The following is a 115,343-nucleotide window of genomic DNA, read 5'->3' on the forward strand; positions in this document are numbered from 1 at the left end:
AAAAAGAAAAAAGTGGTTGGGTAGAGCGCAGGGATTGAAGGGGGTCGGGGATTTTATTTGAGGGCGGAGATTGAATTCGGGCAAGACGGTATTTTACGGTGGGGGACTTGCGTTAGGATGGGAGTGAGCGGGTTCGGGGATTGTGTGTCGGGGGTGGGATTGAATTCGTCAAGGAAGGATTTTGAGACGGCGGGATTGTTGCTACTTCGGTGGTTGGATTGCATCGCTTGTGGGGTGGATTGCATCACTTCGCATCCGGATTGCACCATTTGGGAGCGGGATTGTACCTCTTCGTTTGCGGATTGCATCACTTGGGTGCGGAATTGCACCACTTGGGGGCGGGATTGCACTGCTTCGCTTGCGGATTGCACCACTTGGGGTGGGATTGCACTACTTCGCTTGCGGATTGCACTGCTTCGCTTGCGGATTGCGGTAGTTCACCGCGAAATTGAGCTGCTTTTAAATTAATTGCGGGACTTCTCCGCGGAATTGAGCTACTTCTGGATTAATTGCGGGACTTCAACACTGAATTGAGCTACTTCTGGATTAATTGCGGGACTCCGCCATGGAATTGAGCTACTTCTGGATTAATTGCGGGACTCCGCCATGGTATTGAGCTACTTCTGAATTAATTGCGGGACTCCGCCATGGAATTGAGCTACTTCTGAATTAATTGCGGGACTTCAACACTGAATTGAGCTACTTTTAAATTAATTGCGGGACTTCAACACTGAATTGAGCTACTTCTGGATTAATTGCGGGACTTTAACACGGAATTGAGCTACTTCTGGATTAATTGCGGGACTCCGCGGAATTGAGCTACTTCTGGATTAATTGCGGGACTCCGCGGAATTGAGCTACTTCTGAATTAATTGCGGGACTCCGCCATGGAATTGAGCTACTTCTGGATTAATTGCGGGACTCCGTCATGGTATTGAGCTACTTTTAAATTAATTGCGGGACTTCTCCGCGGAATTGAGCTACTTCTGGATTAATTGCGGGACTCCGCGGAATTGAGCTACTTCTGGATTAATTGCGGGACTCCACCATGGAATTGAGCTACTTCTGGATTAATTGCGGGACTCCGCCATGGTATTGAGCTACTTCTGAATTAATTGCGGGACTCCGCCATGGTATTGAGCTACTTCTGAATTAATTGCGGGACTCCGCGGAATTGAGCTACTTCTGGATTAATTGTGGGACTTCAACACTGAATTGAGCTACTTCTGGATTAATTGCGGGACTCCGCCATGGAATTGAGCTACTTCTGGATTAATTGCGGGACTCTGCCACAGAATTGAGGAACTTCGACTTAGGATTACGGTACTTTAGCGTGGAATTGAGGTACCTTGAAGCATCTTTCATTTATAAATAAAGAAACTCTGCCAAGAGACAGAGTTCAAAACGGATTACAGAGGTTCAATCCCTGTTACGTCTTCAATTTTTAACCACCAAATTTCCGGATCCTTCTCAATTTTGATCCGCTTCATTACATGATCAAAATTCGTGACGTACCCCTCGAGTGATTCAATGAATCCATCTTTATAATATTTAACTCTAATTTGATGATGTTGATGTAATGCTTCATTTAACGTTCTTCCGATTTCTTGGAGTTCTTGATCATCTAAGATGGGTTTGACAATCTTCATTTGCTCTTCTTTGTACCTCAATAGTGCCTGAACATGTTCCGGCAGCATCATTCGCATAGATTCCCACCTGATATTACTTCCTTTTGTTAATTTGTTCGGTTTCATAGTCATCAACTCCTCTCATTTACCATATATTATACTAGAATATATGTTCGATTTATACTGGAAATTAGTACATATGTTCGGTATAATATAGTATAAATAAGCGAGGGATGGATATGCGTAAAGGTGATATTATTCAACTTATTTATTTAGATAAAAAAAATAACATCAGTCAACGCACCATAAGAGTGATTGCGGTGTCTGATTCGTATATAAAGGCCTATTGTTACACAAAAAAGGCCCAACGTATATTTAAGAAAGAGAATATACTTGGGAGTAAAATCATTAAGCGCGTTGTATAAAATAAATGTTTACTGCCTAATTTTAAAATGGGGATATGATCCTGACTCAGATTCATTCTTGAGAATATGATTAATAAATTTGAGCGGTATTTCCTCAATTAAATCCACATATATTTCGACCATTCATTTATTCTAAATTAAAGCGCTTGTTCAAAAAGGTGACAAATTAGAAGCAAGAAGATCAAGGCGGCGCAGTTTTGAGGACCGGCATTCCACATGATGTGGTAGCTTCAGGCGCCAGCCACAGGACGTGAGCGATTTTAGTTGAAGATCCTCTTGTCCGCTACATGAGGACCGGAAAATCAAGCGGGCGCCGAGATTCGTAGCTTATTTTGGTGACTTTTTGAACAACCTCTTAAAGAATTCCCGATACATCCTTTCAAAATAAGGTTGTTGCTGCCGGGCTTGTTGTACAGCTTGGTAAGCTCCTTTTTTCATTTTTTCACGATATATTTTCGCTTTTTGGATAATTTGTTTTTCGTTTAGGGTGACAAACTTACCGTTTTTTATTGTCCTTTGACCGTTTATCATGACAGATTCCACGTCTCTGCCGTTCCCATAATAAACAATTTAATCCTGAAATTAAAGTTGTATTGTTAGGTTCGAATAGTTTAGTCGATAATTAAAGACTTTTGAAAGTGACATATTTCTTAAAAATAAGGATATAATACAATATGTTGGGTAATACATCCCAATTGAGAAATCTTGCTGTAATATCTGATTTCTGTTACAATCAAAGTAGAAAAGGGGCTATGTTAACCCCATAGCCCCAGTGCAAGTTACCATTTAAGATGGTGGCAGAACAAAGTTGAAGTTATAAGTAGAAATAACCACTACAAAGCTCGGCCAAGCTTATAGTGGTTATTTTTTGTTGTTTTGATTGGTTATAAGAACCATGAGAGTTGCTAATGAAATAGCAACCATCAAGGCTTCATAAACCGTCATGTCGTTCCTTTCCAGGAATGATTCTCATAGGCATCACCCCTTTAATAATAAAGAAGGCTAGCCACCACCATAAACTTAACTCGCAATTACTATTCTACTAGAGGTTGTTCAAAAAGTCACCAAATGATAAGCTACGAATCTCGGCGTTGGCTAGTTTTTCCGGTCCTCATGTAGCAAAAACCTACATTCCGGTCCTCAAAACAGCGCCGCCTTGATCTTCTTGCTTCTAATTTGTCACCTTTTTGAACACGCTCTACTAGATGAATGAATTTAAGTCTATGGCGGATTATCTCATATATAAAAGCCTATTGTTACTCAAAAAAGGCCCAACGTATATTTAAGAAAGAGAATATACTTGGAAGCAAGATAATAAAACGGGCTGTATGAGTATTTTTAATGGGATATGATCCGGATGTAGGTCCATTCTTGTGAACATGATTAATAATTTTGACGGCATTTCTTCTATTAAATAACAGATACCTTCCAAGTTATTATTTCTATTCCAAATTAAAGAATTCCCGATACATCCTTTCAAAATAAGGTTGTTGCTGCCGGGCTTGTTGTACAGCTTGGAAAGCTCCTTTTTTCATTTTTTCACGATACATTTTCGCTTTTTGGATGATTTGTTTTTCGTTTAGGGTGACAAACTTACCGTTTTTTATTGTCCATTGGCCGTTTATCATGACAGATTCCACGTCTCTGCCGTTCCCATAGTAAACAATTTGTTTTAATAGATTGTTTAATGGCGTTAGACTGATAGAGTCCTTTTTCAATAGTACAAGGTCGGCACATGCTCCAGGTGAAAGGATACCAATTTTTCGTTCCATTCCGACTGCTTTAGCTCCACCGATTGTTGCCATGCGAAAGACATCTTCATGATGCAGCCATTTTCTATAATCTGTTTCACCTGATCTTTGGAGCATTAAAGCGAGTCGCATGGTTTCAAATAAATTATGTTCCGTTCCACAATTGGAAGCATCCGTTCCTAATGCAACTGAGATACCTCTCTTTAAATACTCAAGAATAGGCGCTTTTCCACTTCCGAGTATCATATTACTGGCCGGATTATGGACGATTGTCACTGGTTTTCCTTCAATCAAGTTCATTTCTTCCGGTTTTAGCCATACACTATGAGCTAAAGAAATCGGTGAGTCTAACATTCCGGTCTTTTGTAATAAATGGACGGCTCCTCCTAAATTTGCTTGTATCTTTGTCTCTAGTAAATGAGTATGTAGATGAAGGTGATTGGTTTGACTCAATTGTTTTCCTATTTGCAGCATTCCCTCTGAACAACGTTGAGGGGCATTGGGGCCAACTGCAATTTGGATTTTCGCATCTTTGCCATGCCAACGCTGGATCAAATCTTCATAGTAGGTTAACATATCTGATGGTGATTTTGGTTTTGTTTTTTCTAATCTTATATATTCTTCAATAGGTAACGACACAGGTAGTAATCGGTAGTCCGGGATATCTTGAAGCATCGGAGCGAATATAACGCGCATTCCAGATTGTTGATATGCCATAAGGGCAGATTCTGTTCTTAATAAGTGTGGAAAATGATCAAGGCAACATGTAATTCCATTCTTCATCATTTCCATGGTCCCAAGAGTTACAGCCAAAGCTGATCCTTCTTCATCTATGGATTGTCCATAGGCTACAGTAAATATAGACCATATTTCTAGTGGCAAATCGTTTCCGAATCCTTTTAATAGATTTGCATATGAATGATAATGACTATTGATCAGTCCGGGAATGATGACGTAACCTTCTGCATCATACTCTTCATCTATGTTAGATCGATCTAATTCCTGATTTTGCGCGGCATCTACGATCGCGTGAATGGTGCCATTTTTAATGATTAACCCTCCATGTACGATCCCATACTTTGGATCCATCGTTATAATGGTTGCATTCTTTATATATAAAGACATATTTCCCTCCATAAAAAGAAAGAATTGTAGTAAAAGAAAAAACCACCTCTTGGTTGATGTGACCCCAAAAAGTTAGAGTAAAAATCTAACTCTTGGGGTGCAGTACAGATTAAGAAGGGATTTTCTCTAATTCGTGTTTAGTCCATGAGAGATGGAAACCAATACTTTTTGTTTTTCAATCGCTTCATCTCATCCCATTCTGCTAGAATTTGAACGGCTAAGTTACCGACTCGAATACTATTTTCAATTCCGCCATACGTAAATTCATCCGTTATTCGATTTGCTACAACTGCGCATACACCTCCTGCGCGTAACCCATATAAACTAGACATGGTAAAGAGCGTGGCCATCTCCATTTCAAAATTCAATACGCCTGCTCGATTCAAATCTTCCACCTTATTCTTAAAGAACGATTGCTCATACCCATTAAATCCCGGTCTTGCTTGGCCACAATACCAAGAGGCTGCTGAACAGGATACACCTACGTGATAAGGAATTTCTAATCTCTCTGCCGCTTCTACTAGTGCTGTTGTTACTTCATAGTTTGCGGTAGCTGGGTAAGATTGGTCAACGTAATATTGACTCGTACCATCATGTCGAACAGCTCCAGAAGAAATAATTAAATCACCACATGGAATATGTTCTTGTATGGCACCCGTTGTCCCCACTCGGATAAATGTGTCTGCACCTAATTGAGCCAATTCTTCAACCGCGCTAGATGTCGAACCACCTCCAGCACCAGTCGAACATGCGGATATGTCAACATCTCTTATATCACCTGAGAATGTTCGATGCTCACGGTAGTTCGCAATTTCTCTAGAATTTGTCCATTGTTCGGCAATCATGTTGACTCGTTCTGGATCACCTGGCAACAAAACATATTTCGCTATATCTCCTCTTTTACAACGTATGTGATATTGCATATCTTCATTCATAGTTGGTCTGGTCGCATTTGATTTCCATTGACTCATGGATTAATCACCCTTTCTAATTTTTTTGCGATGATAGTCTCACCTTCCCCGCTAAATTCAATAAAAGGAATGAGATTAGAAACGTTCTCTTTCGAACATAAAGCGATATCTAGGGTTGATTGTATCCGCCGCATAGTCTCACCACTTCCAGAGTCTGAAAAGGCAGCCACTGTATCCTCGTAGACGAGATTGACATGCTCCGCAATTTTGGCAGAATCTTTTAGGACATAGGTTAACTCTAGTCTATCTGCTGCCATTCTCGCATATTTCATTAAAATTCCTGCGGTATAGACATCATCAGTTGTTGGTATCTCACCGCGTTCACGTCCGGAACAAACAATGGTAATATTTTTTTGGCTTTCAGCAGCTTGTTGAACGACTTCGTTCATGACTGCTTTGGCATTATGCATGCATCCAATAAAAATCCCATTAACCCCTTGTTTCCATAGTGTCTGCGCGGCACGGGTTCCATTAGTTGTTCTAAAGATGACCTTCTTCCCTTTGACGGAAGCTTGTCTTATTGATGAGATTGATGGACTGAAATCAGCGAACTCTGCTGCTGTCCCATCATCATTTTCAGAACAAATGAGGATGTCCTCTATACCTTGGACTCGGAATTTTTCATAGGTCTCTTTTTCATCACTCGTTAAAATAATCTCTGAGCACCCTTTCTCAAGCATCGTTACCATCGATGTACTCGCGCGAATTACATCAATAACGACACACATCGGTGGTGGGTCTGTTCTTACTTCTTTTGGTATAAACGCGACTTCAAAAATTAATGGATTCATGATGTTCCAACCTCCAGACTTATGACTTTAGCCGACTATTTTTAGAATAGTGAGAATACTTAAGGTACAAATGGATGCAACGTAAAGGATGGTACCTTCCTTTAATATGCGTATATGACGAATATAGGTTCTATCTTTATAGGCTCCGTATCCTTTGGCCTCCATAGTAATTGATGTTACTTGAACTCGGCGTATCGAACTCATGAGAAGTGGTAATGTAAACCTCTTCATATTTTCTAACTTGTTCTTCCACCCTTTTTGTTTTCTCACTCCCCGAATCATTTGTGCTGTTTCAATAACTCTCGCTTCCTCCTCTAATGTCGGAATAAAACGCAAGGCAATCGAAATGGCGTAAGCAAAACGATAGGGAACCTTAAGCTTCTGACTCAGTGCGAGAACGATATCTCGCGGATCCGTTGTCACGACAAAAATTAGGGAAGATATAAAAATCGTTAACATGCGCAAGGTGATCGCTACGGCAAAATTAACAGATTCTTGATAGATCCTGATAGATCCCCACTCCATCCATAGCGTTTGACCCGGAACCATGAAGACTTGTAAAATAAAGAATCCTAAACTAAATACTAGAATCACCCAAAGTCCCTTAAGCAAAAATGCTATTTTTAATCTGGCAAGCCCAACAGCCATAGTGAATGTGATCAAGAATAAGATAAACTCCGGGATGGCTGTATTAAATATAAAAACAGATAGCGATAGACAAACGAGCCAAATTAATTTGCTGACGGGGTCGACTTTGTGCATAAAAGATTCTTTAGGATAATACTGAAATGTCATGGCCACTTTCTTCCCCTCCCATCATGTAACCATGCATAAACTGATTTATCGATATCACACTTTCTGTTAAAAGACCTGGATTCAACTTTTTTGCCAATTTAGATATCGGTGGTTCGATCAACGAAGCTTTTTCACAGATCTCATCATTCTGAAAAACATCGTGAATATCTCCATTAAAAATCAAATGGCCTTGTTGCATAATTAAAGCAGATCTAACCCATCGACAAATGAGACGTATGTCATGATTGATCATGATGATCGTTTTCCCCTGTTCGTTCAACTCTTTACATAATTTAAGCAATCTCGTGGCACTGGCAAAGTCTAGGCCAGTCGTTGGTTCATCTAATATAATAATCTCTTGTTCTGAGGCTATCGACGAAACGACACTTAATCGTCTTTTTTCTCCTCCACTCAGCATAAATGGATTTTTATCTTTCGCTTCATATAAGTTAAATTGTTTTAATGACTGCAGGCCGCTTTCAATGATATCGTTAGGGACCTCATCATTTATTGATAGATTTAGTTTCATTTTTTGACTATAAATACTCTCTTCAAGAACTTGATCTGTAACGAATTGATGCTCTGGATTTTGGAAGACGTAACTTATATCCTTCGTCATGTCATGTAAACTTCGCTTTGCGATATCCTCTCCACGTAGAAAGATTTTTCCTTTAGGGGGTTTGATAATGCCCATAAGATGCTTAATCAACGTAGTCTTCCCTGAACCATTTGTCCCTAAAATAGCTACAAAATCCCCTTTTTTAATCGAAAAGCTGATATTATTTAAGGCTTTTGTTCCATTGGGATAGAGATAGTTCAAATTGTTAACTGTTAGAATATCTGGTTCATCCGATGCTTTTTCAGATAATTGGAGCTTTCGTCTTGGTTTCAAAAAAGGTTGGTTCGGATATTTCAATTCATGGTATGCATCTTCTACAGTTATCGGAAAATGTTTAAAGGAATATCCCATTTTTTCAAGCTGGAAAGCTAGTTCTGAAACTTCTGGAATCCAAATTCCCATTTCCATCAATTGCTTTCCATACTCGCGAATGATGGTCCTTGGATCACCATTTGCAATAAACGATCCTTGTTCCATCACCATGATTCGATCCGCCAAATGAATTAAATCATCGATCTTGTTCTCAACCACCATAATCGTGTAGCCATGTTGTTCGTGAAGTTCTTTCAATAAAGTGAAGATATCTTTTGTTGCTTGTGGATCTAGGTTTGCCGTTGCGTTATCTAAGATAAGAATTTTAGGTTTCATTGATAAGACAGATGCAATACCCACTTTCTGCTTTTGTCCACCGGATAGTTCAAATACTTTTCGAGATTCATAGCCTGACATACCCACTTTATTCAAACAGTCTTTAATTCTTCTTTGGATTTCATCAGGTTCGACTCTTAAATTTTCTGGGGCAAAAGCGACTTCGTCCTCGACATAAATATTACAAAGTTGGGCATCTGCATCTTGAAAGACCATCCCTATACTTTCGGACATATCCTTCACTTCTGATTCAAGGACATTTTTTCCATCGACGATGATTTCTCCTACAGCCTCTCCACCGAGAACATGGGGAACGATACCATTTAATGCCTGGCAAAGGGTACTTTTTCCGCACCCACTGGGTCCAACCATAAGGATGAATTCCCCTTCATGTATGGAAAAAGAAATATCTTGCAGGACCGCTCTCTCTTCATCTTCATACGTATAGGTGTAATGTTTCACATCAATGAGAGACGCTTTTTGGGTCATTCGTATAGGCTCCTTTCAGATTCGACTTCTGTTTGGAAATGGCATATCCTTTTAAAATGCCTGTTTTGGCTAGAAGATCACCAATGATTTTGCTTCCCAAGCCAGCAATAATGAGTCCACTTAATGCCCGAACCAAGAGAGCAATCAAAACAACACTAAGTCCCCATTTGATATAGCCAAACCAGAAAGCAGCCACAACAAAAAAAATCGGAACCGTCATCATACCTGCTAGTGCTATACTTAACCAGTTATAGCGTTTATATAAAAATAAGGCTAAGACCATCTCTCCGCCGATTCCTTCCGATGCTCCAGCTATAAATGAAATCAGCCCATTCGTACTGCCACTGAGAACTTGGATAATACCTGCTAATGCCAATGTTAAAAAGCATACGCCAGGTTTTCGAATAATGTATGCAGCTAAAATACCACAAATGCTGTAAAGTCCTAAGATGATGGAAGTTAAAATCGGGCCACCTACTGCTGTCAACACTTGATTAAGAAAGGACAAATAAGCACTTAATACTCCGTTGGCTATGGCCAAAATAGCAATTAGAACAATATCTAAAGTCGTTAAACCCTTTTTCCTTTGTTTTCCTGCCTTTACTATTGCTCCACTTTCAATCATCTTCATCTCCACCTTTTTAAGATATTAATGGACTATACACATTTTCGAATGACGTTAAATTCAAATTTATCACTCATGAAATAACTATCTGAGTAAAACAAAGACTTTCCTGTGTCAGAATAATGAACTTGCTGTAGAAGTAATAAGGCATGTCTTTCTTTTAGTTCCAGTTTCTCTTCCACTTTTTTATTACTGATTACGGCTTTAATGGTACATACAGAAAAAGCAACTGACCAACCATAGGATTGCAGAAATTCAAGCAAGGACTCCCCATGATCTTTTGTATATTTTTCATCCATCCCTGAAACATAAGGAATGTAATCTTCCACATAGACAACTGGTTCGCCATCCGCTGTTCGAACTCTTTCAATATAGAAGACCTGTTCATTTGAATCTTCTATTTCTAAATGACGCAGAAGATGATCTGGGCATTTTCTTACATCATAAATAACATTTTTTGTTCCGGGTTCATATCCTTGATCTGTGATAATTTTAGTTGAACTTTCTAAAGTTGAGATATTCGTGATCAGCGATTGTTTTGATCCCACCACAAAAGTTCCAATGCCATGTCGACTATATAGGACCCCTTCTTGTTCTAACGTTCGTATCGCTTCCCGTATGGTATTACGGCTAACACCGAGCATCCCAGATAATTTATGTTCAGATGGTATTTTCTGCATCGGTTGAAATTTTTCTTCTATTAAATTAGAGATGACATCACGAGCCTGTAGATATAGACTACGGTTAGCTAATTTCATTATCTTCACACCTTTTCTGATTTTCTACCTAGTTGTTAGACATTAGACTTTGGTCGTCCTACAAGTTAAACTGAAAATTAATGAGCTAAGAATTTTTTCCTTAGCTTTGCAAATTCGACCCTATTCTTATTTTATTGATCTTATTTTTCCATCGAATTTGACCTGCCTTCTTTTTCTGATTTTCCCCCATTCCCCTGTCACAAACAGAACACCCACAACCACCATCAAGAAACCTAGAATTTGTGAGTAAAATATTTGTTCTTTGAGGAAAAAATGAGCACCAATAAGGGCAAAAAAAGGATTAAAATTAATAAAAACTGCTGCTTCAGCTGCTCCAATCTTCTGAAGGATTTTGTTATAGAACATGTGCCCCACTCCAGTTGCTAGTACAGCAGATGAGAAAAATATAATCCAAACCATCGGTGTAACGTTTGAAAAGTTCATTAAACCAGAGGGTTCTTTGATTAAACCCATAAAAAACAAGATTATTGATCCGAATAACAACATCCAAGCGGTCATGACCGTGCCATCCATTTGACTAGCCACTTTTTTGATAAGGACGAAACTAATTCCTTGGGCTAATACTGATAAAAAGATGTAGAAATCCCCAATAGATATAGCCTGAAATCCACTTGACCCTTTGATAACAATAAACGTGACACCCGAAAAACCAATTAAAATCCCTATACATTTCATAATCGTCAGACGATCACCTAAAAATATTACGGCTAATACCGATGTGATTAAAGGAACCATGCCTAATAGGATTCCTGTATTTGAAGCCGTTGTCTTCGTCAAACCTATGGATAAGAAAAATTGATGTCCAACAACATTAAACATAGCGACTAAAAAAATATAAAACATGCCCCTTTTTTTAAAAGTCTTGAACTTCTTTCTGATGGAAAGAATAAGGATCGCAGATAAACCTGCCACAAAGATTCGAAGAGCTGTCATCGTCACTGGTGGAAAATAGTTGACTAAAATCTTAGTCGCTGTTACATTCAATCCCCAAATCATGACAACGGTCAATAATGTGCCGTAAAGGATTAACCTATACATGAAAACACCTACTTTGACTTGTAAACACTTGATAAATTTGGACTTTCCACCCTCCTTTTTAAATTTTTAAATAATATTGACTATTTAAAATTCATTATACACAAACGTTTCAAATAGTCACTTAACCATATGTAAAGTTATATAGGTAACTTTTAAACAAATTGTTGAATCATATGTATAAATGCGGGTAGACGGTTGGAAACGGTTTTTCTTTGCGAAGCCCCTTTTGAGGAGTAAAAAAAGAAATGCCCTACTTTAATGTTTCCAATTAAATGGGCATTTCTTAGAAGTATTTTATATTAAAAATTTATGAATTTAATCCGTTATGTAATAAATATAAAAAAGCTGAGACCCCAGGATTTCACCAAAGTCTCAGCATAAGTATTTAATTTTTATTATCAACTAAAGCAAACATCATTTCAGCTTGGCAAGCGAGTTCACCATCAACGGTCGCCGTACCTGTTGCTTTTGCAATGGATCCTTTGAAACGTGTGATTTCTACTTCGAGTTTCAATTGGTCTCCAGGTCGAACTTGACGTTTGAAACGGCATTTGTCAATTCCTGCATAGAGAGCGATGCGGTCGTCTTTCGCTCCTTCTTTAGAAAGCATAGCGACGCCACATACTTGAGCGAGTGCTTCGCAGATGAGGACGCCTGGCATTACAGGATAGTCCGGGAAGTGGCCGTTGAAAAACGGTTCGTTGACTGATACATTTTTTATTCCAACAGCACGTTTTCCTTCTTCTACTTCAAGTACTCGGTCAACGAGAAGAAATGGATAACGGTGTGGGAGAAGTTTTTTTATTTCATCAATAGATAACATGTTGTTGGTCCTTTCTATATAAAATGTATGCTATTTAGAGCCCTTCATAAAATCAGTAATATGATACCATGTCGATGGTTTAAATACGTCTAAGGTATGTCCGCCGCCTACTTTATAGCCAATCATGTTCCCTACGATAAACATGATGAGTGCACAAAATAAAACGAGAACGAGTCGCTGCCAGATTGGAAATTTGCGACGACGGTAGGTGGATAGAACCTCTTCTTTCGCTGATTCTTCTTTATCTTTTTTTGTGTTTTTCTGTTCAATTCTTGAAGCGGGTTTCTTTTCTGCACCCGGGCGTGTTTGCTGACGAATGCCTGATTCTGTTTGCCGTGTACGAGATGCCTTGGGATCGTTTTGTTTAGTGTTCTTTGCCATGATTCTATTCCTCTCTTAACGGATTAAACTATTGACGAGACCAGACATTTGGTCACTCATCGTTAGTGCCCGTGCGTTAAATTGATACGACCTCTCTAAAGTCACTAGATCTGTCATTTCCTTTGTCATATCAACGTTTGAATTTTCAAGAGCATGGGATTTTACAGCCCGATCAGCCATCGGAGTTTGCGTAAGCACATCGGCTATAGTAAGACCTAGTGCCTGCATGTTGGGTAAACCATATAAATTATCCCCTCTAGATTCTAACAATTCAGGGCGATTGATAGTGACAATGCCAATTTGTCCGACTGTCTGACGCGCGTCATTTGGCATGATAGCTGTCACTTCCCCATTTGGGCCTACTTCAATCGACTTTGTTCCGCTCGGAAGATTGATGGGATTTCCATTTGAATCGAGAACAGCCTGTCCCTTTCTTGTCACAAGATTCACTTGATCTGGATTTTGAGCATCTACTGACAAGTAAAAAGCACCATCACGGGTATATTGTGTCACGCGTCCACCCGTACCATTAGACACACCAATTTCAAACATTTGATCAGGAGAAGTCAGAGCAAGATCTAGATCACGGTCGGTTGATTGAATACCGCCTTGCGTCATATCGGTTTTTATATCATCAATTTTTGCCCCGGTACCGGATCGAATCCCAGCTGGTGTCAGACGAGGTGCCTTATCTTCTTTGGGGTTGATATTATCAATTTGCTGCTCCAGCAATTCAGTGAATGTCGCGTTTTTACTCTTGTACCCCGTTGTGCTGGCGTTGGCTAAATTATTAGCAATCATATCTAACTGCTTTTGGATTTGCCCCATCGTCACGCTGCTGGTAATCATACTTCGCTGCATTGCTCTTCATCCTCCTTTGGGTATGTATGAGTGAGGGTCGCCTCACCTCACGCTAGAATGTACGTTGGTCGGGATTGAACTATCTCGATCTAGATGCATGGATGGCGAAATTTCAGGATTAGTCCGGGCGGATCACGCTAACTTATGCTAGAATTGCACTGTTTCGGATCGGAATTGCATCACTTCGGATTGGAATTGCACTAGTTCGGGATTGAATTGCACTACTTCTGACCGATTTGCACCACTTCAGATCACAATTGCACTACTTCGTGAATGAATTGCGCCACTTCTAGTCGATTTGCACTACTACAGATCACAATTGCACCACTTCGGGACTGTATTGCACTACCTCAGGCCTGAATTGCACTACTTCGTGACTGAATTGCACGATCTCAAACCAGATTTGAACCACTTCACGGCTGATTTAAACAATACTTCATCCAACTCAGCTTTAGTGTTACCCGTTCACTCGACCTACTTGGTTGACGGATTTATCAATGGTTGAGTCAAGGACTTGTAAGACTTTTTGGTTTGTTTCAAAGTTTCGATATGTAGACATTAAGTCTGTCATGGTGTCGTCCGGTGACACGTTGGAACCCTGCAGGTAGCCTTGTTTTATTTGATATGTAATCGCTTGGTTTCCTTGCGCAGGTGGGAGGTTGCCGCCCGCTGTCAGTCGGAATAGACCTGATCCTTCTTTGACAAGTTGGTTTGGGTTGGCTGCATAGTTCACGCCAATTTGAGCTATTCGTTGACCTGCGACGCTCACCGTTCCGTCTTCAGCTACGTCAAAATTCTCTGAAGGAACTTGAATTTGGTTTCCGTTCGTATCTAGGACAGGGTTCCCTTCAGCTGTCATGAGCGTGCCGCCTGCATTTTGGGTGAAATGACCATCTTGTGTATAACGGATGCCGTTCTGTGTTTGAACGGCAAAGAATAAAGCACCTTCTGGTTTACCAGTTTGTTGATTCTGAGGTAAGCCTGCAGTATGTAAGGCAAGATCTGTTTTATTTTTTGTTTCCTTAAGGGTTCCTTCTGAAAAGTCTGGAATCGTTTCTTGGAGGTAGACCCCCGTGGATAAACTTCCGATGTTGCCTTTTGATGGATCGACTCCGCCTAGTCTTGCAATGAGCTGTTCAGGGAAAGACCGCTGAGTTGCTTGATCCGATTTGTATCCGGGTGTATTGCTATTAGCTAGGTTGTTCGTTAGCATTTGCTGACGTTTTTGTTGGGTTAGCATCCCTTCAGCTGCCGTGTAAAATCCTCTTATCACGGGGGGTCCTCCTTTTTTATTAAATGATTCGTATACGCTCAAAAGAGTACCAACAAATTGGTTTTATAAGGAGCCATTTTGGGTATATATGGGCCAAGGACAGACAACTTTTTCCTGCCCACGGTATTTAAAACAATTTAATTTGCTTTACGTTTTGGGAGCTTGTCCAAATGTTGAAGCATGATTCCTGTTCCTTCGGCTACACATGTCATTGGATCTTCAGCTACAACGACAGGTACTTTCAATTCTTGAGCAAGTAATTGATCGATCCCGTGAAGTAGGGCTCCACCGCCTGTGATGATGACGCCGCGGTCAATAATGTCAGCGGATAGTTCAGGTGGCGTTTTTTCCAATACATTTTTTGCTGCACGAACGATGACCATAACGGAGTCAATGAGAGCGTCGTGGATTTCATCTGAATGTACGGTCAAGGTATGAGGTAAACCGCTTACCATGTCACGTCCGCGGATGGTAATTTCTTCTGTTCTAGAGCCTTTGAAAACCGTGCCGATGTTCATTTTGATTTGTTCAGCTGTCCGTTCACCGATGAGGAGCTTGTACTTTCTTTTTATAAAATTTAAAATTTCTTGATCAAATTTATCTCCAGCCATTTTGATCGATTCAGCCGTCACGATATCTCCCATAGAGAGAACCGCTATATCTGTTGTTCCACCGCCGATATCGATAACCATGTTTCCGCTTGGTTGGAAGATGTCCATACCTGCACCTACTGCAGCCACTTTTGGTTCTTCCTCAAGATACACCTGTTTTCCGCCGCTTTTTTCAGCAGCTTCTCGGATAGCCTTTTTTTCTACTGATGTAATATTTGTCGGTGTACAAATAAGAATACGCGGCTTCGCCATGAACCCTTTAACATTGATTTTATTAATAAAATGCTTCAGCATCATCTCTGTGATTTCAAAATCTGCAATAACGCCGTCGCGAAGAGGACGAATGGCGACAATATTTCCTGGTGTACGACCAACCATACGTCTTGCTTCTTCACCTACTGCAAGCGGTGTATTTGTTGTCGTGTCAATGGCTATGACAGAAGGTTCATTTAAGACGATGCCGCGCCCTTTTACATAAATGAGAATATTTGCCGTTCCAAGGTCTATTCCGATATCTTTAGAAAACATGATTTTCCTCCCTGATTATATTGTTTCTATTTATATAGTGAGTGTTTCGAATTTTCGTTAATTACGCATAAGTTGTCGAATTATATCATTATTTATCTTACCATAAATTGTAGTCATCAGGGAGTATTTTCAAACGAAAAAATGGGTAAAAATAACTAGAAATTGATTTGACCTTATTACGTGCTTCCTTATTTGGTGAATTTGTAGAGTAATCGAATTGAGATTACCCCTGCTCATTAAGACCGTAAGTGGACCTCCTTTGGATGTCTGTCTTTACTTTTTTCTTCAATCTACAGGTCACTTTTGAAGCAATCAATCGGAAATTAAGATGGTTTTCGGTGACTTTCAGCCAAATACTGGCTATGACAAGGACTTTTAACTACCTCTTATTGTACTATTTCCTCTTTCGTATCCTGCTGATATTTCAACCGTGTTGCTTCCCCCCCGCGAAGATGCCGAATCGACTTGTGATAATCCAGTACGTTCTTGACCTCATTTGCCAACTCTGGATTAATAATGGGCAACCTTTCCGTCAAATCCTTATGAACGGTGCTTTTAGAGACACCAAATTCCTTTGCTATCACTCGCACGGTTTTCTTCGTCTCCACGATATGCTTTCCAATCTTGATTGTTCGCTCTTTGATGTAATCGTGCACACCACTCGCCTCCTACGAATATATAGACATGCGAAATGAGACCTTCTTCGGAGGGAAAACAACTGCTTCAATGCATTTTTGTTATGTTCCTCCACGCTCACCTCAGAACCCCGCGTTGTGAGTTTGTAACATTTTATTAATCGACTTCGGGTTATATGCCAAAAAGTCAATAAGGACAAGGTGTTTGGAGGGATGGTGGGTTCTTTTTTTTATTTTATGAAGATTATGCTATTTGACATTTATTCATATGACTAAATGTTGGGGAATATGAGAAAACGTCATTTTGAGGGTCGATTCTCACTTGAGCGGCTTTGCGATCGCATCGGAATTGAGGTGGCTTGACCTGGGATTGAGATGGCTTTGGATTAATTGAGGTACTTTGGCATAGAATTGAGGTACTTCTGGATTAATTGCGGTGCTTTGGCATAGAATTGAGGTACTTCTGAATTAATTGCGGTGCTGCTTTGGCGTAGAATTGAGGTACTTCTGAATTAATTGCGGTGCTTTGGCATAGAATTGAGGTACTTCTGAATTAATTGCGGTACTTCACCACGGAATTGAGCTACTTCCGGATTAATTGCGGTACTTCACCACGGAATTGAGCTACTTTTAAATTAATTGCGGTACTTCAACACTGAATTGAGCCACTTCCGGATTAATTGCGGTACTTCACCACGGAATTGAGCTACTTTTAAATTAATTGCGGTACTCCACCATAGAATTGAGGTACTTCCGGATTAATTGCGGTACTTCTGCACGGAATTGAGCTACTTCTGGATTAATTGCGGTACTTCGCCACTGAATTGAGCCGCTTCTGGATTAATTGCGGTACTTCTGCACGGAATTGAGCCGCTTCTGAATTAATTGCGGTACTACCCCACGGAATTGAGCCACTTTTAATTAATTGCGGTACTTCAATACTGAATTGAGCTACTTTTAAATTAATTGAGGTACTCACCACGGAATTGAGCCACTTCTGAATTATTTGCGGTACTCCACCATGGAATTGAGGTACTTCTGGATTAATTGCGGTCTTCGCCACGGAATTGAGCCACTTCACAAATTATTGAGGTTCTCCACCATGGAATTGAGCCACTTTTAAATTAATTGAGGTACTCACCATAGAATTGAGGTACTTCTGGATTAATTGGGGTACTTCGCCACGGAATTGAGCCACTTCTGAATTATTTGCGGTACTCCACCATGGAATTGAGGTACTTCTGGATTAATTGCGGGACTCCGCCATGGAATTGAGCTACTTCTGGATTAATTGCGGGACTCCAACACTGAATTGAGCCACTTCTGAATTAATTGCGGTACTTCAACAATGAATTGAGCCACTTTTAAATTAATTGCGGTACTCCCCCACGGAATTGAGCCACTTTTAAATTAATTGCGGTACTTCAATACTGAATTGAGCTACTTTTAAATTAATTGAGGTACTCACTACGGAATTGAGCCACTTCTGAATTAATTGCGGTACTCCCCCACGGAATTGAGCCACTTCACAAATTATTGAGGTTCTCCACCATGGAATTGAGCCACTTTTAAATTAATTGCGGTACTCACCACAGAATTGAGCTACTTATGAATTAATTGCGGTACTCCCCCATGGAATTGAGCCACTTCACAAATTATTGCGGTTCTCCATATCGGATTGTAACTACCTCTTCTTTTCTAATAGAGAAAGTAATTGATAGGTTGTACCTTTTGTTGAACCTTGACGTTTAACATTTAGCGAAGTAAGGATATCCGTGGCTAGATATCTTGAGGGTGTTTGCAGAAAGTGACGGAGTTGTTGATTCGTTATGGTAGGTCCTATCAAAAATAGGTAATCTATTAATGAATCTAGGTGCGCTTGCCTAGAAGAGAAATCACAAGCTGAACAGGTCCACTTTCCATAGTCTCTTTTCATGGGTAAGCTATAGCATTTTGGACAATGGACGCCTTTTAGAATATTGTTTCTCTGGATGTGGAATTGTTCAATGAGATTAGGTAGATCAGGTGTATGATTTTTTATAAATGAATCTGCAAGTTTTTTCATTTCTTTAGTCTCTAGTATTTCACTGGTATATCTTCTTTCCATTGGTCCAATTTTCGAAAAAAGATTTGTGCTATGCGTGATTTGTTTTTTCTGTTCTGGACTCAGGTTTGAAGCTTGAATGATGGTGGAAGGATGGCTAAATACAACGAGGGTCTCGATAGGGAGTTGGGGGAGTTTGTGCCTATCAAGCCAATGTTTAACTTGATATTTATGTCGTTTTACTTGTGTTAGTGGATTGGGATAACCTTCTTTTTTGCCATCTAACTCTCTGATCATCTGATCAAATTCAGAATCAAAGTGAATGATTCCCGCTAAGTTTTTGACTTCCAAGAGAAGAATGAAAGATTTGGAAACGAGGACCGTATCCATTTGAAAGTGGGAGTCACCATGAGGTAGGCGAAGGTCCTGAAAAATAGAATACTTTTTCTCTGCGAGTAAACTTAAAGTGTAGTCTACCGATTTTTCTCCTTTGTAGCCGGCCTTTCTGTTGATTAGTTCTTTTTCAGCTCGTTCTCTGTCAAAAGAATTCAGTCTACATCGCCTTAGCAGTGATTCAAGCCCAAGCATTCGAGGTGGTATGTTTCGATATTTTTTGATCAAGTTATCAACTCCAATCTAGTATGATTGTTACTATATTCGAGGGTCATTTGTTAAATTCCTTCATACTCTTGTTTTTGTATTTAAAGAAATCGCTCTCGTTCCAGATAAACTATTCCTTAAAACAATAGAATGATAAATTCCTTGTAAACAATTGTGTGTCAGCTGACTTTAAATCCGGTTTATAAACCCTTCCATAGAAATACATATGTCCCAACTGTCGACGATAGGTTGTGTCTAATCGCTAAAACCAAAAAAGTGATCTATTCTCCGTCATTGAGAGAATAGATCACTTGATATTTATTTACTGACCTTATCCAAGTTTTCACTTGATAAAGTTATTTCTTTCAATGATTCATTGATTATAGAGACGGCTAGGTCAATATCAGCTTTTGTGACAATGACAGGTGGAATAAATCGGATAACGTTTTTATCAACACCGCAGTTTAGAAGCAAAAGCCCTTTTTCTAATGCTTTAGCTTGTAAATTTGAAACTGTTTTAGAGTCAGGTTTACCCTCTTCAGTTATAAACTCCATTCCGATCATGAGTCCAAGCCCTCTAATGTCTCTTATAGAAGGATATGAGACAGCACATGTTTTTAATTGTTCAATAAAGTATTCCCCCATGTTTTGAGCATTTTCTAGCCAGCCATCTTGGAGTAATTCAATCACGGCTAGTCCTGCTGCACAAGCGATTGGGTTGCCTCCAAAGGTTCCTCCGTGGGCACCACTTTCCCATTTGTCCATAACTTTACTTTTACCTACGATGGCACTGAGCGGGAAGCCATTCGCAATTCCCTTTGCAATGGACATAATATCTGGTTTAACACCAAAGTGTTCATGAGCAAACATTTTTCCTGTCCGACCGAAACCAGTTTGTACTTCATCAAAAATAAGCATGATTCCATGTTCATCACAAAGTTCTCGGATTCTTTTAATAAATTCAGTTGGTGGAACAATATAGCCACCTTCGCCTTGGACAGGCTCCATAATAATGGCTGCGACCTTTTCGGGAGCAATTAAGTAGTGAAAAATTTCATCTAATGATGCAATACAACGCTCTGTTTCTTCCTCAGGCGAGAGACCTGTACGGAAGGCGTATGGGTATTCTGCATAATAGACACTTGGGAGCAGGCCCTCGTATTCCTTACGATATTGGGCGTTTGAAGCTGTGACTGAAGTTGCTCCCATGGTTCTTCCATGGAAACTTCGTTTGAAAGATATAACACCAGGACGCTTCGTTGCCCATTTTGCTAGTTTGATAGCTCCTTCTACAGCTTCAGCACCACTATTTGCGAAGTAGAGTTTGTAATCTCCCCCCATTAAGTCACAAATTTTTTCTGCTAATTCAACATAAGTATCATAATAGACGACATTGTGTCCTGCATGCACCAACTTATCCATTTGTTCTTTGGCTTTTTCAATGATGTGCGGGTGATTGTGTCCGAGATTCGTTACCCCGATGCCACTTGCAAAGTCGAGATATTTCTTCCCACTTTTATCCCAAAGATAAGCGCCCTTTCCCTTTTCAATTTCTAATTCCGTCACTCGTTTAGCCACTGGTGGCATGACTTTATTAGCTCGTTCGTACAATGTTTTTTCTGACATAGTATGTTCTCTCCTTAAAAGAATTAGCATTAATAGGACAAAGATATATTGAAGGCTGAGTTTAGTTTTGGCTCAGAAATGTTTAACCCAGTCAACCAACCATTTTTTAAAGTTTCAAGAATGCCTCAGTCATTTGCTTGGTTAATCGAGGCAAAGTATCAAATGTATAAGGTTTATAGACTCTTTCGGTCCATTTATGAGCATCGAAACCATAAGTTCCTAGATTAATAGAAGGTATATCTAGTTCACGTAGGTTGTCGATAGGTACCATGCTTAGAGAATCCCATTCTGGGAAATTATCCGTTAGATCGTTAAGCTCATCTTGTACATCAACGAGTGACATATAACTGCTATCGGAGAGGTATGGAAAAAACCGTTTGATAGCAAACGATTCTCCCGTTTCTTTCCCAACCAAATCAGCTTGTTCTTCAATGACTTTCAAAACGGCTTTTTCTCGTTCATTTTTTTCTTTTAGATAGGTATATGGGACATATGGAGCACCGAAAAATAAAATAATACAAGGCTGCATATTTTCATCTAATGTTCGAAGTTTATCAACCAGTTTAAATGCGACGTTTCGAATATCTTCGCCTTTATTTTCGGCAAATACGTTTGCCGAGATTTTTTTAACATTTAAGCCTTGCTTAGTTAGTTTCTCGCAAAATTCGGAAAAGGTATAAACCGCAAGATCCCATGAAAGTGTACGGTCTGGAAAGCCGTTAGTCCTAAGAAATTGCTCGTATTGGGCTTCGTAATGGTTACGTACCGTGTCAGAAGCTTCTTCAGCGATACGTTTCAGTTGATAAGTAATTTCTTTTGGAGACCGTTCATAGATCATATAGTTAAAATAGATGTAACTTGCGATTGGTGTTTGTACAGTGTAATGATCTTTGATTTCACGATGCAATAACGTACAAGGTGGGAGAACCAATTCTCCTTCTACTTGTTCAGATAAATTCATATTGTTATTGATTAATCGATTCAGTTCAGCCGTTACAAGAGTAGGATCAAGACCTTTTAGTGTCTCTCCAACATGTGTTTCTCTTCCATATACATAAAAACTTGGAAGGCATTTCCCTACAGCCCCTGTGTAAATGTATTTATTTGGATCACCAGGGTAAAAAGCTGACGTATAGTCGTTATTGATTGCAGCGACAAAGTCGAGAGATTCTTCCTTTTTTAGTCGCACTAATTCATCTGTTGCGGCAATAATACCGCCATGTGAGGTTTCTTCAATTGGATTCGCCATGAGTAAAATATTACCTTCGAATTCATTTGGACGTTCAGAGAAATGAAGAAAGTTGGTTAGGTGTACAGCAAAACCGCTTTTCATATCGAGACATCCGCGTCCAAACAACCAATCACCAGACTGTGCTTGCTCCTGAATCTCATCGTTTCCTTTCCATCCTTTAAAAAATTCGAGTAACTTTTCGGGATTAAATGCGTGTTCTTCAAGCTGTCCAAAATCCTTGACGTCGACTGTATCGATATGAGAATGAAAAATAACCGTTTTATTTGATGATTGCTTACCTTTAATAAGGGCGAAGACATTTTTTCTACCTAAAGGATCACCTTCAATATCAAGGCACCAAACTTGATCAGGATGTTCTTTGAAATAAGGAAAAGATTTAATGAATCCTGCTATCTCATCCACAATCTTAACTTCTCCAGATGTTCCATTAACACTTGGCATTTCGACAAGCCAATTGGCTATTTTCTCAACTTGTTCACTCGTCGATAGTTTTTCTAATGTGAAGTCCATCAACATTCTCTCCTTTTCAACTGAAATTAACTTACACTCATACCTAAATAGACTTCTTTAATTTTATCCAACTCTTGATTATTAATTTGTTGAGATTCATAGACTGTTCTTCCCATGTCCATTACATATAAGCGTTGAACGATTTCAAGTGCTGCGACGGCATTTTGCTCCACAAGTAAAATCGTTGTCCCATCTTTTGCGATTTGCTGAATGGTTTCAAACATGGATTGAACAACTAAAGGAGCTAGGCCCATTGAAGGTTCATCTAGTAAAATGAGTTTTGGACCTGCAACCAAGGCACGGGCAATGGCTAACATTTGCTGCTCGCCTCCACTCAGTGTACCTCCTAGTTGCTTAAGCCGCTCTTTAAGTCTTGGAAAAAGATCAAAGACATAACTTAGTCGATCTCTACCATTCGATTTCTTGTTTGCATGATCCATTGAAATTTGGAGATTCTCAATGACAGACATTTTACTAAAAATATGCCGTCCTTGTGGTACATGAGCGATTCCCATACTTAGTAATTTGTGGGGTGATGAATTTTGTATTTCTTTCCCTAAATAAGTGATCGTTCCTTCTTGTGTTTTAATAAGATTAGAGATGGTTTTTAGCAGTGTCGTCTTCCCTACCCCATTTGCACCTAATATGCCAACGATTTCACCTTCATTGACATGTAATGAAATTTCCTTTAATACTTTAATATCCCCGTAGCCGCTAACTATCTGATTTATATTAAGCATTAACCGAACCCCCTAGATACGCTTTAATCACATCCTCATGCTTGGCTATTTCATCTGGCGTTCCTTCTGCAATTTTTTGACCGTGATCCAGGACGACAATGCGGTCTGAAAGAGACATGATCATTTTGACATTATGCTCAACAAGGATCACCGTCACACCTTGTTCTTTTATCCTAAGAATGAGTTTACTTATTTCTTCCGTCTCTTGAGGGCTTAGACCCGCACAAGGTTCATCCAGTAATAATATGTTAGGTTGTGTCATAAGTGATCGTGCTATTTCAACACGTCTTCTTTCTTCAGTTGAAAGCCTAGAAATTTTCTCATACTTCTTTTCACTAAGTTCTAACGTTTCTATGAGATTATCTGCTCTTGAAACGAGCTCTTTTTCCTTTTGTCTGTATCTTTTTGTCCTAAAAAGAATGTCCCATGCTTGCTTTTGCGCATCCATATGACCGCCTATTAAAATATTGTCTAGAACATTAAGTTCGCGAAGTAACCGAACTGTTTGAAAACTTCTTGATAATCCTAATTTTGCCATATTCCAAGGCTTGCTTTGACTGATTTTTTGTGTACCTATAATTAAGTATCCTTCTGAAGGCTGCTGCAATCCTGATAAAACATTTAAAAAAGTCGACTTTCCTGCCCCATTAGGACCCATGACGCCAAGGATTTCATTCTTCTTCACGTCCATTTCAATGCTTTTGACAGCCCATAGTCCACCAAAATTGACGGAAATGTTATTCACTTGCATGAGTTGCTCATTCATTCACAGCATCCTTTCCAGCATGCGGATCAATGCTCGTTTTTAGTTGATTTACTCTTTTACGTCTTGAAAATAGTGAGATGATTTTATTTTTGAAAAATGGGTAGATCCCTTCTGGAATAAATACAATCACTGCAACTAGAATAACTCCATAAATCACAAGTCTTAATTCATCAAAGTTTCTAAGCCACTCATTCAGAAAGGAAAGTAAAGCAGTACCGAGTAATGGACCAGCAATAGTCCCGCTTCCACCAAGTATAACGGTAGTAATAATGGAGATCGATTGATTTAAATCAAATGTATCTGGACTAATAAATGTCATATAACCAGCAAATAAGGCACCTGCAAACCCTGCAATTCCACCACTTAAAGTAAAAGCTAATAATTTATAGCGGTATACATGAATACCTGTCACATAAGCCGTGATTTCATCTTGTTTAAGACAACTCCATGCTCTTCCGACAGGAGACTTGATGAGAAGATAAATCACTAAAACTAATAAACTAAGACAAGCTACAATAAATCCTAAGAAATAATTCCCATATTCTAATGGAATTGAAAAAAGAGTGGGTGATTGAATATCTCTGATTCCTTGAGGACCTCCTGTTACTTGCATCCAGTTATTTAAAACCCCATTTACAATGACGCCAAAGCCAAGTGTGGCAATACCTAGAAAGTGTCCTTTTAATTTAGTTGTAGGCAGCCCAAGAATAAGTCCCATAAGCCCTGAAAATAGGACTGCTATTACCATGCATAGCCAGAAAGACAAGTGATAATTCACATTTAATATTCCAACCATATAAGCCCCTATGCCAAAGAAGCCTGCATGTCCTAGTGAAATTTGGCCTGTATAACCTACTAATATATTGACACTCAAAGCGAGAATGGCTGTGATAGCAGCTAAGATGAACACACGTAAAAGATAGAGATTTTGAATATACAAACTTGCAATAGAACATACAATGCAAAGGATCGTTATCGCCGTATAGAATAGTCGTGTTTTCGTCATACTTTTTCCCCCTGAACTTTCGATAAAATCCCTTCAGGTTTGATAATGAGCACTAAGAATAACGCACTGAATACAATGACATCTTGAAAGGCTGTGGAAATATATCCTGCCGAGAAACTCTCAATCAGCCCAACAATAAACCCTCCCATGATGGCCCCTGGAATATTTCCCATTCCACCAAGCACAACAACCACAAAAGCTTTTAATGTAAGAGAGATCCCCATGGTTGGATAGACGTTATAAATCGGAGCAGTTAATCCACCCGCAATTCCGGTCAGTGCAACACCAAAAATAAAGGTTAAAAAGGCAATCCGATTCGTTGGAATACCATATAATGTGGCTGTATCAGGGTCTAATGAGGCTGCCCGAACAGATCGTCCAAATTTTGACCGTTCTAGTAGCCAATAAGTAAATCCGCACAATATTAAACTAACGATCACAATGAGAATTCTTTGTTCAGAAAGAAAAACACCAAACGCTTGAATGGATTTTTCACTAAAAGAATTTGAAACCACTTTTGGATTTGGCGAGAAAAGATATTGCGATAAATTGACTAGAAACACGGATACCCCTAATGAACTAAGCATCATATTCAATGGTTCACTTTTTCTTAAAGGATGAAAAGCTAAAATATGAATCACGAAGCCTATCAATCCCGCAATAATAAAAGAAAGAATAATCGCAAGCATGTAATTCATATGCATTTGCATCAAAAAGTAGGTACCGAAAGCTCCTATCATTGCAAACTCACCTTGAGCAAAATTGGACAGATTCATGACACCATAAATTAATGTTAGACCAAGCGCGATTAAAGCGTAGAGAGCTCCATTAGCCATTCCATTTACGATGATTTGGATAAACTCAGTCAATAAAATCCCTCCTACATAATTTTTTGAAGGTTATCCGATGAGATACGTGAAGGTATCTCATCAGAAGATATCCATTTAGTTCGTGGTCATCTTATTCAGCATGATAAATTCCGACTTGTTTTCCATCTTGAATTTGGCTGATCCATACCTTTGTCGCTGCTTGTCCATTTTTGTCAAATGTAATGTCACCCATAACTGTATGTTCATCTTTTAATTCATGTAGAACTTTATTAACTTTTTCAGGATCTGAGGTTCCTGCTTTTTTAACAGCATCAGCATAGAGATAGACTGCGTCATAGGTTGCTGCAGAATAGTAGCTATCTGGTATTTGTCCATATTTTTTATTGAAATCATTAACAAAAGATTGTGTTTTTTCATCTTTTGCTGTCGGTACGAAGTAATCTGTGTGGATTAAGTTATTAACAGCTGAACCACCAAGTTCCATCGGTTGTTTACCCATGAATCCACCAAAGCTGTATAATTGTTGATTAATTCCAAGTTGTTTTGCTTGTTTGGCAATTAAAGCACCTTCTGCAACTAACCCAGCAATTAACACTGAATCTGGTTTACTTGCTTTTATTTTAGTCAGTTGGTTATTAAAGTCTTTTTGTCCAACATTATAAAGTTCTTTATTTGTGATCTTGCGTCCGTCTTTCTCAAATTGTTCCGAGAAGATCTTAACGATGTTTCGGCCATAATCTGTGTTCTCTGCAATAATGGCCATTTTTTTATGTGGTTGCTCTTTCAAGATATAATTAACCATTTCTGTGATCTGCATGGAGTTCTTAGCAACATTACGATAAACATTATTTAGTCCTGAATCTGTCACATTATCAGCTACGGCAACAGGTACAAAGCTTGGGATATTCTTTTTAGCCGTGATACCAATATCAGTTATGGTGTCCGAGCTTTTTAGCGTTCCGATCCAAGCATCGATATTTTCATCACTAACCATGCGTTGTGTTACTTTTACTGATTCACTTGGATTCGCCTGATCATCTTCAGCTAAAAGTTTAAGCTTACGACCATCTACGCCACCTTTTGCATTGATTTGGTCGACGGCTAGCTGAGCCCCCTGTTTCATCAGATTGCCATACAAGGCACCCCCGCCAGATAATTGTGTAACTAAGCCAATCTTCATCGGGCCAGATGAATCTTTTTTACTGTCACTTTCACTGGCACCTTTTGGAGCACTACATCCTGCTAATAACAAAATCAATACGCTTAACAGGCTAACCATCATAAAAAACATCTTTTTAAATCTCTTCATCCCTCTAATCCCCCCTATTTTATAAAAAATAAGTTCTTGATGATGAGTCTTGGATGATTGCTCATTTTTTAATTAGTCCTTGATACAAAAACATCTTGATAATACTGAGCTTTTTGAGATTGATCACTTGCTTGGACACTGTAAGAATACTCGGTTAGACTGGTTAGACCAGTTTAACCATAATATCTTCCTTGGAATCTATAACTTCCCCCCCTTCGACTCACTATTCAAATATTCTGTTAAATTTTAATATTTTAATAATACATGATATATATCTTCTTGTATCGATATTTGTTAGATTTTCTCACAAATAATTTAGTATTTCTACATGATTTACTTAAAATATGCTGATTATGAGTCTTCATGTCTTAAATGTTTTATTAGATAATATTTTTACCCTTTAATATATTCACTTCATCTTTTATCATTTGCATATGTTTTCTCATTACAATTTCTGCTGTTTTTTCATCTTTTAATTCAATACATTCAATGAGTTTCCAATGTTGTACTTGTGCTTCTTCTATACTGGTGGGAGTAAAATGAGTTAGTTTAAATAAAGCCTTATCCGTTAATTCAAAAAATGAATTAATGAGTAGGAAAAAAATATTGTTTTTAGTCAGTTTAGCAAGTTCTAAATGAAAATTAGCATCTTCTTTGACATATTCACTTATAGTCAGTGCATTGCTGTCCATTTTTTCACAAATCATTTTCAATTTTTCTATACCTTCTGGGGAAGCTTTGGCCACGGCTTTTCTTATCATAGAATATTCCAATTCTTCTCTTACTTCTACGATATCTTCAATCTTTGTATCACTTGCCTGTATGACTCTATGCAGGGCATTGGTTACATTATCTCTGTTCGGTTTTGTCACATAAGCTCCTTTACCCGCCTTTACTGTGACCATCCCTTTTTCACTAAGTACTTTAATTGCCTCTCGAATCACTGTGCGACTTACTTGGTAATGAAGCGACAATTCTCTTTCAGATTGGAGCTTTTGATCTGGCAAATATGTACCATCAATAATTTTTTGTTCAATATCCGTTAGCACTTTGAAGTATAATAAATTATTCATTTAAAACCTCCTTTTGATAATTGTTGAACTATCCTTTTATAGAGGTTGTTCAAAAAGTCACCAAATGATAAGCTACGAATCTCGGCGTTAGCTTGTTTTTCCGGTCCTCATGTAGTAAAAACCTACATTCCGGTCCTCAAAACGGCGCCGCCTTGATCTTCTTGCTTCTAATTTGTCACCTTTTTGAACACGCACTTATAAACGTTATTTTAATATGAGTTTTCCTTTTGTCAATTTAAATTCCATTTTAAGTTAATTGTAAATTGGCACTTTTTTATGTAGTTTATGTGCTTATCTAGTGTTACTCTGTGTAGGCATTTGATCATGGGTTGATATGTTCTATTCTAAAACGAAGATTTCGTGCTCAAAACCCAACTACCTCAATTATGATTGATGTACCTCAATTCCGATATGAAGTTCCTCAATTATGAAGTCAAGTGCCTCAATCCCAGTCTGAAGTGCCGCAATTATGGATGATGTACCTCAATTCCGGCTAAAGTGCCTCAATTATGAATCAAGTACCTCAATTATGGTCTAAAGTGCCTCAATCCTAGTCTGAAGTTTCTTTATTTTAGAGTGAAGCGTTCTCGATACACCACCTCAGACCTCGAATGCATTAGTCCAACGACCTGTCTTCACATATACCTCAACTTGCCTAAATAAATTTAAAAAACCAGCCCCATCTTTCCAAGGCTGGTTCAAACTATTTCTTATTCGATTCCTTTTTGTACTTCATCGATCATGATATTGAGTGATTCGAGTCCACCGCCGGCGAAGTACCAGACTTCTGGGTTGAGGTAGACGACGTGTTTTTCTTTGTAGGCATTGGTTTTTTGGACGAGTTCGTTTTCAATGACTTTTTTGGCTGATGGTTTTCCGTCGACGACAGCGCTTCGGTCAACAACGAAGAGGTAGTCTGGGTTTTTTTGACTGATGTATTCGTTTGAGACACTTTGTCCATGTGGTGAAGCCTCAATCTGGTCATCTGCGGATTTGAATCCAAAGACGTCATAGATGAGTCCGTATCTGGAGTTAGATCCGAATGCAGAGGCTTTACCTTCATTAGCCATAATGGTTAACACTTTTTTGTCTGTTGGAACTTTGGATTTCAATGCATCAATTTTTTTATTTAGTTGGTCAACTTCTTTTTTTGCTTGATCTTCTTTACCAAAGATCGATGCGAGCTCGGTCATGTTGCTTTTAAATGAGTTCAAAAAGTCTTTGTCATTGACAGTGAATTGAACGGTTGGTGCGATTTTTTTCAGTTTGTCGTTAAGATCGGCCAATCGGTTTGAGCTTATGATAAGGTCCGGTGCCAAGCTGTTGATTTTTTCAAGATCGACTTCTTTGAGACTACCTAGGTTTGTGTATTTTTCGTCTTTAAATTTTTTTAAATAGGCAGGTACTTTTTGTTGCGGGATACCAACGATTTTGTCTGTTTCGCCAAGCTTGTCCAATGTATCGAGGATGCCATAGTCTAAGACGACGATTTTCTTTGGATTTTTTGGAACTTTTACAGTACCATTTGTTCCTTTAACTGAGATGGTTTCTCCTTTAGGTTCTTGACTACTATTCCCGCAAGCTGTAGCCACGATCATGATGATCGCTAAAAAGGCCATTGTTATGATTTTTTTCATGTCTCTATCCCCTTCTCTATTTTATAGAGGTTGTTCAAAAAGTCACCAAATGATAAGCTACGAATCTCGGCGCCCACTTGTTTTTTCCGGTCCTCATGTAGTAAAAGCCTACATTCTGGTCCTTAAAACGGCGCCGCCTTGATCTTCTTGCTTCTAATTTGTCACCTTTTTGAACGCGCGCTTATACATTTTTAATTAATTTTTCCATTTGATCCGTGAACCATTCTTAAGTAGAATGGTTCGGTTTTATTTAAAATACAAGCAATATTTGCATTGATTAATTTCAGTGATGTCCAGATGCATATCATAAATGTCTTTTAGCTTATCCGACGTCATGATTTCTTCTGTTGATCCTTGGGCGACAATCTCACCGTTCTTGAGACCGACCATGTAGTCTGCGTAACAAGAGGCAAAGTTGATGTCATGTAGCACAAGGATAATCGTTTTGCCAAAGTCATCAACCAAACGTCTGAGAGTCTTCATCATTTGCACGGCGTTCTTCATGTCGAGATTATTAAGCGGCTCATCTAATAAAACATAATCCGTATCTTGAGCGATGATCATGGCAATGTAGGCACGTTGCTGCTGCCCACCTGATAAGGCATCGAGATAATTTTTTCTGAGAGGCTCAAGTCCCATATAAGCCAAAGCTTCGGTCACTTTTTCATGATCATCTTTTGTTAAAACACCTTGTGAGTATGGAAACCGGCCAAAGGAAACAAGATCTTCAACCGTTAATCGAGCCGTCATTTGATTGTTTTGCTTTAGGATGGCTAGTTTTTTGGATAAAGCTTTGCTTTTCCATTCGTTAATATCCATGTCATCGATGAGAACCTCTCCGCCCTCTTTTTTTAAGAGACGGCTGACGATGCCGAGCAACGTACTTTTTCCAGCCCCATTAGAACCAATAAAAGCTGTGATTTTTTTTTCAGGAACTTCAAGGTCGATGGCATTCAAAACGGTTTTGTTTTGATATTTTTTTGTGATTTGTTTTGTCTCGATCATCCTCGACTCTCCTTTATTAATAAGTAAATGAAGTAGGCGCCGCCAATAAAGTTGATAATGACGCTAAGTGTTGTGTTGAAAGTAAAGATCCTCTCCACCATCCATTGGCCAAAGACAAGAGCGATTATGCTCAGTAAAATGGCGCCTGGAATTAGCACTTTGTGGCGATATGTATCAAATAATTGATACGTCACGTTAACAACCAAAAGTCCTAGAAATGTGACTGGGCCGACAAGAGCTGTTGCGACAGAGACCATGATGGAAACAATGATGAGCAGGTGCCGGGCAAGCTTGAAATACGGAACACCTAGATTAATGGCCTGGTCTTTTCCTAGTCTTAGAACATCAAGGTATTTGAACCAATAAGCGAGATAAACAAGGGAAAGAATAAGGACAATACTAGCCATACCAAGCACCGGGCCGTTGACCGAATTGAAGCTCGCAAACATCTTTCCTTGTACAATTAAAAATTCATTTGGATCAATCAGCATTTGCATGAAAGACGATCCATTTTGAAATAATGTCCCAAAAACAATACCTAATAATAGAAGGAAGTAAATGGAGACCCGTTCCCTCCGGAATAATAGGTGGTAAAGCATAAACGAAAAGGCAATCATTAAAACGAGCGTGGCGATAAAATTAATATTTTTATTTGCCATAAGCGGATTATTCGATCCAATGAAAAAAACTAATAGCGTCTGGAATAACATGTAGAGCGAATCAAGCCCCATCACGCTAGGCGTTAGAATTCGATTTTGAGTTAAGGTCTGGAAGATCAACGTGGAAACCGCAATGGCTACGGCGGTCAGCCCGATAGCTGCGAGTTTGATCCCGCGTTCTTCTAAAGCAAAAGACCAGCTACCCCCAATTTTATAAAACATGAACAAAAGGCAAGATAAAAGAGCGAAGGCACCGAGTGCACTCATTTGGATCATCGATTTACGCGGCATATTTTTCCCTCCTTAATAGCAGGATGATGAATATACCACTTCCGATGACACCAACCATTAAGCTAATCGATATTTCATATGGGAAAATGATGAGTCTTCCCAATATATCACAGGCTAAAACAAACGAGGCTCCAAATAATGCTGTGAGCGGTAAGGTTTGCCGTAGATTATCGCCGGAATATATCGATATGATATTTGGAACAATGAGCCCTAGAAATGGAATCGTGCCTACGGTCAATATGACTGAAGAAGTCATGAGAGCGACTAAGGTTAAACCAATCGCCACAATCACTTTGTAATTAAGACCCAGATTAACGGCGAAACTTTCACCCATACCAACAACGGTAAAACGATTTGCATAGATGTAAGCAATGAGAAAGAGTGGAATCGTGATATACAGCATTTCATATCTTCCACGTAGAACGGCCGAGAAATCCCCCTGGAGCCAGGCATTGATGTTTTGAACAAGATTATTTTTATAGGCAAAAAAGGTTGTGATTGAGCTAATGATACTTCCAAACATCAAACCGACGAGTGGAATGAAAATGGTATCTTTAAATTTTATGCGATTAAGCAACTGAATAAAAATAAAAGTTCCCGCTACTGAAAAGACGAAAGCGACGAGCATTTTAGTGAGTGTTGTAGCTTGGGGGAAAACCATGATCGCAACTAAAACGCCTAGGCGAGCTGCATCCAACGTGCCGGCTGTTGTCGGAGAAACAAATCGATTACGCGTGAGCTGCTGCATGATCAGACCACAAATACTCATTCCAGCTCCCGCAATGATAATACTCACCGTTCGCGGAAAACGAGAAATCATAAGAATATCCACTTGCTCTTTTGTTAGGTGAAGGGCGTCCGATAAAGGAACATTTTCTACTCCAACAAAGACAGACATGATCGCTAATAAAATTGTCATAATGACTAAAATCCATTTTCTCATAGCTTAACCCCTAAGTTTTTAATGCTAAATGATAACTGTTATCAGTAATAAAAGTGTACCGTGAATGAGAATCATTGTCAACGAATTTTTTGAATTGATTGAACTAGGTAGATTGATAGACTTAAATGAGCCATTCGAGGAGAGTAAAAAGTAGCCTATGTCATGCGAAATTTGAACAGGTAGTATGGTTAACTTAAAGTCCAGCAGAGGATTTGTTTAAAAGATAAAAAAAGAGACTACACATTTGTACTGAACCCCAAAAGTTAGATTTTAAATCTAACTTTTGGGATGCACATCATTCAAGTAGTCTCTTATACACCATGCAATGAATCATATCGGCCAAACCAATGATAACGGTGAGTGGATACCCACATATAAAGTGGCGTGAAAATTTTTTTCATAAGAGGAAGATACAGGATTAAGCTTAATGGGCTCGTTAGTGGGAGTGCCATAAGAATTCTTCTGATCGTTTCAAAACCAGCATGTATCTTGCCATCTGATGTAACCATATGAATCTGGTCGTACAGATCACGGCCCTCATCTTTCAAAAATTTGTATGGTGTATCTTCAATCCGTTGCACTGGAATCCACTCGATCCGATTCCGCCAATCTAACCATTTAACGACCTTTTTCGTATTCGCGCATAACGGACACTGAGCATCAAAGAAAACAACATGCTGTTTCAATGAAATCACCTTTCTTTATTGTAGCCTATACACTATCTTCCCCTCAGACATTTGAAATAAACACAACTCAAGACATTACCTAATGAAAAGAGCGACGATGAAAACAAATCAATTTTTTCTTATTTGTATAATTTAACTGGGGATTGCATTACCTAAGATCAGGATTTTTCACAGTTTCACTCTGGAGTTGGGCAACTTCCGTCCCAGGGTTGCACGACCACACTTTGGAATTGCAACAGTTTACTCAAAATACGGGATGGTTAAGAAGTCTTTAATTTAATATTCAAAAAAGGAATGCTTTAAATAAGCACATTCCTTTTTATTTGCTAATATTTTGCTTCTTATATTGTACTTGTAATTAAATATATTTTACTCTTTTCTTCATTTACATGTATTAAATCCCAGCTTTTTCAGCAATAGGTTTTAAAGCTTGTTTACTTTCAAACATGATTTTTTCTTCATCTAATGTTAATACTTGACGATTTTTCATTACAATTTTTCCATCAATTATGGAGTCCTCTACGTCTTTGGATGTTGCACATTCTATTATTGTACTAATTAATTTATGAGTTGGACTGAGATGTGGTTGATCAATATTCAATAAAATCAAGTCTGCTTTTTTTCCTATTTCAATTGTCCCTATTTGGTCCTTTAACATTAAAGCTGATGCTCCTCCGACGGTAGCCATTTTTAATAATTCTTTGGCTGGGATGACTAATGGGTCAAATATTGGTAATCCCCAAAAAACATTTAACCCAGAACGGAAAACTCTCATCTCATCGAATAAGCTTAAACTAGATCCAGCTGCACCATCTGTCCCCATTCCAATAGGCATATTATGTTGCATAAGTCTTGGCGTTTTTGGGAATCCATGACTTCCAAAATTACTTCTTGGGTTATGAACAATATTGACCTTCCTATCTTTCATTAAATCAATTTCTGATTCTGTTAAAACCACACTATGTGCAGCTAACAAATTAGGTCCCAATGCTCCATATTGATCGAATACTTCCGCAGGTCTTTTTTGATAGTTTTGTAAACAATAACTCACCTCATCACGATGTTCTGATAAGTGTATGTGTAGTCCTGTTTTATATTCTTTTGCTTTCCTAGCCATGAGTTCGATAAGGGCAGGCGTACTTGTCATAACTTGACGTAAAGCAAACCAAATTTGAATCCTTCCATTTCCAGCTCCATGAAACTCTTTATATAAATTTTCTATTTTCTCAGCAGCCTCTAATGGACTACTTTTCATTGAATCAGGTATGAATGGACCTTGATCCATTGTCGAACAGGTTATTGCTCCCCTAAGCCCAGATTGAACAACGACTTCTGCCACCTTGTGCATATGGACACCACCTGATTCAGCGAAGGCTGTTGTACCGGACTTTATCATTTCCAAACAACACAATTGAGCGCTATTAAATGCATCTGTTTCATTGAGACTGCTCTCAAATGGTACAAGGATTCTTGACCAAATCATGGGGTATTCATCAGCAATTCTTCCTCTCAAGAATTGTTGAGAAATATGAGTATGAGCATCGACGAGTCCAGGCATTAAAAGTTTGCCTTTTCCGTCTAATGTGTCTTTAGAATAATAAGTTTGTTCAATTATTTCAGGTGTATCTATTGCAAGGATAATGTCCTCATTAATTACGACTGACTGATTTTCTTTAATTTCAAAATCAGATGTTATCAGACTACAATTTTTTATTATTAAATCAACTAAGTTTTTCATGATTATTTCACCTTTCTTGTATGAAGTTATTAATCGACATAGAATACTCCATAAGTATATTTGAGTATCTCTAAAATTTTGAATTTAAGTTCTTTTATTATAGATTTTGTTCTTGTTTACTTAAAAAATCTGAAGTAAGTGTTTAAAAAAATGTTTCATAAATTTATCTGCATCAACATCTATACATACATTTGTATTTGGTTGGAAATTATTTACTCTATCCAAATCTTCGGTCGTTCTCCCTAATGCATCGTCTTCTAAATCAACTTTAATATGCAAAGGTATTGTTTTAACGAGTTCGGGATTTACTGCAACACCAACTGCTAAAGGATCATGAAGGGCACATCCTTTTAAATAAGGATGAAGTTCTTTGTATGAATTCAAATAAAAGCGTGTAAATTCCGTAAAAAAAGCACTTAACTTAGTTCCTTTTTTTCGCCAATGTTCTACATTTTCATTTGTTAATAACGTTTTTCTAGTTACATCTAATCCAACTAAAGTAATAGGCAGGTTAGACTGAAAGACAATATTGGCTGCTTCTGGATCGATCATGATATTAGCTTCAGCAAATTTTGTAACATTACCCGGTGTTATGAATGCACCACCCATAATAACGACTTTCCCTATCATATTCACTATTTCGGGATCCTTGACAATAGCTTTGGCTAGATTTGTTAATGGAGCAGTTGCAATAATCGTTAAATCTTTCTTGTACTTATATATTTGCTCGATTATAAAATCAATAGCTTGTTTGGATGATATAGACGTATCACTATCTACTGAACCTAGGGTTTCTCCCAATCCATCAGAACCATGAATCTTTCCGCTATATTCCCTTGTACGAACTAGTGGCTTCTCAGATCCCTTATAAACAGGAATATTTGTATTTAAATACTCTAGGATCTTACTTGTGTTTCGATATGAATAGGCTACAGGAGCCATTCCATAAGTGGTTGTTACCCCTAATAATTCAACATTAGGTAATGACGTTGCGTATGCAATAGCTAAAGCATCGTCTATACCTGTATCAACGTCCATGATTATTTTTTGCATAGGTTCCATCCCCTCAAAAAAACAGCAAGATCACTTTTACTGTATGAATTTCTATATTATTAAGCTATGGTTTCCTCCGCTTCATTCACTTGATTAAAATTCTTTTTGAATACAATTACAAATATCCAAGTAGCCAACGCAATCATTATCATAAGGATTAATGAAATATTGCTAAATGGCGCAGATTTCAAGTTTGAAGAAAAATCGACTACTTTTTTCATCATAAAGGGTTGACCATAAAGCATAGCGACAAATGCACCACCCAAGGAAAATGATATTGTTGTAATTAGTTTTTCAATTCCAATACCTGCGCCATGTTGATGACGAGGTAATAATTGAGTAAAGTTTGATAGGTATCCAGAGAAGAATAAAGCATAGCCAATATTAAAAAGACCCATTCCAAGAAAAGCGAAAACAACTGAATAGCCAACAAAAAACGCAATACATGCTAAACCAACAAGAATAAATGATCCTCCTAATAAAGTGATATTACGGTATCCAATTGATTTAATTATACGGCCAGAATACATCCCCGTAACAAAAGCTGCAATATTCGTTATTGTATAAAAAACACCTATTAAACTAACCGACATATTGTACGTTTCATTGACGATAAAAGGAAATATAAAGAAGAATCCCATTTGTGTGGCATAGAACAATGTGCCGACAAATAAAGACCTCTTTATGCCCTTTATTGTAAATAATTCAGGTTTTAAAAAAGCATTTTTGCTCTTTTTTATATAGAAAAAGAAAATAACTGCACCGATAAGAGCGGCTAATAGTAAAAGTGGATATTTCATGTGATATGTCATAAACAGGACGAGAGATGTAGTGATTACTGTCATTAATATCATTCCAAAAATATCAAATGATCCTCGTCTTGATATATCTTTAGGAAGGTTCTTAAGTAATATAGGCATGCCTAAAATAGTAATGACAGGAATAAGAAATACATAGCTCCAATGAAAGTATTCTGCGATAAACCCACCAAATAAATGCCCCGCTGCTCCTGCAAGTTGATAGATTGCGGTGTTATATCCGAAATATTTGGCTGCAGTTAATTTATCAAAATATTTGATCGCGATAATGACTTGTAAAGCAATTGGCGCAGCGACTGTGATAGAAAATAACGTCCGCGAAATGAGCAGTGTAGTAAAACTGTCAGAGAATACACCTAATAGTGAAACAATCGGAAAGGCAAATCCTGTCCACAGTAAAACCTTTCTGATACTGATAGTATCGGACATGGCTGTAAATATAATTGTTGCAATTCCAAAAAATAATTTTCCCAACGTAACAATTAAACTAACCGTAGAAGGTGTGACCCCAAATTCGTCAGAAAGGGAAGGTGAGATAAGATTGAAAACATTGTCATTAAAGACATAAAAAAACTCAAACAAAAGTATCCATGGCATACACTTTGCTACCTTACGCTGAACATCAATTTGTTCAATTTTGTTCATTGAAATACCCACTTTCTTAAAAGGATCTTTAAGCGATGTGATGAGCCTATCAAGTTACAACGTCATACGTAGATTTCAACATAGTGATGAAGTGATTGTTCATTTGAAATTATTGTGGCATCCCCTCCTTAAATGGTATTAAGAAACAATCAAAAAATTTTTTGTAAAGATTGTTCTTATTTGAAGGACGACGTTCTTCTTATTTGGTAAAAAAATTCTTCTAAGCATACATTTTTTAGTAAACATCTAGTATACTTGGAAGCAAAAATTTCCCATATTTTAGATTCAACATATAACACAATATTCGAATAATTCACGGCAATATTGAGGTTTATTTATTGATGATTAGTTTATCATTATTTTTAGCTCATGCAAATAATATTGTCAGAAAATATGACATATTTTTATCATTAGCAGAGTAGCTTATTCAATTGTTATATGAAATAATTTCCCCCGAACCGAAAAAAGCAGACTCATCTATTGATGAAGTCCGCTGAACAACGTGCTGATCAAGGATTAGTAAAATGATTTTGGCAACATTTATAAGTTAACTATTAATCACTACATCATCTTGCGCCTAATCTTTTTGAGATTCGATCTGCGGCTTTTTGACACTCCAATAACAATTGTTCTTTATTTTCTCTCATTCTAATTTCCAATCCTGAAATAGATAATCCAGCAACAACATTTCCTGTATAATCATAAACCGGAACGGCTATTCCCATCCCACCTAAACTAAAATCATTGGATGAAATGCAATAGCCTTTTTCTTTTATTAATTGAAGTTGTTTTATAAGTTCAGATGAATCACACACCGTGTATGGTGTAAATCTCTTTAATCCACGAGCCACAATTTTGTTTATTTTTTCCTCCGAGAGATATGCCATTAAAATTTTTGTAGTCGCCCCTGCGTGAAGGGGAACTCTTTTTCCCAATGGTGTTGTATACCTTACACTTTGTGAACTCTCGACTTTATCAATGCATATTCCGTCTAAGCCATCGATTATCATTAACATTACAGTCTCTTTTGCAAATTCACAAAGATCTTCCATAAATGGTCTTGCAATTGTTCGCAAGTTCATTTGACCTGCAACAACCATTCCTAATTCAAAGAGTTTAATTCCCAAAAAGTATTTTTGACTAATAGGATTTTTTGTTACAAAACCTCGATTTTCTAAAGTAACTAAAGCTCTATGAACAACACTCTTATATAACCCTAAATAATCACTTAACTCTGTCACACCCCATTCGGTTTTTTCAGAATTAAAACATTCAAGAATTCTTAATATCCTATCTCCAGTTTCTAAAATAGCTGTTTTTTTTGAAGAGTTATCCATAAACTCAGACCTTTCGTTCCGAATATAAGAACATTATTGATAGATTTTCTATATCATATATTAAATAGTCTTAATCGTAAACTGAAACGAAGAACAGAATGTTACAACATTGTTCAGATTAATAATAACTTCAAAAGTGATGGAGGTACTTTAAAACGTAATTGAGGCACTTCAACGCTTAATTGAGGTACTTCGAACATAATTGAGGTGCTTCAACACTTAATTGAGGTACTTTAAATCGTAATTGAGGTGCTTCAACATTTAATTGAGGTACTTTTTAACGTAATTGAGCCACTTCCAAACTTAATTGAAGCCGTACACTCAGGTACTGCACCAATCATTTCGGAAGAACTGAACTACTTCAATCTATTTTTTTCAACGGAAAAAAGCCGAGATAATTACCTCGGCTAATTGTTCGCTCATTTTTTATAGAATCAGTCTTCTTTCACTAGCTTAAATCCGCTAATGGCATTTTGTAGATCTTCGGCCATTTTTGTTAGTTGCTCTGCGCTTCTTGACATTTCTTCCATGGATGCAAATTGTTCTTCTGTTGCAGCAGATACATTTTGAACACTGGCAGAGGCCTCTAATGCGACTTTGTTAATAACTTTAAAGGATTCTTGAGCATTTGTGGCGACTTCAGCTACCTCTACGACTCTTTCTGTTACATTTTCTATTTGATCGTTAACGTCTTTTGCAAATGACTGGATTTCATTAAAAGCATGCATCGAAGTGTTTACTGCGTCTAGTCCTTTATTAACTTCTTGGACGCCGACCTTCATTGATTTACTCACGTCATCCGTTTCGGTCGTAATGGTTGTCACCACATCTCGGACACGATGAGTTGCTTCTGAAGATTGTTCAGCGAGCTTTCGAATCTCAGCAGCAACAACACCAAATCCTTTTCCTTCTTCTCCAGCTCTTGCGGCTTCGATGGCCGCGTTTAGCGAAAGTAAATGTGTTTGGTTACTGATATCATCAATGTAATTCACAATTTCACTGATTTTTCCTGATTGTTCGGTCATCATTTCTACCGTTTCCGCTAGGTGTTGTATTGTTCTTTGTATCGTCTTCATTTGTTCAAAGGTTAGATGTAACGTCTTGTCTCCCTTTTCAATTTCATTTCCGGCTTTTTCAGATGTAGAGGTAAGATTTAGCGTACTTTGTTTAATCCATTTTAAGTTTGTCGCCGCTTTTTCGATGTCCTCCGTACTTTCTTCAATTCGTTCCGATTGCGTTTCCGTTCCTGAGGCGACCTCTTGGATGGAATTCGTAATTTCTTCTGAGGTTGCTCGACCTTCCTCTGCGCTTGCAGTTAATTCTTCTGAAGAAGCAGCGAGTGAAGACGCTTTTTCTTGAATAGAGAAGATTAATGTTTTCAAAGAATCTCGCATTTTTATAAAAGATGCACTTAGTTTCCCAATTTCATCTTGGGATTTTGCTTCAATGTTGACCGCTAGATCACCTTGACTTACCTTCTCTGCTGCATCCATTAATCGGCGAATGGGAATTAAAATCATTCGAATAATAAATCCAATGATGAGGAGGCCTAGAATAATAGATATCCCTACAATAATTGATGTCGTTGTTAATATAGACTGCGTTTCACTTGCCACTTCATCTAAATACAACGTACCCATTAACTTCCAGCCTGTTTCTCGGTTTGTTTTATAAATGAGACGCTTTTCCTGGCCAGCTAGATTATATTCGAAAGCTCCGGATTTATTTTTAAGTCGGTCGGCAATAAATTTTGATTCCGAAGTTCCCGATTTTTTTTTAGGGTGGGAAATAAATTTCATTTGACTGTCAAGGATGACACTGTAACCTTTTTCCCCAATTTTATTTTCACTAAGTAGTTTTTTAAACGTACCAGCATTCATGTCGATGGCAACAACACCATTACCATCATTCGTCGTTCTAGCCACCGTTACAACAAATTGATGGTTGGTTAAAGAGGTGTATGGCTGAGATATAATAATTTCTCCAGGGTTAGCCACGGCTGTTTTATACCAATCTCGTGTTCTCGGGTCAAAATCACTAGGTGTTTTAAACTTTTGTGGTTCATGAATAAAAGACCCCTCTTTGTTCCCTGCATAGACCATTAAGGCACTTGGATCTTCCTTTAGCTGCTTTTCCAACAAATTTTGAATATCTGATTGATTATTTTTCATGTCAGCAAGCTGAGTATTATCGGCTAAAAAACCAACAGCTTGTTTTTGACCTAAGACAATTTCTGTTATTGCGCCATTTATTAAATTCACACTATTGTCGGCATTTTGTTCCATCTGATTTTGTATTTTTGTTTTTGCATTGTAATAAGAAAAGGCACCTACTAACAAACATGGAACGATTAAAATGATAAGAAATGAAGTCATCAGTTTCCCACGAAGTCCCATATTGAATAAATTCTTAAATCTTTGCTCCATAAAACTCTCCCCCTTCTCCTTCTTTTGTCTGCAATTTAATATCGGTGCTTTTATATCCTCTTTGAACCGTTTTTCTTTGTTGAATATGACAAATTGTTGAATGTTGGGGGGAGAAGATATACGTTATGCTGTATCTTTTTATTGGAACACCTTATAGAGGTTGTTCAAAAAGTTACCAAATGATAAGCTACGAATCTCGGCGCCCACTTGTTTTTCCGGTCCTCATGTAACGGATACAAGAGGATCGCTGGCTAAAATCGCTCACGTCCTATGGAATGCCGGTCCTAAGGAGCTGCGCCGCTCTTAGCCTCCCGACGCCCAGGACGGGCTAGTACTGGCGTTCTGGCAGGATGCCAGCGTACTTAGCCAGTAATCCTTTTCATTTGTCACCTTTTTGAGCATGCACTTATAGCAAAGCCGAGACAAATGTCTCGGCTCGTTTTTTAGATCGTTTCGTTGGGAAAAATTAATTTAGCCGGGTGTATAATCCCTGCTAAGATTGCACCACTTCTCCGTGGAATTGAGGCACTTTGCTTGGGGATTAAGTGGTTGCTCTGAGATTGAGCTACTTCGACCTGGAATTGAGCCTCACCCTCAGATTGCACCACTTTAACATTGGATTGCTCCACTTCAACATTGGATTGCTCCACTTCGCTTCAGATTGCACTACTTCAACATTGAATTGCACCACTTCGCTTTGGATTGCACCGCTTCAACATTGGATTGCACCGCTTCGCCTTCGGATTGCACCACTTCAACATTGGATTGCACCACTTCGCTCTCGGATTGCACCACTTCAACATTGTTTTGCACCGTTTCGCTCTCGGATTGCACTACTTCAACATTGAATTGCACCACTTCAACATTGGATTGCACCGCTTCGCTTTCAAATTGCACCACTTCAACATTGGATTGCACCACTTCGCCTTAGGATTGCACTACTTCAACATTGGATTGCACCACTTTGCTCTCGGCAGTTTGCACCACTTCAGCCGGAGTAACTCTCTCCGGAACCGAGCCACTCTACTCTTTTTTCTACTCAAAAAAGCCGAGACAAATGTCTCGGCTCATTTCAGTCTATTTTTTTATAGAGTTAGTCTTCCTTCACTAATTTTTATAGAGTTAGTCTTCCTTCACTAGTTTAAATCCGCTGATGGCTTCTTGTAAGTCTTCAGCCATTTGGGTTAATTGTTCTGCACTGCGTGACATTTCTTCCATGGCTGCAAATTGTTCCTCTGTTGCGGCTGAGACATTTTGCACACTGGCAGAGGCTTCTAGGCCCACTTTATTGATGACTTTAAATGCCTCCCTAGCATTGTTTGCGACTGCAGCTACTTCTACGACTTTTTCTGATACATTTTCTATTTGCTCGTTTACAGCATTCGTAAAAGCTTCAATCTCATTAAAGGTAACCAGTGAGTTATTGACGGCGTCAAGTCCTTTATCCACTTCTTGGACGCCCGCTTTCATTGATTTACTTACGTCATCTGTTTCTGTGATGATGGTGGTTACGACGTCACGGACACGATCAGTTGCTGCTGAAGATTGTTCAGCCAATTTTCTGATTTCAGCTGCGACAACGCCAAATCCTTTTCCTTCTTCACCTGCTCTTGCGGCTTCGATGGCTGCATTTAGTGAGAGAAGGTGCGTTTGGTTACTGATATCATCAATGTAATTCACAATTTCACTGATTTTCCCTGATTGTTCGGTCATCATTTCAACTGTTTCTGCCAGATGTTGTATCGTTCTTTGAATGGTCTTCATTTGATCGAATGTCAAATGTAATGTTTTGTCACCTTTTTCAATCTCTTTAGCTGCATTCTCAGACGTTGACGTGAGATGGAGCGTACTTTGTTTAATGGCTTCTAAGTGACTGGCCGCTTTGCTCATTTCCTCTGTACTTTCTTCAATTCGCCCAGATTGAGTCTCCGTTCCAGTAGCAACTTCTTGGATGGAATTCGTAATTTCTTCAGATGTGGCACGTCCTTCTTCTGTACTTGCTGTCAATTGTTCAGAAGAAGCCGCAAGTGACGATGCCTTTTCCTGAATCGAATAGATCAATTCTTTCAAGGAATCTTGCATTTGGATAAATGCTGCGCTTAGTTTACCTATTTCGTCTTGAGATTTCACCTCAATATCGACCGTTAAATCGCCTTGACTAATTTTCTCAGCAGCAAACATTAAGCGGCGAATGGGTTTAAGAATCATTTGAATGATGAATCCCATTAGTAAAAGACCTAATAAAACTGAAATTCCTACCACAATAGATGTTGTTATTAGAATAGACTTTGTTTCATTTTCTACTTCATCTAAATACAACGTACCAATTAATTTCCAACCGGTTTCGCTATTCGTATCGTAAATAAGGTGTTTCTCTTCGCCATTCAATTTATAATTGAATTCACCAGATCGATTGACAAGACGATCGGCGATGAATTTATCTTGTTTTGTTCCTGGTATTTCCTTAGGATGAGCGATGAATTTCATATCACTATCAAGAAGAACACTGTACCCTTTTTTCCCAATTTTGTTTTTGTTGAGGATTTTTTGAAATCCTTCCGCATCAATATCAATACCTACAACGCCTTTTCCATCGTTTGTCGTTCTAGCTACTGTGACAAGATACTTATTATCTGCAGCTGAATAATAAGGCTGTGTAATCACGATATCCCCTGGATTCACCATAGCATCCTTGTACCAAGGTCGAGTTCTTGGATCATAATCAGTCGGGAATTTCGTATTACGTGGTTCATACATATACGATCCATCTTTATTTCCCACAATGATCATGGATGCATTCGGATTTTCTGTTTTTTGGTTTGCTAACAATTCTTGGATGTCTGCTTTATTCTGTTCCATATGATCAAGCTTAAGTGTATCTGCTAAAAATCCAACCGCTTGTTTTTGCCCCGATAGGAGTTGTATGATGGATTCATTAATTAGCTCTACACTATTTTTTGCATTTTGCTCCATTTGATTTTGGATTTTATTTTTAGAGTTGTAATAGGAAATCGACCCTACTAACAAACACGGAACGATTAATATGATGAGAAACGACGTGATGAGTTTCCCTCGAAGCCCCATGTTTAATAATTTCGTAAGTCTTTGCGACACAAAAATGCTCCCCCTTTTTATTATCTATCATTTATATCGGCAAGTTAGGTTGCTCTTTGAACCTTTTTTCGATAAAAAACGACATTTATTAAAAGGGGAGAACAATTAAAATTCAAGACGTGTCATCTCGGCTATTATCGTTTCACTTACCTATTTCATTAAGACAGTCATCAATGATGTCAATGGCCTCATCAACGTGCTCTTTTCGAATAATAACTGGCGGAATGAAGCGAATGACGTTTTTATCAACACCGCAGCTTAAGAGCAATAAACCTTTTTCGAGGGCTTTTTCTTGTAATTGATGAACTTTATGAGCGTTTGGTTTTCCTTCCTTTGTCACGAATTCCATGCCGATCATAAGGCCAAGACCACGTATGTCTTGGATGTCGGAATATTTTTTAGCTAATTCATGAAGTTTTTCGATAAAATACTCACCCACGAGGACGGCATTATCGAGACCGCCTTGCTCTAGGCATTCGATGACGCCGAGTCCAGCCGCACAGGATATCGGATTCCCGCCATAAGTCCCGCCATGGGCCCCGCTTGACCATTTATCCATGACTTCTCGTTTTCCAACGATGGCGCTTAACGGAAATCCGTTCGCGATGCCTTTGGCGAGTGACATGATATCGGGCTTTACACCAAAGTGTTCATGGGCAAACATTTTCCCTGTTCGGCCGAATCCGGTTTGGACTTCATCAAAGATCAGGAGGATTCCATGTTGATCACAAAGGTCTCGAACGGCTTGAACAAACTGAACGGGAGGGACAATATAGCCCCCTTCCCCTTGAACAGGCTCCATCAAGATGGCAGCGACTTTTTCTGGAGCAATCAAATAATGAAAAACGTCTTCAATTGATTGAAGGCAGCGCTCCGTCTCCGCTTCCGGCGTTAATCCGGTTCTGAACGTATACGGGTACTCGGCAAAATAAACACTAGGCAACAACCCTTCGTATTCTTTTCGATATTGGGCGTTTGACGCTGTCACGGTTGTTGCCCCCATCGTTCGCCCATGGAAGCTTCGTTTAAAAGCGATAATCCCAGGCCGTTTGGTTGCCCATTTGGCGAGTTTAATGGCTCCTTCTACCGCTTCGGCCCCGCTGTTTGAAAAGTAGAGTTTATGATCGCCGCCAGCAAGATGACAAATTTTTTCAGCCAGTTCAACATACGGTTTGTAGTAGACGACATTGTGACAGCCATGGACCAGTTTTTCCATTTGTTCTTGGGCTTTTTGAACAATGTAGGGATGATTATGTCCGAGATTGGTGACACCGATGCCGCTTGAGAAATCAAGATACTTTTTTCCTTTCGTATCCCATAAGTAGGCTCCTCTGCCTTTTTCAATTTCAAGTTCCGTGATGCGTTTGGCAAGAGGCGGCATCACGGCATTGGCCCGTTCAGATAAAGACTTTTTCGACATATACTTTCCTCCTTAGCCGCACTATTTTTTTTACTACTATCCTTCTATTTTTAAAAAAGCAGACGTTAACCGCCGAGTTAGCTTTGGCAGTTTGTGAAAGGTGTAAGGTTTGTAGACCCGCTCCGTCCATTTATGGGCATCCATTCCATAGACGCCAAGATTAATCGAAGGAATATCTAATTTCCGAAGATGGTCAAACGGTACTTGGCCTAGAGAGTCCCATTCAGGAAAGTTCTTGGTAAGGACTTCTAAACTATTTTTCAAATCGATGAGAGATAAATAACTGCTGTCAGATAAGTAAGGAAAGAAACGTTTGATCGAAAAAGTTTCCCCTGTTTCTTTTCCAAAACGTTCAGCCTCTTCGTGAATGATGTTTAAAATCTGTTTTTCACCTTCAATAAAGGTGTAGGGAACATAAGGTGGGCCAAAGAAGATGATGATACACGGCTGCATCGTTTGATCATGTTTTCTCAATTCATCCACAATATGATACGTTATGGTTCGGATGTCTTCCTTTTGATATTCCAGATGAATTTTTTCTGCTAAGGCTTTAACATTAACGCCTTGCCCTCCGAGTTTCTCGCAAAATTCTTCGTACGTGTAGACGGCCAGATCCCACGTGAGCATGCGACTCGGCAAACCATTTCGTTTAAGAAACGCCTCGTATTGCGCTTCGTAGTATTTTTTGGTCATATCTCGAACGTTATATGCGATGGTCTTTAATTGATTCATAATGTCTTCCGGCGGTCGTTCGTAGATCATGTAATTAAAGTAGATGAAGCTGGTGATCGGGGTTTGAACGTTATAATGATCTTTGATTTCACGATTTAGGAGTGTACAAGGCGGAAGAATCATCTCTCCCTCTAAGTTTTCAGCGAGGGACATATTGTTATTGATTTGACGGTTGAGCTCAGATGTAACGAAGGTGGGATCGAGCCCTTTTAATGTCTCGCCGACATGCGTTTCTCTTCCATAGACGTAAAAACTGGGCAAACATTTCCCAACAGCGCCTGTATAAATATACCGAGCTGGATCTCCTGGATAAAAAGCAGACGTGTAATCATTGTTAATCGCAGCCACATAATCGAGAGAGAGGGTCTCTTTTATCCGAAGAAGCTCCTCTGTTGCGGCAATAATCCCGCCGTGAGAGGTCTCTTCAATAGGGTTAACCATGAGTAAAATATTCCCTATTAATCTATCTGGATGCTCTGAATAATAGAGGAGATTGCTTAGATGAACCGCCAGCCCGCTTTTCATATCTAAAGCCCCGCGGCCAAACATCCAATCACCAGATAAAGCCTGCTCGCGAATGGTATCGTCCCCCGTGTATGTTTTAAAATAGTCCAATAACGCGGCAGGATCAAAAGCATGTTCTTCAAGTTTACCAAAATCCTTGACCCCAACGGTATCCATATGCGAATGAAAAATAACGGTCTGTTTAGTTTGTTTAGGTCCACGAACGAAAGCAAAAACATTTTTTCTACTGAGCGGATCATTTGGTATTTGATGAAGCCAGACTTGTGTTGGGTGATGGGTAAAGTAAGGAAACTGTTTGATTAAAGCAGCGATTTGATCTGCGATGCCGGCTTCATTCGGTGTGCCGTTCACACTCGGCATATTCACAAGCCATGTGGTTAACTTCTCGATACGCTCTTCCTCTGTTAAATCCTTTGATAACAAATCCACACATTATCGCTCCTTTCCCATAGCCTATATCTCATTATGTATATTCGATTGCGGGCTATTTATACTAAAAAGGGGGACAGGACTGTTAAACAAACGTTTGATTAAGGGGGTTTTTGTGTAGATGGTGAAAAAAGTTAATTCATTCTCACCATTTTACACTTGGAATTGCGATTTTTAGTATGAGAATGGTTAATCGAGTTAATTGGAAATTATCCTCCCATTTAAGATCTTGTGATTCCTGAGTTTATGTCTGGGTGAAAAATTTTATTATTTTCTAACCCTTTCTCTCTGGTCCTTGCGACTTATAGTGTAGAGAGGTTAATTGAGTTGTTTAGAAATATCCTCCCCTCTTAACCTTGTGATTCCCGAGTTTGTGTGTCTGGGTGAAAAATTTTATTATTTTTTTGTTTTTTTCTCACCATTTCTCTCTAGTCCCTGCGACTTATAGTGTAGAGAGGTTATGAGATGTTTTAGATTCTTGTTCAAGTTTAAGATCTTGTGATTCCCGATTTTGTGTGTCTGTGTAAAAAATTTTATACTTTTTTTGTTTTTTTCTCACCATTTTACGCTCCTTCTTGCGATTTATAATATGAGAGAGTTATTGAGAGACTGAATTTTGCGAGGAATTTTGTGACATACAGTAAAAAAGACGCTTGGTAAGCCATAATGTTGACTTACTTTCGCGTCTTTTACTCTTGATCGATCCAATTATAATGTAACGTTTTGACGGCTCCTTGATGGTCTAACACAAGGCGCACCATTTTTTCTTTAAGTTGTTTCCCTTGGGCGTTGTCATCTAACTTGAAGTTGGTCTTTTTATCATACGTAATTTGGCCTTTTGGAACTTCAACGGTAATTCGACTGTCGTCTTCATATAAGAGACGACCAATTATGCAAGTGTCCCCTTTTTTTCGTTGTTCATAAGTTCCATTGAGATCTGCTAGCGTAATCGGAGCCGGTGTAAGTACCTTGATGTCTTGCTTGGTGCCTCCGATCACTGCGACAACTTTATATCCATTTAGTTTTTTACGAAAACCATTTAATTCATATTTAAATGACGGTGATTTTTTAATAGCGATGTGTTGATTGTCGACATCCAATAAAACAACATGTTTGGTTTCCTTAACATAGTCTCCTGTAATATGAAAATCTAGCTTAGATGTTGGACTCGCAATCGATTGATCTAGTGAAAAAGTTCTCAGATCCTCGACATGATATTTTTTTAAATAGGTTTGTTCAGTATTCACTTTCTCCTCTGTTTGTGGATTTGCTTTTGCATGTCCACCTTTAAATAAAGGTTGTATGGTACCTTGATTTGAAGAAATTAACCAAACTACAATCCCAAGAGTAAAAATTAAACCAACACCAATAGCGGGGATACCCCAACGTTTTTTTTCAACGCGCGGTTCGTTCATTCATTCGCAACTCCTCTATCCAGCATGATGTTGTAGTCAAAAACAATCGACAATCTTTAAAATTAACGTTCCCAAAAAATATGATCTTCATACTTAGATCATTCGAATAGATATTTAAAAATTGCTTGTCTTATTTAAGATATGTGATGTTTTAGATAATGATGTTGCGATGATTGTGAAATTAAGAGGCATAAATCGTAAATAAGCGGTAAATATTAGATTTAGTATTGGTTGTTTGTTTAATTGAAGAAGTTGTGTAATGAATTAGCTGGGTTGGTATGACATCAAAGCATGATTGCACAACTTCCGGGCTGGATTGCACAACCTCGGTGCCGGATTGCACGACTTCGTGGCTGGATTGCACGACTTCGTGGCCGGATTGCACAACCTCAGCACCGGATTGCACGACTTCGTGGCTGGATTGCACAACCTCAGCGCCGGATTGCACGACTTCGTGGCCGGATTGCACGACTTCGTGGCTGGATTAAGCGACTCGAACTCATAATTGAGCTACTTCAATGTGTTATTGAGCCACTTCCAAGCTTAATTGAGCCACTCCAACACATAATTGAGCTACTTCCAAACTTAATTGAGCCACTCCAACACATAATTGAGCTACTTATAAACAATGAAAAAAACTGCCGAGATGTCACGGCAGTTTGGTAGTACATTTTATTAAGTATTAGCTATTAGCACCTTCGTCATTTGTGCTTTGGTCTGTTTCAGATCCACTTTTTTTGTCTTGTTTAGTATCAGATTTGCCGTCTTTCTTTTGGCTAGGTTTTTGTTCTGGTTTTTGTTTTTTTGGTGTTTCTGTTGTTTCTTTAGCGCCAGCGTTTGTTGCTTCTGTAGATGGTTTTTTTACATTATTAAGTGCTGATAGACCTTTTGAAAAATATTTTTCTGGGTTTACAGCCATGTTATTTTTGCGAATTTCAAAGTGTAGGTGTGTACCTGCTGCACGGTTGAAGTCTTCTGTTCCCGCTTTACCAAGTTTTTCACCTTGAGCGACTTGTTGGCCTTTTTTCACATCTAAGGTTTGTAAACTATTATAAATGGTTTCAATACCTTTGCCGTGATTGATCGTTACAATGTAGCCAAGTAAGGCATCTTTTTCAGCTTTTGTAACTTTACCAGACATCGCTGCTGTTACCGTAAATGATTTATTGTCTTTTGTGCCAATGTTAACCCCTTTATTTTGCACAAAAGAATGATCATAGTTTACGAGAGCAGCTTCTTGATCCTCAGTAGATCCGTTAACATCATAGAATGGTTGAATAACACCCACAGCTTTTTTGTCAGTTACTGGCCAATTGAATACCTCTGTTGTTCCGTTAACTGGTGCAGAGTCCTTGTCACCGAATACGACATCATTTTTGTTACTTTGTAGTGATTGTTTGTCTGAGCGATCTGCTTGTACCCAAAGAACGCCGATCATGAGAATTGCTGCAACACCTAAATAGATAGAAGGTAAAAACCAACGTTTTTTTAAGAGAGCTCGCAAGTTTGATTTATTTTGAGATTCCTCGCTGAGTTTTCTCTTATCGTTATTATTATTGTCTGTCATTTCCATCACCTCTGCAATCATTGTGATCAGATTGCAAGTAATCTATACCTTGTTAAACAAAAAAACTGTTATTTTTTTTCGACAAATCTAGCAAAAGTTATGATTTTAACAATAAAAGGGTTATTTTACGCACTTTTTGACCGAATATGCATACATGGTAAAATTTCTACTATTCCAAAATATGTACTTTGTGTTTTAATAGAAGTATGTAATCAGAAGATAAGCTATCAATCTGAGAAAAATTTCTTAATGACTTTGGGGGCATAACAAAGATGGAAACATTACAGGCGGACATATCAAAATTTTTGGAACTCCATAGTGATGAATGGATTGCCTTTAGACGTGACTTACATGAACATCCAGAACTTAGTGAACAAGAAAAAGAAACTTCTGAAAAAGTAGCCCAAACTCTAACGAAACTTGGCATACCTTTTAAAAAAAATATAGGTGGATACGGCCTTGTCGCCGAAATAACAGGATCACAGGCCGGTCCTACAATTGCTCTACGTGCCGATATGGATGCCCTTCCGATTAAAGAAGAAACCAACCTCCCTTTCAAATCTGTCAATGATGGCGTTATGCATGCTTGTGGCCATGATATTCATACCACCATTTTACTTGCCACTGCACAAACATTATCTGAACACACCTCACAATTCAAAGGTACCGTCAAATTTATTTTTCAACCAGCCGAAGAAGTAAACGTCGGAGCTCTAGCAATGATGGAAGCAGGCGTACTCGAAAATGTTCAAGAAATCTATGGGTTACACAATGCACCGACCCTTCCAGTGGGTTCAATTGGGATCAAACGCGGACCATTAATGGGCTCTGTTGACCGTATAGAACTTACAATCGAAGGAAAAGGCGGACATGGTGCAGCACCGGATGCTTCCATTGATCCGATTGTAGCCGGATCTTCTATCGTTATGGGAATTCAAACGGCTGTGAGCAGAGAAATCTCTCCTCTTGAACCCGCTGTCATCACGATTGGTTCTTTCCACGCTGGTTTCGCTAATAATATCATTCCATCTGAAGCCAAACTGACAGGCACGATTCGTACCTTTTCTCAAAAAGTACGAGAGCAAATCAAACAAATTTTACCACGTATCATTGAACAACAAGCCCTATCTTATCGTTGCACTGCTCATTTCAACTATATTGATCAATCTCCAGCTCTCATCAACTCAGAATGCCAAACCGACTATGTTATAAAAGCCGCTGAAAAATGTCTAGGTGCTGAGCATGTTGTGGCATGCGCACCAACGACGATTGCTGAAGACTTTGCACAATACTTAAAAGATGTCCCAGGTGCCTTCTTCTGGCTTGGGTCTGGACCCGAAACGGACGCCGAAAAAAGCTTTGGACTACACCATCCTAAATGCAGCCCAAATGAAGGAGCCATTGAAGTTGGCGTTAAGGTCATGACCAATTTAGTCTTTGAGCGGTTGAGATAACATTACCTGCGATTGCCTCTGGGAGGAATGAAAAATTCTTCCTCTCAGGGGTTAATAATTTTTTTGATGTGGCTATCTCATCGATTCAAACCCTCTTCAATTAAAAGATGCCTGTGCATAACTCCTCTTTTATCCTCAAATTGTGTGTATCTTTTCTTAATTGTGGATTATTTTTCTGAAAAATATATAAAATTTGATAAGTCGCTTGTGGATAAAGTCTATCATTGTTGGTTTTTGTGTATAACTTCGGGAGATTGAAATGATAGATGACTTAATTTCGAGATAGAATTTGCAATTTCGGGTGATTTTTACAACAACAGCATGTTTCCTCAATTACCTCCCTTCCATACACCTTGAAAAAGTGAACAAAATATGAGTTATTTTTTTGTTCATTCTGATAATAGTCAAACTATTTAAATTTATATATACTATTAAATAATTCAAAAAACACATAGGAGGCATTTGATGGCAGATATTTTGTTGAAAAACATTTGCAAAAGGTATAAAAATAGTGACACTCTTTCTGTGAGTAACTTTAATTTGGACATTCAGCATAAAGAATTTATTGTATTTGTCGGCCCTTCAGGTTGTGGTAAGTCTACCACATTACGAATGATCGCTGGTTTAGAAGAAATAACGGATGGAGATTTGTTTATTGACAACAAACGCATGAATGATGTGGCTCCCAAAAATCGAGACATTGCGATGGTTTTTCAAAACTATGCTCTTTACCCTCATATGACGGTTTATGACAATATGGCTTTTGGATTAAAAATCAAAAAAATGCCAAAGGCAGAGATTGAATCTAGAGTAAAAGAAGCTGCCAAGATCCTTGGACTGGAAGATTATTTAAAACGTAAGCCAAAAGCGTTATCCGGTGGTCAGCGGCAACGGGTCGCTTTAGGACGAGCCATGGTTCGTAATCCGAAAGTTTTTCTCATGGATGAGCCACTTTCTAACTTAGATGCCAAACTCAGATTACAAATGCGTGCTGAAATATCTAAGCTACACCGTCGCTTAGATACCACGACGATTTATGTCACACATGATCAAACAGAGGCCATGACAATGGCTTCACGGATTGTCATTATGAAAGATGGTGTTATTCAGCAAATTGGTACCCCTAAAGAAGTCTATAATCATCCTATTAATGTTTTCGTTGCCAGTTTCATCGGTTCTCCTGCTATGAATTTCATACCTGCGACATGCTCTGACACCGAACTAAAAATTGGGAATATTTCTTTCGCATTACCAAAAGACAAATTGGATGTTTTACGCTCTAAAGGTTATATCAATAAAGAATTTATATTAGGGATTCGCCCAGAAGACATCAATCGAAACGAGCACTTAATTCAAGACACAAAGGCAGGCCAATTTGATGCCTCAATTGATGTTTCAGAGTTAATGGGATCAGAAAGTCTTCTTTACACCTCGATCAACGGAACAAACATTGTTGCGAAAGTCACTGATACTGATATTAAGAATGGCGATCAAGTCCAACTTGCCTTTGATTTAGATAAAATTCATTTTTTTGATAAAGATACCGAGGAAGTCATTACATTAAATACAAAAGAAGCGATTGCTTTATAAAGTGAAAACTTCCATCAATAGGGGGGTTTTTCAACGCACAGGTTGTGCTAGTGCAGGCGTTGCGACAGGACGTCGCGTTTTTAGCCTGCGTCATCCCCCACTGATGGTAAGCCTGAACCAATCGGACCTTTACGGGCAGTTGATCCCCCTCAGAAACTTGAGGTGGGGGTCTTACTGCCCGTTAAGGCGGAATAAACATATACCCCCATCCACTAGAATGGGTGGGGATCTTAGTTAATGGCCCCGCTCTCATTCCAGACAACATGATTTGATTGACACACCCACCTCCTGTACTTATTGCCTAATTTCAAATTAGTTTTGTACTACCTCGTCAATGAGATCGCACCACCTTAGGCTTGGATCGCACCACCTCTGGGGCTAATTGCACCACTCAAATCTGGATTGTACTACTCCGAACCCAGATTGCACCACTCCAGCCAAGAATTGCACATCCTCATGACAAGGTTGACCAATAAAATTTTCTCTAAAACTAAATAGACCACAATCGCCTGTGGTCTATATCACTCATTTATCTTCTAATTTTTTTGTGAATGGTTCCATGTTCTGGATAGATGTCCCTTTATAGTAATGGCTCAGGATTTGTTTGTAGTTCGCTCCTTCTTTCGCCATGCCTTCTGCGCCGTATTGGCTCATTCCAACTCCATGGCCGTAGCCTATGGTTTTTATAATCACTTGATTTCCTTTTCTTTTCATGGTGAAGTCGGTTGATCTTAAATTGAGGGCTTCACGAATCTGGCGGCCTGTGAACGTTTTATTGCCAATTTTGAAGGTTGCAATTCGTTTTCCATCGGTTCGTTTGATGACTTTGCCAATGGAGCCATCTGTTTTTGATAAGTTAATGTTCAATTTCCGCTCGACCGTATCCACTGATTGCTTTTCTGTGACTTTGTATTTTGGAGAGGCTTTATCCCATGGACTTGAAACGGACTGAAGATAGGGTATATCACCGCTCCAGTAGTCCTTTGCATTCTCTGTATAGCCGTTGCTTGTTGAGAAAAAAGAAGGCGTGGAGATGGGTTCTCCTTTATACATGATAATTTGGTCAGCTGTCTCATGCACAGCTTGTCTTATTTTCTTGATTTTCCAATTGTAATCTTTACCCCATATCCTTCGAAGTTCTTGATCATTCTTGTAGACTTGATTTTGCGTTGTATCGGTCACTTGTCCTCCATCGGGAAAGGAGGTTGAACCAGAGCCCAGAAGATGGCTGATAATATAGGTTCTTGCAGCCAATGTTTGGGCTTTTAGCGCTTCCAAGTCAAATTTGGCTGGCATTTCAGAACCTACGACGCCAACAAGATAATCATTAAACGGAACCTTTTGTGTTTTCTTGAGATTTTCTCTGTAGACACTTACCGTAATATGGGTGTTTTTTACTTTACTTTTTTTCTCTACATTTTGTTTACTTTTGTTCGGTGGTTGATTCTCTTTCATGTCTTTAGCGTGTGAAAACGGTAATACAATGACAGCTGGAATCAAGATGATGATAGCAACGAATAGTGTTAGGATGATGATGCCTTTCCTCATATATGTCCTCCCAATAGGTTGAATGTTTATCTTTATTTTATGGGACTAAACAAGCGATTAGAACGAAAAAATGGGATAAGATCATCCATCATGAGGAGCTGTCGGAACTTATTTTTTTTACATTTGTATGTATATTTAAATACATTTTAGCATAGACTGTTGATGGGAAATGATATTCATTTGTAAAAAATATGAAACCTATCATCTTAACAAATAACTAAATTTTCAAATTAGATTACCAAAAAAAAGAAGCCAAAATATGGCTTCATCTCGTTTAAATTCAAGCGAATTTTGGTTTCATGTTTAATTTAGGTATCGAAACTTCTTGTTCAATGGCTCCTTCTTCGACGGTTACACGCTCAACGTTAGCACCAAGTGCTCTAAGTTTTCCTGCTAAGTCAACATATCCACGATCTATATGTTTTAACTCACTCACGCGTGTGACTCCTTGAGAAATAAGACCAGCAATAACTAATGCAGCACCTGCACGCAAGTCAGTCGCTGATACTTCTGCTCCTTGCAAATTACAAGGACCGCTAATAATAGCTGAACGTCCTTCAATTTTAATATCCGCATTCATCCGTCTAAATTCTTCAACGTGCATAAAACGGTTTTCAAACACTGTTTCCGTAATAACAGAAGTGCCATGTGCTTTTAATAAAAGAGCCATCATTTGAGCCTGTAAATCCGTTGGGAACCCTGGATGTGGCATTGTTTTTACATCGACAGGTTTGAGAATGTCTGGTCCAATAACACGTAGGCCATTGAATTCTTGTAAAATTCTTACACCCATTTCCTCCATTTTTGAGATGAGAGGACGTAAATGTTCTGCCCGTGCATCTTCAACGAGGACATTTCCGCCTGTCACGGCTGCTGCAACCATATAAGTACCCGCTTCGATTCGATCAGGGACAATTCTATGATGAGCACCTTTTAATTCTTTTACACCTTGAATCGTAATCGTTCCAGTGCCGGCTCCTTTGACTCTGGCTCCCATTGCATTTAAAAATTCGGCAAGATCCTCAATTTCTGGTTCTCTGGCACAATTTTCAAGAGTCGTTGTACCGTTAGCAAGGACAGCTGCCATCATAATGTTCTCCGTTGCGCCAACACTTGGCATATCGAGATAAATATTAGCTCCTTGAAGTTTGCCATTAACACTTGCCTCAATAAATCCATTACCAATATTGATTTTTGCACCCATGGCTTCAAAACCTTTAAGATGTTGATCAATCGGTCTTGAACCAATGGCACAACCACCAGGGAGCGGAATTCTAGCCACACCAACTCGAGCGAGCAAAGGTCCCATTACAAGAAAAGACGCACGCATTTTTCGAACGTATTCAAATGGTGCTTCTGTTAATAATTCTTTTACTGCTTTTACGGTAATCGTATTATTTTCATAATTCACGTCTGCATTCAGATAACGCAAAACATTGTTAATCGTATACACATCTGCTAAAGCAGGAACGTTATAAATTTTACTTGTACCTTTATTAGCTAGCATCGAAGCCGCAATAACGGGAAGAACCGCATTTTTTGCTCCTTCTACTTTTACAGTCCCGAATAAACGCTTCCCGCCACGAACAATGATTTTCTCCAAGATTATTCCCCTCCGCGTCCAATGTCATTTATCCGCTTTTCGCCTGGTTAACCAATATTGGCCTAACCATCCGCAACTCCTCTTACGGGGGAGGTAACAGACACGCCATCACATTGATAATTCTATTCACGAAAACGAAAAATTCACTGAAATATTCGCTTATTATATTTAGTATTCAGTCGTTATTATTGGTGTTCCTATTGTTATTGTTGTTTGACCATTTAATGTACGTAGTGCAACTTGTATGTTCATTTTTTTCTCCCCAGTATAAATCGCGTCACGCCATGCTCTAGTATATGCAGATACAGACACAAAGGTTTTTTCATTTATTATTTCTACTGGTTGAGCTTGAAAATCATTCATTATTTTATTAGAAGTATTTAATAGACCAGATTTTATTTTAGCACTTCTTTTCGCTTTTACACAATAAAATTTTTCGTACTTTCCATGGAAAATTTTTGCTTGTTCTTTTTTAATTTTCTCTTTTACTTTCGTCCACTTATTAGAATCCCATTGATCGCCCTTCAACTCATATATGATGTACGTTTGATAATTATTTTTATGGGGGTAAGCGATAACTTTTATGTTTGCTATGGTATGACGATCCATAACATAAGTTCCAAGCCATTCATGCTGGCCATTTTTTTTCGTTTTTTCAACAAATGTGTATTTTGGTAATTTGTGAAAAAAGGATTCTGTAAATTGCTCTAGCTCAGAACGACTTTTTAACGAAGTCTCCGATTGCCTAGAGTATACAGACCACCCGGTTATCTTTGCTCCCTGTTTTTCAACACTTTGAGCTATTAAGGGAATCTCTTTATAAGTAGATCTATTTGACTGACTTGTTTTCGCTTCAACTTGTGAATAAGCCCCTAAGAAAAAAACCATAATAAAAAGTGCAATTATCCATTGATTCTTTATTTTCATCTTGCGTTTCACCTCTCCTTAATCACATTGTTCACGATTAGGAGTAGGTTAATACATCTAACTTATCGTTATTAATCGGCAAGATTCTGCAAAAATAGACAACTTTTTTATCTTGAAGCAAAAATTTACTGCTTATCTCAATAAGCATACAATCTTTGGTTTCCAATACCATTAATTCATTAATAATAAAGAAGAACCGAGATAGTCTAAGAAAAATTTAGAGACAAGGTAACTTATAGCAAGTGAAAAAAGAACCATAAAACATAAAGCCTGTTTCCCTTTAGGCTTACGAAAAAAAAGCTCCCATTTAATTCCTTGAATAGCCCACCAAGTCAAAATAAACGCAATCAGGTGGAGAACGATACTAAGTCCCGCTTGATAGCCAAAAGTCATCACCTCTGCACCCTTCCTGGCTCATTTGTAACTTAATTGTTATATTTCGATAAGGATTTTTAATACAAATGTAACAATTCGTTCTTATTTTAGCTCTTTTTTTCAAAAAGTGCTACCTTTTAAAAAAAATATTTTGACCATTATACATTATTACCCTTAAATCCAATGAAATAATCATTTACACTAGGTAAAAAAAACCCTTATAACAGATTTTATACCCGAAAATATTCAAAATCAATGCTTGTAATTTTATATATATAAGCTTTCATGATATTTAAGGAGATAGACCTACCCCAATTTCGCACCGCTCTTTCTAACTAGGGGCAAAATACCTAACACTAATTAAATATGAAATAAAAATGAATGCTGAAGAGGTTTTAAAATAAGGGTGTGCAATGTGATTTGCGTAATTTCTCTGGCATTGATTTGAGCTACTTCTTGATTAATTGAGCTATTTCGACATTATGTGAGCTAGTTCTGGATTAATTGAGGAACTTCAGCGTTAATTGAGCTACTTCTGGATTAATTGAGGCACTATGGCATTGATTTGAGCTACTTTTGAATTAATTGAGGAACTTCAGCGTTAATTGAGCTACTTCTGGATTAATTGAGGAACTTCAGCGTTAATTGAGCTACTTCTGAATTTATTGAGGAACTTCAGCGTTAATTGAGCTACTTCTGAATTTATTGAGGGACTTTAACATTGATTTGAGCTACTTTTGAATTAATTGAGGAACTTCAGCGTTAATTGAGCTACTTCTGAATTAATTGAGGAACTTCAGCGTTAATTGAGCTACTTCTAAATTAATTGAGGCACTCTGGCATTGATTTGAGCTACTTTTAAATTAATTGAGGAACTTCAGCGTTAATTGAGCTACTTCTCGATTAATTGAGGCACTCTGGCATTGATTTGAGCTAATTTTGAATTAATTGAGGAACTTCAGCGTTAATTGAGCTACTTCTGGATTAATTGAGGAACTTCAGCGTTAATTGAGCTACTTCTGGATTAATTGAGGGACTTCAACGTTAATTGAGGCACTATGGCATTGATTTGAGCTACTTTTGAATTAATTGAGGAACTTCAGCGTTAATTGAGCTACTTCTAAACTAATTGAGGCACTCTGGCACTGATTTGAGCTACTTTTAAATTAATTGAGGAACTTCAACGTTAATTGAGCTACTTTTAAATTAATTGAGGCACTCTGGCACTGATTTGAGCTACTTTTGAATTAATTGAGGCACTCTGGCATTGATTTGAGCTACTTCTGGATTAATTGAGGAACTTCAGCGTTAATTGAGCTACTTTTAAATTAATTGAGGAACTTCAACGTTAATTGAGCTACTTTTAAATTAATTGAGGCACTCTGGCACTGATTTGAGCTACTTTTGAATTAATTGAGGAACTTCAACGTTAATTGAGCTACCTTCTGATTACAAACTTGTTAAACCAAGACGATGCTAAATCATGCATACGACTCAGGGTTCAATCCTAACATTACTCTGATTTTAAGATATTCTACGATCACAATTTGTAACATTTTCACAATAAAAGTTAATCTTTCACGAAGTATTATAAAATAAAGTAAAAAAAAGAGTACCAGCCATTTTAACTGGTACTCTTTCTATTAATTTACTCGATGCCTGATTTGGCAGTTTTTAGTCGGGCTTCTGCTCGTTTGAGCTCTTTTTTTGCAGTTTCGTAATCTAGAGTTCCTCTTTCGAGTTTATCTAGCTTTCCTTCAGCCTCTACTTTTGCTTTTTCTGCACGGGGTACATCAATATCTTCTTTCAACTCCGCAGATTCCGAAAGAATGGTGACATGTTCAGGATGTATTTGTATAAATCCACCGTGGACAGCCACATATTGTGTACGATCATCGAGGTCAAGGCGAACACGATCAATTTCTAGTGGTGCAACAAGCGGCATGTGCTTAGGCAATATTCCGAGTTCACCGCTTGTTGCTCTCACATTAATCATGTGGGCTTCGCCTTCAAAGATTTTTCCGTTCGGCGTTACGATTTCCGTATGCACCGTACTCATTTTGCAAAACCTCCTTTGGCAGATACATGTCTCATCACGTGAGGTTCAGTCATAACCGCTTAGGCCAATTCTTTTGCTCTTTCAATAACTGCTTCAATTGGTCCACAGTTACGGAAAGCATCTTCAGGAACGTCATCATACTTTCCTTCAAGAATTTCTTTGAAGCCACGAACGGTATCTTTTACAGGTACATATGAGCCTGGGATACCTGTAAATTGTTCAGCAACGTGGAAGTTTTGTGACAAGAAGAATTGAATACGACGAGCACGGCTAACCGTTTGTTTATCCTCATCAGATAATTCGTCCATCCCGAGGATAGCAATGATATCTTGTAATTCTTTATAACGTTGCAATGTTTCTTGAACCCCTCGGGCAACATTATAATGCTCTTCACCAACAATTTCTGGTGATAAGGCACGTGACGTTGATGCCAATGGATCCACCGCTGGATAAATACCAATTTGCGTCAAAGCACGTTCAAGGTTTGTCGTTGCATCAAGGTGAGCAAATGTCGTTGCTGGCGCTGGGTCCGTATAGTCATCCGCTGGTACATAAACGGCTTGAATTGATGTAACAGATCCTTTTTTCGTTGATGTAATACGCTCTTGAAGACGACCCATTTCAGTTGCAAGTGTTGGCTGATAACCAACGGCTGATGGCATACGTCCAAGAAGGGCAGATACTTCAGAACCAGCTTGTGTAAACCGGAAAATGTTATCGATAAAGAGAAGCACGTCTTGCCCTTGTTCATCACGGAAATATTCTGCCATTGTTAGACCTGACAAGGCAACACGCATACGTGCACCAGGCGGCTCGTTCATTTGACCAAACACCATGGCTGTTTTTTTGATAACGCCAGAGTCAGTCATTTCAAAGTAAAGGTCATTACCTTCACGGGTACGTTCACCAACACCGGCAAATACAGAAATACCACCATGTTCTTGGGCGATATTATGGATTAATTCTTGAATAAGCACGGTTTTACCAACACCAGCACCACCGAAGAGACCAATTTTACCACCTTTAATATAAGGAGCAAGCAAATCAATGACTTTTATGCCTGTTTCTAGTACTTCTGTTTTTGTTGATAATTCATCAAACGCCGGAGCTTCACGGTGAATAGAATGACGAGGAACATCCTGACCTGGATCTTCTTTTAGATCGATCGCTTGACCAAGAACATTAAACACACGACCGAGTGTGGCATCTCCAACTGGAACAGAGATTGGTTTACCTGTATCTAATACTTCCATGCCACGTATAACACCATCGGTTGATGACATGGCAATGGTTCTTACCGTATCATTACCCAAGTGAAGAGCCACTTCTAGAGTTAAACTAATACTTACTTCATTTTCAGACTTTGCATTAAATTCAATTTTAAGAGCATTGTGGATTTCAGGAAGTTGACCACGTTCGAATCTAACGTCGATAACTGGTCCCGTTACCTGAGTGACATAACCCTTGTTCATGCCTTTTCCCTCCAATCACAAATAGTGAGAGTTTATTCTAGTGCCGATGCTCCGCCAACGATCTCAGAAAGTTCCTGTGTAATCGCTGCTTGACGAGCACTGTTAAATGAGAGTGTTAATTTGTCAATGAGTTCGGTTGCGTTATCCGTTGAATTCCTCATCGCTGTCATACGTGCAGCATGTTCTGCTGCCCTAGCATCTAGTAAAGCCCCATAAATTAAACCTTCTGCATAAAGAGGTAACAAGTTCTGAAGGACCTCTTGACTGTCTGGCTCATATTCATAGTTTACTGAGTGCTCTTCGTGAGTTTCAATATCAGATAACGGTAATAGTTTTACATCCGTCAACTCTTGATTAATTGCACTGACAAAGTGGTTGTAAACCATATATAATTCATCAATTTCTTCGTATTCATATAAACCAACTGCTTTTCTAGCAAGGGACTTAACATCATCAAACGACAAGTGTTCAGATAAGTCTGTGACTCGATGTGTTACTTCTATATTACGGTTTTCAAAGAATTTCACACCGACTTTACCGACAACAAAAACTTTATATTCATCGCTTGATTGATGACGTTCTTGTATAAGACCATACACATGTTTTAAAACATTGTTGTTGTATGCCCCTGCAAGTCCCATGTCAGCTGTTATGACAAGATAACCCGTTTTCTTTACAGGACGTGTTTGAAGCATCGGATGTTTGATACTTCCATTATTTCCTGCTGCGATACCACCAACGACTTCGCGAAGTTTATCTGTATAAGCTGTGTATGTTTTCGCTTGCGTTTGCGCACGATTCAATTTTGCAGCTGATACCATTTCCATCGCTTTCGTAATTTGGCGGGTTTTCTTCTTTGATGCAATACTATCTTTTATATCACGCATTGAAGGCACTTCAATTCACCACCTTTTGAAGCGTATGGGATGAAACCATCCCATACATTATTTGCTTGTTGATGTAGCAAATGTATTTTTAAATGCTTTAATGACGCCATTTAGTGACTCTTCATCAGGAAGAGCACCTGTTTTACGGATTGTTTCATAAATATTGTTGTGGTTTTGTTCAACAAACGCTAAAAGTTCGGATTCAAAACGTCTAACATCTTGAAGTAAAACATCATCAATAAATCCACGTGATAACGCATAGAGACTCACCACTTGCTTTTCAACTGGAAACGGTTTGTGAAGTTCTTGTTTTAAGAGCTCAACCGTTTTTTGCCCACGTTCAAGACGTGCTTTTGTTGTAGGATCCAAATCAGATCCAAATTGAGAGAAAGCTTCAAGTTCACGATAAGCAGCGAGGTCAAGTTTTAATGTACCTGCTACTTTTTTCATCGCTTTAATTTGTGCAGAACCCCCAACACGAGAAACTGATGTCCCTGCATCAACCGCTGGACGAACACCAGAGCGGAAGAGACTGGATTCCAAGAAAATTTGACCATCAGTAATTGAAATCACGTTGGTTGGAATGTAAGCCGAAATATCTCCAGCTTGCGTTTCAATAATAGGTAGGGCTGTAATTGAACCGCCGCCTAATCGATCACTTAATTTTGCTGCACGTTCCAATAACCTTGAGTGAATGTAGAAAACATCCCCTGGATAAGCTTCACGACCTGGTGGACGACGAAGAAGGAGAGAAAGTTCACGGTAAGCTGCAGCTTGTTTTGATAAATCGTCATAAATAATAAGCACGTGTTTACCGTTGTACATTAATTCTTCACCCATTGATACTCCTGCATAAGGTGCCAAGTATAACAGTGGTGCCGGGTCTGAAGCACTTGCTGAGACGACAATGGTTCTATCGAGAACACCAAATTCACGAAGCGTCTCAACCACTCCGGCAACTGTTGATGCTTTCTGACCGATGGCTACATAAATACTGATCACATCTTGATCTTTTTGATTAATAATTGTATCAATCGCTACGGCTGTTTTCCCTGTTTGACGGTCACCGATAATTAATTCACGTTGTCCACGACCAATTGGAATCATGGCGTCAATCGATTTAATACCTGTTTGCATTGGTTCTGTAACAGATTTACGTTCCATTACCCCAGGTGCTCGATTTTCGATTGGACGTGTTTTTGTCGTATTAAGTGGTCCTTTTCCATCCAGAGGTTGACCAAGTGGATTGACAACACGGCCAAGGAGTTCTTCCCCAACAGGTACTTCCATGATCCGACCTGTACGTTTTACTTCGTCCCCTTCGTGGATGCCTGTATAAGGCCCAAGAATGATAATACCAACATTATTTTCTTCAAGGTTTTGCGCAAGTCCTATGACCCCATTTGAAAATTCAACAAGCTCACCTGACATGACGCTATCTAAACCGTGGACACGAGCAATTCCGTCACCTATTTCAATGACAGTACCGACCTCGCTGACTTGAACTTTAGATTGATAATTTTCAATCTGTTGTTTAATTAACGAGCTAATTTCTTCTGCCTTAATGCTCACGATATGTTCACCCCTATCTACCTACTTTAATCTCCTGCCTGAATCTAGCTAGTTTTCCTGCAATCGTTCCATCATACAATTTATCACCGACACGTAAGAGCAATCCTCCGATTAGAGAATCATCGACTTTCGTATGCATACGTAATTTTTTGTTTACCGCTTTGCCTAGTTTTTTAGAAAGAGCATGCTGTCCTTTTTCATCAAGCGGTTTCGCCGTTGTCACTGTAACATCTAAGATGCCGCGCTCTTTGTCTGCTAAGACTTGATAGGCTTCTCTAATATCTGTCACGATATTTTCACGGTCACGATCAATTAATACATACAAAAGGTTGATAACTTCTTGGCTAATCGTGTCATTAAAAATGGATGCAATTAACGCTTTTTTATCGTCAATATCAATTTGTGGATGGTTAAGAACTTTATTAAGCTCATCATTTTCTACGATTGTTGTATTGACTAATATCAAATCATTTTCAAAATCATCGACTTTCCCGTGTTCTTTAGCTACTTCAAAGAGTGCACTCGCATAACGTTTGCTGACGACTTCACTCATAACCGTTCTCCTACTTCTTTGAGAACTTGGTTCATTTCTTTGTCGTATTGTTTTTCATCAATTTCTTTTTCAAGAATTTTCGTAGCGAGAAGGACAGAAAGCTCAGCTACTTCGTCACGAAGCGAAGCTATGGCTTTGTCTTTTTCACGGGTAATTTCTGCGCGTGCTTCCACAACTAATCGATCGGCCCGATCTTTAGCGGCGCTAATAATGCTGTCGGCTTCTGATTCGCCTTGTTTTTTCGCACGTTCAATAATCGTTTGTGCTTCTTGTCTTACTTTTTCTAATTCTGATTTTTGTTCAGCGAGAAGCGATTCAGCTTCTTTTCTGCTTGACTCTGATTTTTCAATTTGATTATCTATATAACTTTGTCTTTTACGCATCATTTCGACAACTGGTTTTGCCCCAAATTTGCCAACAATGATCATTAAAATAACAAAAACAATTAATTGAAATAAAATTGTTCCTAAATGAAATTCGAGCACGCTTTGCCACTCCCTTCATCATGTCATCCTGTCATGCATGTTTTAAGCTGCCGTCATAAAAAATTTTAACAAAGAAATCGGGGGCTGACATACTCCCCCAACGTTTTATTATCCCAATACACCGAAAAGAACTAAGATACCAAATGCGATTGAAATGATTGGCAAGGCTTCAACAAGACCAAGAGCGATCATCGCTTGTCCAAAAAGTTTACCTTGTGCTTCAGGTTGACGAGCAATTCCTTCTAAATAACGGCTGAATAAAACCCCGTTACCAATACCAGCTGCAAGAGCTCCAAATGCGATCATAATACCACCAGCAAGAATACCTAAACTCATGTGAAATTTCCTCCTTAAATATCTCAAAATAAAATATTATAAATTAGTGATCGTCTGCAATTTTTTGTGAAATATAGACCATTGCAAGAACGGTGAAGATATAGGCTTGGATACACCCAACAAAGAGTGAGAATCCTACCCAAGCAAACATCGGTAAAGCTGTAAGATACGGCGTGCCCTCTCTTAAAATAAGAATGAGGACTTCACCTGCGAAAATGTTGGCCCATAACCGCGCTGCGTGAGTGGTTGGTTTCGCTAATTCATCAATAATATGTAGCGGAAACATCCACGCATAGGGTTGAAAGTAATGAGCAACATAGCCTTTTGGACTTTTTCTAAAGCCCACAATATGAGCATAAATCGTTATCGCAAAAGCAAGTGCTACCGTAACATTAATATCTGATGTCGGTGACTTGAACCAACTTACTTCAGCATCACTTTGTGTAATACCAAAGGCAGGAACAGCTCCATGCGAGTTGATCATGACAATGACACCTAATGTATTGGCAATGATAATGAAAAGAAATGTCGTAATCGCAAAGCTCAAATATTTAGATGCTTTTTTATCATCAAGCATCATATTGGTCACACCACGAATAAAGTCAACAATCATTTCCATAATGTTTTGTTTCCTTGATGGTCTCATTGAGAGTTTTCTAGTTAGAAAAATCACAAGCAAGATTACAAGAAGGGCTGTAATCGTAGTTCCAATCATCACTGTTACGTCAAACGTCATCCCTAGAAATTTCACTTTTGGAGTTATTTCCAATGTTCTCCCTCCTTTCAAGTGATAATCGTGTTTGTTTTCCAGTTTCAATCGTCGTCACAACAATTAATGTCAAATAGCCCAGTAAAAGCGAAAAAACGAATGTTCTGAAATCAAAAATAGCTGGGAGTTTGTAAACTAAAAGGGCTCCAAACGTAACCATTAAGAAACGAGTCATCGATTTTAGTCCCATTAATTTGTGTGAACCTGAAAGAACCTTCACACTAGCAATCCTTACTCGCAATGTCATGTGGAAAATGTTATAAAAACTAATTGTCATTCCAAGGACAAAACCTGCTAACAGGGATTTGACAGGTAGCAAAATCCACAAGAGACTTGCGATAATCAATAAGCAAACATAAATAACGAACATTACACGATAAGACCATGCCAATTCATTTTTCATTTATGGCTCAGTCCTTTGTCATTGATATCAACGAAAACACAGCACTTACAAGGCCTAGTAGCAAACCACCCAGTAACCCGACCGCGAGCCAAATGTGATTTGTACTAAAATGCGCATCCAAACGCTTGCCAAGCCATGCCCCACTCAAAATAAACGCGAAAATTTCAAAGCCAATTGTGCTTACGACACCTACCATTCGCCAAGGATCTGTCTGTTTTTGTTTCATGACATCATCCTTTTCAATTCGTCTTTACTTCAGTGAAAATATTAAAAGAAATTGGGAGTTAGTGAGGAAACAATATAACATGATCCAATTTTCTACATATCAATATCTTTCCCGTAAACACGATTACTTAAAACTTAGCTTTTAAACTTAAAGACATGAATGTAGAAAGCCTCTATCTAATTTCATCAATCCAATTAACTTTCACTATTTTCCACCGAAAATATCAACTAATTTCAATTTTACGAAAGCGCTATCTTTCTGTCAACATAAACTAATCGACTTTGATTTTAAGTTATGTCTATTTTATAAGTGGTTAGCTATTGAAAAGAACTATCATAGCTACAATTAAATTTTAACCATTTTTGATCAAAATGGAAGTGGTGAAAACTGACGAATATGTGACAGCGAATAAGTCCAGAAGCTTCATAATAAAGCGTTTTCTTCATTGCTATATCAAGAATGAAAGGGGTTAATCCCCCTCTCTTTTCCAAATATTTTTTTCATAAAATATGACGTCATTTGACAATTTAAAACATTTCTAGCTTATTATATTTAAAAACAACTAAAGTTAGAAACGCTTATTTAGTTCCAAATAATCGGTCACCTGCATCGCCCAATCCAGGTACTATGTAACCTTTTTCATTTAATTTTTCATCCAATGCCGCAAGATAGATATCAACGTCGTCGTGATCTTGTTGAATACGTTTTACTCCTTCTGGTGCACCAATGAGGCACATTAATTTAATGTTAACAGCACCGCGATCTTTCAATGACTGAATGGCGGCTGACGCTGATCCACCGGTAGCAAGCATTGGATCAACCACAATAAGTTCACGCTCATGAATATCACTTGGTAATTTGACATAATATTCTACAGGTTCAAGTGTCTTAGGATCTCGGTACAGACCAACATGTCCTACTTTAGCCGCTGGAATTAGATTGAGAACCCCATCCATCATGCCAAGACCTGCGCGGAGAATCGGAATAATACCTAATTTTTTTCCTGAAAGGCGATATGCTTTGGCTGTGGTCACAGGCGTTTGAACATCAACTTCTTCTAATGGCAAGTCTCGAGTAATTTCAAAAGCCATTAATGTTCCTACTTCATCAACAAGTTCACGAAAAGCTTTCGTGCCTGTCCGATGATCTCGTATCATCGTTAATTTGTGTTGAATCAATGGATGATCTAATACTTTAAGTTCTCCCATTTACGATTCCCCCTATCAATAGTCTCTCGACAAATTTTACATAAAAAAAACGATGAATTCAACCTGGCTTAGATTTACATTCAAAGAGTTTCTTTTATATTCTTGTCCTATTATAATAAAAACTTTACTAGAGGGCGACAAACAATTTGAAAAATTTAGCGTGATCATGATTAGACCACGCTAAATTATCAATATTTTTACTAGAATAAAATACCCGAAAGCTTCGGCTCTCTATCTTTTCAGAAAAGCATCCATAGATGGGAGTTTTTCTTTATAGAGGTTGTTCAAAAAGTCATCAAATGATCAGCTACGAATCTCGGCGCCCGCTTGATTCTCCGGTCCTCATGTAGCGGATACAAGAGGATCGCTGGCTAAAGTCGCTCACGTCTTATGGCTGGCGCCTGAAGCTACCACATCCTGTGGAATGCCGGTACTCAAAACAGTACCGCCTTGATCTTCCGACGCCCAGGACGGGCTAGTACTGGCGTTCTGGCAGGATGCCAGCGTACTTAGCCAGTAACCCTTTTCGTTTGTTACCTTTTTGAACACGCACTTATAGTGATGGGTACATTGGATATTTTTCAGTTAATAGTTTCACACGATCTCTTGATTTTCCAAGAACAGCTTCATCTTCAGGATTTTTAAGTGATTCTGCGATGATATCCGCAACTTCTGCCATATCTTCTTCCTTGAATCCACGTGTGGTAACAGCTGCTGTTCCCATACGAACTCCACTTGTGACAAATGGGCTTGCTGGATCATAAGGAATGGTATTTTTGTTTGTTGTAATGCCGATTTCGTCTAGAGCATGCTCAGCAGCTTTTCCTGTAAGGCCAAGGTTACGAACATCGACAAGAACAAGGTGATTATCCGTTCCACCTGAAATTAGAGTTAATCCTTTTGCTTCGAGTGCCTCTGCAAAGGCTTTGGCGTTAGAGACGATTTGTTTAGCATAGTCTTTAAAAGAAGGCTCAAGCGCTTCACCAAGAGCCACCGCTTTTGCCGCAACAATATGCATTAACGGGCCACCTTGAATACCAGGGAAGATGGATTTATCGATTTTTTTCGCATATTTTTCTTTACACAAAATCATACCGCCACGAGGTCCGCGAAGAGTTTTGTGTGTTGTTGTCGTGACAAAATCACAGTAAGGTACTGGATTCTGATGAAGTCCAGCCGCCACAAGTCCAGCTATATGGGCCATATCAACCATGAGATAGGCGCCAACTTCATCCGCAATTTCTCTAAATCGTTTGAAGTCAATCTCTCTTGGATAGGCACTTGCTCCTGCCACAATCAGTTTTGGTTTATTCGTTAAAGCTTTTTCTCTAACGTCATCGTAGTCAATGCGATGGGTGGTTTCATCAACACCATAGTCAATAAAGTTATAAAGAACCCCACTAAAGTTAACAGGACTACCATGTGTTAAGTGGCCACCATGAGATAGGTTCATACCTAAAACGGTATCGCCTGCCTCAAGAATACTGAAATAAACACCCATGTTAGCTTGTGCACCAGAGTGCGGTTGGACGTTAACATGTTCAGCACCAAACAACTTTTTAGCTCTCTCGCGGGCTAAATCTTCGACAATATCCACATATTCACAACCGCCATAGTAGCGATGATTAGGATAACCTTCAGCGTATTTATTTGTTAATACGGATCCAGCAGCATTCAATACTGCCTCACTTACAAAATTTTCTGAAGCAATTAATTCAATCTTGTCTCTTTGTCGTCCAAGTTCTTTTTGTATTGCTTCAAAAACTTCACGATCTTGTGTTTCTAAGGCCTTCATGAAAATGAGCAGCTCCTCTCAATTTGTCGATTCATCACAATATTATCACATTTTCGTCACAAAAAAAAATTGATTTTAAAAAAAATAGAATTCCTTTTTTTCTCATTTACAAAGGAATCCATTTTTAGAAGTATTGTTCTGTTTTTTTGCACCATTCGTTATGAAGGTTGTTCAAAAAGTCACCAAATGATAACTTGCGAATACTGTCGCCCAGGACGGGCTAGTACTGGCGTTCTGGCAGTATTGTAGCGTACTTAGCTAGTAATCCTTTTCATTTGTCACCTATTTGAGGACATTTTTTACACAACTAAGAACGATAGGATGAACGATATGTCTATCTATCCCGTAAATGCGTCAAACTCCTTGTTTTTCAAACTGAGTGAGATTTTTATTTAGTCCAATGAGAACTAATCGATCGCCTTTTTGCAATATAAAATGGGCAATATCTGCAACCTTAAAGTCATTCCCTCTTTTTATGGCAATCACATTACAGCCATAATTGGCCCTTACGTCGATATCTAATATCGTTCGATTGATGAGTTTATCCGTTACTTCAATTTCTATGATACTATGATCGTTCGACAATCCGATGTAATCAATGATTTTATTAGACGAAATAAGATGTGCAACCCTTGTACCCATGTCTCTTTCCGGGTGAATAATTCGATCTGCGCCGACCTTTGATAACACTTTTGCATGATAGTCATTTTGAGCCTTCACCCAAACGCTATTAACTCCTTCTTCTTTTAAAAGAAGGGTCGTCAGGATGCTCGCTTGAATATCCTCACCAATGCCAACAATGACATGATCAAAGTTTCTTATTCCTAGAGATTGAAGGGCCTTCTCATCTGTTGAATCAGCTTGGACAGCTTGAGTGACAATGTCAGCAAATTCATTGACACGATTCATATCTTTATCTATGGCTAATACTTCACAACCCATTTTCTGAAATTCTAAGCAGATGCTCCCACCAAAACGACCTAATCCGATCACGGCATATTGTTTATTCATTTATTTTCACCTTCTTCCCAAAGTTTTGTTTCCTCTTTTTAGAAATGATCTATCATTTACATTAATCGTTTCCCCATTTTTCGTCAAACTTGGCCTTTTCTAATAGAGTAGGTTCTCATTGGGGTGTCCTACAAGTGAAGGTTACAATGAAAGATTCGTACATAAAAAAGTGGACGTGATTAAACGATCGACTAGTTGAAATGCGTTCAGCTGTCCCTGTGGCGTATATCACACGCCATGTGACATAAAGGTGGACAAGAAGGTAAATGAGGGTGCAAATCCTTATTGAATATATCATATGCTATGCACCTGTCCGTCCACATAAAAAGGAGATAAACTCTACGTTGATACGTTAAAGTCTATCTCTAAATGTAGTCTTTTTTTCTTTTGGCTATCCTTTGTTATTGACATTCACGTTTTACAGAGACTTGTTCTTTTACCGGATACACCGCTCGCTCACCACCGATGAGTTTCGGTCTCGTTCGAGCCATAGTGAGATGAGCTTGTCCGATACTTTTTACCGTACTTCGAACCGGAACGGCGACATGCTTTAAATGCATCCCAATAAATGTGTCCCCTATATCGATTCCCGCATCTGCTTTAATAAATTCCACAACAACAGGATTTTCAATATGTTGATACGCATAGGTTGCCATGGATCCCCCTGCTGTACGAACAGGGGTGACTGTCACTTGGTCAAACCGTTGATCTTTTGCGATGGATTTTTCTATAACAAGAGCCCGATTGAGATGTTCGCAGCATTGAAAGGCATAATGTACGCCTGTTTCTTTTTTAAATTCCATCAATTCTTCATAGATCATTTCGGCAGCATCTAGAGTCCCTGCTGTTCCGATTCGTTCCCCTATCACCTCACTTGTACTGGCTCCAACAACTAAGAGATGATCGCTGCTTAAAGGCATGGCTTTGTTTAAATCATTCAGTGCCTGTTTTAATTGACTTTTAATTTGATCTTGAAATTCAATCGACATATTCTTCACCTTTCTGTCCTTTCTATTAGGATAGCGAACATTTTATATCAGTGTTCGTCACAGCTTTATATTTTGAAGTAATATTCTGTCGCATTTCCCGGGAAATTCGTGTCATGTCCTGTAGATTTCTTCAATTAGTACCCAACATAAGTCTTGAATCGACATGTTATGTTTCGTGTTTTTTAAAATATTCCACAAGTTGGTCAATGAGATCTTCTAATTGGCGACATGTTCGTTCATAATCTTCCTTCGAACCTCCATAAGGATCCGCAATGTTCAAATTGGGCAGTTTTGTCCGATATTCCTGTATTTTTGATTCGTTCTCTGTGATTTCCTTACGATATCGCTCTTCTCTTTCTAATCTGTCACTAACAGAAAGATTTGGATTTTGTAACTCTTGGAGCCAAAGTGTTTTTTTAGACTCATGTTCACTAATCGCTTGTAAATATTGCTGCCAGTGATCTTTTTGATCTAGCTCAAAGAGGACATACTCTTTCAATGTATACACTTTGCCCACCGTATCAGGAAATTGAGTTAAGAGCCTAAGCTTATGTTCTTCTGTCATCGTTAGAATAAGATCGGACCAATTGATGAGTGATGATCCAATTTGCTTTGATTTATGATCAATGGAGATCGTCCGGTTCTTCAAAACGTCTTTTGCATGAGGATGGGCGTCCGTTCCCGTCATGGCAAATAATCCAGCTGATTTTACACGAAATAAATTTTTCCCTTTACTTTTTAACAAGGCTTCTGCCATTGGACTTCGGCAAGTATTTCCCGTACAAACAAAAAGAATATTTTTCAAGATCAACACCCCTTTTCTATATGATACAACAAATTAATTTTGAAACCACTATTTCACTTTTAATTGCTGATCAAGGTCTAAAAATCCCCACACCAAACGACAGAAATAAAGAAAACTTGTCGATTGCGGGGCCTATAAGGCATAGACAGCGGCCTAATCCCGCACTTATACTTATTAAAGTGTTAAAAATACGAATCTTACGCTGTTCATAAGATTCGCTTTTCTTTCATATCTATTCGTATCTTAGACGTTAAGAAGTAATTTAACGCCAAATATTAATAGAATAAGGCCACCAAATGCTTCACTGTAATGACCAACAAAGTGTCTAACATTTCTTCCAATGATTAGACCAAACCATGTTAAAACCATACTTGTTAAACCAAATAAAATAATTGTTAGAAAGATTTTGGCACCATATATTCCTAGACTAAGACCTACTGAAAAGCTATCTAAACTCACACTAAACGCAAAGATAAGAAGCCCAAATCCAATGGGTCTAACGATGGGTTCATCTCCTCTTCCAAATGAAGAGAAAATCATTTGCCCACCTAAGATAACCAAAAGAATACCACCTGCTGTTTGAGCCATTTCCCCAAAATGCTGGGATAACAATTCACCAATCGCAATCCCAATGAGTGGCATAATCATATGGAATACACCGATGACCAGTCCAATTTTCAAAATCTGTTTATATCTTAAAGTGAGCATTCCCATTCCAAGTCCCACTGATAATGCATCCATCCCTAATGCGATCGCCATGATGACAAGTGCCATCACATGATTAAATAACTGGCTTGCATTTTCTACCATATGGTCGATCTCCCCTCTTAAAAAACATGCGACTATGATACTCTATGCATGTCCTTTGATTTTTAGAAGAAGGGATTAAACAAGCCTTCGATTAATAAAAAAACAGTCACCCTATATCATTTAGTGACTGTTTTCCAATATTTTATGACTCGATCGTTCTCCCAGAGGCTGCTTTTGATAATCTATTCATAATGGCTTGGCCAATGCCCTCATCTGGGAAAGTTTCACTGTATATGACATCGACATTTGCATCATCAAATTCTCTTAACGTTTGATAAAGGCGACGCGCCACTGTTGATAATTGAGTGCGCTCCCCGCAAGAAATCACAATATCTGCATTAAGGTAGCTATGCTCGTTCTCATCTGTCGTGAGGACACCAACACGTTGGCCACGTTCCTTATCCTGATTAACAAGAGCTTGTATCGTTTCTTTTCCTTTAGGCACCATGTACATCAACGCCATTGGAGCATAATGCTTATACTTCATTCCAGGTGCCTTCGGTGTTTGATCTGTCCGAGTTAGAGCGGGATCATCCGATACTAGACCAACCACCTCTATTAATTGTTCTTTAGAAACGCCACCTGGTCGCAAGATGGTAAAAGGTGTCGTTGTACAATCAAGAACAGTCGATTCTACACCCACACCAGTGGATCCACCATCTATGATGCCTGCAATTTTTCCGTTCAAGTCACTGATAACGTGTTTGGCAAGCGTTGGGCTTGGTTTTCCAGATAAGTTTGCCGAAGGAGCCGCGATCGGAAGGTTAGCCACACTGATAAGCGCTCTTGCGATAGGATCATTTGGCATCCGAACAGCCACTGTCGATAGACCTGCTGTTACCCGGGTCGATACGTCTCCACGTTTCGGTAATACAAGTGTGAGTGGACCTGGCCAAAAAGTATTCATTAACTTCCGCGCTGAAGGAGTAATATCCGTACAGATTGTGTCCACTTGATCCTTAGATGCCACATGAACGATGAGAGGATTATCACTTGGTCGTCCCTTGGCAGTGTAAATACGTTGTATCGCCTCATCAGATTTTGCATTTCCACCTAGACCATAGACCGTTTCGGTTGGAAATGCCACGACGTCATTTTGCCTTAGAATTTCTGCAGCTTCAATAATCATTGGATTATTTTCTAAATGACGTTCTGTACGATCAACTTGCCAAATTTTCGTCTCAACCATCTTTTTAATCTCCTCTAAAATAAATTTCAAACCGATTGATTAAAAAACATCCTTTATCATTATGGCAACATCCTTAGCTATTGTAAATGAAAAACCACTTATCAAAGCCGAAATGAACCATTATTTAACCCAATCAGTATTTAAAAAAACGAGTTTTTGATATTTTCAAAAGCATCAAATAAGAAAAATCTTACTTTAACTTTTTTATGTGTTTCTTGATGTTCAGGTTCTTGTGTCACGGTTACACTTTGAGGATCTGCCTCGTTTTGATTCTGTACCTTGTTATCCGTTTGTGTTTCATTTTGCGTTTGTGCCTTGCTATCGATTTGTGCATCCCTTTTCGTTTCTACCTTACTTTGAATCTGAGCACCACTTTGGTTTTGCGTCTCATTTTGGGTTTGCGTTTCACTTTGGTTTTGCGTTTCACTTTGGGTTTGCGTTTCACTTTGGGTTTGCGTTTTTCCTTGATTGGTTTCGTCTAATTGATTTGGTGTACCTTTTTCTTTGGTATTCGTTCCTTCTGATAGAGATGCATTCGATGCTTTTTCAGCTGCTGAAGCAACATGCTCGTCCGGTTTTATGGCATCACCATTAGAGAAATCAAGATAACACAATGGAGGGAATAACACGCACCACCAATTTGCTCCTTCTCCTTGACCTAATGTCACAACAAGCGCTTGATATTGACCTGCAGGATAGACATAACCGCCATACATTTTGGTTGGAAAGTCTGCTTTCCCTAATTTAATCGTAAATGATTCATTCAAATGCATGTCTTTCAATTTTTTCGTAACCACTTTATTCAAATCATCCATATGTGAAAGTATGACGCCTTTTGCCTGTTCAGTCGTTTTTAAATCACGAACCCAACCTTCAATATTTTGATTAACTTCATCACGAATTTGCCGCTTAACGGCTTGATCAGCTGCTGAATCACTATTTGCTAAGATACGAAGTCTAATGGCGTCTTTCGGAATTCTAGTTTTATTATTTTGTGCGTTTGATAGATTTTGTTGAATTTGCATAAACGTGATTAATAGAATAAAAGATAAAATTGAAATAAGTGCTAGTCGTTTTTTCATTTCATCATCCCGCCCTTCTAAAAGCAGTGTGGACGAAACTGATAAAATTCAAACCTATAAATGTTCAACTTATTTCGACACGAGAGAATTTTAAATGATAGATTCATAGATTAATCAATTAGCCTATTAAATTGGTTTGAACAAAATAGGCACATGGTTTATTCTATCATCCATTCAAAAAATATTTTAAGTCAGCTGAAGGTGAGAAGAGTGTAACTTGTATCACATGTTCAAAAAGGTGACAAATGAAAAGGGTTACTGGCTAAGTACGCTAGCATCCTGCTAGAAACGCCAGTACTAGCCCATCCGGCGTCGGAAGGCTAAGAGTGGAGCTTGTTTTCTTTGGACCAGCATTCCACATGATGTGGTAGCTTCAGGCGCCAGCGTGAACGGTTTTAGCCAGCGATCCTCTTGTATCCGCTACTTGAGGACCGGAAAAACAAACCGCCGAGATTCGCAAGTTATCGTTTGGTGACTTTTTGAACAACCTCTTTTATACACTTCTAACAAATGCAAGGGCGACGCGATCATTTCCATTAATGTCTTTCATGACTTTAAGCGCCTCAATCTGTTGATCAAACGTTTGTTTAATAAGATTTTGTATCGCTTCCCCCTGATCATAACCAATCTCAAACCCAATTAAGAGTTGATCTTTCATAATTTGGCGTACCTCTTTTAAGATGCATCGATAAGCATCTAACCCATCCTCTCCTCCACTAAGAGCCAAATGTGGTTCATGATCCTTCACGACATCTTGAAGGGATTGCATGCCTTCTTTTGATATATAAGGAGGATTGGATACTAAAATATCTACTTTTTTATGATGATCAATTAGCGGCTGAAGAAAGCTGCCTTCGTAGAAATCAACCGTGGCATGAAGATTTTTTGCATTGTCTTTGGCAACCTTAATAGCGTCAGCTGAAAGATCCACTGTCGATACGTGCCATTCTGGTTTTTCAAGTGCTAAGGTGATGGCTATTGCACCGCTACCCGTTCCGATATCACATACTGATAACTCTTTCTTATGAGGAAAATAAAGATTTGCCCAATTCTTTACCCATTCAATTAATTCTTCTGTTTCAGGTCTTGGAATTAATACAGCCGGCGAGACATGAAACGTACGTCCATAAAAAGTTTCTGTACCGGTCATGTATTGAACGGGTTCTCCTGTTTTTACATGTTGAATCACACCGTCTTTGAACCAAATTTCGTCTTCTTTCTTTAATGATTCCCGTATGTCCACAAGAAGCTCTGTCCGAGTTAATCCAAGACGATGACAAAGAAGAATTTCTCCGATGTTGGCATCACGGCCATGTTTACTTAAAAAAGAAGAAGCCCAATTTAGGGCTTCGAAACGTTTTAATGTCATTGTGCTTCCGCCTGTTCTATCAGTTTGGCTTGTTCGTCTAAAATAAGAGCATCAATAATATCATCGAGTTTACCATCTAAAATTTGATCTAATTTTTGAATGGTTAAACCAATTCGGTGATCGGTTACACGGCTCTGTGGATAGTTGTAAGTTCGTATACGTTCCGAACGATCTCCTGTACCTACAGCTGATTTACGCGATGTATCATATTCCGCTTGGGCTTCTTTTTGGAATTTATCATAAACACGGGCACGCAAAACTTTCATGGCCTTTTCTTTATTTTTAATTTGAGACTTTTCGTCTTGGCAAGAAACAACTATACCTGTTGGAATGTGTGTCAAACGAACAGCCGACATGGTCGTATTAACACTTTGCCCACCTGGTCCACTTGAGGCAAAACGGTCCACACGGATATCTTTTTCATTAATATCCACCTCAACTTCCTCCGCTTCAGGAAGGACAGCGACCGTTGCCGTTGATGTATGAATTCTGCCGCCTGATTCCGTTTCTGGTACGCGCTGAACGCGGTGTGCCCCATTTTCATATTTGAGTTTCGAATAAGCCCCTTTACCTGAGATCATAAAGATGACCTCTTTATATCCACCGACTTCACTTGGACTTGATTCAATGACTTCCGTTTTCCAGCCTTGTGCTTCTGCATAGCGGGAGTACATTTTAAATAAGTTTCCAGCAAAGAGAGCCGCTTCATCACCACCTGCAGCTCCGCGTATTTCAACAATAACGTTCTTGTCATCATTCGGGTCTTTCGGAATAAGTAATAATTTTAATCTTTCTTCAAGAGCTTCTTTTCTTTCTTCGAGTTCACTAATTTCTCCGCGAACCATTTCTTTCATTTCAGCATCCAATTTATCATCCAGCATGGCTTTTGCATCTGTTAATTCTTCTTCAACCGTTTTGTATTCACGATACGCTTGAACCGTTTCTTCAAGTTCTGATTGCTCAATAGAATACTCACGTAATTTATTTGAGTCACTGATCACTTCTGGATCGGAGAGTAATTGATTTAATTTATCATAGCGATCTTCCAGCGACTGTAATCGATCAAACATGCCTTTTCACCCCTATAATTCCTTTTCAATCTTGCTATGCATAGGTGACCCTTCCATTCATCATACGAACGAAAGGGTCGTCTTTAAAATTGATGATTTATTGTTAGTGCGTGTTCAAAAAGGTGACAAATGAAGAGGGTTACTGGCTAAGTACGCATCCTGCAAGAAACGCCAGTACTAGCCCGTCCTGGGCGTCGGAAGGCTAAGAGCGGAGCTTGTTTTCTCTGGACCAGCATTCCACATGATGTGGTAGCTTCAGGCGCCAGCGTGAGCGGTTTTAGCCAGCGATCCTCTTGTATCCGCTACATGAGGATCGGAAAAACAAGAGGGCGCCGAGATTCGCAAGTTATCATTTGGTGACTTTTTGAACAACCTCAGTTATGGATTCTTGATAACGTTCATAATACCTTACTACATTATAGTATACGAGACTCCTTCTCGTCAAAAACACAGATACACACGTGGCTTTAGGGCTTCTGCTAAAGACAGGGAATCGATGTTTTGGAGGCAGTTTATCGGTGAAACCGGGGTAACCAAATGTGTCTGTTCTATCTATGCACTCTTAGATTCATCTTACGCACCGTCCATTAATCTGTTTGGGATCCAGTTCAACTAGACTTGCGATAATAAACCTCTTGCTGATTCGGGGCTTATAAAGCGCAGACAGAGGGCTTATCCTTTATACCATGAATTTTTATTTTTTTTAAAGTATAAGCAAAAGCCAGGTAAAATAACCTGGCTTTAATATTTAAGATGGCTTATTGGTCGATACAGCTTTAAATTTATTTTCAGGCTTCCCTGGGACTTCATGACAATGACGGCAGCGTGCTTCATAGGATTCACTGGCACCGACAAGAATGATGGGATCATTATAAGAGGCTGGTCTGTGATCAATGAGTCGCTGAGTCCGACTCGCTGGTGAACCACATACCATACACACAGCATTTAGTTTTGTTACCTCTTCACTAATGGCCATAATGGATGGCACTGGCTCAAACGGCTCTCCTCTAAAATCCATATCAAGCCCTGCCACAATGACACGCAAACCACGATCAGCAAGTTCTTGAATGGCTTGCACGATATCCTCATCAAAAAATTGAACTTCATCAATTGCAACAACTTGCGTATCTGGAAGAATCGCATCCATGATGTCTTTTGACGTTTTTACTGGTATGGCCATCACGGTGTTCCCTGTATGTGAAACAACGGCCTCATCACTGTATCGATTATCTATAGCAGGTTTAAAGACTTGAATTTTTTGTTTTCCAAAGCTGGCTCTTCTTACTCGTCGTATCAGTTCTTCTGATTTTCCCGAAAACATACTTCCACAAATACATTCTACCCAGCCTGTTTGGGTTGTCCATTGCATGGACGTTCACAACCTTTCCTTCATTCTCTTTGGCATCGTCCTATGCGCAAATTTATATATGATTTAAAATTATATCACGATCATGGCGAAAGAATAAGGGTGTTCTTTTTTATTACAGTATGCTTGTTACTTTTAAAAAATTTTCTGTTTTCTGGCACGTTGGGAGGTGCACTAGCAAGAATTGAGCTTCTTCATAACGAAAGTGAGCATCTTCGATGAGGGATTGAGCTACTTTGTGTTGGAATTGAGCTACTTTGCGACGGAATTGAGCTACTCCGCAATGGATTGAGCTACTTCATAAGGGAATTGAGCTACTTCGACATGGATTGAGCTACTTCATAAACGAATTGAGCTACTTCGACATGGAATTGAGCTACTTTGCGACGGAATTGAGCTACTCCACAATGGTATTGAGCCGCTTCGTCAAGGAATTGAGCTACTCCACAATGGTATTGAGCCGCTTCGGCAAGGAATTGCACCACTTCAAAGCGAATTGCACCACCGCGGGCCAGTATTGCACTACTTCAAACAGGAATTGCACCACTTCAAACAAGAATTGCACAAACTTCAAATCTTGGTTGAACAACCTCGAATTAATGTTTAAAAATGAATGCAAAAAAGCCACAGGTTATCCTGCGGCCAAGCTATTTGTAAGTATAAAAAAACAGGCAAGGTAACCCTGCCTATTATTTAAGATTGTATTTTTGTTTAAAGCGATCAACACGTCCGCCTTTTTCAGCAAATTTTTGACGACCAGTGTAGAATGGGTGAGAGTCAGAAGTTACCTCAAGACGGATTAATGGATATTCATTTCCATCTTCCCAAACGATCGTTTCATTTGATTTTTTTGTTGATCCACTCAAGAATTTGAATTCAGTACTTGAATCCATAAATACAACTTTATGGTAATCTGGATGGATTTCAGGTTTCATATGTTTCATCTCCTTTATGCCCTAATTTTATTTCAAATTAGAGTTTTATTGCACAGCGTTTATTATAACAAGCCCACCTATGTTTGGCAAGTTAATCTTTTTTATGGTGCTGACGCTCAAACTTTTGCGAGGCCACTTTTCTCTTTATCAAAGATATCAAAGAATTCTTGGTTGTTTTTCGTTGTTTTCAGACGTTTATAGAAGCGCTCCACAAAGTCTTGTGACTCATCCATTGTCTTACGCATCGACCAGAGTTTTTCTAAATGTTCTTTTTCTACAAGAAGCTCTTCTTTACGTGTACCGGATCTCCGGATGTCAATAGCCGGGAAGATGCGTCTTTCCGCTAATTTACGATCCAGATGGAGCTCCATATTACCTGTTCCTTTGAACTCTTCATAGATTACGTCGTCCATACGTGATCCCGTATCCACTAATGCTGTTGCAAGAATGGTCAAACTGCCGCCTTCTTCGATGTTTCTCGCCGCACCAAAGAATCGTTTTGGGCGGTGAAAAGCTGCTGGATCAATCCCGCCAGAAAGTGTTCGTCCACTAGGTGGAATAACTAAGTTATAGGCTCTTGCAAGACGTGTAATACTATCCATCAAAATGACAACGTCTTTTTTATGCTCTACAAGCCTCATCGCTCTTTCTAATACTAATTCAGCTACTTTGATATGGTTTTCAGGCACCTCATCAAACGTTGAACTTACCACATCACCTTTAACAGAACGCTCAATGTCGGTTACTTCCTCTGGACGTTCATCAACTAAGAGTACAATTAATTCGGCATCTGGATGGTTAACGGTAATACTATTAGCAATTTCTTTAAGTAGGGTTGTTTTACCAGCTTTCGGAGGAGCAACAATTAATCCACGTTGTCCGTATCCTACGGGAGATACGAGGTCAATAATACGTGTTGAAAAATTCTCCTTGGTTGTTTCAAGTGTCATCTTGCGCTGTGGATATAAAGGTGTTAGTGCTGGGAAGTGGACGCGTTCTTTCGCTGTATCAGGAGCTTCACCATTAACTGCCTCAACATGCAACAAGCCATAATAGCGTTCATTTTCTTTAGGTGGTCTTACTTTACCCGATACCTTGTCCCCATTTCTTAAATCAAACCGTCTAATCTGGGAAGCAGAGATATAAATATCTTCTGAGCTAGGAGAGAAGTTAATCGGTCTTAAAAACCCAAAACCTTCTGATGGAATGACTTCAAGAATACCTTCCATAAATGATAACCCATCTTTTTCAGCTTGTGCTTTTAGTATTGAAAAGATAAGTTCACGCTTATTTAACTTACTATAATAAGAAACCTTATAGTTTTTCGCATGTTGATATAAATCTTTTAGTTTCATATTTTCTAATTCTGCTAATGTAACTGTCATTATCACACCACACTTCTATTTATTCAAATTACTGAATTGAATCTAACTTATTTGAAGGTCATTTCCTCTAGAGTGTTCACAAAGTTTTGAAAAAATAGTCTGAAACCTTATTTTTTCTTTCTCCTAAATGAATAACACTCTGCTTTGAAGGTATTAAGGAGTTTCCTGAAAGAAAAATGTTTTGCGTAAGATGAGGAGTTAGCATATGGTCATTCTCTACTTATCAATAATTTTTTATTAATCACTTTATCATGAGACGTGGATGATTCATGTATGTTTCTTAAAGTCACGTTTTTTCTGATTAATGGACATTGTCCGTGTGTATGCATACCACTTAATATAGCCATTTTTTAAAGACAATAAGTCTAACCAATTATAAATTTAAACATGAGTATTTTTAATTTATAGAGGGATTATGTGTGTTACTCTTTTCTTTCTATTTTAGATAAATAAATGATCCACTAATTATCTTTACATACCTTTAAACACATTAAATGTATCATTATTATGATGTATTGCAATGATAATAAATTGATTATACGCCTTATCGTAATATTTTACAAGCGCTTTGTATGCGGTTTCTTTTATTTATTTTCTTTTTACATCCATCATCAAGTGAGGAGGATATGCCTCACTTGATCTATTTTGCCTAGACGGAATCATGAAAAGGATCTATTTGGATAGCTTATTTATTTTAAAATATCTTACTTATTTCGATAAAATACGTCGTTCTTCCATATCCATGTTTTCACGCCAAACGCGGGCCCCAAGTCGTTGTAATTTTTTAACTAAATGGCTATATCCTCGATCAATATGCTCGAGCCCTTGAATTTCTGTTACCCCATCTGCTAAGAGCCCAGCTATCACTAGGGACGCACCTGCCCTTAAGTCTGTGGCTTTAACCTTAGCTCCTTGAAGGTGAGTTGGACCTAATATGATAGATGACCGGCCTTCAACTTTAACATCCGCACCCATCCGACGTAGTTCATCGATATGCTTGAAACGCGAACTATAAATGGTGTCAGTCACGACACTGGTTCCGTGGGCCTGAGTTAACAAACTCGTTAAAGGTTGTTGCAAATCCGTTGGAAAGCCAGGATATACCAATGTTTTAATATCCACTTTTTTCAGTGGTTCTTCTGTTCGCGACACAATAACTTGGTCATCGTCGATTTCAACACAAATACCCATCTCTCTAAGTTTGGCTATTAAGGACTCCAAGTGCTGCGGAATGACATTATCGACCGTCACTCTTTCACCTACAGCAGCCGCAATAATCATAAAAGTACCTGCTTCAATGCGGTCTGGAATAATAGAGTGGCGGCAGCCATTTAATTCAGATACGCCATCAATCCGAATAACATCCGTTCCAGCCCCTTTTATTTTTGCGCCCATGCTCGTTAATAACGTGGCTACATCGATAATTTCAGGCTCTTTAGCCGCATTCTCAATGACGGTTTGTCCTTTTGCTTTGACAGCTGCAAGCATAATATTAATGGTGGCACCGACACTAACAACATCCAAATAAATTCTTGCTCCACGAAGTTCTTCAGCTCGTAAGTAGATAGCGCCTCTTTCATTTGTTACTTTTGCACCCAGCGCTTCAAAACCTTTGATATGTTGATCAATCGGACGTGGTCCAAGATTACAGCCACCTGGAAGACCAATAACCGCTCTTTTAAATCGACCCAACATGGCACCCATCAGATAATAAGAGGCACGCAATTTTTTTACACTACCATTTGGAAGAGGCATATCAATCATATTTTCAGGATTAACAGTTAATGTATTATTCTTGAAACTTACATCTCCGCCAATTTCCATCAGTAATTCACAAAGACTTCTGACGTCTGAAATGTCTGGGAGTTGTTCAATTGTAACTTTTGAATTGGCTAATATGGCAGCTGGAATAAGCGCAACTGCACTATTTTTCGCGCCACTAACTTGTACAGTTCCTGTTAGACGATGACCGCCTTCTATCATTAATTTCTCCATGATTTACTCCTTTTCTGAATCGGTGGATTTTATGAATGACGGGGTTAAATAAAGATGTCAAAAACCCAATTCAGGTGTTAGGCTCGCTTAGTTTCATGATGATGAAACGTTCATCAGGGGGCTTGTTACTTGTTTGAATCTATAAAAGCGGTTGTTTCTTGTGACCCACTGATCTGATAAAAATTCGAGCTAAAGTTCCTATTTTATCACTCACTAAAATCACATTCTTATGTATGAGTTGGATTGATTTAAAAAAGAGGAAACCTTAAAACACATAAAGGTTTCCTTAAGGGCAAGACCTTCTAGAGGTTGTTCAAAAAGTCACCAAATGATAAGCTGCGAATCTCGGCGTTGGCTTGTTTTTCCGGTCCTCATGTAGTAAAAACCTACATTCCGGTCCTCAAAACAGCGCCGCCTTGATCTTCTTGCTTCTAATTTGCCACCTTTTTGAACACGCACTTCTGTGTGGATTAATGGTTTTTGTATTTTTCCCAATCTGCTAGAAAGTTACTCAAGCCTTTATCCGTTAGTGGATGCTGAAGAGCTTGATTAAATACTTTATATGGGATTGTTGCAATATGTGCACCATTTTCTGCCGCTTGAGTTAAATGTATCGTATGGCGAACAGAAGCTGCAATGATTTGTGTATCAAGATCATGTAATTTAAATAATTTCGATATTTGGGCAATTAATCCGATTCCATCTCGACCAATATCATCTAGTCTTCCTACAAAAGGGGATACATATGTAGCTCCTGCACGTGCTGCAAGAAGTGCTTGGTTAGCCGAAAAGATCAATGTGACGTTTGTTTTTATTCCAGCTTCACTAAAGGCATGGACAGCCTTTAAACCTTCTGCCGTGATAGGCACTTTGACCGTGATATTGGGTGCAATCGCTGCCAATTCTTTACCTTCTGGAATCATTTCCTCTGCTGTTGTAGAGACAACTTCTGCACTTACAGACCCTTTAACAATGGATGTGATTTCACGTAAACGTTCATGAAAATCAACGCCTTCTTTTGCAACGAGTGATGGATTTGTTGTTACACCTGATAGAACACCAAGATTATTAATTTCCTTAATTTCTTCAATGTTAGCTGTATCAATGAAAAACTTCATAACGCATCCTCCTCTATGGTTGTCTTTCTCTTTCCCTATTATTATACTTGAGAATTTCTCAAATAGTATATTATCTGCTTGGAAAAAAAGATAAAAAATAGATTGAGGTAGAGAGGATTTTTGAAATTCTTCTTAGAATCCTTTACTAGAGGGCTTGAAATAAACCCATTCTTGCCCTTATATAGACAGATAGGCATAAAACCAATCTTATGAAAGCTTATTTACCTTCATTGGATGATCTTATGCCTTGTCTTTTTAATCATTTATACATCTTAAATCATACTAAAAATATGAATTAAGCTTTACCGTTTGAACCGAATTCTTGGATTTTTGCTTTAACCGTATCAACGATCGCTGCTTTACCAGGTCCGATAACTTTACGTGGATCGTAAACTTTGCTGTCGTTGTTTAATTTTTCACGTACAGCAGCTGTCCAAACTTGTTGACATTCTGTGTTAACGTTGATTTTGCTGTGACCAAGTTCAATTGCTTTTTTGATTTGATATTCAGGGATACCAGAACCACCGTGTAATACGAGTGGAGCACCTGTTAACTCAGAAATTTCTTTCATTTCGTCAAAACCAAGTTTTGGCTCACCATCATAATCACCGTGTACAGATCCAAGAGCTGCAGCTAGGCAATCGATTTCTGCTTCTTTAACAATACGTAAGCATTCTTGTGGATTAGCGTATGTAACACCGCCGATAACGCCGTCTTCTTGTCCGCCTACAGTACCAACTTCAGCTTCTACAGAAACGCCTTTTTCATGTGCATATTTTACAACTTCTTTAGTCATAGCGATGTTTTCATCGATTGGGTGATGAGAACCATCGATCATAACAGAAGTAAATCCCGCATCAATAGCAGCTTTACAATTTTCGAAACTTTGACCATGGTCTAAGTGAATAGCTACAGGAACAGTAATGTTCATTGTATCTACAAGAGCTTTAACCATAGCTGTTACCACTGGGAATCCGCCCATGTATTTTGCAGCACCTTCAGAAACCCCTAAAATCACTGGAGATTTTTCTTCTTCTGCTGCTTGTAGAATAGCTTGTGTCCATTCTAGGTTATTGATATTAAATTGACCGACAGCATATTTACCGTCTTTTGCTTTATTTAGCATTTCTGTCATAGAAGCGAGAGCCATAAATCTTCATCCTCCTTAAATATATCGGCACATCCTAAAACGTTTAACATATTTTGTTCGCATTTTTTAGGTCATGCTACTTTTTTCGACTACAAGTATAGCATAACATACTATAAGAATAAATCATTATAAAAACAAGAAAATTATGTGTCAAGATTTTTCAATATGTGGTGATTCACTTACAATTGTATTCTTTGCAAACTTTCACAATCTATACTTGCTTAATTAAAAAGTTTTTGTTAAAATAAAATAGGAACATACATTCTCAATCAGGATTATTTATATGCCTTCATTCTTATGTAATATGCTGACCACATCTTTTTTCTTGTCTTGATTTCATCAGTGGTGATGAGCCTTATTTATTTTGATTTTAGTGGAAGTTCCTTTTTTACAGCATTGAGTACATCATCAATGTCAAATGGTTTTGCAAAATGTGTAATGGCTCCATTTTTTATCGCTTGTTTTATTTTTTCGAGTTCTCCATAAGCTGTCATAATAATGACTTTGATATCTGATTCTTTTTCTTTTATTCGTTTTAATATTTCTAATCCATCCATTCCAGGAATCTTCATGTCTAATATGACGAGCTCTGGATGATATTCTTGGACAATTTCTAGCGCCTGCATTCCATTTGATGCCATGTAGGTTTGATATCCTTCTTTATTAAAGATTTCATTTAATAAGATTCGTATACCAAATTGATCATCTACAATCAATATGGCCGGTTCTTGATATTGATCAGATCCCATAATTATTCACTCCTCTTGTTCAAAAAATCGGTCATACCGTTGTTTTTTTCTAAAAACACCAATATCCCATTTACTTGGGTTACCCATGTCAAACCTAATAATGACAACTTTCGCTAAATTACCCCTCTAAAGAACATGATATTCTCTACTCTTTAGTCATATTCCTGCAATTTTTTCTAATATGTTGAGTTTCTCTATTGAAATTGTAAAATAGAGAGAGGTATGAAGGAAGGATTGAATCTTATGTTAAAAATTTTTACAACACAATTGATGGGTGTTTTTCAAAATATACAAAAGGAAAATGAATGGAATCTTGAAGAAGGTTCTAGACTAGTCTGTCAAACGATCGTCTCAGATGGACATGTCTATGTTTATGGCTCTGAGTCCCTTCAATCAACCATTCTTACAGAGTCCCTTTCAGGGGCAAATTCTCTACCAAAATCTCGTCCTTTATTAGATGATCATCATGAAATTCATGCACTCTCTTCTTTCGACACTGTTTTGTTGTTTTCCGAAGAGCTCGATGAGTCTTTGTTTGATGTGTATTCAAAAATTAAGCCATCAGGGAGTAATATTATCGTTATATCGAATCAAACGGACAAAAAACCTTCTTGGATCAACGATGTTGATTGTTTCCTTAATTTAGGTGTAAAGGGCCCGCTCGTACCAACTGATAATGGTAAAAAAATTGGTAATCCTATTATATTTGCCTCACTATACATGTACATGGCTCTTTATTTAAATATCGTGGACATTTTAGAGGAACAAGATTTCTTTCGGTCAGTGGAATAAAGTAGAACTTCCATCAGTGGGCGTTTTCGACGCACTGGATGTGCTAGTGCGGGCGTTGCAACAGGACGCCTGGTTTTTAGCCTGCGTCATCCCACACTGATGGAAAGCCTGAACCAATCGGACCTTTACGGGCAGTTGATCCTCACCTATCTCCCTTGAAAACTCGGAAACACGAGGTGAGGATCTTTTCTACCCGTTAAGGTGGGATATAACAGAATAACTCCCTTTTTATTCAGCACTGCCTATTTCGTCGTAAGCGGGGTAGGCTTTTTTTATGAAAATTATGTAAAGTCGAGATTAACTTGCTTTATTTTGGATTGTATCAATTCTGCTTTCATTTGGATTATTTTATTGATGATTTTACCACTTAGATCTTTTGTCTATTTTTCACTACTTTAAGTTTTATTCATCTACTCCGCCCACTTTTGCATCACTTTTTATTTTCTACTCGGACCTCGATTGCACGACCTTACGTGTTTTACCCTTCCAACTATGAATTAAGAATTTAATTTGTAAAATGAAAAAAGGCCGAAAAGCAACAGCACCTTTTCGACCTCTTTTATTATTTATGATTAATAGCTGCTCCAACAAATTCTCTAAATAATGGTTGTGGTCTTGTTGGACGAGATGTAAATTCCGGATGGAACTGGCAAGCCAAAAACCATGGATGATTTTTCAGTTCTATAATTTCAACGAGACGGTTATCCGGGCTAAGGCCTGAGAAGATAAATCCTTCTGCTTCCATTTCTTTTCGATATTCATTATTGAATTCATAACGATGGCGATGACGTTCATAGATGACTTCGTCTTGATAAGCCGCATAGGCAACAGTAGCTTCTTCAATTTTTGTAGGGAAGAGGCCTAGACGAAGTGTTCCGCCAATATCTTCAATATCCTTTTGTTCAGGAAGTAGATCGATAATCGCATGCGATGTTTCTGGGTCAATTTCAGATGAGTTAGCATCTTTGATACCAAGCACATGTCTCGCAAATTCGATAGATGCAAGTTGCATACCTAGACAGATTCCAAAGAATGGTACTTTATTTTCTCTTGCATATTGAATGGCAAGAATTTTCCCTTCTACCCCGCGGTCACCGAAACCTCCAGGAACAAGGATACCGTTCACATCACTGAGTTGTTCTTCTAGATTTTCCTTCGTCAATTCCGTTGCATTAACCCATTTTACTTCAACATCTGCGTCATAACCATATCCTGCATGTTTTAACGATTCAACAACAGAAATATAAGCATCTTGCAATTCAACATATTTACCAACAAGGGCAATCTTAACTGTATTTTTTAAGTTAAGCACTCTTTCAACCAATTCACTCCACTCTTGCATATCCGCTTCACCGCATTTTAGTTTCAAATGCTTACAAACGATGTCATCAAGATTTTGTTCTTGGAGATGTAATGGAACTTGATATAATGTTTCTGCATCAGGTGCTTCAATAACCGCTTCAGTATCAATATCACAGAACAACGCAATTTTGCGTTTCATGTCTTCAGGAACAGGGAATTCTGTTCTAACAACGATCACGTTTGGTTGAATACCAAGACTTCTAAGCTCTTTAACGCTGTGTTGCGTCGGTTTTGTTTTCATTTCTCCTGCTGCTTTTAAATATGGAATGAGGGTACAGTGAATGTACATAACATTTTCAATACCTACATCACTTTTAATTTGACGGATCGCTTCAAGGAATGGAAGACTTTCGATATCACCTACAGTACCGCCTATTTCGGTAATAACGACTTCGGCACCCGTTTCTTTACCTGCACGGAATACGCGATTTTTAATTTCGTTCGTGATATGTGGAATAACTTGAACCGTTCCACCATTATAATCACCACGACGTTCTTTTTTTAATACGGTTGAATATATTTTACCTGTAGTGACATTACTATTTTTATTAAGATTAATATCAATAAACCGTTCGTAGTGACCTAAGTCAAGGTCTGTTTCGGCACCATCTTCCGTTACAAACACTTCACCATGTTGATATGGACTCATTGTACCAGGATCTAAGTTAATGTACGGATCGAATTTTTGAATCGTCACACTAACTCCTCTATTTTTCAATAATCTACCTAAAGACGCCGCCGTTATCCCTTTACCTAGAGATGACACAACTCCACCTGTTACAAAAATATATTTTGTCATTCGGGAAATTCCCCCTTTTTAAAGATAGTATTAACAAAATTACAATATAAAAAAGCAAAAGTGTTTGTTCCCCATCAGGAGGCACACTTTTGCTTTGACGTCAACTACTCAAAATAGCCCAATGTTATTTTAACAAATTTGTTATAGCGTATCAAGTACGTTTTTACATCTTGGCGTTATCCTTATTTTGGTTCTTGGTGACCTTTTGAAGATCTTCATATTGTAATCTATTCAATTTATTGAAAAAAGGACCTCATGGGTCCTTTTTTATTCCTCATCGTCTAAATCAATATGATGTCCCTTGATTTGTTTGATGGTATCATCATCTGTGTCTTCCGTATCATCATCTAAACTCGAAAAATCATCGAAGTCATTTTCTTCTTCGTCGACTTCGTCATCATCATAATCTTCATCGAGTTCCAAATCTTCATCGAGTTCTTCATCTTCATAGTCATCGTAATCGTCGAATCCATCATTAGCTGTCTTGTTTTTCCTACTTGGAGCAAGGGTTTTCGCAACATCTTCTTCACGTTGTTCAATTGGATACCAACTACGAAGACCCCAGAAATTATTTCCTAGACTTAAGAATCGACCGTCTACATTCATGTTAGTATAAAGGCGTGCGAGCATTTCTCCATTATCGCGTTCTACCTCTTGTTTTGTAAAAACATTATGAGCCAACTCATAGAAAGTACGAGGCGTTTTATTTCCATCTTTTAATAAATCAAATACTTGGTCCAATTTTGGCTTCTCTTCTGTTACGTTTTCAGTCACAAAATAACACCCTTTCTATCAATCATATCCAACCATTTTAATCAAAAAACTGCGATATAAGCAATGGACAACTGCCCATTCGCTTTTAGAAAAAACATGATCACATCCTAATTTCTAAAACCATCCTCGCCTATGTACGGAATCTTTATACATATTTTCTGCTTAATTAGCCCTTTTACCTCTACATGAATACATGAGATACGTTAAATACCGGTTATTCCTTCGAACATAGCCAAGAATTTAGAACTCGAGAATGTTAATGTTAATGATACAACCCATTTTATAATAAAGAAATCTCTTATTACAGTATAAACAAAAAACTTTCTCTATACTACCACAAAACAAGCTTAAAAACATCTCCTTTTTAAACTATTTTTATAAAAATATTTTTTAATAGGTCCTTTTACATTGCTTAAAAGGCATCGGATCTACGGAATCATCATTACCTTCAGGAAAATATGGTTATTTCATTAGCTTTACTTTAAAGTTTCAACTATAAAGTGCGTGTTCAAAAAGGCGACAAACGAAAAGGGTTACTGGCTAAGTACGCTGGCATCGTGCAAGAAACGCCAGTACTAGCCCGTCCTGGGCGCCGGAAGGCAAAGAGCGGTGTCAGTTTTCTTTGGACCGGCATTCCTCGCGTTGTGGTAGCTTCAGGCGCCAGCCACAGGATGTGAGCGGTTTTAGCCAGCGATCCTCTCATATCCATTACATGAGCACCGGAAAAACAAGTGGGCGCCGAGATTCGCAAGTTATCATTTGGTGACTTTTTGAACATCCTCTATAACTATCAACCAGCGATGGGGAATGGATAAAGTCCCTATCTCTAGGTTATGCTATATTTAAAGGATGAATGTTGCATTTGGGAGGGGAAACATGCTCTGGATTTGGATTGGTCTAATTTTACTCTTTATGATTCTCTTGATTTTGGCTATTGCACTTGATATTTTTCTAGGATACCGATTGAAGCAAAAAGCATACGCTCAATCTCAGGAATATCAAGGTTATGATACGGTTCATTTTTTTGCAGATGGCACGGAACTTTTCTCTGATCTTATACATGAAATAGAAACTGCCAAGGATTATGTTCATTTATCATTTTTTATTTTCGCTTATGATGCCATTGGCAAACAAATGATCAAACTATTAAGGGAAAAAGCGAAGGACGGCATTACCGTACGTTTATTGGTTGATGCTGTTGGAGGATTTCCACTTCGGAAGCATCGAAAAAAACTTAAAAAAGCGGGTATCCATCTTTCTTTTGCTGCTCCCATCCGTTTTCCTTTTTTATTTTATTACCTTAATAAGCGCTATCATCGAAAAATTGCTGTGATTGATGGAAAAGTTGGTTATTTTGGTGGTTTTAATGTCGGTGATGAGTATTTAGGTAGGAATCCCGAACGCGGCGATTGGCAGGACTGCCATCTTAAATTGGAAGGCAATGGAGTCAACCACTTACAACAACAATTCAGCCAAGATTGGCTTCAAGCATCAGGGGAATCCCTAAATATTAAAGGTATAGATATTGAATTAGAAAAAGAGAAGATAAACGTTAAATTACTTGCCACAAATGGATCCCATTTGGAAAAGGCTCTGATCGAACACCTCGAACAAGCTAAGCGTTCCATTTTCATTGGATCTCCTTATTTTATTCCTAGCAAAAAGTTAATGCAGGTTTTAATCAATTGTTTGGATCGAGGGGTGAAACTCACGATTTTATTACCAACAAGAAAAGACCACCCGTTTGTTAAGCCTGCCTCATATCACTATTTAAAACCTCTATTAAAAAAAGGATGTGAACTATATTACTTTTATCAAGGATTCTATCACTCTAAAACGATTATCGTGGATGAGGAGGCATGTTGTATCGGTACAGCAAATTTTGATTGGCGCAGTTTCTTTTGGAACGACGAATTATCTGCTTTTATCCATGATGAATCTTTTACGAAAGTCGTCCTTGAACAAACGTATCGTGACATTCAACTTGGATCCGAATTGATGACATTGGAAGGTTTTAAAAATCGCCCGCTATGGGAAAAAATTAAGACGCCGTTATGTTGGATGCTTTATCCACTGCTCTAAAAAACAAAAATCAAATAAGCCCTCGGTTATTATCCGGAGGGCTTATTTGATTTAACTCACACGTTTCTTTACTTGAGGATGATACTGACCTTCCCATTTTGAAACGACAACCGTTGCAAGGGCATTTCCAACAATATTGACCGCTGTTCTTGCCATATCAAGGATTCTTTCAATACCTGCAATAAAAGCGATACCTTCTAGAGGGATCCCGACTGTTCCAAGAGTCGCAAGTAAGACGACAAACGATGCACCTGGTACGCCCGCAATACCTTTAGAAGTTAACATGAGCATGAGCACAAGCATAATTTGACTTGAAATAGACATATGCATTCCATACATCTGGGCAATAAAAATAGCGGTAATCGATTGATAGAGGGTTGAACCATCCAAGTTAAACGTATAACCCGTCGGAATAACAAAGGACACGATGGATTTTGAACATCCATAATTCTCTAGTTTTTGCATTAACCGAGGCATCACAGATTCTGAACTCGCCGTGGTGTAAGCTAATATGATTTCATCCTTAAGCAAACGTAGTAATGAGAAGTATTTTATTTTCGCTATATAGGCAACGATAAGGAATACGACAAAAACAAGGAAGATCATACTACCATAGACAACAATGGTTAATTTACCTAACGCTACCAACGATGATAAACCAAATTTAGAAACGGTAATACCAATGAGGGCAAATACCCCAAATGGTGCCAGTTTCATCACTTGGTTGGTGACCCAAAACATGGTGTCTCCTACCCCTTGAAAAAAATGAAGAACCGGCTTTCCTCGCTCTCCTACAAAGGTGAGACCTGTCCCGAATATGACAGCAAAAAAGACAATCGCAAGCATGTCGCCATTCGCCAAAGATTCAAAAATATTTGTCGGCACGATATTTACAAAAGTATCGACAGCGCTATGTTGTTCCACTTCTTTTTCTGTTTGCATATAAGAACTAATATCCGCTTTTTCTAATTGATGACGGTCCACACCTGCTCCTGGTTGAAAAATATTAGCAAAGAGCAAGCCGATAACAATGGCAATGGCTGAAATAATTTCAAAGTAAACGATTGTTTTAAGCCCTAATTTTCCGACTTTTTTTAAATCACCAACACTAGCAACGCCAACAATAATTGACGCCAGTACAATTGGAACAACAATCATTTTAATCGCTCGTAAAAACACATCAGCTATGGGTTGTAAGAAGGTGGCAACTTCTGGCTGACCATAAAAGATCGTTCCAACAATAATACCTAAAATAAGTCCTATGACGATTTGCATAGCTAAACTAAATCTCAACTTCTTCACTTATAAATCTCCTCTGTTTCTCTAAACTATCCTTATTTTCTGTTTTTTTAGAATAGATGATGACTTTTCTGTTTCTATTTCTCATGGTTTATCTCTCTATTTGCAGGGCTCTCAATAAAACCTTATTTTCAGAATAAAATAGGGTGCCATTTCAATAAAAATCAGAAAAAAACTGACTGCGAAAGCTAATTGGATGCTTTAACACAGCCAGCCTCCTTCCTCCTGATTTAAATATTTCTGTCTTACATACTTTCAGGAGCATGAACACCGATAAGATCCATCGCATTGTTCAAGGTAATCTTTACTGCTTTCATTAAGGCTACACGAGCGCGACTTAATTCTTTGTTCTCTGGATCAAGGACTTTCTCCGCATTGTAGAAACTATGCAAGGTTGAAGCAAGATCGAAGAGATACGTTGTCATCCGTTGAATAGCCAGTTGTTCGGCACTATCTGCGATGACTTCAGGAAATTCTCCGATTTTCTTTAATAAATCAATTTCTTTTTCACTGGTTAAAAGTGATAAGTCCACGTCTTCAAGGGATGCTGTTTCATAGCCTTCCGCCCGTTTGAGCATGCTGCATATTCTAGCATGAGCATATTGTACATAGAAGACCGGATTCTCATTTGATCTTGAAACAGCAAGATCAATATCAAAGTCTAGGTGACTGTCCGAGCTTCTCATCGCAAAGAAGTAGCGCATCGCATCTGTTCCAACTTCTTCCATTAACTCTCTTAAGGTCACTGCTTTACCCGTACGCTTACTCATTTTCACTTTTTCACCGTCTTTGAATAAGTTCACGAGTTGAATAATTTGAACTTCAAGACGATTTGGATCGTAACCAAGCGCTTCCATCGCTGCCTTCATTCTCGGAATGTAGCCATGATGATCAGCTCCCCATACGTTAATGAGTTGATCAAATCCACGTAAGAATTTATTTAAATGGTAGGCAATATCTGGCGTTAAATACGTATAAGACCCATCACTTTTGATCAGTACCCTGTCTTTGTCGTCGCCAAATTTTGTTGATGCAAACCACAAGGCACCGTCTTGTTCATACGTATGACCACGTTCTTTTAATTTTTCCAATACCGATGTAATCTCACCTGATTCATATAAAGATGTCTCAGAGAACCAAACATCAAAATGGACGCCGAAATCACTTAAGTCTTTCTTTATATTAGCCATTAAGTGTTCGACTCCAAAGTTACGGAAAAATTGAATCCGCTCTTTACTTGGTTTATTAACGTATTCATCTCCATATTTTTCTGCTAATTGTTTACCCAATTTGACAATATCTTGTCCTTGATACCCGTCTTCAGGCATCTCTTTTTCAATGCCTAAAGCCTGAAAATAGCGCGCCTCTAGTGAAGTGGCAAGGTTACCAATTTGGTTTCCTGCATCGTTAATATAGTACTCGGGACTCGCCTCATAGCCCGCTTTTCTTAGAATGCGAATTAATGTATCTCCAACCGCGGCTCCGCGAGCATGACCAAGGTGCAAGCTGCCTGTAGGGTTAGCAGAGACATATTCGATTTGAATTTTCTTTCCTTTGCCTTTTGTCGATTGACCGTAGCCATCGCCTTCTTTTAGGATGGTAGGAATTAATTTAGTCAAGTAGCTATTGTCTAAGAAAAAGTTAATGAACCCTGGTCCAGCTATTTCGATCTCGCGGATATTGCCTTTCTTCTTGTCAAAGTTTTCAACCAAAGTCTCGGCAATTTTTCTTGGCGCTTGTTTCGCAATACGTGCAAGCTGCATGGCCATATTCGTCGCAAAATCACCGTGCGCCTTATCCTTAGGTGTTTCTAATACTACATCAGGTATGTTCTCAGCAGAAGCAAGCTCTGCTTTCAATACCGCCTGTATAATCTCGTCCTTTAATTGTTGTTTTACTTGTTCAACAACTGTCATTTTCATCCTCCTAAAAGTGCTAAAAGCTGATGCTTTAGCGTAGGTCTTACTGCCCATAACACGGAAATATTGGAAATCTTCCATCGGTAGGGACTTTTTCACAGATAATTAGATGGGGCTAAAGCCACCTTACTATCCGTTAATAGGGGCTATTTGATAGGTTAAATCAAAATACCCAACGTATTGTCCTTGTACCTGTAGTTCGTAGTTTAATTGGATCCATCCTTGTTTTAGATGGCTATCCCATAATGCCTTGATTTTATGAGTTTTAGCCAGTGTATTCATTTCGCCATAAGGCCCTGAATAACTACCAGCCATTTCCTCATTTTTTACTAAAGGCTGATTCATTGAAACATGACCCTTCCTTTGAATGAGTGCTTTTCCTTTCGACACTTTTATCAAAGTATGTATCGTTCCATGATCATCTATTTCATCAAACTTCACATATAATGCGTCGTTTTTCATATAAAAATAACCATTATCCGTTTTCGGAGTGGTCTTTGTCACTTTTTCTGTCTCATCAATGGCTTTTGATATTAATACAACGTTAACGGCAAGTTTATCGATTGGTCTCACTCCACATCAAAAAAAATAGAGACTTTTACTATTCTATCATAAAAAAGGTCTCTCTTTCACTATTATAGACAAAACAAGCGTTAGTTCAACATTTTCAAGTTTTTTTTCAATGAATGTTTCATAATGTTAGAAAATTAGACATATTTCCTTTCTTTTTTAAACACCTTGTCAAAGAGGGAGTGTTAGCATTTGTGTATCTAACAATCATTAGATTTCACAATTGAATTCGATAAGTTAAAAATCCCCATAAAAAAAACCGACCAATCTGTCGTTAATCAAACAGATCGGCCAGCTATTCTTCTTTTAAAATTATTTAAGACTCGTTTCCTCAAAATATTCACTCAACCTAACAATCATTTGACCCATTTTTTGATTTTCTGGCTGAATTAATTTCTTGATCCCTTGCTCCTCAAGTTCACCCGCTGTTACTTTTCCTACAGCAACAGCTAAGACTTGGTCATTAAACGCTTTAACTAATGACGCTTTTTGATCCGGCTGCTTAAACAGATTCCGCACTTGTGTTTTACTCGTGAAAACGACAGCATCGAGCGATTGTTCAACAATTTTCTCCGTTAATGAAAGAAGTGTCTCTGGATCCGGCTGTTTATAAGAATAAGGTTTTGATAAATAGGGATCAAATCCTAGACTTTCAAATTGTTGCTTGAGTTCTGCATCATCCTGATCATAGAGCTGCAAATAGACTCTTTTTCCTTTTTCATTTTCCCGCTCCTGCTTAAAACTAGATATCAGATGTTTCATTGTGCCATCTTCAGAAACACGATCAGGAACGAGATTGTGATCTTTTAGCCACTTGAGCGTTTTGCTGCCACGAATGGCAAGCGGGGTCTTTTGCAAGCTTTGCAGAAAGCGATCCTTCTCATTTATTTTTTCAGCAGCCTCTTCTAACGTTCTTGCCCCAATTCCTGTTGTCAAAACGATCCAATCAAATGGTTCATCGACTAAAGTTTTGACATTTTCCTTACACACTTCATCATTTAAAAGCCATTGACCTTGAATGGAATAAATGCTAGGTGTTCCGCCATGTTTTGTCACTAACGTTGATATATTCTCTGCTTGGCGCTCGGCTGCAATCCCAATTGTTTTGTTGACTAGACCTTTCATAATTTCGCCTCCCTCATTTCTTCGTTTTCAATTGTTCAATTAAGTTTCTTTGTTTCTCTTTGTTCTTGAATTCATCATCTAGTAGTTTTCTTAAAAAATCAATTTTTTCACTTTTAGATAAGGAAGAGCCTTTGATGAGCTTTCGGCAATCATACAAAAAATCGAGATACGCCTCGCATTGTTCATCGTCAAATAATGTCCGCAGCTGTTGACTTATCATTTTAGCTAATGTCGGACTCGCTCCTCCTGTTGACGTACTAACGGTCAATCGCCCTTTTCGAAAAAAAGAGGGGAATGTCATATTTCCCCTCTCAGCATCTTCTGTATTATTAATGAGCGCATGGCGAGGGGCTCCCTCAACGACCTGCTGGTTGATCACTGGATCATTTGTTGCTACGATAACGACGTCTGCATTCGCAATATCTTGTTTTTCAAATGGTTTTTGTTTCCAAATGAAATCGCCATTTCTATGTAACGGCTGAAGTGACGCCACAATTGACGGACTTACAATCGTCATATGAGCACCTGTTTCTAACAGTAACTGCAGCTTACGAGCGGCGATATTCCCTCCGCCAACAATGACGACATGGCGTCCGCTTAAATCGATCATGACAGGGATCAAAGTCATTCCTGTTCCTCCCATTTACCCTGTATTAACTCTTAAAATCTATCAATCAATGAACGGGTGTTGACAAAATGGCTTCTTTGACCCGATCAGAGAGAGCGCCCGCCATATTAGGATGCAACCCAAGATATTGACAGAAAATAACTTTATTTGTTGTGTTGAGTGATTCAATCTTTTTCTTCATTGATTTAATTAATAATCCTGTAAACCATAAGTAAGGAAGAATGATTATGGTTTCATTTTTCTGATCATCTAAATGGTGTAGAACATCATTAAATGAAGGTTTTAACACTGCCAAGTAACATATATCCAATGTTTTAATCTGAATACGTTCTTTCAGTTTACTGGCTATATTCTCTATATCCCTTTGAGTTTCTGGATTTCGGCTGCCTCTACCGACAAGTAAGAGTCTAGCCTTTGATAAATCAGGAATTTCAGCTTCCTCGAGTCTGTCGACAAGAACATCAATCAAACGATCTTGGACACCAAGAGGCTTCCCATAAGTTAACGTTATGTCAGGATACAAACATTTAATATCCTCAATGGCTTTTGGTATATCCTCATAGTAATGCCCTGCACTCAATAAAAGAACAGGAACAACCGCTATGTGCGTGGCTCCTCTTTTCACAAGATTCTCTATGCCTTCAAAAATGTCGGGTTTTGAAATCTCTAAATAACAAATTTCTTGCAGGGGAACTTGGACTTGTTTTTGCGCCATTTTGATACATTGTTCTGCTTCACGAAGGGCTTCTTTGTTTCGGCTTCCATGACTGACGTATAATACACCTTGTTTATTCATGATGCTCTTTCTAACCCGTAATTGCCTGAATGGTTTTGTCGATGGACAAGGGTTCAAACCAATTTAATTGATCTCTTAATTGAACCACTTCCCCAATAATAATTAACGAAGGATTTTTCACAGTGGCGGCTTTCTCACAAATATTAGTTAACGTACCAGAGACTGTTTTTTGTCGCTCTGTCGTTCCCCAATGAATGAGGGCGATCGGTGTTTGTGGATCTTTGCCATGCTTGATCAGCTGGTTACAAATAACTGGCAAATTTTTGACGCCCATGTAAATACATAAGGTATCAATGCCGACAAACTGAGACCAATACTTGTCCACATTATCTTCATGTTGGGTCATCCCAGCAATAAAGGCGACTGATGAGCTAAAATTCCGGTGGGTTAATGGGATGCCGGCATATGCTGGAGCAGCAGAACCGGACGTAATCCCTGGTACAATTTCAAAGGGGATTTGCTTTTTAACAAGTTCTTCGGCCTCTTCCCCACCTCTACCAAAGATAAAAGGATCTCCACCTTTTAATCTCGTCACGATCTTTCCTTGATTAGCAAATTTACAAAGTAGATGATTGATACTATCTTGACTCAACGCATGATGATCAGGACGCTTCCCGCAATAGATAAGCTCAGCCTCTTTCTTTGCATAATTTAAAAGTTCGGGATTCACAAGCCGGTCATACAAAATTGTATCGGCTTGTTGAATCGCCTTTAATCCTTTAACTGTAATAAGATCAGGATCCCCAGGTCCAGCGCCGACTAAATATACTTTTCTCATCATTCCACCTCTTTCTTTAGGATGAACCACAGAACTTGCCCCTCGTTACTTAGTCACTCTTTTAGTTCAATATACATCATCAAAGACGATTCAAGCTATACTTTTTTATCCACCTTAACGGGCAGTAAAACCCCCACTGATGGAAGTTTCACTTTACCATATTATCCTTTGGTTACCCATTGTTTTTGGATTAAGAGATCGATTAACTCATCTGCACAAGCCTCAGCCTCTTTTTGGCCAGAATGCAACGTCAATTCTGGGGATAACGGAGCTTCATAAGGTGAGTCTATTCCTGTAAACGATTTTATTTCTCCACTTCGTGCCTTTTTATAAAGCCCTTTTGGATCACGTCCCTCACATTCTTCCAATGGACAGTCAACGTAAACCTCTAAAAACTCGCCATCTTCGAGATTTTCTCTGACTCGATCACGATCTGCGCGAAAAGGAGAGATAAACGCGACTATTGCAATTGTACCGCTATCGACGAATAGTTTGGCCACTTCGCCAACTCGTCTGATATTTTCTTGTCTGTCTTCTTCACTAAATCCAAGACCTTTGTTCAAACCATGACGGACATTATCGCCGTCTAGCAAATAAGAGTTGACATTTAGGGCATATAGTTTTTTGTTTAAAATATTGGCAATCGTTGACTTTCCTGCTCCTGAAAGACCGGTTAACCAAATCACGCCGCTAAAGTGACCATTCTTTTTGCGATAATCCTGCTTTGTAATCGTCTGGTTGTGCCAAATAATATTTGTATCCACGTTTACATTCACCCTCCTTTTTATATTATTTTAAGAATTGATGCCTTCCGTCTTTTTTAACCCGGCAATAAGGACGTCAACCACTTCTGGACGACTAAACGTAACTGGTGGCCTTTGACCACTACGTAAAAGCTCTCTAACTTTAGTTCCTGATAAAATCACGTGCTGATCGTCATCATGTGGGCATGTTTTATGTGAAGCCATTCCTTCGCAAGCCTTGCAATAGAAACTATGTTCAAAAAACATCGGTGTAATGCCTAATTCACCATCTTTAAAATTACTGAAGATTTTTTGAGCATCATAGGTGCCATAATAATGGCCAACACCTGCATGATCGCGGCCGACGATGAAATGAGAGCAGCCAAAATTTTTCCGAACGATCGCATGGAAGATAGCCTCTCTTGGACCTGCGTACCGCATCGCTGCAGCAAACACAGCTAAGAAAACATGTTCTTTTGGATAATAATGTTTTAGTAAAACTTGATAGCTTTCCATCCGGACATCTCCTGGAATGTCATCACTTTTTGTTTCACCAACCAATGGATTGATAAAAAGACCATCAACGGTTTCTAATGCCGTCTTCTGAATGTATTCATGAGCTCGGTGGATCGGATTACGTGTTTGAAAACCAACCACTGTTTTCCAGCCAAGTTGTTCAAATCGAGCGCGTGTTTCTTTAGGATCTAAAAAGAATGATTCACTATGCGCCCGTTTAGGTCTTTTAACTAATTTGATTTCGCCACTAACATAATAGTCTGGTCTTGAGAAAAGTTTTTTCACACCAGGGTGCGCAAGGTCTGTCGTTTGATAGACAAACTGGGCTTCTTTTTCTTTATCAGGTTGGTAGATATCTTCAACTTGGATATAACCGTATGTCTCATTTTCTTTTATGAATTGAGCCGTGTCGCCTTTTTTTAATTGCCTCGCTATATTTTCGTCGACTGGTAACGTAATGGGTATGCTCCATGGCTCACCAGAGGCTAGATGCATCGTTTCGACAACGGATTGATAGTCCGCTTGATTCATAAATCCTTTTAATGGACTATAGGCTCCATTTGCGATTAATTCTAAATCACTCAATGCCATCGCATCGATATTGATTTGTAATACTGTTTCAGGTTGATAAGATTCCGATTCAATTTGATTTACTAAATGACCACCGTGTGGTTTGATTAAAGTCATTTACAAAACCTCCTCATTCTTATGTGATATGACGGTTACAGATGTTTGCTCCGTCTTTTTTTCGTTAAAAAGTTTTTTTAAATGTTTTGTTTTTAATAAACTTGATGTACATAAAGTTGCGAGTATTACACATAAAATGATGACGACAGAATAAAAGTTATAGCGAACGCAAGCCTGAATGAGTAGATAAGCCACGATCAGCGATAATACAGGGGAAACTAACCAAACTTTAACAATTAATTTAATAATGGGTTGTTTCCAAACGGTTTGCCCGTTTTTTGAGGCACTTACGCCAGCTATCGCAGATGTTGTTACCTGTGTAATAGGGATAGGCAGACCATATACAGAGGCCAGGGTCACAAGGATCCCAGACACACCTGAGATGGCAATACCATTAGGTACCGATAGTTTCACGATTCGTTTTGCACTCGTTTCGATGACCCGACTGCCAAGCGATAATACCCCGATAACCATAAATGCCGCTCCTGTCAAAATACCAATATGTAACGGAACAAGACTGGCCCCTACTAGAGGTCCAATGGCATTCCCCACATTATTCATTCCTGCGGCATAAGCTTCCAAGCATCCAGCCAAAATTAATGTGATGCCCCCAATTTTCTTCCACTTGGCATTAAATTGTCTTTTGCCTGAAAAGAAGCGGTCACCTCCCTTCACAAGGAGATAGGTCGTCAGCATAGCCACAATAGGTATAAGAATCCAAAACGAAAAAATAATGAGTAATTTGTTTAAATTTAAAGATTGAAAGGCGATCCCGGCACCAACAATAGCGCCAACCGTCACTTCGCTTGTCGATAAAGGAATACTAAGCAAATTAGATATAAACAACGTTCCAGCTGAAGCGGCCAAAATAATGACAACAATTTCTGGCGTTAAGAAATGCGATGGAATAATCGAGTGACTGAGTGTTTTTACAACAGGGCCACTGCCGAAAACGGCTCCTGACATCAGGGCTATTGAACAAATGATAAGCGCCCATTTCTTTTGGGGTATAGCTCCTGCACCATAAGATACGCTCATCGCCGCGGCAGACCCGCTGGCGCCGATGTTAAACGCAAAAAAGTAAGCCAGAATAAAAGAGAGAATAACTATTTCCATGTTTTAATGGCCTCCTTTTTCAACCGTATGCAAACCGCATTCGGTTTTCTGTAAGCCCACCCATCTTCCTTCACGTGAATCTCCACCAGCACTAACCGCTTGTGTACATGGGAAACACCCAATACTTGGATAACCGTGATCATGTAATTCATTGTAATCTAAGTTGTTTTCTTTGATATAATCCCAAACATCATCCCAAGTCCAATAGATTAGTGGACATATTTTTATCGAATGAAAACGATCATCTTTATTGACAAAATTCGTCTTGCTTCTTGACGGCGATTGTTCTCTTCTTAAGCCCGATAGCCAACTGACAGCCCCACTTAATGTATCTTCGAGTGGTTTAATTTTACGTAAGTAACAGCATTGATCAGGCTGCCTCTTCCAGAGTGCTGACCCATATTTTTCAGCTTGTTCATCAACCGTTAAATCCGGCTTTTTCATCTGAATCCGTAGACCAGGATATTTCTTTTTTACTTTGTCAATTAATTCATAAGTTTGGGGAAAATGTAGGCCTGTGTCTAAGAAAACCACTGTAGCATCTTTTTTGATTTTAGAAATCATATCAATTAAAACGATGCCCTCTGCACCAAAACTACAAGCATAAATCATCGAGTCGCCATACGTATCGTAAGCCCATTCTAATACCGATTCAGCTCCTTTGGTTGCATCATTTGGTTCAAAGTCTATAAACGGATCCTCAACAAATGTGTCATACGTAATCTGAGGTTTCACTCCATTGTCCTCTTTTCTTATTAGTTTACTAAGAATTAGATTTTTTTAAGACATCTTTTTGTATAAGATGATGATTTTAGTCAAATCATGTCACATTTTTTATAAGAGGTTATTCAAAAAGTCACCAAATGATAAACTACGAATCTTGGCGCCCTCTTGTTTTTCCGGTCCTCATGTAGTAAAAACCTGCATTCCGGGCCTCGGGAACTGCCGCCTTGATCTTCTTGCTTCTAATTTGCCACCTTTTTGAACACGCACTATAAGATGTAATGCTAGATTTTTATTTTTAATCCCTAGTATTTTTATAGGATTGTTACCCATTTTATAACACACTTTAGTTTGAGTCAACAGAAATTTGTAATAAATAAACAAGTTTCTTACAATTTTCGATATATTCCTAGATACTTACTAGGATTTACTTTTTTCACCATAAAATAATCTTTAAAATGCCAAGCGAACTTGGTGTTGTTTTTCGTCTTTTCCCTTAGGCTAATTACTCAAGATAAGATTAATTCATCTTACTCAATTTATGATGTTTTGACACCCATTTTTTAAAAAATATAGGTAAAGAAAACTTGCCGATTGCGGGGCTAAAGGCGAAGATAAAATCCTAGTACTTTATACCTCTAAACATTTCTACTTACTTAAAGTATAAAAAAAAGAGCCTGACACGATTGTCAGACCCATCCGAGCAGGATTTCTCTTACAAATTTACTTGCTGCTATCGACGTTTGTTCTGTCGGATCATAAGCTGGTGCTACTTCAACTATATCAGCTCCAACCACATTCAACTCGGACTCAGCGATGAGCTTGATGGCTTCAAGGAGTTCTTTTGATGTAATACCGCCAGCTTCTGCAGTCCCGGTTCCTGGTGCAAATGCCGGGTCTAGCACATCAATATCAATGGTGACGTAGACAGGGCGTCCTGCTAGTTCTGGCAAATACTTCTGCAGAGGTTCAGCGACGTCAAATTTTTCAAGAACCATACCGGATTCTTTTGCAAAGGCAAACTCTTCTCTCATTCCTGAACGAATACCAAATGAATAGACGTTTTTCGCACCAATTAACCCACACACTTTTCTCACTGGTGTGGAATGGGAGAGAACTTCTCCTTCATACTCCTCACGTAAATCAGCATGGGCATCAATATGAATCAGAGCCAAATCCGGATACTTTTTTGCCATGGCTTTAATCACAGGCCATGTCACTAAGTGTTCACCACCAAGTCCAAGCGGAAATTTTCCATCATTAAGTAACTTATCAACATAACGTTCAATAAGCCCTAAGCTTTTTTCGGCATTACCGAATGGAAACAAAATATCACCTGCATCGTAATAATTCACTTCTTCTAAATGTTTATCCATATAAGGCGAATATTCTTCTAATCCAACCGAGGCTTCTCTGATTCTTCCTGGGCCAAATCGTGATCCCGGCCTAAAGCTGACCGTATAGTCCATCGGCATCCCATAAATGACAGCTTCTGCAGCGTCATAGTCCTTTCGGCTCATGATAAATACTTTCCCAGAATATGCTTCATCAAAAATCATGTCGATTCTCCTTTTCTATGTCAATAATATATGATCGTTGTCTCTCTATTATTTAAGGTCCACTTCCTTGGTTTCATTCAGTAAGTATACCCTAAACTTAATCGCCATGCTCATCTTTTATAGAGTGAACATGCTAGGTTCCACTTAAAATCTTATCTTAAAGCCATGTTTATTCCTAGGCTCTTTATACCATACTTATTAATACAGCTTATAGACTTGGAGTATTTCCCTCTAGTCTTAGATTTACATCTTGGGGGTGTGTTCATGAAGTTCATAACCAATCGAAATCGATTTCGGATTAGACTAAGATGGTTTTTTCGTTTCAATCTCTTTTTCCTTCTATTAATAGTGATAGGTACGGCAGGACTTTGGGTTGCGGCTAAGATAGCTGGGCCACCTCCCCTTAATGTCCCTAGAGCCATCAGTTATTATGATAGTCAAGGGAATATTTTTAATAAAGCAACCGAGTCAGCTTTAAGTTCTAGCTCAGAATGGACGAAGCTTGACCACATTTCTAAACCACTGATTCAAGCCACCCTTTCCATTGAAGATAAACATTTTTATAAACATCATGGTTTTGATCTTCGTCGACTTGCAGGTGCCCTATTTGCGGATGTGAAAAGCTTTTCAAAGGCCCAAGGGGCAAGTACGATTACCATGCAATATGCAAAAAATAGTTTTCTATCTAATGACAAAACATGGAGGAGAAAATTGGCCGAGGCCTTTTATACCATGCGGCTCGAGATGAATTATTCAAAGGATCAGATTTTAGAAGGGTATTTAAATACGATCTACTACGGCCATGGTGCTTATGGTATACAAGCCGCATCAAAATATTATTTTAATAAAAATGCATCCGATCTTTCTTTAAGTGAAGCGAGTATGCTAGCGGGTATTCCAAAAGGACCGACCCTTTATGCACCAGATGTCCATTATGAACGTGCTAAAGAGCGACAAAAGATCGTTTTACAATCGATGGCGAAAAACGGAACCATATCAAAACCATTAGCCGATTCGGCGTATAATCACTCTCTTCAGCTTGTTAATGTACAACCAACGAAAGAGCGATTAGCACCCTATTTTCAACAAGCTGTACGAGATGAGTTGAAGAACAAATTACATTTAACAGAAGACCAATTGATTAATGGTGGATTAAACGTTTACACCACCTTAGATCCTAAAATTCAGAAGAAGGCAGAGTATTGGATGAAGGATACGATTGATCCAAAATCTGATATCCAATCAGCCCTTATTTCAATGAATCCGAAAACAGGTGCGGTGCTTGCTCTTATCGGCGGCCGTGATTATGATAAAAGTGCGTTTAATCGAGCTACGCAATCCAGAAGGTCTCCTGGATCATCATTCAAACCATTTTTATATTATGCAGCCCTAGAAGACGGCTTCACACCATCTACTTTATTGAAGAGTGAACCAACATCCTTTCAATATGACGATGATCGAGCCACCTATTCCCCTAATAATTTTGGAAATTACTATGCCAACAAAAAAATAACCATGGCTGAGGCTTTAGCTGTGTCAGATAACATTTATGCGGTCAAGACACATATGTCGATTGGCATGGATGAACTGGTTAAGACAGCCAAAGAGGTCGGCATTCGCAGTCCTCTTGCCCCGATCCCGTCACTTGCCCTCGGATCAAAACCCGTAAGCATGCTAGAAATTACGAGAGGATACAGTGCTATTGCAAACGGCGGGTATCGCGTGCAGCCTCACTTTGTCAAAAAAGTGACAGACAAAGATGGGAATGTTCTATATGAATGGAAACCTAAAAGTAAAAAAGTATTAAATAAAAAAGCAGCGTTCGTGTTATCGCAAATGATGACTGGTATCTTTGATAAACAGCTTAATGGTTATACGACTGTTACAGGAAGTAAGGTGGCCGGTATCCTGACGCACAAAGTGGCTGCGAAAACTGGTTCGACAGCGACAGATAGCTGGATGGTCGGCTATACACCTAAACTCGCCATGGCCGTTTGGGTCGGCTATGATCAAGGTGAAACCATTAGCGTCTATCCTGATTCCGGTTATGCCAAAAAAATATGGGCGCATAGCATGGAATCCGCTCTATTTGGCCAATCCAAAAATAGTTTCAAAGCACCTAAAGGCGTTGTCGCTGTTAATATTGATCCGAAAACTGGACTTCGTGCGACAGATACATGTCCAGGAAGAGAAACTTATTTCATAAAAGGAACGGCGCCAAAAGCTTATTGTGATGGGACCAAAGTCGTTTCGCATCCCAAACATAAAAAGAAAACCCAATCTCATGGCTTATTCGATTGGATCTTCCATCTCGGCGGAAAAAAATAATAAAAAACCTCAAATGATCGATTCACACATCATTTGAGGTTTTTCATTTGGTTATTCACCTAACTGTTTTTTCAATTCTGGATTCGCTCGTTCCCACATTTCAGCACTGTGCCCGACTAGAAAATCTTTCAACACTTTTTTCGATGCCTCATCCATATGGTCAACGAGAACTTTGCCTTTAAGTGCTTTATCCATTTTATTGACGTGGTCTGGCAAGACTTTATAGCCTCTTCGGATTTCACGGTTAATGATCATATCAGCCGCACCTGCTCCAGCGTAATACGGTCCTTCTTCGCCCACTTCCGTATTCATCCAAACGAGCCAGTAAGGTTTCCCGCCACCCTCAACAGAAGCTTTGTCTGGCGAAAAACGGATACGTCTTTCGACTTGACTTCGTGCATGCAGGGCTCCCATATCCACTTCGGCCGTTCCTTCTTCAACGTCAATAATAATTGGGGAAATGTTATCTAAATTGATGGAACCTACCCCATAACCGCCATGGCCTGAGGTTGAGTCGCCACTCACAATATTGAAACTTGATTTCTTTTTATTTTGATCTTCTTGAGTCATTGATCGTTGTCCTCCTCATACGAGTTGTTCAAAATCGGGGAATATGAACCTATTTTTTCTAATGCCTTCTTAACCCTAGTGTATCATATCAACTTTCCTTATATCCAAGCTTAACCATTGCAAAAATGCCTCATTCATATTATCTTTATCTTTATGCGTAATCGAATTAATGGAGGGTTATATGATTCTAGTCAGATGTATTAGAAATGTCTTTGAGCGGTCATTAGATCTACCAATTGAATGGACAGATCGCTGTCTTTTTAAGAAAGACTTCTTTTATATGGTTGAAGTGGATGAGGAAGGCAAATGGCTGACAAAAGACGAAGAAAACGAACTGCATATTATTGCAGACGGGCATGATACTTTAGATCTTGACGATTGGTTTCACGAACATTTTATTTTATTATAAACGATTTATTGCATGATTAAATTTTTTCATTCTCTTGCTTTAGAACTTCTTTAATCTTATTCCTTTCTGAGACTCAGTATATAAATAGTATGTATAGGCTGGTACGTGTATGACCAGCCTTATTTTTTCAAAATACGACCTCGGTTTCTCCCCTTAATTCACCATTTCGATGTCCAAGAGGCCATTCTCCTCGTTTAATCTTGTCTTTTATGTGCTGTTCGATTTGTTTATGTATCGGCTGCAATCTATTTCGATCTGGCATCCAATTCAATGGCTATTCGCCCCTTTGAATAATATGAATTTGGTTGGTCGGTTATCATCTGATTTGGTCGGTGACAAGAAGGGCGATTGATTTAAAATATAGTAAAAGAGGTTGTTCAAAAAGTCACCAAATGATAAGCTACGAATTCTCGACGCCCGCTCGTTTTTCCGGTCCTCATGTAGCGGATACTAGAGGATCTTCAACTAAAATCGCTCACGTCCTGTGAGCAACGTTGAAGCTACCACATCGTGTGGAATGCCGGTCCTCAAAACAGCGCCGCCTTGATCTTCTTGCTTCTAATTTGTCACCTTTTTGAACACGCACTAAAAGATTCTTATTATGGAAGGACGAAATCGTTCATGTTCATTTCTCTAAGTCATGGTTTTATTCTGGCCCTAGGACTTATTCTTCCTTTAGGGGCACAAAATATTTTTATTTTTAATCAAGGGGCTCTACATCAACAGTTCAAACACGTTCTACCTGCTGTTTTAACGGCTTCCATATGTGACACCCTTTTAATCAGTTTCGCTGTTTTAGGTATATCTTTACTCGTTTTATCATTACCGTGGCTTCAGTTCATGCTGTTTGGCGTCGGTTTTATCTTTCTCATTTATATTGGCTGGACGATATGGAGTACAGAAACGAAGAAGATGAAAAGGGATGAAAAACGTCTATCACCAAAAAAACAAATTCTCTTTTCATTATCGGTTTCCTTACTTAATCCTCATGCTATTTTGGACACGATTGGCGTCATTGGAACAAACAGCTTACGTTATGAAGGTATCGACAAATGGTTCTTTTCGATCGCTTGCGTTGCTGTGTCATGGCTTTGGTTTTTTAGCCTAGCCCTTTGTGGAAAACTATTAGGTCAAATGGACCCAAATGGAAAGTGGTTAACGTTCATAAACCGATTGTCTGCCCTTATTATTTGGATGGTGGCTATCTATATTGGCTTCTCTTTCATCAAAACATTAAAATAACGTATCGTAGCAACCATCAGTGGGTGGACGGAAGCCATCTAACTGATGGTTGTTTCCTAGAGTGGAAGAAATGACTTTATCTGTTAAAGTCATGGGATAATAGATTGGGATACTCTCTTTTATACCAGTCAGATTGTAATAATCCATACAAATCATGGTCAATATAATGGCCATGAAGCCACTCAGCAGAACGGATATGACCTTCATGTATAAATCCAAGCCTTCTTGCAACAGCCCTGCTGCTGTCATTTTGAGATGCCGCCCGAATTTCAATTCGATTTAATCCCAAAACATTGAAACCATAATCTATGAGTGCATGGCAACAAGTTGTCATAATGCCTTTACCTCGAGCGCTACTTACCAGCCAATACCCCATGCTTGTTGATTTATTTCTCCAATCATACTTCTGAAATTCGACCATTCCGACAAACTTATTTTTATAAAAGATGCCCATTTGCATCCCCATATTCATTTTAAACTGGTCATTCCAGATTTCAATAATTGGATAAACGTCTGATTCACTTTGAAAGTGATCAACCCAAGGAACGTACTCACGCAATTCATGTCTCTCGTTATCAATGACTGTAAATAAGGTGGATGCATCTTTCATCTCAAGCACTTTCAGGTCAATGTTCTCATTTATTTTAAACTGAACCATCCTTGTACACCCTCTTTCAAGGCTCTGTACCATATCCTATGCCAATGAAGTACGAGATTCTACACGTTAGATGTTGTGGTGATGTTCTATGCTTGGCAGAACTGAACCTCTCATGACTAAAGTCTCGGGTGTTCCGGCTATCATAAAAAATGAACTAACAGGTTCGTTAGCTCACTTTTGTGTTCATACTTTTTATAGATGCGATAAATGTAAAAGCTTCTTCGATATCGTCCAAAGAATAGTTTTGCTTTTTCTTCACCACTTGTACTTTTTCAATAATTTCCTCACGAGTGAGATCATCAAAATACAAAATCGTGGATACGAGTTCTAGGAACTTCGAATTCTGGTTATTTAACTCCTGGATAAGAGGTTCAATCGTCTCCATATGAATATCGAAGTGAGAAAGAAATTCTTTAGCCGCCTCAGTTTGGGTATATCGATATTGATAATAACCGCCTTTTGTTTCTTTTACTTCATTGATAAAACCTAGATTACACAGTTCTTCTATTCGGAGGGACAGTTCTTCAGAATACGGTCCAAAAAAATGAAAATGATATTTTTCTTGGAACGGAACATCACATTTTTTTAATATGTAGATGATTTTTTGTAATTTTTTTCGACCGACGACTTCGCCTGCTTGCTCTAGCAACGAGACAATCTTCGCATGATCCTCAAGCACTCGATCTCCCCCTTATCTTTCTTCATCTATATAGACAGTAATGATCTTAATTTCTTTTTCGCTTTGGAATGACTAGGCAGTGCCATGATGGCATCTAATGGATAATAAAGCTTATGGTCTGTTCGCTTCCTCCCTGTGATGGAATCCACAACGTCCGATTCTCTGGACAGTTCACGCAATTGATGATCTGGCATCACCAAATAAATTGGTAATTTCTCTTCTTCTTCCCCAGGACGATAAAGATCGTATGGGCAATCAGATGACGAATCGACAACGAGATAGTAATCTGGATCTAAGTCAGCTTCTAAAAAGGTGTCACGAAGTTCATCGTATAAACTCAAATCCATAGGCGTAAACTCGATGTATTTAAATAATTTACGGTTCATGAAACGGTAACAAAGATCTTTCAGAATCGGATCTTCTTCCTCCTGCCAAACTTGGAAGTAATATAAAATTAAGGCCTCATCTAGTTTGACATAATCTTCAACTGTGACTTGCCCATCAAAGAGACTGATTAACTGCGTTGGCACATATTTGAACTTAAATCCGTTGTGATAAAGTGTTTTTGCTCGATGAAGGATTTTCGTTAATATCACTTCGGCACTTCGCGTGACTGGATGAAAGTAAATTTGCCAATACATTTGATAACGGCTCATGATATAATCTTCTACGGCATGCATGCCACTATGTTTAATTACAACTTGATCTTCACGTGGACGCATGACACGCCAAAGACGTTCTAGATCAAAATGACCATAACTTACCCCCGTGTAATAGGCGTCCCGAAGTAAGTAATCCATTCGATCGGCATCAATTTGACTTGAGATCATACTGACGACCAGTTTATTCTCATACGTTTTTCCTATTACGTCAGATACCTTTTTCGGAAAATCATCACTTATTTTTCTAAGTACAGCATTTATCTCAGTAGGTCCCAAGATCATTTCCCTTGTAAAATGCTCGTGATCCGTCTGAAATACTTTTTCAAAGGAATGAGAAAAAGGTCCATGGCCAATATCGTGGAGAAGGGCTGCACATAGACAGAGGAGACGATCATTCGGATCCCATTCTGGATCTTTTTCGAATACGTTAATTAGTCGTCTCGTAATTTCATAGACTCCTAGAGAATGACCAAAACGGCTATGTTCAGCTCCATGAAAAGTTAAGAAACTTGTTCCAAGCTGCTTAATCCGCCTTAACCTTTGAAACTCACTCGTTCCAATAAGCTCCCATATTAACCGATCTCTCACGTGAATATAGCGATGAACGGGATCTTTAAATACTTTTTCTTCATTAAGTTTTGTCATACGTTGGGCCATCTTCTCTCACCCCAATTCTGTCATGTTCTTATTATAGCTTGTCCATATTGAAAATGGAATGGAGAGTTATTTTGTCGAACAAGTAAGATTAATGTTAACTCTTTCCTTATTCAAATTTGATATAATGAAGTCACCTTTTAGTTCAATACTTTAATATGTAAAGAGGAAAATCCTATGACATCACTTCTCTATCAACCTACGTGGCGTTGGATCGATCAATCAACTCTTGGTCCCACGTTTAATGGCATGCAGTCATTTGCTATGGATGATACATTGTGTCATTCTGTTGGATCAGGTGAATCTGCTCCTGTGATTCGTACTTGGGTCCATCATCAAACGGTTATTCTTGGTATTCAAGACACGCGCCTCCCTCATTTTCAAGATGGAATCGATATCATTCAACAACAGGGTTACCATTGTGTCACACGAAATTCAGGTGGTCTCGCGGTTGTTCTCGATGAAGGCGTGCTGAATATTTCTCTTATTTTTTCTGAGCAAAACCGGAGTCTATCGATTGATGAAAGTTTCGAGGCCATGGTCGAGTTAATCAAAATGTGCCTTGAACCCCACCACATTTTCTTTGAGGCAAAGGAAATCGTCGGTTCTTATTGTCCTGGCCGTTATGATTTAAGTGTAAATGGAAAAAAATTTGCGGGGATATCACAAAGACGGATTCGAAAAGGCGTCGCTGTTCAAATCTATCTTTGTCTTACAGGAAGTGGATCTAAGCGGGCAGAGCTTATAAAATCGTTCTATGAACAAGGCTTAAAAAAAGAAAAAACGAGGTTTGTTTATCCGAAGATTGAACCCGAAAAAATGGCCTCTTTAGAGGAAATTTCTAAGGCATCTTTAACTGTTCAAAGCTTGATCTTGACGCTTCTCCAAACGATCCAACAGTTCGGTGACATCTCATCTATTGCCTTATCACCCTTTGAACAAGAGTTATTCAATGGCTACTATCAAAGGATTCGAGAAAGAAACCGTCCGTTTATTAAATAAAGTACTTTTCGTGACTCAGAAAACTGAACAGACATCAACTTTGAGTGATATTATTTAAATTCCTGGTTTTCAAGCATGGTAAGTTTTGCTGACGTCGTTTGACCAACATATTTAGTGTGCTCAACGACTCTGAGAATGTCGTGACAGCACTGTTTAGCACCGAATACAAGCAAAGGTACTCCAATAAAATTAATATGTAGTCCTCTTGAGAAAAACCCACCAAAGGTCATTGTAATTGGAACCGTTGGCGATGTGTTTGAGAAAATGATTTTTTCACTTCCGTTATATTTCTCTTGCAAGAGTTCAGTTAGACTTTTAAGGATTCGTTTCATTTGCTTTGCAGCTCCTCGTCCAACGGTATAAACGGAATTTCCATCAGAATCAATCCCATGAAAAAATAGAACGCCCATATCTGTCCTCGTTAGTTTATTGAAAAATGGTGTTTCTAATATTTGTTCCTTTGTGAGCTTATCGTCTTTTGGAAGTTTGTTAAGGTGATAAGCTGCCGCTAATGCCGTTGTATGTGTTCCGCCATAATCATTATAAATATAAATCATTATTATCCACCTCAAGGATCACCTTTTCTTTTATTATGGCCCATTTAGTCCTATTTTATAAAAAAGGGTAAGAGGTTGTTCAAAAAGTCACCAAATGATAACTTGCGAATCTCGGCGCCCGCTTGTTTATTCCGGTCCTCATGTAGTAAAAACAAGAGGATCGCTGGCTAAAATCGCTCACGCCCTGCGGCTGGCGCCTGAAGCTACCACATCATGTGGAATGCCGGTCCTAAGGAAGTACGCCGCTCTTATCCTTCCGACGCCCAGGACGGGCTAGTTACTCTCGTTCTGGCAGGATGCCAGCGTACTTAGCCAGTAACCCTTTTCATTTGTCACCTTTTTGAACACGCGCTATATGGGAAAATTGGCTTATCCTTTTGTCATGATATATAATGTGTGTCATAACCCTTAACTATTTGGAGGAACTATGCTCACTTTCGAACAAAAATTAGAGATTATTGAATCTTTTCCAGAATTAGAACGTCGTGATGTTTCACTTGGACGCGTTAATTTCCAATATAATGACAGTGTGAAAGAGAAGAAAAATGTCGTTTATCATCTCCATCCTAATGGAAATGGTTATGTCTATGCGGGTGAATTAGAAGGCTATCCCACCGATGACAAAGGATTTGTCAATATTCGGGATTTCACTGAAGATGAGCTTCACTCAATTGTGGAAAAAGCTATTTTTTCCCTTTCTGAAGAAGGACAACCAAAACCAGAAGAGGAAACTTGGATTAACCGCGAAAAACAAACGCTGCAGTTGATTCACGAGGATGAGATGTGGACGATCTACGCTGGACCTAATTTAGTCGATTCTTTCGGCTCTCATGAGGAAGCCGCTCTTTACTTAAAAGACGAAGGTTTTCGTCTTCAAAGACGTTAAAGTAAACTTGTCGATTGCGGGGCCTATAAGAGGTTGTTCAAAAAGTCACCTAATGATAAGCTACGAATCTCGGCGCCCGTTTGTTTTTCCGGTCCTCATGTAGCAAAAACCTACATTCCGGTCCTCAAAACTACGCCGCCTTGATCTTCTT

At 38.7% G+C, this 115,343-nt stretch carries 106 protein-coding genes (1 of these 106 only partly in view); 13 read left to right on the forward strand and 93 right to left on the reverse strand.

Features of this window, described 5'->3' with window-relative positions:
- Window positions 1-24, forward strand: the 3' end of a protein-coding gene (locus tag FG390_RS03330; RefSeq protein WP_141189620.1) for an alpha/beta fold hydrolase. The gene continues 1,452 nt to the left of window position 1, outside the view; the window shows 24 of its 1,476 coding nt (coding positions 1,453-1,476); the start codon falls outside the window, past its left edge; its stop codon occupies window positions 22-24.
- Between the two features lie 157 nt (window positions 25-181).
- Window positions 182-436, forward strand: coding sequence for a hypothetical protein (locus tag FG390_RS03335; RefSeq protein WP_141189621.1), 255 nt, complete (start codon window positions 182-184; stop codon window positions 434-436).
- A 973-nt stretch (window positions 437-1,409) separates the two neighbouring features.
- Here FG390_RS03335 and FG390_RS03340 read toward each other — a convergent pair.
- Window positions 1,410-1,754 (reverse strand): YolD-like family protein, encoded by a 345-nt coding sequence (locus tag FG390_RS03340; RefSeq protein ID WP_181406354.1) that lies wholly within the window; start codon window positions 1,752-1,754, stop codon window positions 1,410-1,412.
- Window positions 1,755-1,867: 113 nt separating this feature from the next.
- On the opposite strand from FG390_RS03340, the gene FG390_RS03345 reads away from it, so the two are divergent.
- Window positions 1,868-2,053: a hypothetical protein gene (locus tag FG390_RS03345; protein WP_246092843.1), complete on the forward strand. Its 186-nt coding sequence runs from the start codon at window positions 1,868-1,870 to the stop codon at window positions 2,051-2,053.
- A gap of 1,442 nt (window positions 2,054-3,495) precedes the next feature.
- Here FG390_RS03345 and FG390_RS03350 read toward each other — a convergent pair.
- From FG390_RS03350 to FG390_RS03540, 39 genes are all read right to left on the reverse strand, one after another.
- On the reverse strand, window positions 3,496-4,929 hold the full coding sequence (locus tag FG390_RS03350; protein ID WP_181406355.1) for an amidohydrolase family protein: 1,434 nt from the start codon (window positions 4,927-4,929) through the stop codon (window positions 3,496-3,498).
- A 137-nt stretch (window positions 4,930-5,066) separates the two neighbouring features.
- The gene (gene udp / locus FG390_RS03355; protein ID WP_141189625.1) at window positions 5,067-5,900 is read right to left on the reverse strand and encodes a uridine phosphorylase; all 834 of its coding nucleotides are present in this window, start codon (window positions 5,898-5,900) and stop codon (window positions 5,067-5,069) included.
- Window positions 5,897-6,691: a 2-phosphosulfolactate phosphatase gene (locus tag FG390_RS03360; protein WP_141189626.1), complete on the reverse strand. Its 795-nt coding sequence runs from the start codon at window positions 6,689-6,691 to the stop codon at window positions 5,897-5,899. Before FG390_RS03360 ends, udp begins: the two co-directional genes overlap by 4 nt.
- Window positions 6,692-6,718: 27 nt before the next feature.
- On the reverse strand, window positions 6,719-7,486 hold the full coding sequence (locus FG390_RS03365) for an energy-coupling factor transporter transmembrane component T family protein (protein ID WP_258311560.1): 768 nt from the start codon (window positions 7,484-7,486) through the stop codon (window positions 6,719-6,721).
- Window positions 7,464-9,242, reverse strand: a complete 1,779-nt coding sequence (locus tag FG390_RS03370) for an ABC transporter ATP-binding protein (protein WP_141189628.1) — start codon at window positions 9,240-9,242, stop codon at window positions 7,464-7,466. The genes FG390_RS03365 and FG390_RS03370 overlap by 23 nt, the downstream gene beginning before the upstream one ends.
- Window positions 9,217-9,867, reverse strand: a complete 651-nt coding sequence (locus FG390_RS03375; RefSeq protein WP_181406356.1) for an ECF transporter S component — start codon at window positions 9,865-9,867, stop codon at window positions 9,217-9,219. Before FG390_RS03375 ends, FG390_RS03370 begins: the two co-directional genes overlap by 26 nt.
- A 32-nt stretch (window positions 9,868-9,899) precedes the next feature.
- The gene (locus tag FG390_RS03380) at window positions 9,900-10,625 is read right to left on the reverse strand and encodes a GntR family transcriptional regulator (RefSeq protein ID WP_141189630.1); all 726 of its coding nucleotides are present in this window, start codon (window positions 10,623-10,625) and stop codon (window positions 9,900-9,902) included.
- Window positions 10,626-10,751: 126 nt separating this feature from the next.
- Entirely contained in the window at window positions 10,752-11,684 is a 933-nt protein-coding gene (locus FG390_RS03385) for a DMT family transporter (RefSeq protein WP_141189631.1), read from the reverse strand.
- A 385-nt stretch (window positions 11,685-12,069) separates the two neighbouring features.
- On the reverse strand, window positions 12,070-12,507 hold the full coding sequence (fabZ, locus tag FG390_RS03390) for a 3-hydroxyacyl-ACP dehydratase FabZ (RefSeq protein ID WP_141189632.1): 438 nt from the start codon (window positions 12,505-12,507) through the stop codon (window positions 12,070-12,072).
- A 30-nt stretch (window positions 12,508-12,537) separates the two neighbouring features.
- Complete coding sequence (locus FG390_RS03395; protein ID WP_141189633.1) at window positions 12,538-12,888, reverse strand: DNA-directed RNA polymerase subunit beta; 351 nt, start codon at window positions 12,886-12,888, stop codon at window positions 12,538-12,540.
- A gap of 15 nt (window positions 12,889-12,903) precedes the next feature.
- The gene (locus FG390_RS03400; protein ID WP_141189634.1) at window positions 12,904-13,749 is read right to left on the reverse strand and encodes a flagellar hook-basal body protein; all 846 of its coding nucleotides are present in this window, start codon (window positions 13,747-13,749) and stop codon (window positions 12,904-12,906) included.
- A 457-nt stretch (window positions 13,750-14,206) separates the two neighbouring features.
- Entirely contained in the window at window positions 14,207-15,022 is an 816-nt protein-coding gene (locus FG390_RS03405; protein WP_141189635.1) for a flagellar hook-basal body protein, read from the reverse strand.
- Window positions 15,023-15,159: 137 nt separating this feature from the next.
- Window positions 15,160-16,161, reverse strand: coding sequence for a rod shape-determining protein (locus FG390_RS03410; RefSeq protein ID WP_141189636.1), 1,002 nt, complete (start codon window positions 16,159-16,161; stop codon window positions 15,160-15,162).
- A gap of 386 nt (window positions 16,162-16,547) precedes the next feature.
- On the reverse strand, window positions 16,548-16,817 hold the full coding sequence (gene spoIIID, locus FG390_RS03415) for a sporulation transcriptional regulator SpoIIID (protein ID WP_141189637.1): 270 nt from the start codon (window positions 16,815-16,817) through the stop codon (window positions 16,548-16,550).
- Between the two features lie 778 nt (window positions 16,818-17,595).
- Window positions 17,596-17,778 (reverse strand): hypothetical protein, encoded by a 183-nt coding sequence (locus FG390_RS03420; protein WP_141189638.1) that lies wholly within the window; start codon window positions 17,776-17,778, stop codon window positions 17,596-17,598.
- A 702-nt stretch (window positions 17,779-18,480) separates the two neighbouring features.
- Entirely contained in the window at window positions 18,481-19,461 is a 981-nt protein-coding gene (locus FG390_RS03425) for a nuclease-related domain-containing protein (RefSeq protein ID WP_141189639.1), read from the reverse strand.
- A gap of 297 nt (window positions 19,462-19,758) precedes the next feature.
- Window positions 19,759-21,066, reverse strand: coding sequence for an aspartate aminotransferase family protein (locus FG390_RS03430; protein WP_141189640.1), 1,308 nt, complete (start codon window positions 21,064-21,066; stop codon window positions 19,759-19,761).
- 106 nt (window positions 21,067-21,172) lie between these two features.
- Complete coding sequence (locus FG390_RS03435) at window positions 21,173-22,828, reverse strand: M20/M25/M40 family metallo-hydrolase (RefSeq protein ID WP_141189641.1); 1,656 nt, start codon at window positions 22,826-22,828, stop codon at window positions 21,173-21,175.
- Between the two features lie 26 nt (window positions 22,829-22,854).
- Complete coding sequence (locus FG390_RS03440) at window positions 22,855-23,568, reverse strand: ABC transporter ATP-binding protein (RefSeq protein ID WP_141189642.1); 714 nt, start codon at window positions 23,566-23,568, stop codon at window positions 22,855-22,857.
- Complete coding sequence (locus tag FG390_RS03445) at window positions 23,561-24,334, reverse strand: ABC transporter ATP-binding protein (RefSeq protein ID WP_141189908.1); 774 nt, start codon at window positions 24,332-24,334, stop codon at window positions 23,561-23,563. The genes FG390_RS03440 and FG390_RS03445 overlap by 8 nt, the downstream gene beginning before the upstream one ends.
- A complete protein-coding gene (locus FG390_RS03450; protein ID WP_141189643.1) occupies window positions 24,327-25,340 on the reverse strand; it encodes a branched-chain amino acid ABC transporter permease in 1,014 nt (337 codons plus the stop codon). Before FG390_RS03450 ends, FG390_RS03445 begins: the two co-directional genes overlap by 8 nt.
- Window positions 25,337-26,209 (reverse strand): branched-chain amino acid ABC transporter permease, encoded by an 873-nt coding sequence (locus FG390_RS03455; RefSeq protein ID WP_141189644.1) that lies wholly within the window; start codon window positions 26,207-26,209, stop codon window positions 25,337-25,339. The genes FG390_RS03450 and FG390_RS03455 overlap by 4 nt, the downstream gene beginning before the upstream one ends.
- A gap of 91 nt (window positions 26,210-26,300) precedes the next feature.
- The gene (locus FG390_RS03460) at window positions 26,301-27,479 is read right to left on the reverse strand and encodes an ABC transporter substrate-binding protein (protein ID WP_141189645.1); all 1,179 of its coding nucleotides are present in this window, start codon (window positions 27,477-27,479) and stop codon (window positions 26,301-26,303) included.
- A 380-nt stretch (window positions 27,480-27,859) separates the two neighbouring features.
- The gene (locus tag FG390_RS03465) at window positions 27,860-28,552 is read right to left on the reverse strand and encodes a FadR/GntR family transcriptional regulator (RefSeq protein ID WP_141189646.1); all 693 of its coding nucleotides are present in this window, start codon (window positions 28,550-28,552) and stop codon (window positions 27,860-27,862) included.
- A gap of 710 nt (window positions 28,553-29,262) precedes the next feature.
- Window positions 29,263-30,189, reverse strand: coding sequence for a siderophore ABC transporter substrate-binding protein (locus FG390_RS03470; protein ID WP_141189647.1), 927 nt, complete (start codon window positions 30,187-30,189; stop codon window positions 29,263-29,265).
- A 246-nt stretch (window positions 30,190-30,435) separates the two neighbouring features.
- Entirely contained in the window at window positions 30,436-31,194 is a 759-nt protein-coding gene (locus tag FG390_RS03475) for an iron ABC transporter ATP-binding protein (RefSeq protein ID WP_141189648.1), read from the reverse strand.
- Window positions 31,191-32,144: an iron chelate uptake ABC transporter family permease subunit gene (locus FG390_RS03480; RefSeq protein WP_141189649.1), complete on the reverse strand. Its 954-nt coding sequence runs from the start codon at window positions 32,142-32,144 to the stop codon at window positions 31,191-31,193. The genes FG390_RS03475 and FG390_RS03480 overlap by 4 nt, the downstream gene beginning before the upstream one ends.
- A complete protein-coding gene (locus tag FG390_RS03485) occupies window positions 32,134-33,087 on the reverse strand; it encodes an ABC transporter permease (RefSeq protein ID WP_141189650.1) in 954 nt (317 codons plus the stop codon). Before FG390_RS03485 ends, FG390_RS03480 begins: the two co-directional genes overlap by 11 nt.
- 311 nt (window positions 33,088-33,398) lie before the next feature.
- Entirely contained in the window at window positions 33,399-33,773 is a 375-nt protein-coding gene (locus tag FG390_RS03490) for a thiol-disulfide oxidoreductase DCC family protein (protein ID WP_141189651.1), read from the reverse strand.
- A 394-nt stretch (window positions 33,774-34,167) separates the two neighbouring features.
- Window positions 34,168-35,511, reverse strand: a complete 1,344-nt coding sequence (locus FG390_RS03495; RefSeq protein WP_141189652.1) for an amidohydrolase family protein — start codon at window positions 35,509-35,511, stop codon at window positions 34,168-34,170.
- Between the two features lie 120 nt (window positions 35,512-35,631).
- Window positions 35,632-36,564, reverse strand: coding sequence for a nucleoside hydrolase (locus FG390_RS03500; protein ID WP_141189653.1), 933 nt, complete (start codon window positions 36,562-36,564; stop codon window positions 35,632-35,634).
- A 59-nt stretch (window positions 36,565-36,623) separates the two neighbouring features.
- Window positions 36,624-38,027, reverse strand: coding sequence for an MFS transporter (locus FG390_RS03505; protein ID WP_141189654.1), 1,404 nt, complete (start codon window positions 38,025-38,027; stop codon window positions 36,624-36,626).
- Between the two features lie 566 nt (window positions 38,028-38,593).
- Window positions 38,594-39,364, reverse strand: a complete 771-nt coding sequence (locus tag FG390_RS03510) for an IclR family transcriptional regulator (protein ID WP_141189655.1) — start codon at window positions 39,362-39,364, stop codon at window positions 38,594-38,596.
- A 434-nt stretch (window positions 39,365-39,798) separates the two neighbouring features.
- Complete coding sequence (locus FG390_RS03515; RefSeq protein ID WP_141189656.1) at window positions 39,799-41,790, reverse strand: methyl-accepting chemotaxis protein; 1,992 nt, start codon at window positions 41,788-41,790, stop codon at window positions 39,799-39,801.
- A gap of 666 nt (window positions 41,791-42,456) precedes the next feature.
- Window positions 42,457-42,708, reverse strand: a complete 252-nt coding sequence (locus FG390_RS03520) for a hypothetical protein (RefSeq protein ID WP_141189657.1) — start codon at window positions 42,706-42,708, stop codon at window positions 42,457-42,459.
- A 204-nt stretch (window positions 42,709-42,912) separates the two neighbouring features.
- On the reverse strand, window positions 42,913-44,904 hold the full coding sequence (locus tag FG390_RS03525; protein ID WP_141189658.1) for a methyl-accepting chemotaxis protein: 1,992 nt from the start codon (window positions 44,902-44,904) through the stop codon (window positions 42,913-42,915).
- 142 nt (window positions 44,905-45,046) lie between these two features.
- Window positions 45,047-46,324, reverse strand: coding sequence for an aspartate aminotransferase family protein (locus tag FG390_RS03530; protein WP_141189659.1), 1,278 nt, complete (start codon window positions 46,322-46,324; stop codon window positions 45,047-45,049).
- Window positions 46,325-46,360: 36 nt separating this feature from the next.
- The gene (locus FG390_RS03535) at window positions 46,361-48,010 is read right to left on the reverse strand and encodes a M20/M25/M40 family metallo-hydrolase (RefSeq protein WP_141189660.1); all 1,650 of its coding nucleotides are present in this window, start codon (window positions 48,008-48,010) and stop codon (window positions 46,361-46,363) included.
- A 689-nt stretch (window positions 48,011-48,699) separates the two neighbouring features.
- Window positions 48,700-49,425 carry a hypothetical protein gene (locus tag FG390_RS03540; protein WP_141189661.1) on the reverse strand — a complete coding sequence of 242 codons (726 nt, stop codon included), beginning with the start codon at window positions 49,423-49,425 and terminating at the stop codon, window positions 48,700-48,702.
- A 291-nt stretch (window positions 49,426-49,716) separates the two neighbouring features.
- Here FG390_RS03540 and FG390_RS03545 point away from each other — a divergent pair, with 291 nt between their 5' ends.
- The gene (locus FG390_RS03545; RefSeq protein ID WP_141189662.1) at window positions 49,717-50,091 is read left to right on the forward strand and encodes a hypothetical protein; all 375 of its coding nucleotides are present in this window, start codon (window positions 49,717-49,719) and stop codon (window positions 50,089-50,091) included.
- A 16-nt stretch (window positions 50,092-50,107) separates the two neighbouring features.
- Here the strand turns inward: FG390_RS03545 and spoIIQ are convergent, their stop codons facing one another.
- The gene (spoIIQ, locus tag FG390_RS03550) at window positions 50,108-50,992 is read right to left on the reverse strand and encodes a stage II sporulation protein SpoIIQ (protein ID WP_181406357.1); all 885 of its coding nucleotides are present in this window, start codon (window positions 50,990-50,992) and stop codon (window positions 50,108-50,110) included.
- Window positions 50,993-51,264: 272 nt separating this feature from the next.
- Here spoIIQ and FG390_RS03555 point away from each other — a divergent pair, with 272 nt between their 5' ends.
- On the forward strand, window positions 51,265-52,446 hold the full coding sequence (locus FG390_RS03555) for a M20 metallopeptidase family protein (RefSeq protein WP_141189664.1): 1,182 nt from the start codon (window positions 51,265-51,267) through the stop codon (window positions 52,444-52,446).
- A gap of 465 nt (window positions 52,447-52,911) precedes the next feature.
- Window positions 52,912-54,036, forward strand: a complete 1,125-nt coding sequence (locus tag FG390_RS03560; protein WP_141189665.1) for an ABC transporter ATP-binding protein — start codon at window positions 52,912-52,914, stop codon at window positions 54,034-54,036.
- Window positions 54,037-54,561: 525 nt separating this feature from the next.
- Here the strand turns inward: FG390_RS03560 and spoIID are convergent.
- From spoIID to FG390_RS03715, 32 genes are all read right to left on the reverse strand, one after another.
- A complete protein-coding gene (gene spoIID, locus FG390_RS03565; protein WP_141189666.1) occupies window positions 54,562-55,584 on the reverse strand; it encodes a stage II sporulation protein D in 1,023 nt (340 codons plus the stop codon).
- Window positions 55,585-55,864: 280 nt separating this feature from the next.
- Window positions 55,865-57,187 carry a UDP-N-acetylglucosamine 1-carboxyvinyltransferase gene (gene murA / locus FG390_RS03570; RefSeq protein ID WP_141189667.1) on the reverse strand — a complete coding sequence of 441 codons (1,323 nt, stop codon included), beginning with the start codon at window positions 57,185-57,187 and terminating at the stop codon, window positions 55,865-55,867.
- A 168-nt stretch (window positions 57,188-57,355) separates the two neighbouring features.
- Window positions 57,356-58,114 (reverse strand): YwmB family TATA-box binding protein, encoded by a 759-nt coding sequence (locus FG390_RS03575; protein WP_141189668.1) that lies wholly within the window; start codon window positions 58,112-58,114, stop codon window positions 57,356-57,358.
- A 171-nt stretch (window positions 58,115-58,285) separates the two neighbouring features.
- Entirely contained in the window at window positions 58,286-58,507 is a 222-nt protein-coding gene (locus FG390_RS03580; protein WP_141189669.1) for a DUF1146 family protein, read from the reverse strand.
- Between the two features lie 1,630 nt (window positions 58,508-60,137).
- Window positions 60,138-60,548, reverse strand: a complete 411-nt coding sequence (locus FG390_RS03585) for a F0F1 ATP synthase subunit epsilon (RefSeq protein ID WP_141189670.1) — start codon at window positions 60,546-60,548, stop codon at window positions 60,138-60,140.
- A gap of 59 nt (window positions 60,549-60,607) precedes the next feature.
- The gene (atpD, locus tag FG390_RS03590; protein WP_141189671.1) at window positions 60,608-62,020 is read right to left on the reverse strand and encodes a F0F1 ATP synthase subunit beta; all 1,413 of its coding nucleotides are present in this window, start codon (window positions 62,018-62,020) and stop codon (window positions 60,608-60,610) included.
- Between the two features lie 32 nt (window positions 62,021-62,052).
- On the reverse strand, window positions 62,053-62,916 hold the full coding sequence (gene atpG / locus FG390_RS03595) for an ATP synthase F1 subunit gamma (protein WP_141189672.1): 864 nt from the start codon (window positions 62,914-62,916) through the stop codon (window positions 62,053-62,055).
- Window positions 62,917-62,964: 48 nt separating this feature from the next.
- Window positions 62,965-64,479: a F0F1 ATP synthase subunit alpha gene (gene atpA / locus FG390_RS03600; RefSeq protein ID WP_141189673.1), complete on the reverse strand. Its 1,515-nt coding sequence runs from the start codon at window positions 64,477-64,479 to the stop codon at window positions 62,965-62,967.
- Window positions 64,480-64,492: 13 nt separating this feature from the next.
- Window positions 64,493-65,032 (reverse strand): F0F1 ATP synthase subunit delta, encoded by a 540-nt coding sequence (locus tag FG390_RS03605; RefSeq protein WP_141189674.1) that lies wholly within the window; start codon window positions 65,030-65,032, stop codon window positions 64,493-64,495.
- Window positions 65,029-65,517 carry a F0F1 ATP synthase subunit B gene (gene atpF, locus FG390_RS03610; RefSeq protein WP_141189675.1) on the reverse strand — a complete coding sequence of 163 codons (489 nt, stop codon included), beginning with the start codon at window positions 65,515-65,517 and terminating at the stop codon, window positions 65,029-65,031. The genes FG390_RS03605 and atpF overlap by 4 nt, the downstream gene beginning before the upstream one ends.
- A 108-nt stretch (window positions 65,518-65,625) precedes the next feature.
- Window positions 65,626-65,853, reverse strand: a complete 228-nt coding sequence (gene atpE / locus FG390_RS03615; RefSeq protein ID WP_141189676.1) for a F0F1 ATP synthase subunit C — start codon at window positions 65,851-65,853, stop codon at window positions 65,626-65,628.
- A gap of 43 nt (window positions 65,854-65,896) precedes the next feature.
- Complete coding sequence (gene atpB / locus FG390_RS03620; protein WP_141189677.1) at window positions 65,897-66,622, reverse strand: F0F1 ATP synthase subunit A; 726 nt, start codon at window positions 66,620-66,622, stop codon at window positions 65,897-65,899.
- Entirely contained in the window at window positions 66,579-67,025 is a 447-nt protein-coding gene (locus FG390_RS03625) for a hypothetical protein (protein ID WP_141189678.1), read from the reverse strand. The genes atpB and FG390_RS03625 overlap by 44 nt, the downstream gene beginning before the upstream one ends.
- A 7-nt stretch (window positions 67,026-67,032) precedes the next feature.
- Window positions 67,033-67,251 (reverse strand): AtpZ/AtpI family protein, encoded by a 219-nt coding sequence (locus FG390_RS03630; RefSeq protein ID WP_141189679.1) that lies wholly within the window; start codon window positions 67,249-67,251, stop codon window positions 67,033-67,035.
- A gap of 578 nt (window positions 67,252-67,829) precedes the next feature.
- Complete coding sequence (upp, locus tag FG390_RS03635; RefSeq protein WP_141189680.1) at window positions 67,830-68,459, reverse strand: uracil phosphoribosyltransferase; 630 nt, start codon at window positions 68,457-68,459, stop codon at window positions 67,830-67,832.
- Window positions 68,460-69,012: 553 nt separating this feature from the next.
- On the reverse strand, window positions 69,013-70,254 hold the full coding sequence (gene glyA, locus FG390_RS03640) for a serine hydroxymethyltransferase (protein ID WP_141189681.1): 1,242 nt from the start codon (window positions 70,252-70,254) through the stop codon (window positions 69,013-69,015).
- A gap of 354 nt (window positions 70,255-70,608) precedes the next feature.
- On the reverse strand, window positions 70,609-71,265 hold the full coding sequence (locus FG390_RS03645) for a potassium channel family protein (RefSeq protein WP_141189682.1): 657 nt from the start codon (window positions 71,263-71,265) through the stop codon (window positions 70,609-70,611).
- Between the two features lie 401 nt (window positions 71,266-71,666).
- Complete coding sequence (locus FG390_RS03650) at window positions 71,667-72,254, reverse strand: TIGR01440 family protein (RefSeq protein WP_141189683.1); 588 nt, start codon at window positions 72,252-72,254, stop codon at window positions 71,667-71,669.
- A gap of 166 nt (window positions 72,255-72,420) precedes the next feature.
- Window positions 72,421-73,059, reverse strand: coding sequence for a low molecular weight protein arginine phosphatase (locus tag FG390_RS03655; protein ID WP_141189684.1), 639 nt, complete (start codon window positions 73,057-73,059; stop codon window positions 72,421-72,423).
- 243 nt (window positions 73,060-73,302) lie between these two features.
- Window positions 73,303-73,869: a manganese efflux pump MntP gene (locus tag FG390_RS03660; protein ID WP_141189685.1), complete on the reverse strand. Its 567-nt coding sequence runs from the start codon at window positions 73,867-73,869 to the stop codon at window positions 73,303-73,305.
- 142 nt (window positions 73,870-74,011) lie between these two features.
- On the reverse strand, window positions 74,012-75,058 hold the full coding sequence (locus FG390_RS03665; RefSeq protein ID WP_141189686.1) for an L-threonylcarbamoyladenylate synthase: 1,047 nt from the start codon (window positions 75,056-75,058) through the stop codon (window positions 74,012-74,014).
- 140 nt (window positions 75,059-75,198) lie between these two features.
- Window positions 75,199-76,140, reverse strand: a complete 942-nt coding sequence (gene spoIIR, locus FG390_RS15705; protein WP_181406358.1) for a stage II sporulation protein R — start codon at window positions 76,138-76,140, stop codon at window positions 75,199-75,201.
- 493 nt (window positions 76,141-76,633) lie between these two features.
- A complete protein-coding gene (prmC, locus tag FG390_RS03675; protein WP_141189687.1) occupies window positions 76,634-77,509 on the reverse strand; it encodes a peptide chain release factor N(5)-glutamine methyltransferase in 876 nt (291 codons plus the stop codon).
- On the reverse strand, window positions 77,506-78,579 hold the full coding sequence (prfA, locus tag FG390_RS03680; protein ID WP_141189688.1) for a peptide chain release factor 1: 1,074 nt from the start codon (window positions 78,577-78,579) through the stop codon (window positions 77,506-77,508). Before prfA ends, prmC begins: the two co-directional genes overlap by 4 nt.
- Window positions 78,580-79,327: 748 nt before the next feature.
- Window positions 79,328-79,948, reverse strand: a complete 621-nt coding sequence (locus FG390_RS03685; RefSeq protein ID WP_141189689.1) for a thymidine kinase — start codon at window positions 79,946-79,948, stop codon at window positions 79,328-79,330.
- Between the two features lie 311 nt (window positions 79,949-80,259).
- Window positions 80,260-80,430: a hypothetical protein gene (locus FG390_RS15710; protein ID WP_181406359.1), complete on the reverse strand. Its 171-nt coding sequence runs from the start codon at window positions 80,428-80,430 to the stop codon at window positions 80,260-80,262.
- 204 nt (window positions 80,431-80,634) lie between these two features.
- Window positions 80,635-80,880, reverse strand: coding sequence for a type B 50S ribosomal protein L31 (locus tag FG390_RS03690; RefSeq protein ID WP_141189690.1), 246 nt, complete (start codon window positions 80,878-80,880; stop codon window positions 80,635-80,637).
- Window positions 80,881-80,996: 116 nt separating this feature from the next.
- Complete coding sequence (rho, locus tag FG390_RS03695) at window positions 80,997-82,265, reverse strand: transcription termination factor Rho (RefSeq protein WP_141189691.1); 1,269 nt, start codon at window positions 82,263-82,265, stop codon at window positions 80,997-80,999.
- A 708-nt stretch (window positions 82,266-82,973) separates the two neighbouring features.
- Window positions 82,974-84,260, reverse strand: a complete 1,287-nt coding sequence (gene murA, locus FG390_RS03700) for a UDP-N-acetylglucosamine 1-carboxyvinyltransferase (protein WP_141189692.1) — start codon at window positions 84,258-84,260, stop codon at window positions 82,974-82,976.
- A 470-nt stretch (window positions 84,261-84,730) separates the two neighbouring features.
- The gene (fsa, locus tag FG390_RS03705; protein WP_141189693.1) at window positions 84,731-85,378 is read right to left on the reverse strand and encodes a fructose-6-phosphate aldolase; all 648 of its coding nucleotides are present in this window, start codon (window positions 85,376-85,378) and stop codon (window positions 84,731-84,733) included.
- 295 nt (window positions 85,379-85,673) lie between these two features.
- Window positions 85,674-86,528 carry a class II fructose-1,6-bisphosphate aldolase gene (gene fba / locus FG390_RS03710; RefSeq protein ID WP_141189694.1) on the reverse strand — a complete coding sequence of 285 codons (855 nt, stop codon included), beginning with the start codon at window positions 86,526-86,528 and terminating at the stop codon, window positions 85,674-85,676.
- A 359-nt stretch (window positions 86,529-86,887) separates the two neighbouring features.
- The gene (locus FG390_RS03715; RefSeq protein ID WP_141189695.1) at window positions 86,888-87,277 is read right to left on the reverse strand and encodes a response regulator; all 390 of its coding nucleotides are present in this window, start codon (window positions 87,275-87,277) and stop codon (window positions 86,888-86,890) included.
- Between the two features lie 243 nt (window positions 87,278-87,520).
- Here FG390_RS03715 and FG390_RS03720 point away from each other — a divergent pair, with 243 nt between their 5' ends.
- On the forward strand, window positions 87,521-88,069 hold the full coding sequence (locus FG390_RS03720; RefSeq protein WP_181406360.1) for a DUF2529 family protein: 549 nt from the start codon (window positions 87,521-87,523) through the stop codon (window positions 88,067-88,069).
- A 562-nt stretch (window positions 88,070-88,631) separates the two neighbouring features.
- Here the strand turns inward: FG390_RS03720 and pyrG are convergent.
- Both pyrG and rpoE read right to left on the reverse strand, forming a co-directional pair.
- Window positions 88,632-90,230 carry a CTP synthase gene (gene pyrG / locus FG390_RS03725; protein ID WP_141189697.1) on the reverse strand — a complete coding sequence of 533 codons (1,599 nt, stop codon included), beginning with the start codon at window positions 90,228-90,230 and terminating at the stop codon, window positions 88,632-88,634.
- A 267-nt stretch (window positions 90,231-90,497) separates the two neighbouring features.
- Complete coding sequence (gene rpoE, locus FG390_RS03730) at window positions 90,498-91,004, reverse strand: DNA-directed RNA polymerase subunit delta (RefSeq protein ID WP_141189698.1); 507 nt, start codon at window positions 91,002-91,004, stop codon at window positions 90,498-90,500.
- Between the two features lie 876 nt (window positions 91,005-91,880).
- Here rpoE and cls point away from each other — a divergent pair.
- Window positions 91,881-93,086 carry a cardiolipin synthase gene (gene cls / locus FG390_RS03735; protein ID WP_181406361.1) on the forward strand — a complete coding sequence of 402 codons (1,206 nt, stop codon included), beginning with the start codon at window positions 91,881-91,883 and terminating at the stop codon, window positions 93,084-93,086.
- A gap of 51 nt (window positions 93,087-93,137) precedes the next feature.
- On the opposite strand, the gene FG390_RS03740 is transcribed toward cls, so the two are convergent.
- The 12 genes from FG390_RS03740 to speB form a co-directional block, all read right to left on the reverse strand.
- Window positions 93,138-94,361, reverse strand: coding sequence for a cation:dicarboxylate symporter family transporter (locus tag FG390_RS03740; protein ID WP_141189909.1), 1,224 nt, complete (start codon window positions 94,359-94,361; stop codon window positions 93,138-93,140).
- 269 nt (window positions 94,362-94,630) lie between these two features.
- On the reverse strand, window positions 94,631-96,301 hold the full coding sequence (gene argS, locus FG390_RS03745; protein ID WP_141189700.1) for an arginine--tRNA ligase: 1,671 nt from the start codon (window positions 96,299-96,301) through the stop codon (window positions 94,631-94,633).
- A 132-nt stretch (window positions 96,302-96,433) separates the two neighbouring features.
- Entirely contained in the window at window positions 96,434-96,877 is a 444-nt protein-coding gene (locus FG390_RS03750) for a YwiB family protein (protein ID WP_141189701.1), read from the reverse strand.
- Between the two features lie 309 nt (window positions 96,878-97,186).
- Window positions 97,187-97,999 (reverse strand): uroporphyrinogen-III synthase, encoded by an 813-nt coding sequence (locus FG390_RS03755; protein ID WP_141189702.1) that lies wholly within the window; start codon window positions 97,997-97,999, stop codon window positions 97,187-97,189.
- Between the two features lie 13 nt (window positions 98,000-98,012).
- The gene (locus FG390_RS03760; protein ID WP_181406362.1) at window positions 98,013-98,627 is read right to left on the reverse strand and encodes an NAD(P)-binding protein; all 615 of its coding nucleotides are present in this window, start codon (window positions 98,625-98,627) and stop codon (window positions 98,013-98,015) included.
- Window positions 98,628-98,673: 46 nt separating this feature from the next.
- Complete coding sequence (locus FG390_RS03765; protein ID WP_141189704.1) at window positions 98,674-99,423, reverse strand: sirohydrochlorin chelatase; 750 nt, start codon at window positions 99,421-99,423, stop codon at window positions 98,674-98,676.
- 10 nt (window positions 99,424-99,433) lie between these two features.
- Window positions 99,434-100,201, reverse strand: coding sequence for a uroporphyrinogen-III C-methyltransferase (gene cobA / locus FG390_RS03770; RefSeq protein ID WP_141189910.1), 768 nt, complete (start codon window positions 100,199-100,201; stop codon window positions 99,434-99,436).
- Window positions 100,202-100,362: 161 nt separating this feature from the next.
- Window positions 100,363-100,965: an adenylyl-sulfate kinase gene (gene cysC / locus FG390_RS03775; protein ID WP_141189705.1), complete on the reverse strand. Its 603-nt coding sequence runs from the start codon at window positions 100,963-100,965 to the stop codon at window positions 100,363-100,365.
- Window positions 100,966-100,995: 30 nt separating this feature from the next.
- On the reverse strand, window positions 100,996-102,147 hold the full coding sequence (sat, locus tag FG390_RS03780) for a sulfate adenylyltransferase (RefSeq protein ID WP_141189706.1): 1,152 nt from the start codon (window positions 102,145-102,147) through the stop codon (window positions 100,996-100,998).
- Window positions 102,148-103,263 (reverse strand): sulfate permease, encoded by a 1,116-nt coding sequence (gene cysP / locus FG390_RS03785; RefSeq protein WP_141189707.1) that lies wholly within the window; start codon window positions 103,261-103,263, stop codon window positions 102,148-102,150.
- A gap of 3 nt (window positions 103,264-103,266) precedes the next feature.
- The gene (locus FG390_RS03790) at window positions 103,267-103,998 is read right to left on the reverse strand and encodes a phosphoadenylyl-sulfate reductase (RefSeq protein WP_141189708.1); all 732 of its coding nucleotides are present in this window, start codon (window positions 103,996-103,998) and stop codon (window positions 103,267-103,269) included.
- Window positions 103,999-104,675: 677 nt separating this feature from the next.
- The gene (gene speB, locus FG390_RS03795; protein WP_141189709.1) at window positions 104,676-105,545 is read right to left on the reverse strand and encodes an agmatinase; all 870 of its coding nucleotides are present in this window, start codon (window positions 105,543-105,545) and stop codon (window positions 104,676-104,678) included.
- A 264-nt stretch (window positions 105,546-105,809) separates the two neighbouring features.
- On the opposite strand from speB, the gene FG390_RS03800 reads away from it, so the two are divergent.
- Window positions 105,810-107,873, forward strand: a complete 2,064-nt coding sequence (locus tag FG390_RS03800; protein ID WP_141189710.1) for a transglycosylase domain-containing protein — start codon at window positions 105,810-105,812, stop codon at window positions 107,871-107,873.
- A gap of 51 nt (window positions 107,874-107,924) precedes the next feature.
- Here the strand turns inward: FG390_RS03800 and FG390_RS03805 are convergent, their stop codons facing one another.
- On the reverse strand, window positions 107,925-108,443 hold the full coding sequence (locus FG390_RS03805; protein ID WP_141189711.1) for a YwhD family protein: 519 nt from the start codon (window positions 108,441-108,443) through the stop codon (window positions 107,925-107,927).
- Window positions 108,444-108,624: 181 nt separating this feature from the next.
- Here FG390_RS03805 and FG390_RS03810 point away from each other — a divergent pair, with 181 nt between their 5' ends.
- A complete protein-coding gene (locus FG390_RS03810; RefSeq protein ID WP_141189712.1) occupies window positions 108,625-108,852 on the forward strand; it encodes a hypothetical protein in 228 nt (75 codons plus the stop codon).
- Window positions 108,853-108,979: 127 nt separating this feature from the next.
- Here the strand turns inward: FG390_RS03810 and FG390_RS15715 are convergent, their stop codons facing one another.
- The gene (locus FG390_RS15715) at window positions 108,980-109,123 is read right to left on the reverse strand and encodes a hypothetical protein (RefSeq protein ID WP_181406363.1); all 144 of its coding nucleotides are present in this window, start codon (window positions 109,121-109,123) and stop codon (window positions 108,980-108,982) included.
- Between the two features lie 350 nt (window positions 109,124-109,473).
- On the opposite strand from FG390_RS15715, the gene FG390_RS03815 reads away from it, so the two are divergent.
- Window positions 109,474-110,094, forward strand: a complete 621-nt coding sequence (locus FG390_RS03815) for a LysE/ArgO family amino acid transporter (RefSeq protein WP_141189713.1) — start codon at window positions 109,474-109,476, stop codon at window positions 110,092-110,094.
- Between the two features lie 76 nt (window positions 110,095-110,170).
- On the opposite strand, the gene FG390_RS03820 is transcribed toward FG390_RS03815, so the two are convergent.
- The 3 genes from FG390_RS03820 to FG390_RS03830 all read right to left on the reverse strand — a co-directional run bounded on the left by FG390_RS03820 (window position 110,171) and on the right by FG390_RS03830 (window position 112,750).
- Window positions 110,171-110,752: a GNAT family N-acetyltransferase gene (locus FG390_RS03820; protein ID WP_181406364.1), complete on the reverse strand. Its 582-nt coding sequence runs from the start codon at window positions 110,750-110,752 to the stop codon at window positions 110,171-110,173.
- A 166-nt stretch (window positions 110,753-110,918) separates the two neighbouring features.
- Window positions 110,919-111,431, reverse strand: coding sequence for a YwgA family protein (locus FG390_RS03825; protein ID WP_141189715.1), 513 nt, complete (start codon window positions 111,429-111,431; stop codon window positions 110,919-110,921).
- Window positions 111,432-111,457: 26 nt separating this feature from the next.
- Window positions 111,458-112,750 (reverse strand): HD domain-containing protein, encoded by a 1,293-nt coding sequence (locus tag FG390_RS03830; protein ID WP_141189716.1) that lies wholly within the window; start codon window positions 112,748-112,750, stop codon window positions 111,458-111,460.
- Between the two features lie 174 nt (window positions 112,751-112,924).
- Between FG390_RS03830 and lipL the strand changes: the two genes are divergently transcribed.
- Window positions 112,925-113,749, forward strand: coding sequence for an octanoyl-[GcvH]:protein N-octanoyltransferase (lipL, locus tag FG390_RS03835; RefSeq protein WP_141189717.1), 825 nt, complete (start codon window positions 112,925-112,927; stop codon window positions 113,747-113,749).
- A gap of 50 nt (window positions 113,750-113,799) precedes the next feature.
- Here lipL and FG390_RS03840 read toward each other — a convergent pair whose 3' ends face one another.
- A complete protein-coding gene (locus FG390_RS03840) occupies window positions 113,800-114,306 on the reverse strand; it encodes a DUF3189 family protein (protein ID WP_141189718.1) in 507 nt (168 codons plus the stop codon).
- Window positions 114,307-114,733: 427 nt separating this feature from the next.
- Between FG390_RS03840 and FG390_RS03845 the strand changes: the two genes are divergently transcribed.
- Entirely contained in the window at window positions 114,734-115,192 is a 459-nt protein-coding gene (locus FG390_RS03845; protein WP_141189719.1) for a hypothetical protein, read from the forward strand.
- Window positions 115,193-115,343: the final 151 nt, after the last annotated feature.

Origin of the sequence: Terrilactibacillus laevilacticus, assembly GCF_006517395.1 — a bacterium.
In the GTDB taxonomy this organism is placed as follows: Bacteria; Bacillota; Bacilli; order Bacillales; family Sporolactobacillaceae; genus Terrilactibacillus; species Terrilactibacillus laevilacticus.

Bases quoted from the DNA above. Each gene is read 5' to 3' on its own strand.
- FG390_RS03340 (WP_181406354.1), bottom strand. From the start codon at position 1,754: ATGAAACCGAACAAATTAACAAAAGGAAGTAATATCAGGTGGGAATCT.
- FG390_RS03345 (WP_246092843.1), top strand. From the start codon at position 1,868: ATGCGTAAAGGTGATATTATTCAACTTATTTATTTAGATAAAAAAAAT.
- FG390_RS03350 (WP_181406355.1), bottom strand. From the start codon at position 4,929: ATGTCTTTATATATAAAGAATGCAACCATTATAACGATGGATCCAAAG.
- udp (WP_141189625.1), bottom strand. From the start codon at position 5,900: ATGAGTCAATGGAAATCAAATGCGACCAGACCAACTATGAATGAAGAT.
- FG390_RS03360 (WP_141189626.1), bottom strand. From the start codon at position 6,691: ATGAATCCATTAATTTTTGAAGTCGCGTTTATACCAAAAGAAGTAAGA.
- FG390_RS03365 (WP_258311560.1), bottom strand. From the start codon at position 7,486: ATGACATTTCAGTATTATCCTAAAGAATCTTTTATGCACAAAGTCGAC.
- FG390_RS03370 (WP_141189628.1), bottom strand. From the start codon at position 9,242: ATGACCCAAAAAGCGTCTCTCATTGATGTGAAACATTACACCTATACG.
- FG390_RS03375 (WP_181406356.1), bottom strand. From the start codon at position 9,867: ATGATTGAAAGTGGAGCAATAGTAAAGGCAGGAAAACAAAGGAAAAAG.
- FG390_RS03380 (WP_141189630.1), bottom strand. From the start codon at position 10,625: ATGAAATTAGCTAACCGTAGTCTATATCTACAGGCTCGTGATGTCATC.
- FG390_RS03385 (WP_141189631.1), bottom strand. From the start codon at position 11,684: ATGTATAGGTTAATCCTTTACGGCACATTATTGACCGTTGTCATGATT.
- fabZ (WP_141189632.1), bottom strand. From the start codon at position 12,507: ATGTTATCTATTGATGAAATAAAAAAACTTCTCCCACACCGTTATCCA.
- FG390_RS03395 (WP_141189633.1), bottom strand. From the start codon at position 12,888: ATGGCAAAGAACACTAAACAAAACGATCCCAAGGCATCTCGTACACGG.
- FG390_RS03400 (WP_141189634.1), bottom strand. From the start codon at position 13,749: ATGCAGCGAAGTATGATTACCAGCAGCGTGACGATGGGGCAAATCCAA.
- FG390_RS03410 (WP_141189636.1), bottom strand. From the start codon at position 16,161: ATGTTTTCTAAAGATATCGGAATAGACCTTGGAACGGCAAATATTCTC.
- FG390_RS03430 (WP_141189640.1), bottom strand. From the start codon at position 21,066: ATGTCAGAAAAAACATTGTACGAACGAGCTAATAAAGTCATGCCACCA.
- FG390_RS03435 (WP_141189641.1), bottom strand. From the start codon at position 22,828: ATGGACTTCACATTAGAAAAACTATCGACGAGTGAACAAGTTGAGAAA.
- FG390_RS03440 (WP_141189642.1), bottom strand. From the start codon at position 23,568: ATGCTTAATATAAATCAGATAGTTAGCGGCTACGGGGATATTAAAGTA.
- FG390_RS03445 (WP_141189908.1), bottom strand. From the start codon at position 24,334: ATGAATGAGCAACTCATGCAAGTGAATAACATTTCCGTCAATTTTGGT.
- FG390_RS03450 (WP_141189643.1), bottom strand. From the start codon at position 25,340: ATGACGAAAACACGACTATTCTATACGGCGATAACGATCCTTTGCATT.
- FG390_RS03460 (WP_141189645.1), bottom strand. From the start codon at position 27,479: ATGAAGAGATTTAAAAAGATGTTTTTTATGATGGTTAGCCTGTTAAGC.
- FG390_RS03465 (WP_141189646.1), bottom strand. From the start codon at position 28,552: ATGAATAATTTATTATACTTCAAAGTGCTAACGGATATTGAACAAAAA.
- FG390_RS03470 (WP_141189647.1), bottom strand. From the start codon at position 30,189: ATGAAAAAAATCATAACAATGGCCTTTTTAGCGATCATCATGATCGTG.
- FG390_RS03475 (WP_141189648.1), bottom strand. From the start codon at position 31,194: ATGATCGAGACAAAACAAATCACAAAAAAATATCAAAACAAAACCGTT.
- FG390_RS03480 (WP_141189649.1), bottom strand. From the start codon at position 32,144: ATGCCGCGTAAATCGATGATCCAAATGAGTGCACTCGGTGCCTTCGCT.
- FG390_RS03485 (WP_141189650.1), bottom strand. From the start codon at position 33,087: ATGAGAAAATGGATTTTAGTCATTATGACAATTTTATTAGCGATCATG.
- FG390_RS03495 (WP_141189652.1), bottom strand. From the start codon at position 35,511: ATGAAAAACTTAGTTGATTTAATAATAAAAAATTGTAGTCTGATAACA.
- FG390_RS03500 (WP_141189653.1), bottom strand. From the start codon at position 36,564: ATGCAAAAAATAATCATGGACGTTGATACAGGTATAGACGATGCTTTA.
- FG390_RS03505 (WP_141189654.1), bottom strand. From the start codon at position 38,027: ATGAACAAAATTGAACAAATTGATGTTCAGCGTAAGGTAGCAAAGTGT.
- FG390_RS03510 (WP_141189655.1), bottom strand. From the start codon at position 39,364: ATGGATAACTCTTCAAAAAAAACAGCTATTTTAGAAACTGGAGATAGG.
- FG390_RS03515 (WP_141189656.1), bottom strand. From the start codon at position 41,790: ATGGAGCAAAGATTTAAGAATTTATTCAATATGGGACTTCGTGGGAAA.
- FG390_RS03530 (WP_141189659.1), bottom strand. From the start codon at position 46,324: ATGTCGAAAAAGTCTTTATCTGAACGGGCCAATGCCGTGATGCCGCCT.
- FG390_RS03540 (WP_141189661.1), bottom strand. From the start codon at position 49,425: ATGAACGAACCGCGCGTTGAAAAAAAACGTTGGGGTATCCCCGCTATT.
- FG390_RS03545 (WP_141189662.1), top strand. From the start codon at position 49,717: ATGATTGCACAACTTCCGGGCTGGATTGCACAACCTCGGTGCCGGATT.
- spoIIQ (WP_181406357.1), bottom strand. From the start codon at position 50,992: ATGACAGACAATAATAATAACGATAAGAGAAAACTCAGCGAGGAATCT.
- FG390_RS03555 (WP_141189664.1), top strand. From the start codon at position 51,265: ATGGAAACATTACAGGCGGACATATCAAAATTTTTGGAACTCCATAGT.
- FG390_RS03560 (WP_141189665.1), top strand. From the start codon at position 52,912: ATGGCAGATATTTTGTTGAAAAACATTTGCAAAAGGTATAAAAATAGT.
- spoIID (WP_141189666.1), bottom strand. From the start codon at position 55,584: ATGAGGAAAGGCATCATCATCCTAACACTATTCGTTGCTATCATCATC.
- FG390_RS03575 (WP_141189668.1), bottom strand. From the start codon at position 58,114: ATGAAAATAAAGAATCAATGGATAATTGCACTTTTTATTATGGTTTTT.
- FG390_RS03580 (WP_141189669.1), bottom strand. From the start codon at position 58,507: ATGACTTTTGGCTATCAAGCGGGACTTAGTATCGTTCTCCACCTGATT.
- FG390_RS03585 (WP_141189670.1), bottom strand. From the start codon at position 60,548: ATGAGTACGGTGCATACGGAAATCGTAACGCCGAACGGAAAAATCTTT.
- atpD (WP_141189671.1), bottom strand. From the start codon at position 62,020: ATGAACAAGGGTTATGTCACTCAGGTAACGGGACCAGTTATCGACGTT.
- FG390_RS03605 (WP_141189674.1), bottom strand. From the start codon at position 65,032: ATGAGTGAAGTCGTCAGCAAACGTTATGCGAGTGCACTCTTTGAAGTA.
- atpE (WP_141189676.1), bottom strand. From the start codon at position 65,853: ATGAGTTTAGGTATTCTTGCTGGTGGTATTATGATCGCATTTGGAGCT.
- FG390_RS03625 (WP_141189678.1), bottom strand. From the start codon at position 67,025: ATGAAAAATGAATTGGCATGGTCTTATCGTGTAATGTTCGTTATTTAT.
- FG390_RS03630 (WP_141189679.1), bottom strand. From the start codon at position 67,251: ATGAAACAAAAACAGACAGATCCTTGGCGAATGGTAGGTGTCGTAAGC.
- upp (WP_141189680.1), bottom strand. From the start codon at position 68,459: ATGGGAGAACTTAAAGTATTAGATCATCCATTGATTCAACACAAATTA.
- glyA (WP_141189681.1), bottom strand. From the start codon at position 70,254: ATGAAGGCCTTAGAAACACAAGATCGTGAAGTTTTTGAAGCAATACAA.
- FG390_RS03645 (WP_141189682.1), bottom strand. From the start codon at position 71,265: ATGAATAAACAATATGCCGTGATCGGATTAGGTCGTTTTGGTGGGAGC.
- FG390_RS03650 (WP_141189683.1), bottom strand. From the start codon at position 72,254: ATGTCGATTGAATTTCAAGATCAAATTAAAAGTCAATTAAAACAGGCA.
- FG390_RS03660 (WP_141189685.1), bottom strand. From the start codon at position 73,869: ATGGTAGAAAATGCAAGCCAGTTATTTAATCATGTGATGGCACTTGTC.
- FG390_RS03665 (WP_141189686.1), bottom strand. From the start codon at position 75,058: ATGGTTGAGACGAAAATTTGGCAAGTTGATCGTACAGAACGTCATTTA.
- spoIIR (WP_181406358.1), bottom strand. From the start codon at position 76,140: ATGAAAAAACGACTAGCACTTATTTCAATTTTATCTTTTATTCTATTA.
- prmC (WP_141189687.1), bottom strand. From the start codon at position 77,509: ATGACATTAAAACGTTTCGAAGCCCTAAATTGGGCTTCTTCTTTTTTA.
- prfA (WP_141189688.1), bottom strand. From the start codon at position 78,579: ATGTTTGATCGATTACAGTCGCTGGAAGATCGCTATGATAAATTAAAT.
- FG390_RS03685 (WP_141189689.1), bottom strand. From the start codon at position 79,948: ATGCAATGGACAACCCAAACAGGCTGGGTAGAATGTATTTGTGGAAGT.
- FG390_RS03690 (WP_141189690.1), bottom strand. From the start codon at position 80,880: ATGAAACCTGAAATCCATCCAGATTACCATAAAGTTGTATTTATGGAT.
- rho (WP_141189691.1), bottom strand. From the start codon at position 82,265: ATGACAGTTACATTAGCAGAATTAGAAAATATGAAACTAAAAGATTTA.
- murA (WP_141189692.1), bottom strand. From the start codon at position 84,260: ATGGAGAAATTAATGATAGAAGGCGGTCATCGTCTAACAGGAACTGTA.
- fsa (WP_141189693.1), bottom strand. From the start codon at position 85,378: ATGAAGTTTTTCATTGATACAGCTAACATTGAAGAAATTAAGGAAATT.
- fba (WP_141189694.1), bottom strand. From the start codon at position 86,528: ATGGCTCTCGCTTCTATGACAGAAATGCTAAATAAAGCAAAAGACGGT.
- FG390_RS03715 (WP_141189695.1), bottom strand. From the start codon at position 87,277: ATGGGATCTGATCAATATCAAGAACCGGCCATATTGATTGTAGATGAT.
- FG390_RS03720 (WP_181406360.1), top strand. From the start codon at position 87,521: ATGTTAAAAATTTTTACAACACAATTGATGGGTGTTTTTCAAAATATA.
- pyrG (WP_141189697.1), bottom strand. From the start codon at position 90,230: ATGACAAAATATATTTTTGTAACAGGTGGAGTTGTGTCATCTCTAGGT.
- cls (WP_181406361.1), top strand. From the start codon at position 91,881: ATGCTCTGGATTTGGATTGGTCTAATTTTACTCTTTATGATTCTCTTG.
- FG390_RS03740 (WP_141189909.1), bottom strand. From the start codon at position 94,361: ATGCAAATCGTCATAGGACTTATTTTAGGTATTATTGTTGGAACGATC.
- argS (WP_141189700.1), bottom strand. From the start codon at position 96,301: ATGACAGTTGTTGAACAAGTAAAACAACAATTAAAGGACGAGATTATA.
- FG390_RS03755 (WP_141189702.1), bottom strand. From the start codon at position 97,999: ATGAAAGGTCTAGTCAACAAAACAATTGGGATTGCAGCCGAGCGCCAA.
- FG390_RS03760 (WP_181406362.1), bottom strand. From the start codon at position 98,627: ATGACTTTGATCCCTGTCATGATCGATTTAAGCGGACGCCATGTCGTC.
- FG390_RS03765 (WP_141189704.1), bottom strand. From the start codon at position 99,423: ATGAATAAACAAGGTGTATTATACGTCAGTCATGGAAGCCGAAACAAA.
- cobA (WP_141189910.1), bottom strand. From the start codon at position 100,201: ATGAGAAAAGTATATTTAGTCGGCGCTGGACCTGGGGATCCTGATCTT.
- sat (WP_141189706.1), bottom strand. From the start codon at position 102,147: ATGACTTTAATCAAACCACACGGTGGTCATTTAGTAAATCAAATTGAA.
- cysP (WP_141189707.1), bottom strand. From the start codon at position 103,263: ATGGAAATAGTTATTCTCTCTTTTATTCTGGCTTACTTTTTTGCGTTT.
- speB (WP_141189709.1), bottom strand. From the start codon at position 105,545: ATGATTTTTGATGAAGCATATTCTGGGAAAGTATTTATCATGAGCCGA.
- FG390_RS03800 (WP_141189710.1), top strand. From the start codon at position 105,810: ATGAAGTTCATAACCAATCGAAATCGATTTCGGATTAGACTAAGATGG.
- FG390_RS03805 (WP_141189711.1), bottom strand. From the start codon at position 108,443: ATGACTCAAGAAGATCAAAATAAAAAGAAATCAAGTTTCAATATTGTG.
- FG390_RS03810 (WP_141189712.1), top strand. From the start codon at position 108,625: ATGATTCTAGTCAGATGTATTAGAAATGTCTTTGAGCGGTCATTAGAT.
- FG390_RS03815 (WP_141189713.1), top strand. From the start codon at position 109,474: ATGTTCATTTCTCTAAGTCATGGTTTTATTCTGGCCCTAGGACTTATT.
- FG390_RS03820 (WP_181406364.1), bottom strand. From the start codon at position 110,752: ATGGTTCAGTTTAAAATAAATGAGAACATTGACCTGAAAGTGCTTGAG.
- FG390_RS03830 (WP_141189716.1), bottom strand. From the start codon at position 112,750: ATGGCCCAACGTATGACAAAACTTAATGAAGAAAAAGTATTTAAAGAT.
- lipL (WP_141189717.1), top strand. From the start codon at position 112,925: ATGACATCACTTCTCTATCAACCTACGTGGCGTTGGATCGATCAATCA.
- FG390_RS03840 (WP_141189718.1), bottom strand. From the start codon at position 114,306: ATGATTTATATTTATAATGATTATGGCGGAACACATACAACGGCATTA.
- FG390_RS03845 (WP_141189719.1), top strand. From the start codon at position 114,734: ATGCTCACTTTCGAACAAAAATTAGAGATTATTGAATCTTTTCCAGAA.